General features: G+C 68.8%; 96 protein-coding genes and 1 tRNA gene (2 of these 97 only partly in view). 44 read left to right on the top strand and 53 right to left on the bottom strand.

The window, feature by feature from the left end:
* Positions 1-123: the final stretch of an FAD-binding oxidoreductase gene (locus LR393_RS10930; protein WP_231483724.1), read on the top strand. It extends 1,335 nt beyond the left edge of the window; 123 of the gene's 1,458 nt are visible here — the last part of the coding sequence; its start codon lies off the left edge, out of view; its stop codon occupies positions 121-123.
* Positions 124-127: 4 nt separating this feature from the next.
* Here LR393_RS10930 and LR393_RS35170 read toward each other — a convergent pair whose 3' ends face one another.
* Positions 128-634: a methylated-DNA--[protein]-cysteine S-methyltransferase gene (locus LR393_RS35170; protein ID WP_269327002.1), complete on the bottom strand. Its 507-nt coding sequence runs from the start codon at positions 632-634 to the stop codon at positions 128-130.
* 144 nt (positions 635-778) lie between these two features.
* Between LR393_RS35170 and LR393_RS10945 the strand changes: the two genes are divergently transcribed.
* From LR393_RS10945 to LR393_RS10955, 3 genes are all read left to right on the top strand, one after another.
* A complete protein-coding gene (locus tag LR393_RS10945; RefSeq protein ID WP_231483725.1) occupies positions 779-1,555 on the top strand; it encodes a LamB/YcsF family protein in 777 nt (258 codons plus the stop codon).
* Positions 1,556-2,019: 464 nt separating this feature from the next.
* A complete protein-coding gene (locus LR393_RS10950; protein ID WP_231483726.1) occupies positions 2,020-3,234 on the top strand; it encodes a lycopene cyclase family protein in 1,215 nt (404 codons plus the stop codon).
* Between the two features lie 150 nt (positions 3,235-3,384).
* Complete coding sequence (locus LR393_RS10955) at positions 3,385-5,079, top strand: alpha/beta hydrolase (protein WP_231483727.1); 1,695 nt, start codon at positions 3,385-3,387, stop codon at positions 5,077-5,079.
* On the opposite strand, the gene LR393_RS10960 is transcribed toward LR393_RS10955, so the two are convergent.
* From LR393_RS10960 to purB, 5 genes are all read right to left on the bottom strand, one after another.
* Complete coding sequence (locus LR393_RS10960) at positions 5,080-7,332, bottom strand: heavy metal translocating P-type ATPase (RefSeq protein WP_231483728.1); 2,253 nt, start codon at positions 7,330-7,332, stop codon at positions 5,080-5,082.
* 2 nt (positions 7,333-7,334) lie between these two features.
* The gene (locus tag LR393_RS10965; RefSeq protein WP_231483729.1) at positions 7,335-7,559 is read right to left on the bottom strand and encodes a cation transporter; all 225 of its coding nucleotides are present in this window, start codon (positions 7,557-7,559) and stop codon (positions 7,335-7,337) included.
* 22 nt (positions 7,560-7,581) lie between these two features.
* A complete protein-coding gene (locus LR393_RS10970; RefSeq protein WP_231483730.1) occupies positions 7,582-7,863 on the bottom strand; it encodes a metal-sensitive transcriptional regulator in 282 nt (93 codons plus the stop codon).
* A gap of 232 nt (positions 7,864-8,095) precedes the next feature.
* Entirely contained in the window at positions 8,096-8,956 is an 861-nt protein-coding gene (locus tag LR393_RS10975; RefSeq protein ID WP_231483731.1) for a helix-turn-helix transcriptional regulator, read from the bottom strand.
* Between the two features lie 406 nt (positions 8,957-9,362).
* Positions 9,363-10,745, bottom strand: a complete 1,383-nt coding sequence (gene purB / locus LR393_RS10980) for an adenylosuccinate lyase (protein WP_345718703.1) — start codon at positions 10,743-10,745, stop codon at positions 9,363-9,365.
* A 95-nt stretch (positions 10,746-10,840) separates the two neighbouring features.
* Between purB and LR393_RS10985 the strand changes: the two genes are divergently transcribed.
* Entirely contained in the window at positions 10,841-11,290 is a 450-nt protein-coding gene (locus tag LR393_RS10985; RefSeq protein ID WP_231483733.1) for a cupin domain-containing protein, read from the top strand.
* 63 nt (positions 11,291-11,353) lie between these two features.
* Here LR393_RS10985 and LR393_RS10990 read toward each other — a convergent pair whose 3' ends face one another.
* A complete protein-coding gene (locus tag LR393_RS10990) occupies positions 11,354-13,069 on the bottom strand; it encodes an ABC transporter permease (protein WP_231483734.1) in 1,716 nt (571 codons plus the stop codon).
* A gap of 93 nt (positions 13,070-13,162) precedes the next feature.
* Between LR393_RS10990 and LR393_RS10995 the strand changes: the two genes are divergently transcribed.
* The 3 genes from LR393_RS10995 to LR393_RS11005 are packed head-to-tail and all read left to right on the top strand — an operon-like array spanning position 13,163 to position 18,220.
* On the top strand, positions 13,163-14,134 hold the full coding sequence (locus tag LR393_RS10995) for an AAA family ATPase (RefSeq protein WP_231483735.1): 972 nt from the start codon (positions 13,163-13,165) through the stop codon (positions 14,132-14,134).
* Between the two features lies 1 nt (position 14,135).
* Positions 14,136-15,434, top strand: a complete 1,299-nt coding sequence (locus LR393_RS11000; protein ID WP_231483736.1) for a DUF58 domain-containing protein — start codon at positions 14,136-14,138, stop codon at positions 15,432-15,434.
* Positions 15,431-18,220 (top strand): transglutaminase-like domain-containing protein, encoded by a 2,790-nt coding sequence (locus LR393_RS11005; RefSeq protein WP_231483737.1) that lies wholly within the window; start codon positions 15,431-15,433, stop codon positions 18,218-18,220. Before LR393_RS11000 ends, LR393_RS11005 begins: the two co-directional genes overlap by 4 nt.
* Here LR393_RS11005 and LR393_RS11010 read toward each other — a convergent pair whose 3' ends face one another.
* The 3 genes from LR393_RS11010 to LR393_RS11020 all read right to left on the bottom strand — a co-directional run bounded on the left by LR393_RS11010 (position 18,221) and on the right by LR393_RS11020 (position 21,567).
* Positions 18,221-19,693: a UDP-N-acetylmuramoyl-tripeptide--D-alanyl-D-alanine ligase gene (locus tag LR393_RS11010; protein ID WP_231483738.1), complete on the bottom strand. Its 1,473-nt coding sequence runs from the start codon at positions 19,691-19,693 to the stop codon at positions 18,221-18,223.
* A 51-nt stretch (positions 19,694-19,744) separates the two neighbouring features.
* Complete coding sequence (locus tag LR393_RS11015; RefSeq protein ID WP_231483739.1) at positions 19,745-20,611, bottom strand: MBL fold metallo-hydrolase; 867 nt, start codon at positions 20,609-20,611, stop codon at positions 19,745-19,747.
* A 206-nt stretch (positions 20,612-20,817) separates the two neighbouring features.
* Positions 20,818-21,567 (bottom strand): GntR family transcriptional regulator, encoded by a 750-nt coding sequence (locus tag LR393_RS11020; protein WP_269327003.1) that lies wholly within the window; start codon positions 21,565-21,567, stop codon positions 20,818-20,820.
* A gap of 180 nt (positions 21,568-21,747) precedes the next feature.
* On the opposite strand from LR393_RS11020, the gene LR393_RS11025 reads away from it, so the two are divergent.
* Genes LR393_RS11025 through LR393_RS11040 form a run of 4 tightly spaced genes read left to right on the top strand, consistent with a single transcriptional unit; the run spans position 21,748 to position 25,728 of the window.
* Entirely contained in the window at positions 21,748-22,725 is a 978-nt protein-coding gene (locus LR393_RS11025; protein ID WP_231483740.1) for a sugar ABC transporter substrate-binding protein, read from the top strand.
* The gene (locus LR393_RS11030; protein WP_231483741.1) at positions 22,725-23,786 is read left to right on the top strand and encodes an ABC transporter permease; all 1,062 of its coding nucleotides are present in this window, start codon (positions 22,725-22,727) and stop codon (positions 23,784-23,786) included. Before LR393_RS11025 ends, LR393_RS11030 begins: the two co-directional genes overlap by 1 nt.
* The gene (locus LR393_RS11035; RefSeq protein ID WP_231483742.1) at positions 23,783-24,559 is read left to right on the top strand and encodes an ATP-binding cassette domain-containing protein; all 777 of its coding nucleotides are present in this window, start codon (positions 23,783-23,785) and stop codon (positions 24,557-24,559) included. Before LR393_RS11030 ends, LR393_RS11035 begins: the two co-directional genes overlap by 4 nt.
* The gene (locus LR393_RS11040) at positions 24,556-25,728 is read left to right on the top strand and encodes a Gfo/Idh/MocA family protein (protein WP_231483743.1); all 1,173 of its coding nucleotides are present in this window, start codon (positions 24,556-24,558) and stop codon (positions 25,726-25,728) included. Before LR393_RS11035 ends, LR393_RS11040 begins: the two co-directional genes overlap by 4 nt.
* Before the next feature lie 46 nt (positions 25,729-25,774).
* On the opposite strand, the gene LR393_RS11045 is transcribed toward LR393_RS11040, so the two are convergent.
* Complete coding sequence (locus tag LR393_RS11045) at positions 25,775-26,380, bottom strand: TetR/AcrR family transcriptional regulator (RefSeq protein ID WP_231483744.1); 606 nt, start codon at positions 26,378-26,380, stop codon at positions 25,775-25,777.
* 97 nt (positions 26,381-26,477) lie between these two features.
* Here LR393_RS11045 and LR393_RS11050 point away from each other — a divergent pair, with 97 nt between their 5' ends.
* Positions 26,478-27,875: an MFS transporter gene (locus tag LR393_RS11050; protein ID WP_231483745.1), complete on the top strand. Its 1,398-nt coding sequence runs from the start codon at positions 26,478-26,480 to the stop codon at positions 27,873-27,875.
* On the opposite strand, the gene LR393_RS11055 is transcribed toward LR393_RS11050, so the two are convergent.
* A complete protein-coding gene (locus LR393_RS11055) occupies positions 27,830-28,591 on the bottom strand; it encodes a (2Fe-2S)-binding protein (RefSeq protein ID WP_231483746.1) in 762 nt (253 codons plus the stop codon). The genes LR393_RS11050 and LR393_RS11055 overlap by 46 nt on opposite strands.
* A 349-nt stretch (positions 28,592-28,940) precedes the next feature.
* Between LR393_RS11055 and LR393_RS11060 the strand changes: the two genes are divergently transcribed.
* From LR393_RS11060 to LR393_RS11070, 3 genes are read left to right on the top strand one after another with little or no spacing between them, the layout of a single operon-like run.
* Positions 28,941-30,134, top strand: a complete 1,194-nt coding sequence (locus LR393_RS11060; RefSeq protein ID WP_231483747.1) for an ATP-grasp domain-containing protein — start codon at positions 28,941-28,943, stop codon at positions 30,132-30,134.
* The gene (locus LR393_RS11065; protein ID WP_231483748.1) at positions 30,131-31,987 is read left to right on the top strand and encodes an IucA/IucC family siderophore biosynthesis protein; all 1,857 of its coding nucleotides are present in this window, start codon (positions 30,131-30,133) and stop codon (positions 31,985-31,987) included. Before LR393_RS11060 ends, LR393_RS11065 begins: the two co-directional genes overlap by 4 nt.
* Positions 31,988-31,995: 8 nt before the next feature.
* On the top strand, positions 31,996-33,654 hold the full coding sequence (locus tag LR393_RS11070; protein ID WP_231483749.1) for an IucA/IucC family protein: 1,659 nt from the start codon (positions 31,996-31,998) through the stop codon (positions 33,652-33,654).
* A gap of 26 nt (positions 33,655-33,680) precedes the next feature.
* Here the strand turns inward: LR393_RS11070 and LR393_RS11075 are convergent, their stop codons facing one another.
* From LR393_RS11075 to LR393_RS11090, 4 genes are all read right to left on the bottom strand, one after another.
* Complete coding sequence (locus LR393_RS11075) at positions 33,681-35,093, bottom strand: M949_RS01915 family surface polysaccharide biosynthesis protein (RefSeq protein ID WP_231483750.1); 1,413 nt, start codon at positions 35,091-35,093, stop codon at positions 33,681-33,683.
* Positions 35,094-35,253: 160 nt separating this feature from the next.
* Positions 35,254-35,622: a phage holin family protein gene (locus LR393_RS11080; RefSeq protein ID WP_231483751.1), complete on the bottom strand. Its 369-nt coding sequence runs from the start codon at positions 35,620-35,622 to the stop codon at positions 35,254-35,256.
* 42 nt (positions 35,623-35,664) lie between these two features.
* Positions 35,665-36,225, bottom strand: a complete 561-nt coding sequence (locus LR393_RS11085) for a DUF5317 domain-containing protein (protein ID WP_231483752.1) — start codon at positions 36,223-36,225, stop codon at positions 35,665-35,667.
* Between the two features lie 341 nt (positions 36,226-36,566).
* Entirely contained in the window at positions 36,567-38,279 is a 1,713-nt protein-coding gene (locus tag LR393_RS11090) for an MDR family MFS transporter (protein WP_231483753.1), read from the bottom strand.
* 181 nt (positions 38,280-38,460) lie between these two features.
* Between LR393_RS11090 and LR393_RS11095 the strand changes: the two genes are divergently transcribed.
* From LR393_RS11095 to LR393_RS11110, 4 genes are all read left to right on the top strand, one after another.
* Complete coding sequence (locus tag LR393_RS11095) at positions 38,461-39,270, top strand: carbon-nitrogen family hydrolase (RefSeq protein WP_231483754.1); 810 nt, start codon at positions 38,461-38,463, stop codon at positions 39,268-39,270.
* 64 nt (positions 39,271-39,334) lie between these two features.
* On the top strand, positions 39,335-41,365 hold the full coding sequence (locus LR393_RS11100) for a cytochrome c oxidase assembly protein (protein WP_231483755.1): 2,031 nt from the start codon (positions 39,335-39,337) through the stop codon (positions 41,363-41,365).
* Between the two features lie 13 nt (positions 41,366-41,378).
* The gene (locus LR393_RS36305; RefSeq protein ID WP_231483756.1) at positions 41,379-43,412 is read left to right on the top strand and encodes a S9 family peptidase; all 2,034 of its coding nucleotides are present in this window, start codon (positions 41,379-41,381) and stop codon (positions 43,410-43,412) included.
* Between the two features lie 141 nt (positions 43,413-43,553).
* Positions 43,554-44,342, top strand: coding sequence for a hypothetical protein (locus LR393_RS11110; RefSeq protein WP_231483757.1), 789 nt, complete (start codon positions 43,554-43,556; stop codon positions 44,340-44,342).
* Between the two features lie 43 nt (positions 44,343-44,385).
* Here the strand turns inward: LR393_RS11110 and LR393_RS11115 are convergent, their stop codons facing one another.
* Together LR393_RS11115 and LR393_RS11120 are read right to left on the bottom strand one after the other, a co-directional pair.
* Positions 44,386-46,239 carry an acyl-CoA dehydrogenase gene (locus LR393_RS11115; protein ID WP_231483758.1) on the bottom strand — a complete coding sequence of 618 codons (1,854 nt, stop codon included), beginning with the start codon at positions 46,237-46,239 and terminating at the stop codon, positions 44,386-44,388.
* Between the two features lie 186 nt (positions 46,240-46,425).
* Positions 46,426-46,692 (bottom strand): GlsB/YeaQ/YmgE family stress response membrane protein, encoded by a 267-nt coding sequence (locus LR393_RS11120; protein ID WP_231483759.1) that lies wholly within the window; start codon positions 46,690-46,692, stop codon positions 46,426-46,428.
* 176 nt (positions 46,693-46,868) lie between these two features.
* Between LR393_RS11120 and LR393_RS11125 the strand changes: the two genes are divergently transcribed.
* From LR393_RS11125 to LR393_RS11140, 4 genes are all read left to right on the top strand, one after another.
* Positions 46,869-47,402: a hypothetical protein gene (locus LR393_RS11125; RefSeq protein ID WP_231483760.1), complete on the top strand. Its 534-nt coding sequence runs from the start codon at positions 46,869-46,871 to the stop codon at positions 47,400-47,402.
* Positions 47,403-47,541: 139 nt separating this feature from the next.
* On the top strand, positions 47,542-49,272 hold the full coding sequence (locus tag LR393_RS11130; protein ID WP_231483761.1) for an aldehyde dehydrogenase family protein: 1,731 nt from the start codon (positions 47,542-47,544) through the stop codon (positions 49,270-49,272).
* A gap of 411 nt (positions 49,273-49,683) precedes the next feature.
* The gene (locus LR393_RS11135) at positions 49,684-50,538 is read left to right on the top strand and encodes a phosphatase PAP2 family protein (RefSeq protein ID WP_231483762.1); all 855 of its coding nucleotides are present in this window, start codon (positions 49,684-49,686) and stop codon (positions 50,536-50,538) included.
* A 97-nt stretch (positions 50,539-50,635) separates the two neighbouring features.
* A complete protein-coding gene (locus LR393_RS11140) occupies positions 50,636-51,460 on the top strand; it encodes a MerR family transcriptional regulator (protein WP_231483763.1) in 825 nt (274 codons plus the stop codon).
* A 200-nt stretch (positions 51,461-51,660) separates the two neighbouring features.
* Here LR393_RS11140 and LR393_RS11145 read toward each other — a convergent pair.
* Positions 51,661-51,734, bottom strand: a tRNA-Gly gene (locus LR393_RS11145).
* A gap of 128 nt (positions 51,735-51,862) precedes the next feature.
* On the opposite strand from LR393_RS11145, the gene dcd reads away from it, so the two are divergent.
* The 17 genes from dcd to LR393_RS11230 all read left to right on the top strand — a co-directional run bounded on the left by dcd (position 51,863) and on the right by LR393_RS11230 (position 73,394).
* On the top strand, positions 51,863-52,438 hold the full coding sequence (gene dcd, locus LR393_RS11150) for a dCTP deaminase (protein ID WP_231483764.1): 576 nt from the start codon (positions 51,863-51,865) through the stop codon (positions 52,436-52,438).
* Between the two features lie 64 nt (positions 52,439-52,502).
* Entirely contained in the window at positions 52,503-53,513 is a 1,011-nt protein-coding gene (locus LR393_RS11155) for a hypothetical protein (RefSeq protein ID WP_231483765.1), read from the top strand.
* Between the two features lie 230 nt (positions 53,514-53,743).
* Entirely contained in the window at positions 53,744-55,324 is a 1,581-nt protein-coding gene (locus LR393_RS11160; RefSeq protein ID WP_231483766.1) for a glycosyl hydrolase family 18 protein, read from the top strand.
* An 89-nt stretch (positions 55,325-55,413) separates the two neighbouring features.
* Entirely contained in the window at positions 55,414-56,880 is a 1,467-nt protein-coding gene (locus LR393_RS11165) for a carbohydrate-binding protein (RefSeq protein WP_231483767.1), read from the top strand.
* A gap of 22 nt (positions 56,881-56,902) precedes the next feature.
* Positions 56,903-58,057: a beta-1,3-glucanase family protein gene (locus LR393_RS11170; RefSeq protein WP_231483768.1), complete on the top strand. Its 1,155-nt coding sequence runs from the start codon at positions 56,903-56,905 to the stop codon at positions 58,055-58,057.
* Positions 58,058-58,717: 660 nt separating this feature from the next.
* Complete coding sequence (locus tag LR393_RS11175; protein WP_231483769.1) at positions 58,718-61,933, top strand: beta strand repeat-containing protein; 3,216 nt, start codon at positions 58,718-58,720, stop codon at positions 61,931-61,933.
* Between the two features lie 493 nt (positions 61,934-62,426).
* The gene (locus LR393_RS11180; protein ID WP_231483770.1) at positions 62,427-63,182 is read left to right on the top strand and encodes a matrixin family metalloprotease; all 756 of its coding nucleotides are present in this window, start codon (positions 62,427-62,429) and stop codon (positions 63,180-63,182) included.
* A gap of 176 nt (positions 63,183-63,358) precedes the next feature.
* Positions 63,359-65,845 carry a chemotaxis protein CheW gene (locus LR393_RS11185; protein WP_231483771.1) on the top strand — a complete coding sequence of 829 codons (2,487 nt, stop codon included), beginning with the start codon at positions 63,359-63,361 and terminating at the stop codon, positions 65,843-65,845.
* The gene (locus tag LR393_RS11190; protein ID WP_231483772.1) at positions 65,842-66,282 is read left to right on the top strand and encodes a chemotaxis protein CheW; all 441 of its coding nucleotides are present in this window, start codon (positions 65,842-65,844) and stop codon (positions 66,280-66,282) included. The genes LR393_RS11185 and LR393_RS11190 overlap by 4 nt, the downstream gene beginning before the upstream one ends.
* A gap of 34 nt (positions 66,283-66,316) precedes the next feature.
* Entirely contained in the window at positions 66,317-66,688 is a 372-nt protein-coding gene (locus tag LR393_RS11195) for a response regulator (protein ID WP_231483773.1), read from the top strand.
* Positions 66,685-67,818 (top strand): protein-glutamate methylesterase/protein-glutamine glutaminase, encoded by a 1,134-nt coding sequence (locus LR393_RS11200; protein ID WP_231483774.1) that lies wholly within the window; start codon positions 66,685-66,687, stop codon positions 67,816-67,818. Before LR393_RS11195 ends, LR393_RS11200 begins: the two co-directional genes overlap by 4 nt.
* On the top strand, positions 67,815-68,633 hold the full coding sequence (locus LR393_RS11205) for a CheR family methyltransferase (RefSeq protein WP_231483775.1): 819 nt from the start codon (positions 67,815-67,817) through the stop codon (positions 68,631-68,633). The genes LR393_RS11200 and LR393_RS11205 overlap by 4 nt, the downstream gene beginning before the upstream one ends.
* A complete protein-coding gene (locus LR393_RS11210; RefSeq protein WP_231483776.1) occupies positions 68,630-69,175 on the top strand; it encodes a hypothetical protein in 546 nt (181 codons plus the stop codon). Before LR393_RS11205 ends, LR393_RS11210 begins: the two co-directional genes overlap by 4 nt.
* Positions 69,172-69,537 carry a response regulator gene (locus LR393_RS11215; RefSeq protein WP_231483777.1) on the top strand — a complete coding sequence of 122 codons (366 nt, stop codon included), beginning with the start codon at positions 69,172-69,174 and terminating at the stop codon, positions 69,535-69,537. Before LR393_RS11210 ends, LR393_RS11215 begins: the two co-directional genes overlap by 4 nt.
* Positions 69,534-70,022 (top strand): hypothetical protein, encoded by a 489-nt coding sequence (locus LR393_RS11220; RefSeq protein WP_231483778.1) that lies wholly within the window; start codon positions 69,534-69,536, stop codon positions 70,020-70,022. The genes LR393_RS11215 and LR393_RS11220 overlap by 4 nt, the downstream gene beginning before the upstream one ends.
* Positions 70,023-70,032: 10 nt before the next feature.
* Positions 70,033-71,331 (top strand): EAL and HDOD domain-containing protein, encoded by a 1,299-nt coding sequence (locus LR393_RS11225; protein WP_231483779.1) that lies wholly within the window; start codon positions 70,033-70,035, stop codon positions 71,329-71,331.
* Positions 71,332-71,360: 29 nt separating this feature from the next.
* The gene (locus LR393_RS11230; protein WP_231483780.1) at positions 71,361-73,394 is read left to right on the top strand and encodes an NAD(+) synthase; all 2,034 of its coding nucleotides are present in this window, start codon (positions 71,361-71,363) and stop codon (positions 73,392-73,394) included.
* Positions 73,395-73,418: 24 nt separating this feature from the next.
* Here the strand turns inward: LR393_RS11230 and LR393_RS11235 are convergent, their stop codons facing one another.
* The 3 genes from LR393_RS11235 to LR393_RS11245 are packed head-to-tail and all read right to left on the bottom strand — an operon-like array spanning position 73,419 to position 81,464.
* The gene (locus LR393_RS11235; protein WP_231483781.1) at positions 73,419-73,715 is read right to left on the bottom strand and encodes a hypothetical protein; all 297 of its coding nucleotides are present in this window, start codon (positions 73,713-73,715) and stop codon (positions 73,419-73,421) included.
* Positions 73,712-79,342, bottom strand: a complete 5,631-nt coding sequence (locus tag LR393_RS11240) for a hypothetical protein (protein ID WP_231483782.1) — start codon at positions 79,340-79,342, stop codon at positions 73,712-73,714. Before LR393_RS11240 ends, LR393_RS11235 begins: the two co-directional genes overlap by 4 nt.
* Positions 79,326-81,464 carry a flagellar biosynthesis protein FlhA gene (locus LR393_RS11245; protein WP_231483783.1) on the bottom strand — a complete coding sequence of 713 codons (2,139 nt, stop codon included), beginning with the start codon at positions 81,462-81,464 and terminating at the stop codon, positions 79,326-79,328. The genes LR393_RS11240 and LR393_RS11245 overlap by 17 nt, the downstream gene beginning before the upstream one ends.
* A gap of 420 nt (positions 81,465-81,884) precedes the next feature.
* Between LR393_RS11245 and LR393_RS11250 the strand changes: the two genes are divergently transcribed.
* Positions 81,885-82,028 carry a hypothetical protein gene (locus LR393_RS11250; RefSeq protein ID WP_231483784.1) on the top strand — a complete coding sequence of 48 codons (144 nt, stop codon included), beginning with the start codon at positions 81,885-81,887 and terminating at the stop codon, positions 82,026-82,028.
* 73 nt (positions 82,029-82,101) lie between these two features.
* On the opposite strand, the gene LR393_RS11255 is transcribed toward LR393_RS11250, so the two are convergent.
* The 10 genes from LR393_RS11255 to LR393_RS11300 all read right to left on the bottom strand — a co-directional run bounded on the left by LR393_RS11255 (position 82,102) and on the right by LR393_RS11300 (position 94,892).
* Positions 82,102-82,737, bottom strand: a complete 636-nt coding sequence (locus tag LR393_RS11255; protein WP_231483785.1) for a class E sortase — start codon at positions 82,735-82,737, stop codon at positions 82,102-82,104.
* 45 nt (positions 82,738-82,782) lie between these two features.
* Positions 82,783-87,531, bottom strand: coding sequence for a beta strand repeat-containing protein (locus LR393_RS11260; RefSeq protein WP_231483786.1), 4,749 nt, complete (start codon positions 87,529-87,531; stop codon positions 82,783-82,785).
* Between the two features lie 253 nt (positions 87,532-87,784).
* A complete protein-coding gene (locus tag LR393_RS11265) occupies positions 87,785-88,954 on the bottom strand; it encodes an EscU/YscU/HrcU family type III secretion system export apparatus switch protein (protein ID WP_231483787.1) in 1,170 nt (389 codons plus the stop codon).
* A gap of 9 nt (positions 88,955-88,963) precedes the next feature.
* A complete protein-coding gene (locus tag LR393_RS11270; RefSeq protein WP_231483788.1) occupies positions 88,964-89,725 on the bottom strand; it encodes a flagellar biosynthetic protein FliR in 762 nt (253 codons plus the stop codon).
* A 9-nt stretch (positions 89,726-89,734) separates the two neighbouring features.
* Positions 89,735-90,004 carry a flagellar biosynthetic protein FliQ gene (locus tag LR393_RS11275; protein ID WP_231483789.1) on the bottom strand — a complete coding sequence of 90 codons (270 nt, stop codon included), beginning with the start codon at positions 90,002-90,004 and terminating at the stop codon, positions 89,735-89,737.
* A gap of 19 nt (positions 90,005-90,023) precedes the next feature.
* Complete coding sequence (gene fliP, locus LR393_RS11280; RefSeq protein WP_231483790.1) at positions 90,024-90,899, bottom strand: flagellar type III secretion system pore protein FliP; 876 nt, start codon at positions 90,897-90,899, stop codon at positions 90,024-90,026.
* A 2-nt stretch (positions 90,900-90,901) separates the two neighbouring features.
* Positions 90,902-92,674: a FliO/MopB family protein gene (locus LR393_RS11285; protein WP_231483791.1), complete on the bottom strand. Its 1,773-nt coding sequence runs from the start codon at positions 92,672-92,674 to the stop codon at positions 90,902-90,904.
* On the bottom strand, positions 92,671-93,477 hold the full coding sequence (gene fliN, locus LR393_RS11290) for a flagellar motor switch protein FliN (RefSeq protein WP_231483792.1): 807 nt from the start codon (positions 93,475-93,477) through the stop codon (positions 92,671-92,673). Before fliN ends, LR393_RS11285 begins: the two co-directional genes overlap by 4 nt.
* Before the next feature lie 143 nt (positions 93,478-93,620).
* A complete protein-coding gene (locus LR393_RS36310; protein WP_231483793.1) occupies positions 93,621-94,541 on the bottom strand; it encodes a flagellar motor switch protein FliM in 921 nt (306 codons plus the stop codon).
* 48 nt (positions 94,542-94,589) lie between these two features.
* Positions 94,590-94,892: a TetR-like C-terminal domain-containing protein gene (locus LR393_RS11300; protein ID WP_231483794.1), complete on the bottom strand. Its 303-nt coding sequence runs from the start codon at positions 94,890-94,892 to the stop codon at positions 94,590-94,592.
* A gap of 92 nt (positions 94,893-94,984) precedes the next feature.
* Here LR393_RS11300 and LR393_RS11305 point away from each other — a divergent pair, with 92 nt between their 5' ends.
* Positions 94,985-95,146: a hypothetical protein gene (locus LR393_RS11305; protein ID WP_231483795.1), complete on the top strand. Its 162-nt coding sequence runs from the start codon at positions 94,985-94,987 to the stop codon at positions 95,144-95,146.
* 133 nt (positions 95,147-95,279) lie between these two features.
* Positions 95,280-96,320 (top strand): medium chain dehydrogenase/reductase family protein, encoded by a 1,041-nt coding sequence (locus LR393_RS11310; RefSeq protein WP_231483796.1) that lies wholly within the window; start codon positions 95,280-95,282, stop codon positions 96,318-96,320.
* 67 nt (positions 96,321-96,387) lie between these two features.
* On the opposite strand, the gene LR393_RS11315 is transcribed toward LR393_RS11310, so the two are convergent.
* The 21 genes from LR393_RS11315 to LR393_RS11420 all read right to left on the bottom strand — a co-directional run.
* Positions 96,388-96,972, bottom strand: a complete 585-nt coding sequence (locus tag LR393_RS11315) for a flagellar basal body-associated FliL family protein (protein WP_231483797.1) — start codon at positions 96,970-96,972, stop codon at positions 96,388-96,390.
* 81 nt (positions 96,973-97,053) lie between these two features.
* Positions 97,054-97,971 (bottom strand): OmpA/MotB family protein, encoded by a 918-nt coding sequence (locus tag LR393_RS11320; RefSeq protein WP_231483798.1) that lies wholly within the window; start codon positions 97,969-97,971, stop codon positions 97,054-97,056.
* Positions 97,971-98,744, bottom strand: coding sequence for a flagellar motor protein (locus tag LR393_RS11325; protein ID WP_231483799.1), 774 nt, complete (start codon positions 98,742-98,744; stop codon positions 97,971-97,973). The genes LR393_RS11320 and LR393_RS11325 overlap by 1 nt, the downstream gene beginning before the upstream one ends.
* A 3-nt stretch (positions 98,745-98,747) precedes the next feature.
* Positions 98,748-99,056: a flagellar FlbD family protein gene (locus LR393_RS11330; protein WP_231483800.1), complete on the bottom strand. Its 309-nt coding sequence runs from the start codon at positions 99,054-99,056 to the stop codon at positions 98,748-98,750.
* 313 nt (positions 99,057-99,369) lie between these two features.
* The gene (locus LR393_RS11335) at positions 99,370-100,575 is read right to left on the bottom strand and encodes a flagellar hook protein FlgE (protein ID WP_231483801.1); all 1,206 of its coding nucleotides are present in this window, start codon (positions 100,573-100,575) and stop codon (positions 99,370-99,372) included.
* An 87-nt stretch (positions 100,576-100,662) separates the two neighbouring features.
* On the bottom strand, positions 100,663-101,157 hold the full coding sequence (locus LR393_RS11340) for a flagellar hook assembly protein FlgD (protein ID WP_231483802.1): 495 nt from the start codon (positions 101,155-101,157) through the stop codon (positions 100,663-100,665).
* 27 nt (positions 101,158-101,184) lie between these two features.
* Entirely contained in the window at positions 101,185-103,194 is a 2,010-nt protein-coding gene (locus LR393_RS11345; protein WP_231483803.1) for a flagellar hook-length control protein FliK, read from the bottom strand.
* Positions 103,191-104,246 (bottom strand): NlpC/P60 family protein, encoded by a 1,056-nt coding sequence (locus tag LR393_RS35190; protein WP_269327006.1) that lies wholly within the window; start codon positions 104,244-104,246, stop codon positions 103,191-103,193. The genes LR393_RS11345 and LR393_RS35190 overlap by 4 nt, the downstream gene beginning before the upstream one ends.
* Complete coding sequence (locus tag LR393_RS11360; RefSeq protein WP_231483804.1) at positions 104,246-104,698, bottom strand: flagellar export protein FliJ; 453 nt, start codon at positions 104,696-104,698, stop codon at positions 104,246-104,248. Before LR393_RS11360 ends, LR393_RS35190 begins: the two co-directional genes overlap by 1 nt.
* On the bottom strand, positions 104,695-106,020 hold the full coding sequence (locus LR393_RS11365) for a FliI/YscN family ATPase (protein ID WP_231483805.1): 1,326 nt from the start codon (positions 106,018-106,020) through the stop codon (positions 104,695-104,697). Before LR393_RS11365 ends, LR393_RS11360 begins: the two co-directional genes overlap by 4 nt.
* Entirely contained in the window at positions 106,017-106,700 is a 684-nt protein-coding gene (locus LR393_RS11370) for a FliH/SctL family protein (protein ID WP_231483806.1), read from the bottom strand. The genes LR393_RS11365 and LR393_RS11370 overlap by 4 nt, the downstream gene beginning before the upstream one ends.
* A gap of 2 nt (positions 106,701-106,702) precedes the next feature.
* On the bottom strand, positions 106,703-107,722 hold the full coding sequence (gene fliG / locus LR393_RS11375; protein WP_231483807.1) for a flagellar motor switch protein FliG: 1,020 nt from the start codon (positions 107,720-107,722) through the stop codon (positions 106,703-106,705).
* Between the two features lie 6 nt (positions 107,723-107,728).
* Positions 107,729-109,330 carry a flagellar basal-body MS-ring/collar protein FliF gene (gene fliF, locus LR393_RS11380; protein WP_231483808.1) on the bottom strand — a complete coding sequence of 534 codons (1,602 nt, stop codon included), beginning with the start codon at positions 109,328-109,330 and terminating at the stop codon, positions 107,729-107,731.
* Entirely contained in the window at positions 109,327-109,725 is a 399-nt protein-coding gene (locus tag LR393_RS11385) for a flagellar hook-basal body complex protein FliE (protein WP_231483809.1), read from the bottom strand. Before LR393_RS11385 ends, fliF begins: the two co-directional genes overlap by 4 nt.
* Position 109,726: 1 nt before the next feature.
* Positions 109,727-110,125, bottom strand: coding sequence for a flagellar basal body rod protein FlgC (flgC, locus tag LR393_RS11390; RefSeq protein WP_231483810.1), 399 nt, complete (start codon positions 110,123-110,125; stop codon positions 109,727-109,729).
* 1 nt (position 110,126) lies between these two features.
* Positions 110,127-110,483 (bottom strand): flagellar basal body rod protein FlgB, encoded by a 357-nt coding sequence (locus LR393_RS11395; protein WP_231483811.1) that lies wholly within the window; start codon positions 110,481-110,483, stop codon positions 110,127-110,129.
* A 348-nt stretch (positions 110,484-110,831) separates the two neighbouring features.
* A complete protein-coding gene (locus tag LR393_RS11400) occupies positions 110,832-111,164 on the bottom strand; it encodes a hypothetical protein (RefSeq protein WP_231483812.1) in 333 nt (110 codons plus the stop codon).
* A gap of 6 nt (positions 111,165-111,170) precedes the next feature.
* Positions 111,171-111,569: a flagellar export chaperone FliS gene (locus tag LR393_RS11405; protein ID WP_231483813.1), complete on the bottom strand. Its 399-nt coding sequence runs from the start codon at positions 111,567-111,569 to the stop codon at positions 111,171-111,173.
* An 88-nt stretch (positions 111,570-111,657) separates the two neighbouring features.
* Positions 111,658-113,541 (bottom strand): flagellar filament capping protein FliD, encoded by a 1,884-nt coding sequence (fliD, locus tag LR393_RS11410; RefSeq protein WP_231483814.1) that lies wholly within the window; start codon positions 113,539-113,541, stop codon positions 111,658-111,660.
* 137 nt (positions 113,542-113,678) lie between these two features.
* A complete protein-coding gene (locus tag LR393_RS11415) occupies positions 113,679-114,515 on the bottom strand; it encodes a flagellin N-terminal helical domain-containing protein (protein ID WP_231483835.1) in 837 nt (278 codons plus the stop codon).
* Positions 114,516-114,625: 110 nt separating this feature from the next.
* Positions 114,626-115,343, bottom strand: partial view of a sigma-70 family RNA polymerase sigma factor gene (locus LR393_RS11420; protein ID WP_231483815.1) — the 3' portion only. 197 nt of this gene lie beyond the right edge of the window; the window shows 718 of its 915 coding nt (coding positions 198-915); its start codon lies beyond the right edge, outside the window; it ends in the stop codon at positions 114,626-114,628.

Here is a 115,343-nt window from a genome sequence, read left to right on the forward strand (position 1 = left end):
GACCCGGAGGGCATTCTCAGCCCGGGCCGGATGCTGCCCGACCCGGTCGTGCCCGAACCTGAGCCGAAGCCCAAGGTCGCTGCGAAGAAGACCACCCGCACCCGGGCCAGGACGACCCGCTGACTCCTCAGAAGAGAGCGCTGCCCTGCTCCAGATCGAGCAGGTAGCGCTTGCGTTCGAGCCCGCCGCCGTACCCGGTGAGCGAGCCGTTCGCACCGATGACCCGGTGGCACGGCACGATGATCGAGATCGGGTTCGCGCCGTTGGCCAGGCCCACCGCGCGGGAGGCACCCGGCACCAGCCCGAGCTGTGCCGCCACCGCGCCGTACGAGGCGGTGCGGCCGTATCCGATGTGCCGCAGCCGTTCCCACACACCGAGCTGGAACACCGTGCCGGTGGGGCGCAACGGCAGGTCGAACGCGGTCAGGGAACCGGCGAAGTATTCGTTCAGCTGCGAACGCGCCGCGGCGATCACGATCTCGTCGTCGTTCTCGGTGCCGCTGAACCGCACTTCGTCCCAGTGCCGGTGCGACGCCTTGTGCGGGCTGAAGAACAGTCCGGTCAGGGCCCCGGACTCAGCGATCAGGAGAAGGTCACCGACCGGGCTGGGGAGTACCGACCAGCTGATGGACATTCCTTGAGGTTAGAGGCCCGTCCGGGAGTGTTGCTGGCAGAAAAGCGACATTAATAGGGCCTCTCCCGGCCCGCTAGGACTGGGGGAGATCACAGGTCACCACAGTTGTTCGTCATCCTACGTTCAGATTGCTGGGGAAGAATCATGGCCGTGCCGGTAATCGACCTCAACGCCGATCTCGGTGAGTCTTTCGGGCGCTGGACGCTCGGCGACGACGCGGCTCTGATCGAGGTGATCAGCAGCGCGAACATCGCCTGTGGGTTCCACGCCGGTGATCCGTCCACGCTGCGGCGCAGCTGCGAGCTCGCAGCCGGCGCCGGGGTCGCGATCGGGGCTCAGGTGGCCTACCGCGACCTGGCCGGTTTCGGCCGCCGCTTCATCGACGTCGCCCCGGACGAGCTGCGCGACGACGTGCTTTACCAGCTCGGCGCCCTCGACGGCTTCGCCCGGGCGGCGGGCAGTCGCGTCACCTACCTCAAGCCGCACGGCGCGCTCTATCACGCGGCGGTCGGCAACGCGGGTCAGGCGAAGGCGATTGTGGACGCTGTGCGCACCTATGACCCGACCCTTGCGGTGCTCGGGCAGCCGGGTTCGTTGCTGCTGAAAGAAGCTGCGGCGGTTGGACTGCGGGCGGTGCCCGAGGCATTCGCCGACCGGCAGTACACCGCGGACGGCGGCCTGCTCTCCCGGTCCCGGCCCGGTGCGGTGCTCACCGACCAGGCCCGGATCGCCGAGCAGGTGCAGCGGCTGATGGCCGGTGAGGGCGTGATCGCGGACGACGGCAGCGTCGTACCGGTCAGCGCCGAGTCGATCTGCGTGCACGGTGACACGCCGGGGGCCGTCGAGATCGCGAAAACCGTGCGCACCGTGATCGCAGCGTCCGGTGGCAGTGTCCAGGCCTTCACGAATCTGCCGTCGTGAGCGTGGCCAGGTGGGGGGACAGTGGAAAAGGACGCGTGCCACTGGCCGAGAGGATGAATTCATTCTCGTCAGGTTCGATGATCTACAGCCCGATAACTGGTCACCCGGTGAATCTGAACGATGACTATGTGTAGAGTAAAACCGCTGTCGAGGGGACGACGCCAGCGGTGTGGGCCGGGGGGCCCATGGGATCGGCATCGCCGACGTCGCGCCAGCTCAGCGGGCACGGCCGACGCCCACGAAGGGCGTCTGGCCGCTGACCGGCGCATCACCAATGTCGGGGGACCGGTTGGTGCGCCGGTCAGCGCTCGTTGCCGACCGGAGAATTCGTCAGCTCACCACCCCCACGGATCGGAAATCCTGTGCGAGTCAGCGGCCAGCCCGTATCTACCGGCAAACCTGCCGGTCCCCCGATCGGCCAGGAATTCGGGAGCCGACCGGGCTCGGGTCCGGCGATGATCCCGATGGCGCGCCGCTCCGATCGCGGGGCCGGGCTCCTCGTCGACGTGGCGATCGTCGGTGGCGGGGGTGCCGGGCTGAGTCTGGTGCTGGCCCTCGAGCACGCCGCCCGCACCTCTGGGCGCCGGGCGCCGTCGATCGCCGTCATCGATCCGGTGCGGCGGACGGGTCAGGACCGTACCTGGTGCTGGTGGGCCTCCGAGCACGACCAGCCCGCCTGGCTCGCGCCCCTGCTCACGCACACCTGGCCGACCATGCGCCTGGTGAACGGCCAGGGCGCCACGAAAACCTACGACCTCGCGCCGCTGCGCTATCAGATGCTTCGCTCGGCCGATCTCTACGCCGCGGCCGACGCCGCGCTGGAGCGCATGGGCGGTGTCCGGATCACCGCGGCGGCCGATGATGTGTACGACGGCATGCCGCACGCGGTGGTGCGGGCCGGGGACGAGCGGATCCGGGCCAGCTGGGTGTTCGACTCCCGGCCCTCGCCGCCCTCGGCCCCCGGCTCCACGCAGCTGTTGCAGCACTTCCGCGGCTGGACCGTCCGGTTCCCCGACGGCTCGGCCAAGCTGGACGAAAATGTGGCCACGCTGATGGATTTCAGCGTCCCGCAGCCCGATCGCGGGGTGGCCTTCGCCTACTGCCTGCCGGTGGCGGCCGACATCGCCCTGATCGAGTACACCGAGTTCAGCCCCGCCGTTCTGGATCCCGCGCGCTACGACGAGGCTCTGCGTTCGTACCTCGACCGCATCTGGCCCGGCGTGACGTATCGGATCGAGGCGCAGGAAGACGGCGTGATCCCGATGACCGACGCGTCGTTCGCCCGCCGCACCGGTGACCGGCTCTTCCGGCTCGGTACCGCCGGTGGGGCGACCCGGGCGTCCACCGGTTATACGTTCTCGGCCATGCAGCGCCAGGCGCAGCAGATCGCCGAGTTGCTGCTGGACGACCGTCTCCCTGTCCCGCCCCGGCCCTACCCGCTGCGGCACCGCTGGATGGACGCCGTGATGCTGCGCGCCCTCGACCGTGGTTACGTCGACGGACCCGGTCTCTTCACCAGCCTTTTCGAGCGCAACCCGAGCGATCGGGTGATCCGGTTCCTGGACGGCACGAGCAGCCCGGCCGATGAGCTGGCCATCATGAGCTCCACGCCCGCCCCGGCGATGATGCGCTCGGCGATGGAAGACGCGTCGGCCCGGCTGAAGCGAATCTTCCGTTAGCGAGCGGCCGTCGCACAGAGTATCGACTGATCACCTGATGTGACACTACAGCTTTTCCCATGACAGAGTCGGTCTGCCGCGGGCAGTCACCGCAGCACCGGAGGCCCTTCGGGACATGTTCCGGTAAGCCGACTTTGGGGACTTCTGACGATGCTGCCACGGGCCTTCCGGCGTGCCGGAACCGGTGTTCTGATCAGCGCGGTCGCGGGCGGAGTACTGCTCAGCGCTACCGGTGAGGCAGCGGCCACGGCCGGCCCATCGTCCAGGAAGAAAGCCGCGGCCGCGGCTGTCGACCGCTACGACGCGCAGAAACTGCGCTGGCGCGCCTGCCTGGACCGCGACGAGATGCCCGGTCTGCCGGACGACTACTACCGGCTGGAGTGCGCCACCCTGCTCGCGCCCCGTGACTGGAACGTGCCGGAGGGCGGCGTGGACATCCGGCTCAAGGTCAGCCGGCTGAAGAGCACCACGGCCACGAAACCGGGCATGCTCTTCACCAATCCGGGCGGACCGGGCGCGGACGGCGCCGATCTGCCCCTGCTGATGGTGAGCGCCCGCCGCAAGAAACTGATGGCCGGCCAGGACATTTACGGCATGGACGTGCGGGGCGGCGGCGGGTCGAGCAACATCACCTGCGGTGGTGCGCAGAACCTGACGGCCGATCCGCGCCTGCGCTCGGATGCCAGTGTGAACCTCCAGCTCGACGCGGCCGAACTGACCGCGCGGGCCTGTGACGTGGCCGGTCGTGAGCTGAGCCAGTACGTCACCACTCCGCAGACCATTCAGGACGTCGACCTGCTGCGCCGGATCGCCGGGCACGACCGGGTGAACTGGCTGGGCTTCTCGGCCGGCACCTGGATGGGCGCGCACTACGCGACCCGGTTCCCCGAGCACGCCGGGCACCTGGTGTTCGACTCCAACGTCGAGTTCACCAGCACCTGGGAGAACGCGTTCAGCCGGCAGCCGCTCGGCTTCCAGCGCCGTTTCGAGCAGGACTTCGCACCCTGGGTGGCGAAGTACCACAGCGTCTACGGGCTCGGCTCCACCCCGCAGGCCGTGATCGCGAGCTACGAAAAGCTGCGCGCTCGCATGACTCCCGACGCTCCGGTGCAGGACGCGGTGACACTCGACGACGTCATTGCGGGCACCATGTACGCCAAGGTGCTCTTCCCCGACGCCGCCGCGTCCCTAGCTGACCTCAACGGGTACCTGCGGGCGCAGGGCAGCGGAAAGTTCCGCACCGCAGACCAGTACGCCGCGAAGGTGCGCAAGAGCGTGGCCCTGATCCAGCGTGACGGTATGAGCAACACCTTCTCCGGCGACGCCAACAGCTCCGTGTTCCTGGCCGTGACCTGCCAGGACACCCCGTGGAACGCGAGTCGCGGGTCGCTGGTCAAGTCTTCGGCCGAGGCCGGCAAGAACTACCCCCTGATCGGCTGGTCGACGATCGACCAGCCCTGCGCCTTCTGGAACCGGCCCGCCGGGGTGGACCTGCCCACACCGACCGGCCACGGTGTGCCGCCGGTGCTGATGGTGCAGTCCGTGAACGACCCGGCCACCCCGATCGAGGGGGCCCGGGCGGCCGCCGCGAACTTCGAAGGGGCCCGGCTGCTGACCGTCACGGGTGAGGGCGACCATGGCCTGTACGCCGGTGGAAACAGCTGTGTGGACAAGAAGGTCGACGACTTCATTCTCAACGGCAAGCTGCCGGCGGCCGGTGCGACCTGCAAGGGCACGGCCATGCCCGACCCCACCGCCGTCGGCGCGATGAGCGCCGCCCGGCTACCGGTCCGGGGCACCAACCCGCTGCTGGCCCTGCGCCAGATCAGCGAGCTGGTGCACTGATCAGGCCCGGAACCGCCGTAGCCGCAGTGAGTTCGTCACCACGGCCACGCTGCTCAGGGCCATGGCCAGGCCCGCGATCATCGGGTTGAGCAGACCGAACGCGGCCAGCGGCAGCGCGGCGACGTTGTAACCGAAGGCCCAGAGCAGGTTCTGGCGGACGATGCGAGACGTGGCACGGGAGAGCCGGATGGCCTGCGGCACGGTCTCCATCTCGCCGCGCACCAGGGTGATGTCCCCGGCCTCCATCGCGGCGTCGGTGCCCGTACCCAGCGCGAGCCCGAGTCGCGCGGTGGCCAGGGCGGCAGCGTCGTTCACACCGTCACCCACCATCGCCACCCGGTGGCCGCTCGCCTGCAGTCGCTCGACCACGGCGACCTTCTCCTCCGGCATCAGCTCGGCGAACACGTCGTCGGGGGCGATCCCGACCGACGAGGCAACCGCACGAGCAGTGGACGCGTTGTCCCCGGTGGCGAGCATCGGTGTCAGTCCCAGCGCCCGGAGTTGGGTGATCGCTTCGCGGGCACCGGGTTTGATGGTGTCGGCGATGGTGAGCACGGCGGCGGGAGTTCCGTCGATCCAGACGACGACCGCGGTGCGTCCCTCGGCGGCCGTGACGGCACCGGTCAGATCGTCCGGGAGTGCCGCGATGGCTTGACGCCGGTCGTCGGTGATGCTGCCCGACTGTTCCGGAACCGTCCCGGCGGCCGGGCGGCCGGGTGCCGACTCGTCCTCAATTTTACTGGTGAGCAACCACGAAGGCCGCCCGACGCGCACGCGCCGACCATCCACCGTGCCCTCGACCCCGAGGCCCTGGGTGCTCCCGAACTCGGTGACCGCCGGTAGCTCGCCGGGAACCGCGGCCACCACGGCCCGGCCCAGCGGGTGCTCGCCCGCGTGCTCCACGGCCGCGGCCAGGCGCAGGACCTCGTCGTGCTGGAACCCATCGGCCACTGTGACATCGGCCAGGCTCATCCGGCCCTGCGTCAGCGTGCCGGTCTTGTCCAGCACGATCACGTCGACGTGCTGGGCGTCTTCCAGTGTCTGCGGCCCGCGGATAAGAATGCCCATCTGAGCGCCCCGACCGGTCCCGACCAGCAGCGCCGTCGGGATGGCCAGGCCCAGCGCACACGGGCAGGCGATGATCAGCACCGACACCGCCGCGATCCCGGCGCTCTGCCAGTCGCCGGTGATCAGCACCCACAGCACCAGGGACAGCAGCGACAACACGATCACGGCCGGCACGAACACGCTGGACACCCGGTCGGCCAGACGCTGCGCCCGGGCCTTGCCCGACTGCGCCTCCTGCACGATGCGCGTGATCCGGGACAGCGTCGTGTCGGCGCCCACCCGAGTCGCCCGCACCACGATGCGCCCGGTGCCGTTCACGCAAGCGCCGGTGACGGTTGAGTCTGGTTTCACGTGAATCGGGAGGGGTTCGCCGGTGAGCATGGATTCGTCCACATCGCTGTCGCCCTCGGTCACCACGCCGTCGGTGCCGATGCGCTCACCCGGCCGGACCACGAAAAGGTCACCCACGGAGAGTTCTTCGGCCTTGACGCGGATTTCCCGGCCGTTCTTGAGCAGGTTCACGTCACGGGCGCCCAGGTCGAGCAGTGAACGCAGCGCCGCCCCCGAGCTACGGCGGGCACGAGCCTCCAGCAGTCGCCCGGTCAGCAGAAAAGTAGTGACTACGGTGGCTATTTCCAGGTAAGGCTCACCGGTGCCGGTCAGCAGTACGCCCACCGACCAGGCCGTGGCGGCCGCGACCCCCATCGACACCAGCGTGTCCATCGTGGCCGCACCGTGCCGCGCGTTGATGCCCGTGGCCCGGTGGAACGGCCAGGCCGCCCACGTCACCACCGGCAGCGCGAGCACCAGCGCCACCCAGCCCCAGCCCTCGAATTGCAGGGCGGGGATCATCGAGATCGCGGCCACCGGCACTGTGAGAATCCCGGCCAGGATCAGCCGCGGCTTGAGAGCTCTTTCCTGGTCGGTTTTCTCGTCGTCACCAGAGGACGCGTCGGGTGACGGGAACGTTGCCGTGTAGCCGGTCGCCTCGACCGTGGTGATCAGGTCGGCGTCGCTCACCCCGCCGGCCACGAGCACATGGGCGCGCTCGGTGGCGAGGTTGACGGTCGCGTCGACGCCGTCGAGGCGATTGAGTTTCTTCTCCACGCGGGTCGCGCAGCTGGTGCAGGTCATGCCGCCGATGGCCAGATCGACCTGACGGCGCGGAGTTACCTCGGTGTCCATCGTCAGGCCGGGGCGGCGAGCTCGTACCCGGCCTCGTCGACGGCGGCCGCGACGGCCGCGGGGTCGAGGGGTGACTCGCTGACGATGGTGACGGGGGTGGTGCCCTCGGGGTGCAGGTCGACCTCGACCGAGCTGACGCCGGGCAGGGCCGCCAGCTCGGAGGTGACCGCCGAGACGCAGTGTCCGCAGGTCATGCCGGTGACATCGATGTTCGTCGTGGTGCTCATGATTTCCTCTCCTGAGGTTTTGCTAGCTACGGACGAGCCGGGCAATGGCGTCGGCGGCCTCGGTGATCTTGACCCGGGCCTCCTCGTCGCCCTGCCGCGCGGCCTCGACCACGCAGTGCGACATGTGGTCCTCGAGCAGTCCCAGGCTCACGGCCTGGAGCGCCTTGGTGACGGCGGCGACCTGCGTCAGTACGTCGATGCAGTAGGTGTCTTCGTCCACCATGCGCTGCAGCCCTCGCACCTGCCCCTCAACGCGACGCAATCGCTTGAGGTAGTCCTCTTTCGAGCCGGTGTACCCAGCCATGTCCGCTCCCTTCCAAGAAACCCTACCCCCCTAGGGTATGCCTAGAGGCAAAGGAAATCTGGGCCCGGGTATTCCAGCAGGGCGGTTCATGGGTCGTACGTGCGTTCCCCGAGCCCATCTTTGCTTGAGCAAGCGATTCGATGGGGCCCGGTTGCGTTCCGGTCCTGGCCCCGCTGGGCGAGGCCAGACGTTCTGCGGGCAGCGGCGGATCTCTGAGAAAACAGTGCTGGCCTCAAGAGTTCGGCGGTGCCGGTGCGGTGGCAGCCCAGGAGGCCAGCATCGGCAGCACCCGGGCCGTCGCCGAGTCCGGCTCGACGGTGTAGACGATCAGCCGCTGGTCCGGGTCGAGGGGGCCGGTCAGCATCTCCACGCCGAAGGTCAGGTCGCCGGCCACCGGGTGACGGATGCGCTTGGTCATCGAGGCATAGTCACGTACCCCGTGGTCGTCCCACCAGCGGGCGATGTCGGGGTCCCGGCGCAGGCGCTGGATGTCGGTGTGCAGTCGCCTGTCGTGCGGCCGCCGCCCGGCTTCACGCCGCATCGTGGCCACGGCGGCCCGGGCGAAATCGGGCCAGTTGATGATGCGATCGCGGGCACCCGGATCGGTGAGGAGCCATCCATTGAAGAGCGTGCCGGGCTCCATCGCGTGGCCCAGCACCTCGCTGAGCAAGGTGTTGCGGGCCAGCACCTGTGACCGGTTACCCAGGAGCAGGGCGGGCAGGTGATCGAGGGCGGACAGTACCCGCAGCAGACCCGGATCGGCGACCTGTTCCGGCTCGGGGCGATGGCGATGGCGATGGCGTGAGCGGGCCGCCGGGGCGGCCAGGTCATGCAGGTGGGCACGTTCCACGTCGTCCAGGCGCAGGGCCCGGGCCAGTCCGTCGAGCACCTCCACCGAGATGTTGGCCTGCCGGCCCTGCTCGAGGCGGCTGTAGTAGTCCGGGCTGAGACCGGCCAGCACGGCCAGTTCCTCCTTGCGCAGTCCGGGTACCCGGCGGGCTCCGGGGAACGGTGTCATACCGGCCTGCGCCGGGGTGATCCGGTCGCGCCGGGAACGCAGAAAAGCTCCGAGTGCCGTGCGGTCCTGCGCCATCCCAGCACGGTACGTCAGCTCCTGAAGTCCTACCTGGTCAGGCTGTGACCAGGAACGACAGGGTGCTGGCCGGGCCCCGGCCGCGAGAACCAGGGCGTGACAGACGAGCTGAACGGCCGTACCGCCCTGGTCCCCGGCGCCACCAGCGGCATCGGCGAGGCGATCGTCCGCAACCGGGCCCGGAGCCCACGGGGAGATCGGTGGACGCGGGGATTCCCTGGTCGGCGAACTGCGCACCGCCGGGGCGAAGGCCGACTTCCTGGCATCCGACCGGGCCCGGATGATTCAGGGGGTCACGCTGGACGTGGACGACGACCTGTCCGCTACCCGCCTGCGCTGGTAGCCGACTCAGAACGGTGGGCCCGGCGCTTTTTCAGGCCGGGTCCACCGTTCTGAACCCAGTGGTTCAGTGCAGCTGGTCGACCAGTTTCGACGCCACGCCGACGTAGGTGCCTGGCGTGAGCTCGATGAGGCGCTGGGCCACGTCTTCGGGCAGACCGAGACCGGACACGAACTCGCGCATCACCTCGGCGTCGACCTTGCGGCCGCGGGTGAGTTCCTTCAGGCGCTCGTAGGGCTGCTCCAGCCCGTGTACCCGCATCACCGACTGCACCGCCTCGCCGAGCACCTCCCAGGTGGCGTCGAGGTCGCGGGCCAGGGCCGCCGGGTCGGCGTCGAGACCGGCCAGACCCTTGCGGGCGTTGTCGATGGCCAGCAGCGAGTGGCCGAACGCGATGCCGATGTTGCGCTGCATCGAGGAGTCGGTCAGGTCGCGCTGCAGACGGGAGGTGACCAGGGTCTGCTCGAGCACCCCGAAGAGGCCGTTGCTGACCTCGAGGTTGGCCTCGGCGTTCTCGAAGCGGATCGGGTTGACCTTGTGCGGCATGGTCGACGAGCCGACCGAGCCCTGACCGCGCACCTGGATGAAGTAGCCCATCGAGATGTAGGTCCAGACGTCGGTGCACAGGTTGTGCAGCACCCGGTTGAACCGGGCCACGTCGGAGTACAGCTCGGCCTGCCAGTCGTGCGACTCGATCTGCGTGGTCAGCGGGTTCCAGGTCAGGCCGAGGTGCTCCACGAAGGTGCGGGAGATCTCGATCCAGTCGGTGTCGGGGGCTCCGGCGATGTGCGCCGAGAAGGTGCCCGTGGCGCCGTTGATCTTGCCCAGGAACTCGGTCTTGTCGATGCGGCGCAGCTGCCGGCCCAGGCGGTGGGCGAGCACGGCCAGCTCCTTGCCGAGCGTGGTCGGCGTGGCCGGCTGACCGTGGGTGCGCGCGAGCATCGGCAGGTCGCGCAGCTCGTGGGCCAGGTCGGTGATGTCTTCGTGCAGGGCCCAGGCGGCGGGCAGCCAGACCAGGGCCACGGCGTCGCGCACCATCAGCGCGTAGCTGAGGTTGTTGATGTCTTCACTGGTGCAGAACAGGTGGACGATCTCGCCGAGATCGGCGAGCGAGTGCCCCTCCATGCGCTTCTTCACGTAGTACTCGACGGCCTTGACGTCGTGCAGCGTGACCCGCTCCGTCTCGGCCAGCTCGGCGACGCTCTCGGCGTTGAAGTCGGAGGCGATCGCCCGCAGGTAGGTGATCTCTTCGGGCGTGAGCTTGCGCAGGCCCGGAACGGCCTGGTTCTCGGTCAGGTGGATCAGCCACTCGACCTCGACGTGCACCCGGCGCTGGTTCAGCGCGGCCTCGGACAGGTGCTGGGCCAGCGGCGCCACGGTGGTCCGGTAGCGACCGTCCAGCGGGCCCAACGGCACGTCACCGAGCACGTTCGGCGGCGAGTTGAGCAGGCCGGGCTGATGCAGGGACGGGCCGGGGCGCGGGGTGCTGAGCTGGGTCACAGGGGCAATGGTCCCACGGCGCCGCAGGCTCTACGGTGCTGGCCATGCCGACGCTTCCCGACTGGGCCAACGGCCTCGGGCTCCAGCAGCACCCCGAGGGTGGCTGGTTCGCCGAGACCTACCGATCCACGCATGAGCTCGAGCCCGGGCAGCTGCCCGCGGCCGGCTACGAGGGGCCCCGGCCGCTGGCCACGTCCATCGTCTTCCTGCTGTTGCCGGGTGAGACCTCGGCCTGGCACGTGGTGCGGTCCGACGAACTCTGGATCCATCAGCGTGGCGGTCCGCTGGCCCTCGGCCTGGGCGGTGGTGACCCGGCCGGTCCGGGCCCGGCGATCGAGTCGATCCTGGGTACCGATCCCGGGCAGAGCCCGCAGCTGCTGGTCCCGGCCGGTATCTGGCAGACCGCGCGCCCGGCCGGCGACGAACCGGTGCTCGTGGGCTGCGTGGTCACGCCCGGTTTCGACTACCGCGACTGGCGGCTGGCCCAGCAATGAATGAAGGACGAGGTGGTCACCTTGCGGTGACCACCTCGTCCTTCATCGGTGGACTTTCGAGGATCAGACGGTGGCCGGGGTCTTCTCCGACTCGGCGACCTCGAGGTTGAGCGCCTCTTCCTCGGCCTTCAGCTCGGCCAGGCGGTCGTTGCTGTTACGCAGCAGGCTGCCGAGCACCAGCAGGGCCAGGCCCACCACGGTGTAGATGATGAAGACGAGCAGGGCGGACTTGCTGCCCTGGCCGTCGAAGAACGCCATCGACCGCAGCACCGTGGCCGTGGCACCGGGCGGCAGCAGCTGGCCGACCGTGTCCCACGGCGACGGCAGCCACTCCGGCACGGTGCTCAGACCGGACAGCGGAGCGCCGAACAGCACCAGCACCGCAACGCCCAGCCCCAGCGCGATCCGGCCGGCCAGAGCGTTCAGACCGAGCAGGATGATCGTCGTGGCGAAGAACCCGGCTGCCAGACCGGCGGCCAGGAGCGGGTAGTTGCCGTGCCAGGTCGAACCGGACACGTAGGTGAGCACGGCGGCGACGGTCAGGCCGAGAGCGGCCGAGGCGAGCACCGCGCCACCGACCTGGGCCAGCGGACGGCGACGGTAGAGCATGATCAGGCCGATCGCGGGCAGAGCAGCGACGATGACCAGCGGGAGCTCGGCGCCGGACAGGCCGTCGGCGCGCGGATCCTTGGTCGGCTGGGCCTTGACGTCGGTCACCGTGACCTGGGCCTGGGCCTGGGTCATCAGCGTGTTCGCCACGGTCTGCAGGGCGTCGGAAGCCTGGATGCCGGCCGCCGTCGAGACCATCATCTGGGCCTGGGTGTCGTCCACGTACAGACCGCCGTAGACCTCACGGTCCTCGATGGCATTCCGCAGGTCGGACTGACTGGTGTAGGTGTGCACCTGGAAGGTGCCCTTGCCACCGATCTGCGTCATCAGAGTGGTGAGCTGGGAGCTGATCTCCTTGGCCCCGGCCACACCGACCGGAACGTCGTGCGGCTTGGCCTTGGCCAGCGGCAGCGCCATCGACCCGATCAGCAGGGCGGCCAGTGCGGCGAGCGCCACCAGCGTGCCGAGCAGCGGGAAGAGCGTGGCGTTCTTGTCCGCCGGGACCTTCTCGGCCTTCGCGCCCCAGGGGGCCGCAGGCTGAACCGGCTCGACCGGTCCGGCGGGGGTGCCGGACGTGATCACCTCGGCGGGCTCGGCCTCCGGGGTGGAGCCGGTGGTCGAAGCCGTCGTGGAAGCAGGCGTCGAAGCAGCTCCGGCACCCACGGCACCGCCGGCGGCGCCGACGGTCGTGGCGGCCAGGCTGGTCTCGATCGGAGCGGTCTTGTCCTCCGGCTCCTCGACCTTTGCCGGGGTCTCGTCGGCCTTGGCCGTCCCGACCTCGGTGACCTTGGTGGCCTCAGTGGTCTCCGTGCTGTCGGTGGACGCCTTGTCGGCCGCCGTGGTGGGCAGCGGGCGGAGCGTCAGGTCGGCGGGCTCGGCCTTGGCCGAGGTCGCCGGCTTCGTCTCCGTGCCCGTCACCTCGTCCTTGCCGTCCTTGGCCGTTTCGACCGCACCCTCGTCCGTGGTGTCCTGGGTGTCACCGGGCTCGTCGTCCGTCGTGTCGACGGCGACCTTCGTCTCCTCAGCGGGGGACGCGTCCTTGGTGGACGTCGCCTCCCCGGTGCCCACGGCGTCCTCAGATGAACTCTTCGGGGTCGTCCCGGTAGGGTCCGGGGCCGCCTTCTCCGAGTCGGTTTCGGGTCCTGTGCCGGACGCCGAATCGCGGGTCATCGTCTCTCCTCTTCACGGGGTGGTTCACGAGGGCCGGTCGGGGCGCAGATTAGCCGACTCAGCAATGAGTCCTTCACAGACAATTTGACCTGGTTGACCCAGGTCAAGTTCAAGCACAGCCATCGGCTGCCGACGCAAGAAGGCATGGACGTCGTGCCCGCCGCCCGCCTGGTGGCCAATATCGAGCAGGTGGTGCGCGGGCAACACGCCGCCGTCGAGCTGCTGGCGATCGCCGTCCTTGCCGGCGGGCACGTCCTGATCGAGGACGCGCCGGGCACCGGCAAGACCACCCTTGCACAGTCGGTGGCCCGCACGGTGGGTGGCGTGTTCCAGCGGATCCAGGCCACGGCCGACCTGATGCCCTCGGACATCACCGGATCGTCGGTCTGGGACCCCAGCCGCCGGGAGTTCAGTTTCATCCCCGGCCCGGTGTTCGCCGACGTGCTGCTGGTGGACGAGCTGAACCGGATGCCCCCGCGCACCCAGTCCGCGCTGCTCGAGGTGATGGCCGAGCGAATGGTCACGGTGGACGGCGTGCGGCATCCCGTCCCGCCGACGTTCTTCCTGGTCGCCACCCAGAACCCGCTGGAGCAGCACGGCACCTACCCGCTGCCGGAGGGCCAGCTCGACCGGTTCGCCGTGCGCCTGCATCTGAGGCCGCTGACCGCCGTCGACGAGTTCACGGTGGTGCGGGAGCAACTCACCGGGCCCACCGTGGACACCCTCGAGGCCGTGATCGACCCGGCCGGGCTGAACCGGCTGCGTGACACCGTGCACGCGGTCTTCCTGGCCGAACCGGTACTGGAATATGCGGTCAAGCTCACCCGATCCACCCGCGCCGACCAGCGGATTCGTGCCGGAGCAGGGTCTCGGGCCGCGATCGCCCTGGCCCGCTGCGCCCAGGCCCGGGCCGTGCTGCACGGCCGGGAGTACGTGACGCCCGAAGATGTCGCCGAACTCGCCGTGCCGGTTCTGGCCCACCGCATCGTGCCCGCCGTGGCGACCCCCGCCGAGACGCTGATCGGCGAGCTGGTCAAGGCCCACCCGGTTCCGGTGCCGGCCTGAGATGCGACTGGACCGGCAGGGTCTGCGGGTTGGCCGACGGGTCGGTCTAGGGGCCGGTCTACGGGCCGGCCTGCGGAAAGACGTACATCTGATCCGGCCGATCACGCCGGGCGGCTGGCTGGCGATCATGCTGGCGGCGGTACTGGCGGCGATCGCGATCCGGGCCCTGAACCCCTGGCTGCTGCTCGTGGCCTGCGCCCTGGCCGTGCCGGCACTGGTGTCCCAGTTCTTCCGGCCTGACCTGACGTCGGTATCGGTGGCGTTCCGCTCGCCGGAGCGGATGGTGGTGGGTGAGCCGGTCGAGCAGGTGCTCTCGGTGCGCAATGACGGCCGGAACAGCACTCCTGGTCTCGGTGTGGTGCACACCTGCGCCGGGCTGGCCCCGGTCACGCTGGCGGTGCCGCCGCTGCCGCCCGGTGGTCAGGTGGAATTCACACTCAGCCGGACACCTGTTCATCGCAGTCACACCGAGATTCACGAGATCCGGTTGTGGACCACTGCCCCCTTCGGGATGGCCGGGCACGCCCGGCGCATCCGCCGGGAGGCCGAGTTCGTGGTGCACCCGGCCCGGGTGCCGGCCCTCGAGATCGGGACCGGTCGCTTTTCGATGGAGGACGCGCAGGGCGCCCGGCTCTCGCAGCCCGGCACCGAGCCGCACGGGTTGCGGGAATGGCGGCACGGCGACGACCGCCGGCACGTGAACTGGCGCGCCACCGCGCGCCAGCCGCGCCCGGAACAGCTGATCGTGGTGGTGCCGGAGCCCGAGGTGGAGTCGCGCCTGGTGCTGGTCGTCACCGGCTCGGCGCAGGACGACGACTGGGAGGACCTGGTCTCCCTGGCCGCCTGGTCGGCCTGCGCCGCGGTCGGGACCCACGCCGAGGTGACCCTGCTGGCGCCGGGCGTCGCCGAGTGGACCGGTACCGACGAGCAGCAGATCCTGGACTGGTTCGCCGGTCTGGGCGCCGAGCCGGACCCCGGTACCCCGGTCGTGGACGGTGAGGAGTTCCACGCCGACGTGCACGCCCGGGAGTCCGCCGGGGTCGTCGTGGTCGTGGCCACCACCCGGCCGTTCGGTCTTCACCTGCTGGCCGGTCACGCGCCGATGCCAGGTCCCGCGACGATGCCGGGCTCCGGGACGATGCCGGGTCCCGGGACGATGCCGGGCTCCGGGACGATGCCGGGTCCCGCGACGATGCCGGGCTCCGGGACGATGCCGGGCTCCGGGACGATGCCGGGCTCCGGGACGATGCCGGGTCCCGGGACGATGCCGGGTCCCGCGACGACGCCGGGTCCCACGTGAAGAGCCCGGCCACGCTGCTGACTCTGGTCTCGGCGGCGCTGGCGCTGGGGCTGGCCGGGTTGCTGCCCGCCGCTGTCTGCCTGCTGGTGATGGTGCTCGTTGTGGCCGTGGGTGTGCTTGTCCCTCTGAGGTTTCCGCAGGTCACGGGTGCTTCGTGGAGCCGTACCGCGGTGGCCGGGGCAGCGCTGGGCCTGGTGGTGCTGGCCACGGCCCTGACCGGGTCGCGGGCCCTGATCACGGGTGACGTCGACGATCAGCTGGCCTCCGCGGCCGCCGTGCTGGCTGTTCCGGAGGGTGTGCCCCTGGGCCTGCTCGCGGCGCTGGCCGCCGGGTCACTGGTGGCGGTCACGCTGGAGCTGGGCGACCGGCGCGGGGTGCAGTCCGGTCTGGTGCTGGGGGCGGCCGTGCTCGGTCTGGCCTGTGTCGCGGCACCGTCCGGCCAGCGGCTGCTGATCCCGATCATCGTGGGCTGGCCCGCGGCCCTGTTCGCCCTGACCAAGCTCACGACCGTGCAGGCCCGGCCGGCCTCCGCCGTCATCGCGATGAAGGTGACGGCGGGCCGGCCGGAATCGGGCCTGGCCCCGGCCCTGCACTGGCGGGTCGTGCCGGTGCTGCTGGCGATCGCGGTGAGCTGCGCCCTGCTGGGGGCCGCCGCGGCTTCTGGTCTGGCCGAGGTCGCGATGAGTGCCGCCGCGGGTGCCTCAGGCGGCTCGCCGGGTGGCAGCAGTGCCCGGGCCTGGGACACGAAGTTCCTCGGTGGCCGCATGAGCCTGAACTCCCGGGGCCCTCTCAGCGAGACCCCGGTGGCCGAGGTCCCCGCCGACGCACCCACCCACTGGCGCACCGCCACGCTGGACTTCTACACCGGCACCGGATGGCAGACCACCGGCAGCTCGAGTCTGACCACCACGCTGGAGTCGGGTGGGGACGGGGTGGTGCTCCGGACCGCCGGCGACGACTCGGCCGCCAGTGTCGATGACCTGGACGTCACAACGGACAGCGGGGGCAGCCCGGCAGATGGTGGGGACAGCTCTACCGGCGGTGGAAGAGGCTCTACCGGCGATGTGGACGGCTCAACGGACGGCACTGCGAATAGCGCGACCGCCGGCACCGACGGCACGGCTGATGACCCTGACGGCACGGCTGACGACCCGGGCGGCACCAGTGACGACGCGAACGGCACCGCTGGCGACGAGAACGGCACTGCCACCGACGAGAACGGCACTGCCACCGACTCGTCGGACGGCTCCAGCTCCTCCGGCTCAGAATCCAACTCCAACTCTGGCTCCGGGTCGGATCCGACTCCGGTCCCGACCACCACCGGCTCTCTGCTCAACCCCGACCCAGCCGTCCCGGATGACCTGACCAACCCCGCCGACCCCGGTGAACTGGGCATCGGTAACAGCAGCCTGAAATCCCGCTCCGACTCCCGCTCCGACTCCCGCTCCGACTCCCGCTCCGACTCCCGCTCCGACTCCCGCTCCGACTCCCGCTCCGGCGCGCACCTCACCCCAGAACCGACCTCAGGATCGGATGTGGTTTCTGGTAGTGGTGCTGCCGGCGGCGCCGACAGCCTCGAGAGTGCGGCCGATCCGCCGAGCCTGACCACCCAGCTCGGCGCGGTCCGCAGTGACGAGGTGGTGATCCGGGGGCGGGGGACGGCCCAGCTGATCTCCCCGGGACGGGTGCTCACAGCGAATCTGCCCGCCCGGTACGCCGATCGCATCTTCATCTCGAACGGTGACCGGGTGATGCTGCCCGCGAGTAACGGCGACGAGTATCTGGTGCGCAGCCAGGTCTATCCTGTCACCGCCCAACCGGAGTCGATCGGGACCGGTGCGGACGATCGGGTGGTGAGCACCTCGTCCACCATTGACCAACGGTGGCTACAGGTCCCCGAGAACCTGCCCACGCGCGTTCTTGATCTGTCGGCTCAACTGACCGCGAACGCGTCCACCCGCCTGGCCGCCGTGCAGGCGGTCGAGCAGCGGCTCGACCAGATGATGACCTACACGCTCGACGCCGCAGTGCCCCCACAAGGCCGTGACGCCGTCGATTTCGCGTTGTTCGACTCGGGGCAGGGCTACTGCGAGCACTTCGCCAGCGCCGAGATCGTACTGCTGCGGGCGGCGGGCATCCCGGCGCGCATGGTGGTCGGCTACCTCGCCGACGGCAGCGACCGGACCGGTGACGGCCGCCAGGTCATCCGGGGGGCCGCGGCCCACGCCTGGGTCGAGGTGTGGTTCCCGGGCGCCGGCTGGGTCACCTCCGACCCGACCCCCTCGGGCGGTGTCGGGCAGACCTTCATGCAGTCGCTGAACTCGCGGTTCAACCGGTTGATGTCCGATCTGGCCGATCACACCGTGGCTTTCGTGACCGGAATCGTCGGCCCGGTGATCCTGATCGCGGTCGGTCTGGTGCTCTGGTTGTTTCGCCGGTCGCTCGTGGGCCTGTTCCGGCGGCGGTCCCGGGAACCGCGGGTGGCCGAGCCGCACCGGATCGACCCAGCTCTGCGAAAAGCTTTCGCAAGCCTGGAATCAGTACTGGAACAGCAGGGCGGAGCCCGGGCGGAGAACGAGTCCCTCGCGACGCTGAAAGACCGGGTGATCGGTGGCCGGGCCTATCTGGATACGACGGAGAAGGACGAGCTGGAGAAGGCTTTCGACATACTGACCCGGGCCCTGTATGCGCGGACCCCACCGGACGAGAACGAATGCCGGGAGGCCGCAAGGAGTTTCGATGAAGAAGCCAACCGCCGACGGGAAGCCCGGAAAGCCTCCCGGTGATCAGCCCGTCGTGAGTTTCGGGCAGTCGGCGCAGTTGATGTAGAGCGGGCACGAGGTCAGGGCGCAGGTGACTGTGTGCCCGGCCAGACCCAGGTAGACCCGCTCCATGTGCATGGCGCGTGATCCCTTGGCCAGTACCACCGCCGGCTCTGACGAGGCGTCAAGAATGTCTTTGACCTGCGCGAACGCCTCGCGCGCGGACGCGACCGGGTAAATGTCGGCAGCGGGTACCCCGTCTTCGGCGGCGCTCTCCCGCAGCGGCGCGGCGGCCTCGCCCACGGTGACAAGATGTGTGACGCTCGTGGCCGCCTTGCGCCCGACCCGGGAGTGCAGCTCGTGCGAGAACTCGCCCAGCTCGCCCATCTGCCCCAGCACGGCCACCTTCACCCCGCCGGGCAGGCTGCCCAGCAGGTCGAGCGACGAGATCATCGCGTCCGGGCTGCCGTTGTAACTGTCGTCGATCATCAGCAGCTCGTCGTCGATACGACGCAGCGACGCCCGCCCGGCCGGCGGCTGCACACCCCGCAGCGCCTCGATGCTCTCGCTCGGCGCGATGTCGTAGACCCGGCCCACGGCCACCGCCAGCATGGCCGCGTAACCGAAGTGCCGCCCGGCCGCGCCGGTGCTGAACCGCAGCGACTGGCCGTCCACCTCGATCACGCCGCGGGTGCCGTGCTCGTCCACCGTGACGTCGACCGCGCGCAGGTCGTTGCCCTCGTCGAACCCCACCCGCACCACCGTGGCCTGTGCGGCACCGGGAAGGGCGAGCGTGGTGGAGGTGAGCAGCTGGTCGTCACCGTTGATGATCCACACCCCGCCCGGGCGGGTGTGATTGAAGATGTCGGTCTTCTCGTTGGCCAGTTCCTGCTGGTCGGCGAAGTTTCCGAGGTGGGCGAAGCCGACGTTGGTGACCACCGAGACGTCGGGTGCGACCAGCCCGGCCAGGTGGCCGATCTCGCCGGGGTGGTTCGTGCCGATCTCCGAGATCACCTGGGTCTGCGTGGGCTCGATGGCCGTCAGCGTGAGCGGCACGCCCAGGTGATTGTTGAAGCTGGCCTTGTTCGCCAGGATCTCGAACTTGGACTGCAGCACCTGAGCGATCAACGTCTTGGCGGTGGTCTTACCGGCCGAACCGGTGACCGCGACCACCGAGGCGGTGCTGCGTGTGCGGGCGTGAGCCGCGGCCTCCTGCAGCGCGATCAGGGTGTCGGGCACCCGGATCACGGTGATGTCGAGATCGGCCAGCTCCGGAACCTCGGCGGGATCGCGGCTGATCAGCGCCCCCGTGGCCCCGGAACGCACGGCCGCGGCCACGAAGTCGTGGCCGTCACGGGAAGGCCCCGGGATCGCGACGAACAGCTCGCCGCCGGTGATGTCACGGGTGTCGACGCTCGCACGGCTGAACTGCTCAGCGTTCTTCCGCACGACCTCGGCATCCTCGATCGCCGCGAGGACGTCGCCCACCTGGATCACAGAATCGTTCCCTCCACGCACAAACCGCCGGAGGCCCGATTCTAGGGCCGATCAGAGCTGGGCGAGTTCGGCCAGGTGCTCCTGGGCCCGGCGCAGGGCGATCAGGCCCGCCTGATCACCGACGGCCAGCCGGCTGGCGTGCCACTCCAGGTCGGTGTCGTCGAGGTGTGAGGGGAGTCGGCGGGCCAGGTCGGCGACCTCGGCGATCTGGGCGCACTGCCGCATCAGGAAGCGGGGATCCACCACGTCGCCGTGGCCGGGCACGATCACGCTGCCCACGCGTTCCAGCAGACGGGTCAGGGTGGGCGCCCAGTCCAGGGGATAGGCGTGGTCGAACGAGGGCGGCGCCCCCTGCTCGAGCAGGTCGCCGACGAAGGTGACGTCGGCGTCGGGCACCTCGACGACCATGTCGTTGTCGGTGTGGCCGCGGCCCGGGTGGTGCAGCACCACCTGCCGGCCCCCGAGGTCGATCGTCGCGTCGGCCGCCATCGTGCGGTTCGGCGGGGTCACCCGCACCGCGTCCAGCTCGCCGGCGAGCACCTCCTCGCCGGACTCCCGCAGCCAGCTCGCGATCTCGACCCGCTGCTGCAGGCCGTTCGTGGCCAGGTCGGCGTGAGCGCGCTCGTGCGCCCAGATCTCGCAGTCGGGCTGGTTCTCGGCGAACACCGCGGTGCCGAAACAGTGGTCGAAGTGCGAGTGGGTCAGGGCCACCACGTGGGGCAGCCCGGTGATCGAACGGACCGCCCGGTACAGCTCAAGGCCCTCGCGCTCGCTGCCGCGGGTATCGATCACCAGGCAGCGGTCGTCGCCGAGCACCAGACCGGCATTGACGTCGAGAGTTTTGTTGCGGCGCACGAAGACCCGGTCGCCGACCTCTCGCCAGCGGCCCCAGTGGGCGGTGTGGTGCTGGGTGAACAACTCGGCTCCCTCATTCTGGCCTTCAGCTCCCCAGCCGAAGACACGCCGACAGTTGTTGCCTGGATTGCCGGATTGATCAGCAGTCGTAGCGACAATCCGCATTGATCACACAACGCAGCGTACGCCCGTTCTGGGTGAATACCGACACTCGGGGTGACTTGACAATTACGAAGGGCTTTCGGCCCCCTCGCGACCAGGTGCTTTACCTAGGGGCGCCGCAAGCTCAATTCAAAGCTGTATCTCGACGCCACGTACACATGGCTGCCGAACTCCACCACTCGTCCCCGGTCGTCGAAGGTCTGGCGGCTCATGGTGAGCAACGCCGCGCCCCGGGTCTCACCGAGCAGACGGGCCTCCTCGGAGGTGGCTGTGCGCGCGCCGATGGTCTGGTGCGCCGCGTGCAGCATCACCCCGGCGGCCCGGATCAGCGAGTAGAGCCCGTGCTCCTCGAGGGCCCGGGTGGTCAGCCCACCGAGCTCGGTCGGTAGCCAGTTGGTCAGCCGGGCGATCGGGCGCCCGTCGGCCGAGCGCAGGCGAACCAGGCAGATGGTGGACGCGTGCGGCGGCAGGGCGAGCCGGTGGGCGACGTCGGGTGGTGCCGGTTCGATGCTGTTCGACAGCACCCGGGTGGTGGGCGAGCGGCCGCCGGCGGCCAGGTCGTCGTGCAGGCTGGTGAGTTCCAGCGGACGGCGCACCCCTGGTCGCACCACCCGGGTGCCGACACCCCGGCGCCGCACCAGTAGGCCCTTGTCGACCAGGTACTGCATGGCCCGGCGGACCGTCGGCCGGGACAGACCGAGCTCGGCGGCGAGCTGGATCTCGTTGGCCAGCATGGTGTCCGGCGGCACCTCACCGGTGTCGATGGCGTGCTCCAGGTGCTGCGCGAGCTGGAAGTACAGGGGCACCGGGCTGGACCGGTCGATCACCAGGGACCGCAGCACCGGATCGACCGGCATGGCGCCCTCCAGGGAAGCGGATGTCCCGGCAGATCTCGGCAGCCGTTCGTCGCTCGACCCGCCCGGGGGCATTGATCTGGATGTCTGACAATCCGACCGTATGACTGTAACTACTGACAAACAGACATGGAAGGCCTGGTCGGTTCTCGGAAAGTCCCGCTGGCGAAGGGTTTTTCACGCATGTCCAGAACGGGAAGAGCTGTCGTGGCCCTGGTTGCCGCCGTATTGGTGCTGACCGCCTGCAGCGAGGGCGGCCGGGTCAAGGATCCGGACACCGGCGACGGCACGGCCGGTGACAACTCCGGCTACACGATCGCGATGATCACGCACGAGACCCCGGGCGACTCGTTCTGGGACCGGGTCCGCGCCGGCGCCGAGCAGGCCGCGAAGAACACCGGTGTGGACCTGAAGTACTCGAACGACCCGGACGCGGGCAAGCAGGCCGTGCTGATCCAGAACGCCGTGGACAGTCGCGTCGACGGCATCGCGACCACCCTGGTCACCCCCGACGCGCTGGCCGGATCGGTGAAGACCGCTACGCAGGCGGGCATCCCGGTGGTCGGCCTGAACGCGGGCATCGACGACTACCGGCGTCTGGGCGTCTCGATGTACTTCGGCTCGGACGAGACCCGGGCCGGCACTGCCGCGGGCGAGCGGATCGCGGCCGAGGGCGCCAAGCATCCGCTCTGCGTGATCCACCAGGCCGGGTCGGTGTCGCTGGAGGCCCGCTGCGAAGGAGTCCGCTCGGCCGTGCCGGACACCGAGAACCTTCAGGTCAACGGCGCCGATGATGCCGCCGTGGTGTCGACCCTCCAGGCCAAGCTGCAGCAGGATCCGTCCATCGACTACATCGTGAGCCTGGGCGCCCCCATCGCCCTCGACGCGGGCAAGGCCAAAGAATCCGGTGACAGCCAGGCGAAGATCATCACCTTCGACCTGAACCAGGAGACCGCGCAGGGGGTAAAGGACGGGACGATCGAGTTCTCCATCGACCAGCAGCCCTACATGCAGGGATTCATGGCGGTCACGTCGCTCTACCTGAATCTGAAGAACGGCAACGATCTCGGTGGCGGTGAGGCGGTCCTGACCGGCCCGTCGTTCGTGGACGGCGACAACATCGGCCAGATCCTGCCGTTCGTGCAGAACGGGACCCGCTGATGACCGAGAGCCTGGTCGCCGGGAGCCCGAACCCGCTCTCCCACCGTCTCTTCGCCCGACCGGAGATCGGCGCCACCGCCGCGGCCGGCGTCATCCTGGTCTTCTTCCTGGCGGCCGCCCCGGCCTTCCGCTCGGGCGGCTCGTTCTTCACCGTGCTCTACCAGTCGAGCACCATCGGCATCGTCGCGATCGGCGTGGGGCTTCTGATGATCGGCGGCGAGTTCGACCTCTCCGCCGGCGTCATCGTCACCACCGCGGGCCTGGCCAACTCGATGTTCTGCTGGTGGTTCGGCATCGATCTGTGGGTGGGCGCCCTGCTCAGCCTCGCGTTCTGCCTGTTCATCGGTTTCGTCAACGGCTACCTGGTGATGCGCACCGGCATCCCGAGCTTCCTCATCACCCTGGGCACGTTCTTCGTCCTTCAGGGCGCCAACCTCGGCCTCACCAAGGTGGTCACCGGCTCGGTCACCTCGCCCGACATCTCCCGCATGGACGGCTACCCGTTACTGGAGGGGGTCTTCGCCTCGAACTTCGACGCCGGCGGTGTGACCGTGTGGGGAACCGTGCTCTGGTGGCTGGGTTTCACGGCGCTCGCCGCCTGGGTGCTGCAACGTACCCGCACCGGCAACTGGGTCTTCGCCATCGGTGGCAGTGCCGACAGCGCCCGGGCCGTCGGGGTGCCGGTGGTGCGCACGAAGATCGGCCTGTTCATGACCGTCTCGTTCCTCGGCTGGTTCGTCGGCATGCACACGCTCTACCGGTTCAACACGTTGCAGGCCGGCAACGGCGTGGGCAACGAGTTTCTCTACATCATCGCCGCGGTGGTCGGCGGCACGCTGCTCACCGGTGGCTACGGCAACGCTATCGGGGTCGGCATCGGCGCGTTCATCTTCGGCACGACCAGCCTGGGCATCGTCTATGCGGGCTGGGACCCGAACTGGTTCAAGGCCTTTCTCGGCGTGATGCTGCTGCTCGCCGTGCTGGTCAACCTCTACGTGAAGTCGCTGGCCACCTCCACCCGGTTGCTGCGCGACTCGCCCGGGAAGGCGGACGACGCATGACGCTCATCGAGATGCGCGAGGTCGGCAAGACCTACGGCCCGATCCGGGCTCTCGGGGGTATCAGCCTGAGCGTGCGGGCCGGCGAGGTGACCTGCGTGCTCGGCGACAACGGCGCGGGCAAGTCGACCCTGATCAAGATCATGTCCGGGCTGCTCGAGCACACCGAGGGGCAGTTGATGGTGGACGGGGAAGAGCTGGTGTTCTCCTCGCCCCGGCAGGCCCTGAGCCGCGGCATCGCCACCGTCTACCAGGACCTGGCGGTCGTGCCGCTGATGGAGGTCTGGCGCAACTTCTTCCTCGGCGCCGAGCTCCGCAGCGGTCGGTTTCCCCTGGCCGGCCTGCGCATCCGGGAGATGCGCCGGATCGCGGACGAGGAACTGCGCAAGATGGGCATCACCGTGAAGGACATCAACCAGCCGATCGGCACCCTGTCCGGCGGGCAGCGGCAGTGCGTCGCCATCGCCCGCGCCGTCTACTTCGGGGCCCGGGTGCTGATCCTCGACGAGCCGACGGCCGCGCTCGGGGTGAAGCAGTCGGGGGTGGTGCTCAAGTACACCGCCGCCGCCCGCGACGCCGGTCTGGGCGTCGTCTTCATCACCCACAACCCGCATCACGCATACCTGGTGGGCGATCGTTTCCTGGTGCTGAAACGCGGCCGGGTGGAGCTGGACTCACGGCGGGACGAGATCTCGCTGAACGACCTGACCCAGGAGATGGCGGGTGGCGACGAACTCGACGCGCTGGCCCACGAGCTGCGCCGGACGACGAAGTGAGCCGGCCCCTGCGGGTGGCTCTGATCGGTTGCGGCAACATCGCGGTGAACTCGCACCTACCGGCGTTCCTGGCCGATCCCGCGCGCTACCAGGTCGTCGCGGTGGCCGACCCGACCGCCTCGCGACTGGAGATCGCCCGGGAGGCGGCCGGTCTCGGTCCCGAACAAGCATTCGCAGACCCGTTGCGGGCCATCACCTCGCGCGACGTGGATGTCGTCGACGTCTGTACCCCGCAGCACCTGCGCCGTGATCTGCTGGTCGCGGCGGCCGAGGCCGGCAAGCACGTGATCTCCGAGAAGCCGCTGGCCTCGATCCCCGCGGACGCGGAGAAGGCTGTGAAGGCGGCGGAGGCTGCGGGAGTCGTGCTGGGTGTCGTCCACAATTATCTGTTCCTGCCCGAATTCATCGCCGCGCAAAAGATTGTCGACAGTGGCGAGATCGGTACGGTGCGAGCCGTCACCGTCAACTATCTGGGCGTGCTCGACCTGCCCGGTGCGGGTGGCTACCGGCCCCAGTGGCGGCACGACCCGGCCGCCGCCGGGGGTGGCGTGCTGATGGACATGCTGCACGCCGTCTACCTGGCCGAACACCTGCTCGGAGCCGAGTTCGTACGGGTCTCCGGGTACGTCGACGCGGACCTGCCCGGCACCGATTCCGGCGGTGTGGAGACCCTGGCCCTCGCCCGGTTCGAGGCCGATCCCGCCGGCGCCGCGATGGTGAATATGGCCTGGGGCCACGGGCCCGGGGGAGTGCAGGTCACGGGCACCCAAGGGCGGCTCATGATTCGCTACGCCGACGACAGCACCCCGCCCTGGGCACCCCTGGCCGGTCTCTCGGTGACCACGGCCGAAGGAACCCGGCACGAAGACGTGCCCATCGGCGTCCCTTTGCCCGAAAAGATGCCGGTGTCGATCGCCGACGCGCTGGCCGACATCGCCGACGCGATCAGTCGGGGCCGTCGCCCGGCCGCCGACGGTCGCGCCGCCCTGCACACACTGGCCTGCACCCTGGCGGTTTACACCTCGGCAGCGCTGGGGCGAACGGTCCAGATCGAGGACGCGGGTGAGCCCGCGGTCTGGTCGGCGGGCGTGGGTGCACTGGCCGGTCTGGACCTACCGGTTCACAGCCCGGTGACCCGGGGCCGCCTGTTCCGGGGAAGGTTTGTGTGATCGCGCCGACCTTCCCCGAACCTCGCGATTTGACCGACCTTTCGGTTTAGTGCGCGTAGGCCCGCAGGAAGGTGTCGACGCCGTCGCGGACGGAGGTCTCGAAGGTCTCGGCGGTGATGCGCAGGGTGCCGAGGGCGGTGAGGCCCGGTAGTTCGGCGTTCACGAGCACCACGAACTGGCGGGCCGCCTTCACCGGGTCGGCGACCTGGAGGCGCCCGGCGTTGCCCAGCATGGCCAGGCGCCCGGCCAGGGCCTCGTGCATCGGGCGCACCGCGCGGTTCTGCACCATGTCGAAAATCTCCGGATCACGCCCGATCTCGGCCGTGATCAGGCGATCGAGGAACACCGAGCAAGGGCTGAGGGAGAAGTCGGCCAGCGCCAGGCCGAGCCGGTAGAGGCCCTCACGCCAGTCGTCGCCGGAACAGTCCAGCTGGCTGATCGCACTGAGCGAGGCCTCGTTCTGCTGCTGCGCCGAGTCGGCCACCGACTCCCGGAACAATTGCTCCTTGCCGCCGAAATGGCTGTAGACCGTCGGTTTCGAGACGCCGGCGCGAGTGGCGATGGCATCGATACTCGCGCGCTCATATCCCTCTTCACCGAAGATCGGTGCCGCTGCATCGAGAATCTCGCGCTTTCTATCCCTCAGTGCCACGGGGTTGATCCTACGACAAACTTCTTCTTTCTTGACAGTAACTTAAACCGCACTTGTTAGTTGGTTAAATCAAACCAGTGAGTTTAGTTTGACTGGCATGTCGGTTAATCAAGTGCAGTGGCCTGCGCTGGCCGCAGTAGCTGCCGCCGCTCTGCTGGCGGTGCTGGACGGCACGGTGGTGGCCGTCGCGCTCAACTCGCTGGCCGGATCCTTCGAGGTGCGCCTCGACCAGGTGGTGTGGGTGACGATCGGCTACCTGCTCGCCGTCGCGGCCGTGTTGCCGGTGCTCGGTTACCTGACCGCGAGGTTCGGGGCCCGGGTGGTGTTCGTGGCCGGACTGCTGATCTTCCTGGCCGGTTCCGGACTTACGGCGCTGGCCGGGTCGGTGCCGGCGCTGATCGGGTTCCGGGTGATCCAGGGGGTGGGTGGCGGCCTGATCGAGCCGACGGCCATGACCCTAGCCGCCGGGCTGGCGCCGACGCGGCAACTGGGCCGTGTCATGGGGGTGATGTCGATGATCATCAACGTGGCCCCGGTGCTCGGCCCGCTCGTCGGCGGCCTGCTGCTGCAGACCGGCCACTGGCAGTGGATCTTTCTGGTCAACTTGCCCCTGGGCGCTCTGGTGCTGATGGCCGTCCTCAGCGCCACCCGGGAAAGCGGTGCCACCCGGGAAAGTAGCGCCGTCGCCCAGGCATCCGTCCCGAAGGCCGACGGCCCCGGTCTGCTGCTGCTGACCGTGGGGTTCGTCGGGCTGCTCTTCGCCCTCAACCGCTCCGGTGAGGGTGGCGTGAGCCCGCCGGTCGTGCTGGCGGGCGTTCTCGGGGCTCTCCTGCTGGCCGCCTACGTGCCGTACGCAGCCCGCATGAGTCGTGAGGGACGTCCACCCGCTCTGGATCTGCGTCTGCTGGCCCGACCCGGGTTCGGGGCGGGCATGGGGGTGATGGGACTGGTCGGTCTGGTCATGTTCGCCCAGCTCACGGCCCTGCCACTGTTCGCCGCGCAGCACTTTGGACTGATCGGTCTGGAGCAGGGCGTGCTGGTCAGCGCGCTCGGTCTAGGCCTTCTGGTCTCGATGAGCGCAGGCGGACGGCTGAGTGACAACGTCGGGGCCAGGCCCTTGGTCATGGGCGGGGCGGCGGTCACCTTCACCGCGGTGCTGGTCTTCGTCGCGACGCACGATGACTGGCCCCTGGGTGCTCTTTACGCCCTGTTCGTGTTCGTGGGACTGGGCTTCGGCGCCACGGCGGCACCGACGGTGGCCGGGGCGTTCCGGCTCCTGCGGCCGGGGGAGCAGGCCGCGGGCAGCACCGCACTGTTCATGACCGTGCAGTTCGGGGCATCGGTCGGGGTGACGCTGCTGGGACTGCTTCAGGCGGTCACCCAGAACTGGGTGACGTGGTTGTTTCTGGTGATAGCGGGAGTCCAGGTGATCGTATTCGGTCTGGGCTCTCAGCTTTTGACCAGAGGGCAGCTACCGCACTTCTCCTCGCCCTGACGGTAGAAGAGGCAGCACATGCCCCGCACCGGGTCGAGTATCTGCTGCCCAGGACCATTCTCGGCGATACGCACAGTGCCGCGCCGGCGGATCGGCGCTCCCTCGGCCACCAGGGCATCGAGAAAGAGCTGCCCGGCTGCCCGGCCGGCCTCCTGGCTGCCCCCGGTCAGCAGCGGGCTCTTGGTGGTGGGACCGAGCACGGAGTCGGCGACCTGGTTCCACATGGCGACCGTGCCGTACCGGATGCTCGTGTGGATCTGCTCGATCAGCGGGGCCAGGGTGGCGTGGGCGCCCCGGGCGGCCCAGACGACGAGCGCCGCCAGGTCTTCGACGACCTCGACGCCCGGGATGCCGGCCAGTGGGTCGTCGGGCAGGACGGCGAAGCGGTCGGAGCGGATGGCGATCTGCTCGACGAGCCCGTCCTCGTCGAGGCGCAGCATCAGGGAGTCGGGCCCGACGTCGTAGGCCTGGCCGGTGGTGGCGATCGCGATGCCGAGACGCCCGGCCACCGCATAGCCCAGGCTCCCGATCAGGCGCGCACCGACGACGGCAGGGCCGTGCTCGTGATGCGGGCCGTCCGACGTCAGCATGGCCTCGATCACCTCACGCGGTGTGAACCACGAGCCACTCTGCGGGACGCGGGAGTAGTGCTCAGCCGCGTACGAGTGGGGGCTGTGGGGGTCGAGGGTGCGGAGGCGCTCAGCGAGCAACGCCACTGGGTTGACACTGATCACAGTATGTGACCCACCAGTAGGTCGGGGGAGCATGCCGACGGCATGATGAACTGCCAAGACGACACCTCCTCCGAACTACCCGGCGTAACTGCGTGCAGCCACTATAAGGTAAGGCTTGCCTTAATCTTGTACGGGTGCAGGTCGTTTCTGGGGGTTCTTCAGCGGTGTTACGTCATGTATCCAGCAGGTACCTGTCGGAGACCGGTGCCTCGTTCTTGAGGGCCGGGTCTGGTGACATTGCGTTATGTCAGGACAGCCGGGTGCTGTGGAGTCGCCGCCGGGGTTCTCCAGAACTTCCCGGGGTGCCTGAGGCCGTGCTGGAGTGATCCACATGGCTGTGGTTCTTCTCGCCCGTAATCCCACCGATTCCGTGACCCGCGGGCTGCTTCCGGCCGCTCACGATCTGGGGCTCCCGGTGCGGGTGCTGACCGACGACCCGCAGGCGCATCGCGACGCCTACGCCGAGCTCGGCGACCGTCTGGGTCACCCCCAAGTGATCGGTTGCGACGTCCGCGACGTCCGCTCGGTGCTGGCCACGATCGAGGCCACCGGCAGACCCCTCGGGGTGGTCAGCAACAGTGATCATCTACAGGTCCAGACCGCTCTGGTCGCGCACTACCTGGAGCTGCCGGGCAAGGACTGGCGCTCGGCCCAGCGCGCCCGCGACAAGGGGCTGATGCGGGCAAGACTGCGGTCGGCCGGGCTGGACGACACGTACTGCCACCGTCTTGTGTCGAAAAGCCCACTCCCGGAAGAAGTTTCTTTCCCGGTAGTGCTCAAACCCGCAGAAGGCGTCGCCAGCGAAGACGTCGTGATGGTTCGCGACCGGGCCGAACTGGTGAGCCGGGTCGAGGAGGTGCGGCGCCGGCGCGACGGTGACCTGCTGCTGGAGGGACTGCTCGAGGGTCCGCTGCACACACTCGAGACCTTCGGCGACGGCGAGCGCCTGCGGGTGCTCGGTGGGTGGCAGACCCGGGTGTCGCCCCCGCCGTACTTCATCGAGGAGCGCCTGACCTGGAATCCCGCTCCCGACCCGGCGGTGGTGAAGGTCGTGCTCGGGCAGCTCGACCGGCTCGGTGCGGGTTTCGGGGCCTGCCACACGGAGTTCGTCGTCACCGGCGACGGGCCCCGGATCGTCGAGGTCAACGACCGGCTGATCGGCGACCACTGCGATTTCGCCATGGCCCGGCTGACCGGGGAGCCGCTGTTCCACGACCTGTTCCGGCTGCTGATCGGTGAGCCGCTGAAAGAGCCTCCGGGGCAATCGGTCCGGAGGGCAGGAGTGGTGCACTGGGTGCTGGTGGACAGCGACGGCGTGCTGCGGTCGGCCCCGGGTGGATTCGCCGAGCAGCGGGGTGAGTACCGCCTGGACTACCGGCCGATGAAAGAGCTGGGCAGTGCGGTGCGGGTGACCGGTACGAATCGCGATTACCTCGGTTCGGTCACTGTCACCGGGCCCGATCCGGACGGGGTGGAGGCCGTGACCGGTGAATTCCTGGCCGGTGGGCACTGGGTGATCGGATGAGGGCCGGTCGTCGTCCGGCCCCGGCGCCGGTGCCCGGGTGGGAACGTGACCTGATTCTGCGTCTGGGCACGGCTCTTCTGCGGGAAGACGTCGCGGCCCTGCGCACCCGGGGGCAGCTCCTGCCTGCGGCGGAGGCGAGGGTGGCCGGGCGGCGGCAGGAGCTGCGGTCGTCGATCGGCTGGACGCCCCGGGTCGAGGCCCGGGAGCGGAACGCCGATCTGTGGCTGGCCCTGAACGGTCTGCGGATGCCGGTGCGGGTGGGCTCGCCGTCGCGGGGTGACCTGGTCAGCGACCTGGTGATGCGTGAACCCCGGGTGATCCGGGTGAGCCCGACCGCTCGTATCGAGGCGACCCGGCTGAGCGCGGTGGTGCACGTGCTGGAGTCCGAGCTGCTCGACGGCGTGGCCCCGGCGCTGGAGGCCGAGTACCGCACCGGGTTCCGGGCCCTGCTGGCCGAGGCCCGGGCGGCGGCCGCGGCGGCCCAGGTGCGGCGTCAGCATCGGCCCGAGGTGATGGGCCGGTTGCGCGTGGCCTGGGCCGGGCTGGCCGGTGAGGACAACGTGATGGCCGTGCCCGCCGCCGACGACGCAACGGTGGACGAGGCCACCGCCCGGGCCTGGGAGATCACCGAGTCCTTGGCCGCCCACCGCGACCATCCGATCTACCCGCTCTCGGTGGCCCGCGTCGGCCTGCGCCGGGCCGACCTGCGGCGCTGGGCCCCCGAGCACGCACCCCGCTTCGGTCTGCGCTGGGTCAGCGTGCCGCGCGAGCACGTCCGGTCTTCCGGCGAACTACCCGGCTGGTGGCCGGGCCGGACCGACGTCGCCTTCCCCGTGCACCCGGCCATGCCGAAAAAGTTCCTGGCCGAGATGCTAAACGTGCCCTGGCAGCCGCTTCCGGCTCCGAGACTCCAGGTGTGCCCGACCCTTTCCATGCGCACGGTGGTGCCGGAGGCCGATCGGTCGGTGCATCTCAAGGTGCCCATGCCGATGCGCACCCTGGGCCGGCTGAACCTGCGTCTGGTCAGCCGCGCCTCGCTGGCCGACGGGGCCGTGCTGACCCGGAGTCTGCGCGGTCTGCTGGCGAGGGACGAGCAGTTCCGCGACACCGTGCTGACCGCGGACGAGACCACCTGGCTGCACGCGGACAACCACCTGGCCGTGCTCGTGCGCCGCTGGCCGGTCATGACGCAGGCCCGGGTGCTGCCGGTGGCCGCGCTGACGGCCCGGGGGTGGGACGGGCGTCTGCTCGCCGATCTCCTGGCCGACGAGTTCTTCGACGGCGACCTGGACACCTTCCTCGCCACCTATCTGCGGGCCCTGCTGACCTGGCAGCTCACGCTCTGGCTGCGCTACGGCATCGTGCACGAGGCCCATCCGCAGAACGTGCTCGTGGTCGTGGACCGGCACGAGGGCGCTCCGCGGGTGCGGCTGCTGCTGCGTGATCTGGACAGCTGCCTCATCGATCCGGAACTGGCCGGGCCCGCCCTGGGCGAGGACATGCCGTCGGGTCTCACCGACCATCGCCTGATCTCGAAGGACCCGGTGGACCTGGCCGCCATGTTCGTCACCACGACCCTCCACCAGTGCGTGGCCTCGGTCCTGATCTCGACGGCCATGGCCCTGGACCGACCGGTGAGACCGCTGCTGGACCGCGTGCGTCCGTTGCTGCGCGAGCTCGCCGAGACGCACCGGAGCGCACGTGACACCGCACTTCTGATCTCGGGAATCATCCGGGCGGAGAGACTTCCGGTGAAACGGACTCTGACCGCCGCCACCCTGCTGCCGAAATCTCGTACCGGAGCTGCCGACGTGAACAAGTTCTACGGCGCCGACGCGCCCACCTACCTGTGAGCCGGCCGATGACCCTCACCGGCAGCAGCGACTGCGAAGTCATCACACGGGTGGACGAGGCGAGCGCCGAGTCCGTCACCGTCGTCGCTCTGCTGAACTGTCTGGTTCGGGAGGTCTCTGGCCCGGGCGGCAACGTCGTGCCCGACGGGGCCGATCGGGTGGTCATCACGCTGGAGAAGACCGGTCAGGCCTTGAGCGCCCGGCTGCATCGGCCGATGATGAATGTTTCCCGTGGAACATTGCAGCCCCGGTTCACCGGTGAGGTAGAGCACGCCGGGATCCGCCTCGGCTGGCGTGAGCTCCTGGCGCTGGTGGACGCGGAACTGACGGCGATCACCGGTGAGACCGCCGGTCACCTGCTGCGGCAGATCGAGGCGTCGCACCAGCTCATCGCCGACGCCCTTCAGCACCGGAAGAACCAGCAGTTCTCCCCGGACATCTACCTCGACCTCGAGCAGTCGCTCCTGGCCGGGCACCGCTACCACCCGGCTCCCAAGGCCCGCTCCGGCCGGCTGGACGAGGTGCGGCAGTACGCGCCCGAGTTGGGCGCCCGTTTCCAGCTGCACCACCTGGCCGTGCGATCTGACCTGGTCCGGGAGATCCACCTTCCCGACGCACGTCCCGACGGCGACGAGGCCCCGGCCGGATACCGCCTGCTGCCGCTGCACCCCTGGCAGTACGCGATCCTGCTGCGCGGCGACGAACTACCCGCCGCGCTCGCGGACGGCCGGGCGATCGACCTGGGCCCGAGCGGACCGTGGATGCGTCCCACCTCGTCGGTGCGCACGGTCGCTGCCGACGACTCGGAATTCGTGAAACTCAGCCTGAGCGTGCTGATCACCAACTGCCTGCGGATCAATCCGTGGCACGAGGTTCAGGCCGCCGTCACGCTGGCCGGGCTGCTCGAGCCGTTGCGCCGCGAGCTGGCGACCCGCTTCCCGGGAACCGTGATGTTGCGGGAGACCTCGGGACTGACGGCCGATCTGGGGCCGGGCACGACCGACCAGCTCGGGGTGATCCGGCGGGAGGGACTGGCCGGCCGGTTGCGACCCGACGTGCTGGCGGTGCCCTCCGCGGCGCTGGCCGAGCCCCTGCCCCATCCGGTCGTGCGGCAGTTGCTCGACGGCCTGGCCGGTGACCGAGCCCGGTTGCTGGAATGGTGGCAGAGCTACTTGCGGCTGCTGCTACCGCCGGTGCTGTACGCATACGCCGGGCACGGAGTGGTGTTCGAGGCGCACCTGCAGAACGTCGTGGTCGGGCTCGACGGTGATGGCCTGCCCGTGCAGCTCGTCCTGCGTGACCTGGAGGGCGTGAAGCTGGTGCGTGAGCTGCGCGGCGACGACCTGGCCGGGATGCCCGAGCCGGTGCGGGCCCACGTCGGCACGCCCCGGGACCGCGGCTGGGACCGGGTCGGCTACTGCCTGCTGGCCAACCACGTGGGTGGGCTGATCTCGGCGCTGGCCGACCGGGCCCCGGCCACCGAGCCGGCGCTGTGGGCGGCCGTGCACGACCAGCTGGCCGAGGTCGAGCCCTTCGCCGAGCTGGAGGCCGTGCTGGCCGGAGAGCCGGTGCCGGTCAAGACGAACCTGCTCACCCGCTGGCGTTCGGCCGCCGACCGGGACAGCGGTTACGTGCCGCTCTACCTACCGCTGGGGCCTGTTTCCTGACTGCGTGAAACAGGCCCCCACGGGCCTTACTTGGTGACCGGGAAGAACATCTGCGCGTAGAGCTTGGCGACGGTGCTGTAGTAGCCCGCCGGCCAGTCGCCCGCGCTCGGGGCGGGTGCGGTGGAGCCGGTCTGGCCGCCCACCACCCCGGCGCCCCGGATGATGTACTTGTCGCCGTCGCTGACCAGGGCCAGCTTGGCCTCGCTGGCCGTGGTGGCGCCGCCGCAACGCGACGACCAGCCCGCCATGACCTCGGCTGTGCCGTCGCTGTCCAGGTCGCGGATCTTCAGGCCGTTCTTCGCGAACCCGGCCTGCCCACCGGCCCGGCCGCTCTTGCACTGCGGCAGGTCGGGGTCGGTCATGGAGCGCAGCACCTGCGGGTCTTTGGTCTCCAGCCGGGCGACCTGAATGACCTTCAGCGTGGTCTTGCCCCGTGAGGTCGGCACCTTGATCGTGACGGCGAGGTTCTTGCCGTTGGTGTCCTGCCAGGTGAAGGCCGACACGATCTGACCTCCGGCCGAGACACCCGCCCGCTGGAGCAGACGCGACGCGGTCACCCGCTTCACGTTCGACAGGCCCTTCGGCTCGGAACCGCTGAGCTCGGTGCTCGGGGTGGTCTCGGGCGCGGCGGTGGGCGTCTCGTCGGGGCTGTTGCCCCGGCCGCTGAGCAGCGCGACCAGCACGATCAGCAGCACCACGAGACCACCGGCCACGGCGATGAGCACGAACCGGGCCTCGGGCACCTGCACCGTGAGGAACTGCTGGAGGGGGCTCTTGTCGCCACCGCCGCCCGCCGGTTCCGGGGCCGGGGCGGGAGCCGGGGCCGGCCGGGCGGGCTTGGCGCTCTGCGGGGCCCGGCCCTGCTGCGCCAGCACCTCGTCGGGCAGGGGGATCGGGCCGCTGAACGTGGCCCAGATGTCGCCGTTCTGCGGCGGGGCGTAGGCGTTGCGGTCTTCGGGCACCGAGCGCCGGGGCTTGGCCGGCTTCGGGGGCTCCGGGGTGGCCACGCGCTCAGGGGCGGCTACCCGCCGGATCGGCGCCTTGGGCGGCTTCGGGCCGGCTGGAGCGACGCCGGGCGGTGCTGCCTCGGCGGGGGAAGCGGGAGGAGCCGGCGGCGCCGGGGGCAGACCGTAGGCGTCGAGCGCCGTGCCGTCGCCGAGCATCGGCAACTCCATCGTCACGGCAGCGTTCTGCGGCGCGACGAAGTCGGCCGGCGGCATTTCGGCCGGCGGCTGGTTGTCCGGTGCCGGAGGTGGTGGATAGGCGCGGGTGGGATCGTTCGCCCCGGGACGATAGAGCTCCGCGTCGTACGGATCTGACCCCTCGTCGTCCGAGGACGCTCCGGAAGATCCGGAGGAGGCGTCGCGCTCTTCGTCGCGAATCCGCACTCGACCGGGCTCCGGCGGGCGGGTCCACCAGGGCCCCTGCTCGTCGTCCACGTGCCGTTACCCCTTCCACAGCCACTCGAACCGCTGACCGCCGGTCATCTCCGGCAGGCAAGTCACGTGGCTCTCGACCAGATTCGATCCTCCCACGCTCGCCCGGGTACTGCTGTCCGCCGTCCGGCCAGGCCACCGGAAGCGCTAAACCCGCTGACTCTCAGTCACTGTCCGGAAGGACCAGGTTGAGCACCATACTCACGAACGTCACCACCACGGCTGCGCCGATGGCCGACCAGAAGAAGTCATCGATCGTGAACGAGATGTTCAGCTGATCCGACAGCCAGGCCACGAGCTCCAGCATCACGGCATTGACGACGAAGGCGAACAAACCCAGTGTGAGGATGTAAAACGGCAAAGAAAAGAGCTTCACCACCGGTTTGATGATCGCATTCACCACACCGAAGATCGCTCCGACGACCAGGAGCGTCAGCGCGGTCCGGCTCGCGCCGTCGCCGCTCACCGACACGCCCGGCACCACGGCGGTGGCGACCCAGATCGCCACCGCATTCACCAGAACCTTGATCAAGATGTTCTGCATCCCGTGAATCCTGCCAGAGCGCGCCCCGGATCACGACGCCCGGATCGTCACCGGTCTCCAGCGTGTTCCACAGATACCGAAAGCGGCCACGGCCACACCGGCCAGGACGATCACGTCACCGACGCTGAACACGTTCGCCATCGGGACGTCCGCCGGGATCCCGAAAACGTCACCGAGGAACCACAGCACCGGTGACCGGACCGGTGCCGAATTGCTGAATCCGCTCTCGTCCGGCGTCAGGCCGGCCGTTCGCAGGGCCGGGGCCGACGCCGGCAGGGTGCCGCCGTTCAGCGCAATGGTGAGACCGTTGAGAAAAGCGCCCGTCGCGATGAATCCGGCGCCGGGCAGCCGGCGGTTGGCCCACAGCACGGTGGCCAGTACCAGGTAGCTGGACACGTGCAGCGCCCCCAGCAGGTTGCGGGCCACCCGTCCCGACAGGCCGATGGCCGCCACCTGCAACAGCAGTCCCAGCAGAAGCCGGTGCCGGTGGGCGACGCGAACCCGGGCCAGATTCGAGAACCGGCCGCCGAGCACTGCCGGGAGCAGCAGCGCAACGGCGGCCAGCACACTCAGGATCACCGGCCGTTCCACGACCGGAACGGTCGGTTCACCGAAATGCCCGGTGACCCGACCGGCCGGTCCACCCGTGCGTCCACGATTGGATCGCCCGGTTCACCGAAAGGTGCCACTACCACCACTTATGGCCGGCGCCGGCGATGGTGACGAGTAGGACGAGACTCGTGAGAGTGAGGGCTGCGCGGGCAGTCAGGTGAGCCTTCATGGGTCACGTCCGTTCGATCGGGGACTGTCGAAACCCGATCGTGAGGTGGCTACTTTTCGTGGCGCCATGCTTGCTTTCGGCTGTCACACCAGTGGCGCACGCGATCACCCGGACGGCAGCGACGTTGCCGGGCAAATCGGAGTGTGGGGGTCTACTCCGCAGCTGCGCGAGCCTGTAGGCCCGACTCCGTGCGGAGCTTCTCCTCCGGCAGGAACCAGCTGATCACGAACGCGATGACCATCACCCCGGCGCCGATGGCGAAGACCAGGTGCATGGACTGGGCGAAGCCCTCGAGGACCGGCCGGGCCAGGTCGTGATTCAAGTGGCTGAGGAACGACGAGTCGTCGATGTTGATGCCGCTGCTGTCGTGGTTCTTCACCAGGTTCACGATCGGCGCGTTGGCCGGGTCGCCGGCCACGGCCGGATCCTGCAGGGCCTTGCTGAACGCCGAGTCCGGATCGGTCGCGGCCGCCTGGATCTTGCCCATGATGTTGCTCGCGACCGTGCCGAACAGCACCGACAGGAACACGGCGGTGCCCAGAGTGCCGCCCATCTGCCGGAAGAAGGTGGCCGAGGAGGTGGCCACGCCCATGTCGCGCGGTGGCACCGAGTTCTGCATGGCCAGCACCAGGGTCTGCATGTTGAAGCCCAGGCCCAGGCCGAAGATCAGGGCGAAGCAGCCGACCACGACCAGCGAGGTGTCCACGTTCATCGTCGAGTACAGGAACATGCCGAGGGAGAAGAGCACCGAGCCGGCGATCGGGAAGACCTTGTAGCGGCCGGTCTTCGAGATGAACTGACCGGACACGATCGAGCCGGACATCATCCCGGCGGTCAGGGGCAGCATCAGCAGGCCCGATTCGGTCGGCGAGTGCCCCTTCACGATCTGCAGGTAGAGCGGCAGCGCGGCCAGGCCGCCGAACATCCCCACCCCGATGATGAAGTTCAGGGTCGAGCCGATGGTGAACGTGCGGTTGCCCAGCAGCCGGATCGGTAGCAGGGCGTCGTCCCCGATGCGCCGCTCGGCCGTCACGAACGCGAAGAACCCGACCACCCCGACCGCGATGCAGGCGATCGAACGGCCACTGGTCCAGCCCCAGGTGCGGCCCTGCTCGGCCACGACCAGCAGCGGCACCAGCATCAGGGTGAGGGCCACGGCCCCGGGCACGTCGATGCGGTGGTCCCGGCGGGTGTGCGGGATGTGCAGTACGCGGGCCACCACGGTGAGCGCGATGATGCCGATGGGCACGTTGATGAGGAAGACCCAGCGCCAGCCGCTGACCCAGAGGATCGTGTCGGCGCCCGCGAAGAATCCGCCGACCAGCGGGCCGAGCACGCTGGAGGAGCCGAACACGGCCAGGAAGTAGCCCTGGTACTTGGCCCGGTCGCGGGGCGAGACGATGTCGCCGACAATCGCCAGGGCCAGCGAGAACAGACCGCCCGCGCCCAGCCCCTGGAAGGCCCGGAACGCCGCCAGCTGATACATGTCCTGCGCCAGGCCACACATGGCCGAGCCGACCACGAAGAGTGAGATCGCGGTCAGGAAGAACGGACGACGTCCGTAGAGGTCGGACAGCTTTCCGTAGAGCGGGGTCGAGATCGTCGAGGTGATCAGGTACGCCGTGGTCACCCAGGCCTGCACGCTGAGCCCGTCGAGGTCGTCCGAGATGGTGCGGATCGACGTCGAGACAATGGTCAGGTCGAGCGCCGCCAGCAACATGCCCATCATCAGCCCGCTGATGATCACCAGGATCTGACGGTGAGTGAGCGCGGTCGCCGCCCCGGGTTCCGGCGTGGTGCCCGGATCGGCCATCATCTGGCCGGGCTCGGGCTGGCCGGGCTCCGGCGGGGTGGGGGTGGACATGCTGCTCCTCGGCGAAGGGCGCCGCGCCGGGCATCCGGTGCGGCGGAGTCAAGGGGTGCATCGGACGATGGGGCCCGTCGAGTAAGCCGACGGGTGCTGGCAATGTCGCGGTGATTGTGTCAGGCAACCAGAGGGCACATCGGGCGCAGGACTGACAGACCGGCGCCGTACGCTGGCGGTCATGCGCGTACACGTGCTCCAGCTGGCCTACGGGGACGACGAACCGGTCGCCGAGCGGGTGCGCCGCGCCGCCGCACTGGTCGCCGGGCAGTCCGGCGCCGATCTGGTGGTGCTGCCCGAGCTCTGGGCGCCGACCGGGTTCGGTTACCGGGGCTGGGCGCAGGCGGCCGAGTCGTTGCGCGGCCCCACGGTCACAGCGATCTGCGAGGCGGCGCAGCAGGTGGGCGCCTATGTCCACGCCGGTTCGATCATCGAGTCGGCCACTGAGGACGAGGATCAGGGCCCCCAGGGAAGGGGCCGTTGGAACACGTCGGTGCTGATCGGGCCGGACGGGTTGCCCATGGTCAGCTACCGCAAGGTGCACCGGTTCGGGTTCGCCGCGGGTGAGCCCGACCTGATCGAGGCGGGCACCGAGCTGGTGACGGCCGGGCTCTCGGTCGCCGACGGGCACGTCACCGCCGGCCTGGCCACCTGTTACGACCTCCGCTTCCCCGAGCTGTTCCGTGGTCTGACCGATCAGGGGGCCGAGCTGTTCATCGTTCCCGCCGCCTGGCCCGCGGCCCGGGTCGAGCACTGGCGCCTGCTGGGACGGGCCCGCGCGGTGGAGAACCAGGCCGTCGTGATTCAGTGCAATACGGCCGGTACCCATGCCGGCACCAGAATGGGCGGGCACAGCCAGGTGGTCGCGGCCACCGGCGAGGTGCTGGCCGAGGCCGGCGACGACGAGACCGTACTGGTGGCAGACATCGACCTGGCCGCGGCGGCCGAGTACCGGGAGAGCTTCCCGGTACTCGCCGACCGGCGACTGTGATGCCGGCGCAACAGTTCTGACGCGACTTCAGTTCTGACGAGACTTCGAAACGGATGACCACCAGGTGAGCAGCACGACGACGATCCGCCCTCTCGCCCCTGCCGACCTGGGCCGGATGGCGGCTGTCGGCACTGTCCTGGTCGCCCTGGCCCTCGGCGTCGGGGCGGCCGCAGCGGCCGGGTCCGGGGCCGTGGCGCCGAGCATCCTGCAAGACGCCGGGCCGCTGGTGCGCTGGGGCCTGATCCTGGCCCGGGTGCTCGCCGACATCGCCGGTTCGATCACGGTCGGCGTGCTGCTGCTGACGGCCTTCGCGCTGCCGGTGGGCAAGCAGGGCCAGGCGCACCGCCCGGCCTTCCTGATCGCCGCGGCCGCGTCCACGATCTGGGCCCTGGCCGCGATCGCCCTACTCGTGTTCAACCTCGCCGACGTGCTCGGTTCACCGGTCGACAGCCCGGGGTTCGGTAGCCAGCTGGTCGCCTATACCCGCGACATCGACCTGGGCCGGGGCCTGGGCCTGACCGCCGCCGGGGCCGCGGTGGTGGGCCTGCTCGCGGCCGGCGCGGTGAAGACCACCTCGGCCGCCTGGCTCGCCGCCGGTTCGCTGGCCTGCCTGGTGCCGACCGCTCTGAACGGGCACGCCAGCAGCAGCTCCGACCACCAGACCGCCGTCACCAGCCTGGGCCTGCACCTGATCGGGGCCTCGGTGTGGGTCGGCGGCCTGGCCGCGCTGCTGCTGCTCGCCCCCACGATCAAGGGCACGGTGCTGGCCGCCACGGCGCAGCGCTACTCCACCTTCGCGCTCTGGGCGTTCATCGCCGTCGGGGTCTCCGGACTGATCAACTCCTGGCTGCGGATCGGCAGTCTCGGCAACCTGGGCAACAGCTACGGGCTGCTACTGCTCGGCAAGACCGTGGCCCTGGTGCTGCTGGGCCTGTTCGGCTACCGACACCGGGTGGCCACCCTGCCCGATCTGGAGGCCGGTCGCCGCGGGGCGTTCACCCGGCTCGCCGTGGTGGAGCTCGGGGTGATGGCGATGGCGTTCGGCCTGGCCTCGGCCCTGTCGCGCACGCCCCCGCCGAACGAGGGCGAGCGCACCACCGACCTGGCCCAGGCCGTCACGGGTTACCCGATGCCGCCCGCCCCGAACCTGACCCGCTGGCTCACCAGCTGGCAGCCCGACCTGATGTGGGTCGTCATCGCCGCGGTCGCCCTCTACGCCTACGCGACCGGTGTGATCCGGCTGCACCGCCGGGGCGACTCCTGGCCGGTGGGCCGCACCGTCGCCCTCGTGGGCGGCCTCGTCTTCCTGATCTACACCACCTGCGGCGGGCCCGCCGTCTACGGCCGGGTCACGTTCAGCGGCCACATGGTCATGCACATGATGCTGACGATGATCGTGCCGCCGCTGCTGGTGCTGGCTGCCCCGGTCACGCTGGCGCTGCGCACCCTGCCGGTGCGCAAGGACGGCAGCCGCGGTCCCCGGGAGTGGCTGCTGATCGTCACCGAATCGCGCTACCTGCGCGTGCTCTCGTTCCCGCCGGTGGCGGCCACGCTGTTCGCCGGCAGCCTGGTGGCCTTCTATTACACCGATCTGTTCGAGCTGGCCCTGACCACGCACACCGGTCACGAGCTGATGGACGTGCACTTCCTGTTCAGCGGCTACCTGTTCGCCTGGACGATGATTGGCGTCGACCCCGGCCCGAAGCGCATGGGCTTCCCGTTCCGGCTGATCGTGCTGCTGGCCACCATGGCCTTCCACGCGTTCTTCTTCCTCGCCGTGATGAGCGGCGAGACCGTGCTGCAGCCTGACTTCTTCGGCAACCTCGGCCGCACCTGGGGCCCGGGTCTGCTGGAGAACCAGCAGGCCGGCGGCGGTATCGGCTGGGGCATCGGCGAGTTTCCGACCCTGCTCATCGCGATCGCCCTGATGGTGCAGTGGTCCCGGTCCAGCGACCGCGAGGCGCGGCGTTACGACCGGCAGGCCGACCGCGACGGTGACGCCGAGCTGGAGGCCTACAACCAGATGCTCTCGAAGCTCTCCGGAAAGAAGAACCCAACTCCGACGAACGAGCCGGAGAAGCCTGCCGCTTCGTGATAGGACGAATCGGGTGACCTCCACCGAGCTCGGCTTCGGCGACCTGGACCACTTCCTCGAGCAGCCCCGGATCTCCGGGCTGGCGCTCTCCCCCGACGGAACCCGGCTGGTCACTGCCGTTTCCGTGCTCGGGCCGAAACGCACGAACTACGTCAGTTCGCTGTGGGAGGTGCCGGCCGACCCCTCCGGCCCGGCTCCGCATCGGCTCACCTGGGGTGCGGGCGGCGAGAGCGGCCCGGCGTTCCGGCCGGACGGCTCGCTGTTGTTCCTGACCTCCCGGCCCGATCCGGACGAGGAGGCCGGCGACGAGCAGCCGGCCGCGCTCTGGCTGCTGCCGGCCAATGCCGGTGAGGCCCGGCCCTTCGTCACCCGGCCCGGTGGGGTGAGCGGCGTCGTGGTTGCTGCCGACTCCGGCACCGTGGTGCTGTCGTCGCCGACCTTCGACTCGTCCACCGACGAGGACGAGCGCCGTCACAAGGCCCGCAAGGAGCTGAAGGTCGGCGCCACGCTGCACGACGCGGCGCCCTTCCGCTTCTGGGACGAGTTCTGGGGTCCGGCCTCCGACCGGCTCTACCGGGTGCCCGACGATGCCTCAAGCGAGGGCGATGGCGAGGCCGAGCCGAAAGACCTCACCGGTCACACCGGCCCGGCCCTGCGCCTCGGCCCGGACCACGCGATCACTCCCGACGGCTCCACGGTCATCGCGACCTGGCAGACGGTCGGGGCCGGGGGCGTGCTGCGGCCGATCCTGGTCGCGATCGACGTGGCCACCGGCGAGCGCCGTACCCTGCTCGACGAACCGGGCCTGGAGTTCTCCGGCCCGGTGATCTCGGCCGACGGCAGCAAGATCGCCGTGGTCGCGGAGCGGACCTCCACCCCGGAAGAGCCCAGTGATCTGCGGCTCGTGGTGCTGCACCGGGCCACCGGCGAGACCCACGAGGCCGCCCCGGGGTGGGACCGCTGGCCGGCCGGCCCGGCGGTATGGACGCCGGACGGTGAGGCGCTGCTGGTCGCGGCCGACGAGCACGGCCACGCCCCGGTGTTCCGGATCGACCTGGACGGCCGTACCGTTCGCCGGCTGACCGGCGACGGCGCCTTCAGCAACCTGGTGATCGCGCGGGACGGGTCCGCGCTCTACGCCCTGCGCTCGGCCGTCGACTCACCACCCACCCCGGTGCGCATCGACCCGGTGACCGGCGAGACCACCCAGTTGCCTCGTCCGGTGCTCCAGCCCGACCTGCCCGGCACCCTCACCGAGATCGAAACCACCGCCGAGGACGGCACCCTGCTGCGGGGCTGGCTCGTTCTCCCCGACGGCGCCGGCCCGGAAAGCCCCGCCCCGCTACTGCTCTGGGTGCACGGCGGCCCGATGACCTCGTGGAACTCCTGGCACTGGCGCTGGAACCCGTGGCTGGCCGCCGCCCGGGGATACGCCGTGCTGCTGCCCGACCCGGCGCTCTCCACCGGCTACGGGCGCGAGTTCCTGCAGCGGGGCTGGTCGGGCTGGGGGCAGGCGCCCTACACGGACGTGCTCGCGCTCACCGATGCGGCGGTGGCCCGCGCCGACATCGACGCCGACCGCACCGCGGCGATGGGCGCCTCGTTCGGTGGGTACATGGTCAACTGGATCGCCGGGCACACCGACCGGTTCCGGGGCATCGTGGCGCACGCCGGCATCTGGAACCTGGAGACCTTCCACCTCACCACCGACGCCGGTTTCCACTGGAACCAGGTGATGGCCCCGAAGATCCGCGCGGAGAACTCGCCCCACCACCACGTCGAGGCGATCACCACCCCGGTCCTGATCGTGCACGGCGAGAAGGACTACCGCACACCCGTCAACGAGGGCCTGTCGATGTTCGCTCGGCTCAGCGAGCTGAACGTCACCGACGAGGGCACGATGAAGCACCGGCTGCTGGCGTTCCCCGACGAGAACCACTGGGTGCTCAAGCCGCAGAACGCCCGGATCTGGTACGAGACGGTCTTCGCGTTCCTCGCCCACACCGTCCTCGACGAGCCGTGGCAGGCACCGGAGCTGCTGCGGTAGAAGATGGGGGGCACCCGGTCACTGGCGCGGGAAACTTCTCGTTGCCCATGCAACGTTATGCCTTCGGCCCGCGTCTTGCCCCGCGGGAGGACGCCGACGGGATGCCGGCGAACGGGACTCCAGGAGTGAGGGAAAGGCGTGATGACGGAGCAGGGAGCAGACGACGAGCTCGCAGCACGACTCGACGTCGCTCTACATGAACGGCTGGACGGCACGACCGTCAATGTCGCCGCCCTCGCGGCCGGCAGCAGACGTCGTGCCCGCCTGGTCCGTACCCAGCGGACGGCGGCCCTGGCCGGGGTGCTTGCCGTGGTGGTCGCGGTCCCGGTCGGCTGGCAGCTGGCCACGGCCCAGCGGCCCACGGCGGTGCAGGGAGCAGCGCTGATGCCCCAGCAGGAACACGCCGAGGTGGTTCCCGACTCGGTCGGTTTCACCGGGTCCGACCTTCCGTCCGGCGCCCAGCTCTCCGGGGCCGCGGCCGGTGCCAGTTCCGGGTCGGTCGATCCCGAGCTGGTGGCGGGGCTGAACTGTGCCGGTCCCTCGGGAGCGGCAGCCACCGCGCCCGGGGCCACCGACAACGCCCAGCAGCGGGAGTGGCGATGGACCGCCGGCAACACCGACGTCTCGCTCACCGTCACCCGGTGGGCCAGCGTCGACGCCGCGGCCGACGCGCTCACCACGCTGGCCAACGACACCGGCAACTGCACCTGGAACAACCCGGTCGAGGTGCTGAACCACGAGGTCCCCGGTTCCCAGCAGACCTGGGCGGCCGCTGCCACCGCCGACGGCCAGTCGGTGGTGCGCACGGTGGTGCGGGTCGACGAGCTGGTCGCGGGGATCCAGGTGACCGGTGACGACCTGGAAGACACGACCGAGCTGGCCGGGTCCCTCGCCGCCGCCGAGGCCGGAAAGCTCCAGAAGGTCAGGTGATGCGGACGGGCCTGACCAGATGGCTGGTCAGGCCCGCTCCGGCTCAGAACGCGGACTCGTCGAGCTCCATCAGTGAGTTGTCGGTGGCTTCGAGGATCCGCCGCTCGACCTCCAGGCGCGGTAGCACCTGAGCGGCGAAGAACGACGCCGCGGCGATCTTGCCCTGGTAGAAGCTCCGGTCGGCGGTGCTGACCGGGCCCTCCAGAGCCGTCGTGGCGATGTCGGCCTGGCGCAGCAGTAGCCAGCCGACCAGCAGGTCTCCCGCGGAGAGCAACAGCCGCGTGGTGTTCAGCCCGACCTTGTAGATGTTCCTGACGTCGGTGCCGGGCACCCGGGTGTCGGCCGACTGCGTCTCCTTCACCAGGTGCGCGACCATGCCCAGCAGGTGCTCGCAGGCCTGGCCCAGCACCTCGCGCTGCACCGCGAGCCGCCCGTCGCCGCTGTCGGCCTTGGCGAATTCGGTGATCTGCTCGGCAATCTCGCCCAGCGCCCGGCCCTTGTCCCGCACGATCTTGCGGAAGAAGAAGTCGGTTCCCTGGATCGCCGTGGTGCCCTCGTACAACGTGTCGATCTTGGCGTCGCGCACGTACTGCTCGAGCGGGTAGTCCTGCAGGAACCCGGAACCACCGAAGGTCTGCAGGCTTTCGGAACCCAGCAGGAGCCACGCTCGCTCCGAGCCGGCACCCTTCACGATCGGCAGTAGGAAATCGTTGATGCGCTCGGCCTTCTCGTCGCGCTCGCCCCGGCGCTCGGCGATCCGGATCGAGTCCTGCTGCACCGCGGTGAGCTGTACCAGAGCCCGGAGCCCCTCGGCGTAGGCCTTCTGCGTCATCAGTGATCGGCGCACGTCGGGGTGATGGGTGATCGTGACCCGCGGCGCGGCCTTATCGGCCATCTGCGTCAGGTCGGCACCCTGCACCCGCTCCTTGGCGTAGCCCAGGGCGTTCAGGTATCCGGACGACAGGGTGGCGATCGCCTTGGTGCCGACCATCATCCGCGCGCCCTCGATGATCTTGAACATCTGCGCGATGCCGTCGTGCACCTCGCCGAGCAGGGTGCCGACGGCCGGGATGTCGTCGACCTCGCCGAACCGCAGCTCGCAGGTGGTCGAGACCTTCAGGCCCATCTTGTGCTCGACGTTCGTGACGAAGGCGCCGTTGCGCTCGCCCAGTTCACCGGTCTCGGGGTCGAAGTGGAACTTCGGCACGATGAAGAGTGACAGGCCCTTGGTGCCGGGTCCGGCTCCCTCGGGCCGGGCCAGCACGAAATGCACGATGTTCTCGGACAAGTCGCTGTCGCCCGAGGTGATGAACCGCTTGACCCCGCTGATCCGCCACTGCCCGTCCTCACCCTGGACGGCCTTGGTGCGGCCGGCGCCCACGTCCGAGCCGGCGTCCGGCTCGGTCAGCACCATGGTGGCGCCCCACCGCTTGTCCACGACCATGGCGGCCAGGCGCTGCTGCTCGGGGGTGCCCAGGCGGTAGAGCACGTTGGCGAAGTCGAAACCCGTGGCGTACATGTGGATCGCCGGGTTGGCGCCGAGCAGGAACTCCAGCATCGACCAGCGCAGAGAGCTGGGCGCGGTGACACCGCCGATCTCTTCCGGCACGCCCATCTGCCAGAAGCCGGACTCGACGTAGGCCTGGTAGGCCCGGACGAACGGCTCGGGCAGCGTGGCCGAGTGCGTGTCCGGGTGGAAGACGGGCGGAGTGCGATCACTCTCGATCGCGGACGGGGCCAGGTCTTCGGTGGCGAGGCGTGCCATCTCACGCAGCATCTCGCGGGCGGTCTCACCGTCGATGTCCTCGAAGGGCGCGGCACCCAGAACCTGGTCCCGGCCGAAGACCTCGAAGAGATTGAACTCCACATCACGCAGGTTGTGGCGGTAGTGACTCATCGCTGTTCCCCTCGGCGCTGATGGAACCAACTAAGTTACTGCTTAGTAATATAATTTTAGTGCACGGAGTCACATCCGGCCAGGGATCCTGCAGCAAAACGGCCGGAAGGCCGACCGCCCCGAGGGGCGGTCGGCCTTCCGATGATGCGGTGCCTGGTGCTAGCTCAGTTCAGAGCCGGCTCAGTGTCAGCGAATGCCGCGGTTGGACCGCAGACCCGAGACCAGGGCGACACCGATCGCAGCCAGTACGACCTGAACCAGGAACTCGATCCAGTCGAAGCCCTTGGTGTCGCTCAGCGAACCGACGACGGCGGTTCCGATGAGCGCAGCGACAATACCGACGACGATGGTCAGCCAGATCGGGATGTTCTGCTTGCCAGGGACGACAAGACGCCCCAGGGCACCGATGACCAAGCCGATGATAATTGCCCAGATGATGCCCGTGATGGTCATTGTGGTCACTCCTCATAGACATCCGGGCCGCTCCTCGGCCCGGTGCTGTCTCTAGATTGATCCACTTCCGTCAGAGCGCAATTCGAGAGCAATTTCGCTGGTCCGAAACCTTGACGACGCGTCGGCCCGAGGTGTCCGAATCCGGTTCGCGCGAGCGGGCCGGGCATACTTCGGGAATGGACGAAGGCGGGCATAGCGGGCAGGTGTTCGATCTCGGCCCCCGGCTGGCCTGGGCCTACCTCACCATCGGGGTCGCGCTGATCGCCACGATGGAGGCCATCGGGCTGGCCGTGCTGGTCTTCGCCCTGCTGCCCGCCACCCCCGCTGCCGTCGTGACAGCGGCCCTGCTCGCCCCGTCCGCACTGATCCTCGTGGCGATGGCCAGTGCGCTGAACGGCCGGATCATCGTGGATCCCGGCTCCCTGACGCTGTGCTTCGGCCTGATCGGGGGTGCCGCCGTGCCGCGAGCCCTGATCGTCCGGGCCGAGCGCTTCGATCCGGCCACTGACCTCAGCCCGATCGGCCTCGGTATCGACGTGCCGTTCGGCTCAGGGCGCGCCACCGTCACCCGGGGCGGCCCGGCGCACTTCGTGCGGGTGACGCTGCGCGGCCCGGCCCGGGTCCGGCTCGCCATGTGGCGGTACGCGATCGCCAACGAGCTGGTCCTGAGCACATCGCGACCCGACGAACTGGTCAGCTCACTGGTCTGACGGCCGGTGACCACCTCGTCCGGCATTCGTGCCCGACTACCAACAGACCACCACCTGATAGCGCAGAGTGGTGCAATACACCGGATTTGCCGTCGTCAGGGCATCGCCGCCGGGCGCAGTGCGGGGTCATGATGGATCGGTGACTACCGAGGCACCTCCGCACCGGAGGTTCAGCGCCGTCGATTCCGCTCTGACCGACCTCGGCCGGGGCGTCGAGATCTGGGGTCGCACGTCACTGCCCGCCAGAAAGCTGCTCCTGGCCCGGGTGCACGCCCTGACCGCGCTCTACGCCCACGACTGGGTGCAGGCGGCGAGCGAGTTCAAGGAGCTCGAGCCCGATACCCCACCGACCGGCGAGGAATGGCTGACCGGGCCGTACGCCCTGCTCAACGGCCTGGCCGCGCTCATTGACACGTTCCGTACCCTGCAGCGCGGCGGTAGTCCGGTGGACGGGCACACGTTCGGCACCGCCCCCGGCGGGCGCACCACGGTCAGGGTGCTGCCGCACGACCCGGTCGATCGCGTCATCCTCAACGGCTACACGGCCGACGTCTGGATGCCGCCCGGAGTCACCGCCGAGACCGTGAAGGCGCTCGCCGGCCGGGCGCAGCGCGAGACCGGGCGCACGGCGGGCATCGGCGCGGTGCTGGGCGCGGGCAACGTCACCTCGATCCCGGTGCTGGACGCCCTGCACGAGCTGTTCAGCGCGAACCGGGTGGTGCTGGTGAAGCTGAACCCGGTCACCGATCGACTGCTGGGAGTGTTCCAGGCGATCTTCCGGCCGCTCACCGAGCACGGCGTGATGCGCATCGTCACCGGTGGTGCCGAGGTCGGGGGTTACCTGGTGCATCATCCTGAAGTCGCACACGTGCACATCACCGGCAGCGCGCAGACCCACGACGCGATTGTCTTCGGCCCGGGGCCGCAGGGCGCCGAACGCAAGCAGGCCGGCACGCCGCTGCTCACCAAGCCGATCAGCAGCGAACTCGGTGGCGTAGCGCCGGCGATCGTGCTGCCGGGGCGCTGGTCCAAGGCCGATCTGCGGTTCCAGGCCGAGAATCTGATCTCGCAGCGGCTGCACAACAACGGCTACAACTGCGTCGCCACCCAGGTGGTGGTGATCAGCTCGGACTGGTCACAGAAGCACCAGTTCCTCGACGAGCTACGCGGCGCCCTGGCCCGGGCGCCGCGGCGGCCGGCCTACTACCCCGGCAGCGACGAGCGGCTGAAGGCCTTGCAGGCCGCTCTTCCCCGGGCCGAGAAGCTTCCCGGTGGACGCGTGCTGGCCGGTCCGATCGACGGTTCGGTCTCCTCCTCCGAGCGCGATTACCTTTTCAATACCGAGGTTTTCGGTCCGGGTCTAGGGGTCATGACGCTGTCCGGCCTGGGGGCGGACTATCTGGCCGCCGCGGTCACCCTGGCGAACGACTCGATCAGCGGGAGCCTCGGCGCTCACCTGATCGCGCATCCCGCCACGCTGCGATCACTCGGGTCGGAGTTCGAGAACCAGATCGCCAGAATGGGTTACGGCTGTATCGGGGTCAACGTCTGGATCGGGCTGGGGTTCGCCCTGCCCGGCGTTCCCTGGGGCGCCTACCCGGGCAACCGCCCCAGTGACGTCGGCAGCGGAATCGGCACGGTGCATAATGCGCTGCTCCTGGACGGTCCGGAGCGCACGGTCATCCGCGGCCCGTTCCGCCCGGCCCCGCGGTCGCTGCTCGCCGGTGAGCTGTCCCTCGCCCCGCCCCGGCCGCCGTGGTTCGTCACCCACCGCACCGCGCACCGGACCGGCGCGGCGCTCACGGCGTTCGCCGCGAAGCCCTCGTGGAACCGGCTTCCCCGGATCCTGGCCGCCGCCCTGCGCGGCTGAGGCTCACTTCACACCGAGGTTCTGTCCTGATCCCGGGGGCTCGTGACTCTGTCTGATGTGTCTCAGTCTTGCGGGTGGAATGGCGGAATGGTTCGCCCGGGGTGATCGTTAACAAGCGTGGCAATGCTGCGTATTGCGTTGCCCCGGGCGCTTGCCTGGCAATAGGCAATGGCGCACGTCCTGTTTCGCCATGCACCGCTCGGCCTCTACTGCTCTGGTTGTACAACCTCAGGAGGATGCCAAATCGTCTGGGCGGCGATAAACCATTACCTAGGATTTCGGCCCCCGCTGTGGGGGCAGCGGCAACGTCGTCGAGTACAGGAGCATGACAATGCGGGTTCGCGCTCAGGCGAGGTGGGGAAAGGCGTTGGCCGATAACGGCTTACGCCACGCAGACAGCAGGATCGGCTAATGGCTCTGCTGCCTGTCGACTATGTGCCCCCACAGGTCGGTAAGCAGGCGGCGTCGGAGCCCAGAAGCGTTGCGAAACAGGACAGGTCCGAAGATCGGGTGCATCCCCGAGGCGGTGTGATCGGGCAGCTCGTCCTGGTTGTCGGTGCCTGGGTGCTCTATTCGCTGGGGCGTTCGTTCTCCGGCCAGGACATCTCCGCCGCAGTACATCGCGGGCAGACCATACTGCGCCTGGATGACGACCTTGGGTTCAGCTGGGTGCTCGACGTCAATCAATGGGCGCTGCAGCACGGCTTCCTCGCGGTGCCGTTGTCCATGGCCTACGCCAGCCTGCACTACCTGGTGACGCCGCTGGTGCTGGTCTGGTTGTGGCGCAAGCGCCCCTCGGCCTACCAGTCGGCCCTCTGGTCGCTGATCGTGATGTCGGCCATGGGCCTCATCGTCTACATCACCATGCCGGTCGCCCCGCCGCGTCTCCTGCCCGGATTCGCCTGGATGGACATGCTGCGGGTCTGGTCGGACTACGGCTGGTGGGGTGCCGGGGCCAGCGCGCCCAAGGGCATGGAGCACCTGACGAACCAGTACGCCGCGGTGCCGAGCCTGCACGTCGGCTGGGCCGTGTGGTGCGCCTGGGCCTGGCACCGCAGCGGTGGCCGGTTCGCCCGGCGCTTCGGCTGGCTCTACCCCGCCGGGGTGGCCGTCACCGTGGTGCTGACGGGCAACCACTACGTGATCGACGTCGCCACCGGTGTCCTGGTCGCCGGTGTGGCCTGCTGGTTCACACCCCGGCTGATGGCCCGGGCCAGCGCCTACCTGGCCTCCCGGAAGACCGCGATCGAGCTACCGACCTCGTAGCCGAACACCGAAGTGGCCCGTCCCCGTCCGGGACGGGCCACTTCGCGTTGGGCGTTCTTGACTCTCACCCGGTGTCAGGCCGTAGACCAGGAGAGTCATGTTCACCATTGGAGACTTCGCCAGACACGGCCGGGTGACGGTGCGGATGCTGCACCACTACGACCGGCTGGGACTGCTGCGCCCGGCATCTGTGGACCCGGCCACCGGGTACCGGTTCTACGAGGCCGCGCAGCTGTCCCGGCTGAACCGGATCGTGGTGCTGAAAGACCTGGGTTTCACGCTCGAGCAGGTGCTGTCGATCATCGACGGGAAGATCAGCACCGGGGAGCTGCACGGCATGCTGCGACTGCGGCGGGCCGAGCTCCAGGAGCGGTTGCGTCAGGATCAGGACCGGCTCACCCAGGTCGCGGTGCGACTCTCCATCATCGATACGGAGGGCGTCATGCCAACCGAGGATGTTCAGATCAAGTCCGTGCCGGCCGTCCGGCTGGCCCAGCTGTCGGCCCCGGCGGAGAGCTTCGAGCCGACCTCGATCACTCCAGTGATCGGTCCTCTCTACGGGCAGCTGTACGAGAGGCTCGCCCGGGCCGGGATCTCCCCGTCCGGCCCGGGTATCGCCTGGTACGAAGAAGGATCGGGCGGGGAGGGCGTCGTCGTGCACGCCGGCTGCCCGGTGAACACCGAGCCCGACCCGTCCCTCGAGGTCGAGATCATCGACCTGCCGGCGATCGCCCAGGCGGCGACGATCCTGCATCACGGCCCGATGGACGACGTGCTCACCTCGATCCAGCAGCTGGCCCACTGGATCGAGGCCCACGGCTACCGCTCCACCGGGCTGAACCGCGAGCTGTACGTCCACTACGGCATGGGTGAAGCCGCGGAGTGGGTCACGGAACTGCAGGAGCCGGTCGTCAAGGCCTAGCACCTTCGTCGGGGTTCGGTCGGTACCACCGAACCCCGATGCTGAGCCATCCGCTGGAAGAGGCCGAAACGCATACCCGGATCGCATCGGAAATTCTTGCGCTGTAGTAGTTCTGGTTGTTCTCGCAGCCGGGGCTCGGACGGCCTCTGACGACGAAAGGCCCAGGGCGGAGAATGACTCTCTGACCTGGGCCCTCATGCTGGAGCGGGTGACGAGAATCGAACTCGCACTGTCAGCTTGGGAAGCTGATGTTCTACCATTGAACTACACCCGCATGACCCCGTCTTCCGACCGGGCCCGCACACACTATCAAGTCTGGGCGGCCTGTGGTGAATCCGGCTGTGTGGCATCTTGCCGCGGCGTGGCGGCTTGCGGGCCGTAACTCCTTGCTACCTTGTTCCGGTGCTGCTCAGCGACCGCGACATCCGTTCAGAGATCGAGAAGGAACGGATTGGCATCGACCCCTTCGAGGCGTCGATGATCCAGCCGTCGAGCATCGATGTCCGCATCGACCGCTACTTCCGGCTCTTCGACAACCACAAGTATCCGGTGATCGACCCGTCGGAAGAGCAGCCTGAGCTCACGCACCAGGTCGAGGTGCCGCAGGACGAGGCCTTCGTGCTGCATCCGGGCGAGTTCGTGCTGGCGTCGACCTACGAGAAGGTGACGCTGCCGGACGACGTGGCGGCGCGGCTCGAGGGCAAGTCGTCGCTGGGTCGGCTGGGGCTGCTGACGCACTCCACGGCGGGCTTCATCGACCCGGGATTCTCCGGGCACGTGACGCTGGAGCTGTCCAACGTCGCGACACTCCCGATCAAGATCTGGGCCGGGATGAAGATCGGTCAGCTCTGCTTCTTCCGTCTGACCAGCGCAGCCGAGCACGCCTACGGTAGCGGGCACTACGGATCCCGGTACCAGGGACAGCGGGGCCCGACTCCGAGCCGTTCGTACCTCTCGTTCCACCGTACGATGGTCTGAGGATCTTCGACGGGAGGAAGCGTTCGTGGCGGCCCGCAGACGACGTGACCGGGCAGCGGAGCCCGTGGCTGAGGTGGAAGACGGTATTTCCGTCGTCGATCTTGCCGCGCGGCACCTGTTGCTCTGTCCGACCACTGTCGATATCGAGGTGGTCGACACCCTGGTGCGCGACCGTCTCCCGAACAGCGACCTCTACAACACCGGTGAGGTCCAGATCGGGCGGCACAGCCGCATCACCGGCCCCTACGAACTCTCCATGGAAGACGCCGTCGACGCGGGCGTCCCCATGCCCTGGACCATCTGTTACTGCCTCGAGGCCCCGGTCGAGCGGGAAGACCCGCCGATGCCGGGCGTCGACGACCGTGACGGCTTCGCCTACGCGTTCCCCGAGGGTCTGCCCTGGAGGGATGAAGGACGCGCGTTGCAGCTGCTGGTCAGTCTGGCGCGGCGGATCGGTGGTGCGGTCCGGGTGGCCGGCACCCTGCAGCTGATCCAGCCCGATCAGGAGCGTGCGGTCGACTACATCGTCCACTCGCGTACTTGGCTCGAGCCCGACACGCTGCTGGGCATCGTGAACCGGGAGATGCCCGGCGCCGTGCTCGCCGTCGAGGGGGAGGAGTGGCCCGGCCCGCCGGATGCCGCCTACACCGGCGAGATCCTCATCGAAGACATCGGCCGGAGCCCGCTCAGCTCGCAAGACCTGGAGGCGCTGCACGCCCGCGCCGACGCCCGCGACCGCAAGATGCTCGCCGAGGACGACGTGATCGACGGCTTCGCCATCGTCGGTGACTTCGGCTGGGACGGTGTGGTCGAGATCCAGGTGCACCTCACCGACGTCGACGACCCGACCGTGATCGGTCAGCCCTGGGCGAGCGAAGAACTCGTCACCTACGAGGTGCGCTGGCAGCCGCCGAACCCGGAAGACCGGGAAAAGCGTTATCCGCCCGAGGCTTTCCGGGCCGGCCGAGCGCGCGTGGCTCCGGTCATCGCGCGCACCGCCCGAGCCCTGGTCGAGGCGGCCGGTGGCGTGGTCCTGGACGAGGACAACTTCGGGGTCGACCGCTACACGCTCTGAGCCCATCGCCTTTCATCAGCCCCCGGGAGCCCTGCTTCCGGGGGCTGCTCTGTGTGCTCGCGTCGTGGCGGTTCACTTCTCTTCGGTATGGGGCTCTTTGGGGCCACCTAAATGATTCCTAAGGGGCCTCTGAGCAGGCCACACGGCCCGATCCGGCTGATACGTTCACGTATCGGCAGTTAATTCAAGACTCCTCACTAATCATGACTCCCACCCTGAAGGGGACCGCCATGAAGCGTGCTCGAATCGTCGTCGCCGGGCTCGCAGCCTCGGCTGCGGCCGTCGCGATGGTCGCGACACTGACTCCGCTCGGCGCCAGCGCGGCCAACCCTGAGGCCGCGACGGAATGCACCGGAGCCACCTGGGCCAAGAACGCCTCGTACAACGGCGGCGACATCGTCACCTACGAGAACCACACCTGGACCGCGAAATGGTGGTCCTACGCGGATGTTCCCGGTGCCAAGGGCGGGGCCGAGGTCTGGGTCGACGGTGGATCCTGCTCCGGCACTCCCACCGACGACGCCACCGCGACACCGACCGCCAGCAGCTCACCGACCGATGAGCCCACGGACGAACCTACGGACGAGCCCACCGGCGGCACGACCACCGAGCCCACCGACGGCACCACCACGGAACCGACGGACGGCACCACCACCGAGCCGACCGACGGTTCGACGACGGAGCCGACGACCCCCGCGGGTGGTGCCAAAGTCATCGGCTACTACACCAACTGGAGCACGTACGGCCGTGACTTCCAGGTGAAGGACCTCGACACCAGCGGCGCCGCCGACAAACTCACCCACATCAACTACGCCTTCGGGAACGTCACCGGGGGCAAGTGCGTGGTGGGTGACTCCTACGCCGACTACGAGAAGAAGTTCCCGGCCGAGGAATCGGTCAGCGGTGTGGCCGACACCTACGACCAGGCGGTCGCGGGCAACTTCAACCAGCTGCGCGAGCTGAAGAAGAAGCACCCGCAGCTGAAGATCGTCTGGTCGTTCGGCGGCTGGACCTGGTCCGGTGGGTTCGGCGAGGCCGCGGCCGACCCCGCGGCCTTCGCCCGGTCCTGCCGGGACCTGGTTGAGGACGAGCGCTGGGCCGATGTTTTCGACGGCATCGACATTGACTGGGAGTACCCGAACGCCACCGGTCTGAGCACGGACACCAGTGGCTTCGACAGCTACCGCAAGGTGATGTCGGCACTGCGCAAGGAGTTCAAGAACGACCTGGTCACCTCGGCGATCACGGCCGACGGCACCGACGGCGGCAAGATGGAGGCGGCCGACTACGGTGGCGCGGCGCAGTACGTCGACTGGTTCATGCCGATGACGTACGACTTCTACGGTGCCTTCAACGCGCAGGGCCCGACCGCCCCGCACTCCCCGCTGACCGACTTCGACGGTGCCCCGGAGCCGGGCTTCGATTCCGAGACCGCGATCGCCAAGCTGAAGAGCCTCAAAATTCCCTCGGAAAAGCTACTTCTCGGCATCGGCTTCTACGGTCGCGGCTGGACCGGCGTGACCCAGGAGAAGCCGGGCGGCACCGCCACCGGCGCGGCCCCGGGCACCTACGAGGCCGGCATCGAGGACTACAAGGTGCTCAAGGAGAAGTGCCCGGCCACGGGTACTGTCGCCGGCACGGCGTACGCCAAGTGCGGCAGCGAGTGGTGGAGCTACGACACCCCGGAGACCATCGCCGGAAAGATGGACTACGCCAAGAAGCAGAACCTGGCGGGATCGTTCTTCTGGGACCTGTCCGGCGATACCTCGGACGCCGAGCTGACCCAGGCCGTGGCCAACGGCCTCAGCTGAAAAAGCTTTTCGGTGCCCGGCCGGCCTGAACCGGCCGGGCACCGCTGACCCCCCAGTTCGTGAACCTTCCCTGAACAGGATCACCTCGCATGTCACAGAAACGTCTTTCGCGTACGCGCCGGACGGCGGTCGTCGCCTCCGGAGCGGTCGCAGCGGCCGTGATGGCGGCCGTCGCCGTCGCGGTGCCGGGGCACAGTGCGCCCGCCTCCACGGTGGCCGCCTCGGCCGACGGCTTCAGCACGGTCTGGTCGGACGACTTCGATGGGACCAAAGGCACTTCTCCCTCGTCCGATAATTGGCTTTTCGACATCGGTCACAGCTATCCCGGCGGTGCCGACGGCTGGGGTACCGGTGAGATCGAGGAGATGACCGACTCCACCGCGAACGCCGGCCTCGACGGCAACGGCAATCTGAACATCACTCCGGTCCGCGACGCGTCCGGCCATTGGACCTCGTCCCGCATCGAGACCCAGCGCACGAACTTCGCGGCCCCCGAGGGCGGTGTGGTGCGCTTCGAGAGTCGTATCCAGCTCCCGGATGTGATTGGCGATGAGGCGCAGGGAATCTGGCCCGCCTTCTGGTCGCTGGGCGAAGACTTCCGGGGCACGTACAACAACTGGCCGGGCATCGGCGAGGTCGACGTGATGGAGAACGTCAACGGCCAGAACACCGTCTACGGCACGCTGCACTGCGGCACCGCGCCGGGTGGCGTGTGCAACGAGTCCACCGGCCGGGGCGGCAGCAGGACCGGTTTCAGTACCCGCCTGCAGAGCGGATTCCACACCTACGCGGTGGAACTCGACCGCAGCGGCGAGACCGAGGAGCTGCGCTGGTATGTCGATGGCGAGCAGTACCACACGGTCACCGAGGCCGAGGTCGGTGCGGACGTGTGGGAGAAGGCCACCGATCACGGCTTCTTCCTGATTCTCAACGTAGCTGTCGGCGGCGGCTGGCCGGGCAGCCCGACGACGGCCACCGCGTCGGGCAGGCCGATGACGGTCGACTACGTCAAGGTGCTCCAGAAGGGCGGCGACACGAGCGGCTCGGACGAGGAGACGCAGGCACCCGAGCCCAGCGGAACGGCGACGACCGAACCGGCCGAGAATCCGACCACCGAACCGGTGACGTCCGAGGGTTCCGGTGAGGGCGATCGCGACGCCTTCCACACCATCCAGGCCGAAAGCTTCGACAGTCAGACGGGTATCAAGACCGTGGCGACGCAAGACGGGGGCAAGAAGCTGGGTTCCATCGCGAACGGCGACCTGGCCGTGTACAAGGGCATCGACTTCGGGGACGACACGGCCCACACCTTCGTGGCCAAGGTCGCGTCGGGTGCGGACAACGGCGTGAGCGGCCTGATCCAGGTGCGCCTCGACAGCCCGTCGGCCGAACCGGTCGCCCAGATCTCGGTGGCGAACACCGGCGGCTGGGAGAAGTACAAGGCGGTGCCGGGCGAGCTGGCCAAGACCACCGGCACGCACGACGTGTACCTGACCTTCACATCGGGCAGCACCCAGGAGTTCGTCGACGTGGACGCCTTCACCTTCAGCCGCTGATCGAAAAGCTAGGACGTAAAAGATGCCGAACCTGAGTCGTCGCAATTTGTTTCTGGGTGCCCTCGGCGGTGGCGCGCTGGGTGCGGCCGGCCTGCTGGCCGTGCCGGAACTGGTGCACGCCGCGAACAAGCTCCCGCTGAAGATCGTGAACAGCACGGGCCGGTGGAGCAGCGACAAGATCTGGGTGCACATCGTCGGCACCGAGCTGTCGTCGGGGCGCATGGGCCACGTCAAGGCCCATGGCAATTTCGTGGCTGCCAGCCTGGCCGACAACGGCTCCAACGGCTACGCCACCTACGGAATGCGCCTCAGCTCGCTGAAGAGCATTCCGATGCCGAGGCTTTCAGGCCGGATCTACATCTCGATGGGCCAGCCGCTCAAGTTCAAGGTGGTGGGCAGCGGCAGCAGTGTCGGCATCCAGTACCCGGCGGGATGGGTGAAGACCGACCCCTCTTACCAGATCCTGCACGATTTCATGGAATTCACCTACGACGGTGGATTTCACACCAACACCACGGCCGTCGACATGTTCGGCCTGCCGATGTACATCACGCTCACCGGCGCCCGGAAGCAGACCACCGGCCGGTTCGCAGCGGGATCCCGGGCCAAGGTCTTCGCCGAGATCCGCAAGCAGCCGGGCTTCAAGAAGCTGGCCATCGGGAACCTGCGCGTGATCGCCCCCAGTCACGGCCTGGACCGCGGGATCTTCTCGAACTCCTACCTCGACCCGTACATCGACGCCCGGTGGGAACAGTACGCGTCGACGACGCTCACCGTGGTCGCGAACAATCAGACCTATCTGGGCCAGGTCGAGGGCTCGAAGCTGGTGTTCCGTCAGGGTGGCGCGATCAAGGCGAGTTTCGCCAAGCCCAGCACCCGTGACGTGCTGTTCTGCGACGGGGCGCTGAACGCGCCGAACGACGGGGTCGGCGGACCGATCGCCGCGGTGGTCGCGGCCGGTTTGAATCGCGGTGTGCTGCACCGGACGAAGCAGCCGATCAAGAACGATGACCTGTACTACCGTCCCGCGCGCACGAACCACTATGCCCGGATCCTCCACGAGCACACCGTTAACGGCAAGGCGTACGGCTTCGCCTTCGACGACGTCTGCGAGCAGGCCTCGTTCGTGACTGACCCGGCCCCGAAGAGCGTGACGCTGGCGCTCCAGGCCTTCTGACGACCTGAGGTCCCAACAATGGGGGACGCCCGCCGGAGCACCGGCGGCGTCTCCCTCGGTTGCGTTCGGAGACTGTAACTCGTTCGGCCTCCTCCATTCTGGCGATCTTGTCTAGATCTAGGCCTACTTGAGCCGTCATCTTTTCGGCTCGATCCGGTGTCCTTGATCTGATTGAGGGACGAGGTGGGCGGCCGTTCGAGTGAGCCCGCCGACAGGGTTTTGGGTCTCCACTCGGCCTGTTTCTGCTGTCGCTCAAGATCGATCTGTGTGATCACGACCGGTTTGGGTGGCCCACGTCGGTCTTTCTCGATCGGAACTGTGCAGGTGAGAAGGGCGTGAGCCTTCTGAAGGTCCGCCGACGCGCCATTCGTCATTACTGAACGTTAATAGACCGATTCTCTGGTGTTCTTCGTGATGCGTCCGACGTCTGCTGATGCGGGCGACACGTCGAGACAAGCCCTAAGTCATGACGCGAAGTAGTCCTTCCCCTACAGTCTGTCGCGGGTCGCAGTCGTCGATCCGTGTCTGATCTCAGTGACAGCCCGAACCCGCCGGGCCCTCCGCGAAGCGAAGATCCGCGGTTGGTACGGGGTCTCACGGTCACGGGTCAAAGAGCGATCACCACCGCAGGGTGGGGTCGCAGAGGAAGGAACTCGCTTGATGAACCTCCAGAGCAAGAAAGCACGGCTGCCGATTGCCGCGCTGGGCGTGACCGCCCTCTGCACCGGTGGGGTCGGCATTTTCGCCTCGCCGGCGTTCGCTGCGACGGAAATCGCTCTGAACAGTGGCGCGACGTCGATCGCGGTCGGGAACTTCGGTACCGGGACGACAGCGACCGCCAACGCTGCTTACGCCTTGAAGATTCAGGACACCTCCGTCAGCAACACGGTGCTGTCTGTGGAATCAAAGCCGACCGGCGGGCATCTGGCCATCGACAAGGCCGCCACCAACGCGGCGGCCGCTTCGGGTGGCTTCAGCACGGTCGGGACGACCAACACCAGTGAAGTCCAGAGCCTGTACTTCAGTACGGTGCCGGCCTCCGGGTACTACAAGGTGACGGTCGGTAGCACCACCACCGCGAACATCACGACATATACGGCGTCCGCCCTGGCCTCCGCCCTGAACACGGCTTTCGCTTCAGGCACGGATATCACCGTCACAGGTTCGGGAACTTCGGGTTCTCCTTTCGTCGTGACCTTCGGTGGAGCCCTGTCCGGCACCAACGAGCCCCAGATGACGGTGGACACGACGACCGGCACGCTGGAGGACTCCGGCAGCACCGCCGTCACGGCGACGGTCGGCACCACCACGAACGGCTCGTCCTCGGGCAGCGGAACCACCGCCACCACCGGGACTATCGCCAACACGGATTACCTCTACGTGACCGGCGATGTCCCGGGTGCCTACAAGTTCCGGATCTTCCAGGACACCAACGGAAACTCGGTCTACGACTCGCCCGACGAGCGCAGCACCGCCCTGGTCACCCTGAATGTCTACGACACGAGCGCTGCAACCGCCGACACCAGCGACGACGTCGATGCGGTGGTCACCGCGACGTCGCCTTCCTCTGCCGGCGATGCCATCTCCTCCGAGATCACCTACAGCAAGAGCCTTTCGCTGGCAGACGCGCGGGGTAGCGGGGTCGCGACCGGCCTGGCCGGTCGGCTGGGCGCGTTGACCTGGATCGACGTCAACTCCACGGCGGCCGGCGTCTCGACGGCGACCAACCAGCAGCCGGTCTACTCCACGTCGACCAACAAGCTGACCTACGCCGTCGGTACCCCCACCGGTGCCGGAAACATCGTGCTGAAGACGGATCTGGCGGCCACCTCGGGTGCTGCCAGCTACACCGGCGCCGCCCCGAAGACGATCACCGTGACGTCCAACAACGTGGCCACCATCACGTCGGGTGTGACGGTTGCCGACGGTTCGGTCAAGCGGACCGCCAACAACGTGGCGGTCAAGGCGGGCACCGGTGCGGTGGAGTACACCGCCACCGCGCTGGACAGCTCGGGGACGCCGGTGCCGGTGGCCAACGCCAAGGTCACCTTCACGCTCACCGCGAGCGCGGCCAACATCGCCAAGCTCTCGGCGGACGGCACGGCCGGGGCCACCACCACGACCACGAAGTCCTACACGGCCACCACCGATGCCAAGGGTGTGGCCAAGCTCAAGGTGACGTCGACCGACACCACGTCGGCGGTCTCCTACACGGTCGACACCACCTCGAACGGGCACAGCGGTACGCAGTTGAGCACGGCCTACGCGACTGCCACTCCGGCCCGGATCGTGACGACCAGCACGACCAGCGACCTGACGCCCACGGTCGGCACCACCAGTGTCGTGCTCAAGGGAACGGTGCAGGACCAGTTCGGCGGGGCGTTCTCGCCTTCGTCGGGCGACCCGCAGCAGGTGACGGTTCAGATTCCGGACGGCACGCAGGTCGGGTTCGCCCCGCTCGGTAGTGCGGGAACGTTCTCGTACACCTACACGCCGCCGACCTCGCCGGCTCCGGCCGTGGGTGACACCACGACCTTCGACTTCGTGTACGGCACGGTGCCGGACGTGGATTCGGAGGGTGGCACCATCCGCTGGGCCAGCGCCGCGGCGGCTTCGAAGATCACGCTGACGGCCCCGCTGGACGGCGCCAAGGACGTGGTGATTCAGGACAACACCACGCCGGTTCCGGCGCAGGTGGCGGCCTTCGGTAACACGACCGGTGCGATCGCGGGCACCGTCTACGGTGCGGACAACGCTGTTCTGGCCTACAAGAGTGTCAAGCTGGGGGGCGGCAACGGGGTTCTCTTCTCGACGTCCGCCACCCCGGATGCCGACCACCCGCTGGTCGCCACGATCGACGCGGTCACGGACGCATCGGGTGTGCTGGGGGGTGTCTACGTGTACTTCACCAAGGCCGGTGACCACGAGATCACCGCCACCTCGGGCACCATCACGGCGAAGTCCACGGTGTCGGTGGCGGCTCAGGCGGCCACCCAGGGGTACAACGTGACCGTTGACGACATCAACGGCACACCGGGCTCGACCCTGATCGTCACCGGTAAGGTCACCGACCTCTTCGGCAATGCGGTTCCGGGTGCTGTTGTCTCGCTGAGCACGGGCACCTCGACCGTGGGGGCGCTGGGATCCTCGACGCTGACCACCAATGCCGCGGGTGTCTTCAGCACCACCTTCGTCACCGGATCCAACTCCAGTGGCAAGGTGGACCTGACGGCGGAGATCATCAACAACCCGGCCGGGACGCCGACCGCCAATGCCGCGTACAAGGCGGCCGGCCTGGTCATCGCCGACGGCAAGGACACGGCTGCGGGCGTCATCAATGTCGCCAAGGCCGAGCTCACCCTCAGCTCCAGCGCCCGGGTGACGGCCACTGCCACCGGTGGTGTCGCCAAGCTGTCCGGTACCTCTGCGCCGAACACCACGGTCGACATCTATGGTCGGGCTTCCGGTTCCCTGTCCTACACGCTCATGGACTCGGCCACGACCGACGACAAGGGCGAGTGGGGTATCTCGATCCGGGTCATGAAGTCGACCTTCTTCCTGGCCAAGGCCAACGGCCTGAGCAGTGGGGCGACGCAGACCCAGGTCTGGTCGTCGGTCAGCGTCAGTGCCAAGGCGCTCGGCAAGGGCAAGGTCAAGCTCACCGCCAACGGTGACCCGAACGCGAAGGCCACGCTGTCCTTCTACCGATCGATCGCCGGTGCTGACCCGCTGCTCAAGCAGATCGTCTCCAACAGCACGGGTACGGGCAGCGTCACGGTGAGCCTGCCGAAGGGCTCGCGGTCCGTGTACGTCACCTACAAGGCAGCCGGCACCGGTCTCGGCACCAGCAAGACCCTGAAGGTCAACGTCAAGTGACTCATGAGGGCCGGGCCCTCATGAAGATCTGAATCGGCAATGGGCCGGCATCCCCGAAAGGGGGTGTCGGCCCATTTGTTTTGGCGGTCTGACGGCAGCTGGCCGGATGGCTCCCGCTCAGGTCAGTCATCGGTGAACCGGGGCGACCGAAGGCATCGGTCGCGCTGGGTGGCCGGCTGGCCCGATCGGGTAGGTCTCTGCCCGGTCTCAAGATCCCCGCTGCTCGACCTCGGGATGAGCGCAGGTCCGGGCCTTCATCCGCCCGGCCCAGCCGCAGCGGGGCAATCATCCCGGCTCGGATGGTCTTGTACCGGGTGAGAGCGGCTCGGGACCCACCGTCCGCCACCGTCTTCCGCCGGAGCCCAGGTGTCTTCACCCACCCGGCAGATATGACCGCTACCCAACCTCGGTAACTCTCAAGTAACGGGCCGTGACCACATCGCCCGTACGCAGTCGTCCCTTGCGGATGGCTTGAGGGAGATGAGGGTCTTGGGTGCCTGCTCGACTTCGACTGGTTCTGGCGGCCGCGCTGATCGCCGTGATCACTTTCGGATCGGCGCCCTGGGCCGCGGCGCAGAGCACAACGCCGGGAGCCGCCGGCGGCGCCTACAAGATCATGAAAGTAACGCTCAACAGCGGGAAGACGATCAACGCGCGGTGGAATCCCTGTCAGAGCGCCATCACCTACCGGGTGAACCTGAGCGGACTGCCGCAGAGCAAGAAGAAAGCCATGCTGAAGACGGTCAGGGCCTCGTTCGTCCGGCTGAGCCGGGCGACGGGCCTGACCTATCGCTACGCGGGCCTGACCACGTTCGTCTCCACCAGCAAGAACCTGGCGAAGCAGCCGGCCGAGATCGTCGTGGCCGCGGTGGCGAGGACGAAGACTGACTTCCCGATGACGAAGAACTCGCTCGGGTACGGGGGAGTGCTCTGGTCGACCTGGTACGGCAATCAGGGCGAAGGAGCCGCGGTGGTCAGGGGTTACGTGATCCTTGAGGCCAAGGCCATCCAGCAGCTCAAGGGTGGCTGGGGCACGGGGACGCGGCAGAGCAACGTGATCCTGCACGAGCTCGGGCACGCGTCCGGCCTGGACCACGTGAGCAGCCGTGATCAGCAGATGTACCCGACCCTGACCGCGTCCTCGCCGAGTGGCTACGGCCCGGGTGATCTCGCGGGCCTGGCGAAGGTCGGCAAGAAGGCGGGCTGCATCGACATCCCGAGTTACGTCAGCGTGCGCGACCTGCGCTGAGGAGCCACGCCGGAGTTCCGAAGCCGAAGATCCCGAACCGGGGGCCGGCACCGACGCATCGGCGAGCCACGATCGCCGTGGTGACACGCGTCCTCAATGCCTGCTCAAGAGTGAACCACCCCCGGCCGATGGAAAAGCCAACGTCCGGACCATGCGGTTGTTCTTGAAGGAGTGCGATGGAGGCGATCGACGAGATCGTTGCCGAGTTCCTGGTCGAGTCACACGAGAACCTCGACCAGCTCGACACCGACCTGCTCGCGCTGGAGCAGGACCCGACGTCACGGGATCTGCTGGGAAGCGTCTTCCGAACCATCCACACGATCAAGGGCACCAGCGGTTTCCTGGCGTTCAACAAGCTGGAGAAGCTCACACACGTCGGCGAGAACCTTCTCAGCCGCATGCGTGACGGCAAGATCCTGCTGAACGAGGACCGCACGAGCGCCCTGCTGGCCATGGTCGACGCCGTGCGCGGCCTGCTCTCGCACATCGAGGCCAGCGGCCTCGAGGGCGATGACGACCACACCGAGCTGGTCGCCCGCCTGGGTCAGCTGCTCGAGGACGGCGCGATCGAGGCCCCGCCGCTGATCCCCGCCCAGGGAAGCAGCCCTGAGGCTGCCACCGGTGCCACTGAGGCGGTCACCGGGGCCGGCGACTCCACCGAGGAGGTCGTGCACGCCGCGGCCCAGGCCGCCGCCGCCCAGGCGATCGAGGCCGCACACGAACTGGCTGAGGCCGCCAAGGGGCACCCCGAGGAGATCCCGGCCGGTGCGCAGGTCGTGTCCGCCGAGGTCTCGATCACGAACGTTCCCGAACCGCCCGCCGCCGCAGCGCCTCCGCCGCCGCCTGCACCCACTCCTCCTCCGCCCGCCGAGAAGCCCGCCGAGAAGCCTGCCGCGAAGGCCGCCCCCGAGCCGGGTGAGGCCGGCGAGACCAAGCGCTCGGTCGTCGAGTCTTCCGTGCGTGTCGACATCGGGCTGCTGGACACCCTGATGTCGATGGTCGGCGAGCTGGTGCTGTCGCGGAACGCCCTGGTCTCCGAACTGGACGAGCAGAACGACAGCGCCCTGGCCCGGTCCGCGCAGCGCCTCTCCCTGATCACCAGTGAGCTGCAGGAACAGGTCATGAAGACCCGTATGCAGCCGGTCGACACGGTCTGGTCCAAGCTCCCCCGAGTCGTCCGTGACCTCTCCCACCAGCTCTCGCGCAACGTGCGCCTGGAGATGGAGGGCCGCGACACCGAACTCGACCGAAGCGTCCTCGAGGCCATCAAGGACCCGATGACGCACCTCGTCCGTAATGCCATCGACCACGGCATCGAGACGCCGGAAGTACGGATCGGCAAGGGAAAGAACCCCGAAGGTGTGCTGATGCTGCGCGCCTATCACGAGGCCGGCCTGGTCCACCTCGAGATCATCGACGACGGCGCGGGTATCGATCACAACATCGTCGGCAACAAGGCGGTCGAGCGGGGCCTGGTCACCCAGGCCCAGCTGGAGAAGATGACGTCGCGCGAGATCACCCAGATGATCTTCCTGCCCGGCTTCTCCACGGCCGCCAAGGTCACCAACGTATCCGGCCGCGGTGTCGGCATGGACGTGGTGAAGACCCGGATCGAGGCTATCGGCGGTTCCGTCGACGTCGTCTCGAACCTGGGGGCCGGCTCCACCTTCCGGCTGAGCATCCCGCTGACCCTGGCCATCATCCCGGCTCTGACGATCGGTTGCTACGGCCACCGTTACGCGGTGCCGCAGGTGAGTGTGCTGGAACTGGTGCGACTCTCGGGTGAGCACGCCCGCGGCGGCATCGAGCACATCTCCGGAGCGCCGGTCTACCGGCTACGCGGTTCGCTGCTGCCTCTGGTGCAACTGGACGAGCAGCTCGAGCTGGTCTCGATCGGCACCTCCAGCGGCGGTGGCCGCAACGACGACGGGCGGGGCGGCTTCATCGTCGTTCTGCAGGCCGAGCAGCACCGCTTCGGCCTGGTGGTGGACGACGTCCTCGACACCCAGGAAATCGTGGTCAAGCCGCTCGGCCGGCACCTGAAAGCCCTGCCGATGTACCAGGGCGCCACGATCCACGGTGACGGCAGCGTGGTCCTGATCCTCGACGCGACCGCGATCGCCCGCCGGGCCGACGTGCTCTCCAACCAGGCCGCGGCCGCCAGCTCGTCGGTCATGGAAGAGACCACGCCGATCGACCCGGTGCTGGTGGTGGAGCTCTCCGGAGGACGGCGCACCGCCATCCCCCTGGACATGGTCACCCGCCTCGAGGAGATCCCGAACGAGACCATCGAGCGGGTGGGTGGTCGCGAGGTGGTCCAGTACCGGGGCCACATCATGCCGCTGGTGCGCCTGGCGAATCTGCTCGGTGCCTACGGCGAGGAGACCGACAACGCGCGGGTCCAGCTGGTGGTCTACACCCGCGGTGAGCGCAGCGTCGGCTTCGCGGTCGAGCGGATCATGGACATTGCCACTGAGCGCGCCGGTTCCCGTTCCGACATCGACGACCACGCGCTGCTGGGGTCCATCGTCGTCGGTGACCGGGTGGTCGAACTGCTCGACGTGCAGGCCGCGGTACTCGCCGCCGACCCCGCGTTCTACCAGGACGACGCCGGCGCCACGACGGTGCAGCAGCTCGGCGACCTGTACGAGGAGGCACTGTGACCCAGCTATCGACCTTCCACGTCGGTTCCTACCTGTTCGGGGTGGAGGTGGCCCTGGTCCAGGAAGTCGTCCGGATGCAGAAGTTCACCCCGGTCCCGCTCGCCTCGGCCGAGGTGTCCGGCCTGATCAACCTCCGGGGTGAGGTACTCACCGCCATCGACGTGCGGGCCCGGCTGGGCCTGCCGCCCACCACCGGCGAACGCGCCCAGGTCAACGTCGTGGTCCGGGTGGACGACGAACCCGTCAGCCTGCTGGTCGACGAGATCGGCGGCGTGGTCGAGGTTTCCCAGATTCCGTTCGAGGGAACCCCCTCGACGGTCAACGCCAGGGTCGGTTCGCTGCTGCTCGGCGCGTACACGCTGCCGGACAAGCTGCTTCTCGCCCTGGACGCTCGTGCCCTGCTCGCCTTCGACGAAGGTCGATCGGCAGCTGCCTGAGGGCACCCGATAGAAGACCGAAAGGGGCGACGCGATGCGAGCCTTGGTGATCGACGACTCGCGAGCGATGCGATCGATCCTGACCAGGCAACTCCAAGACCTCGATTTCGACGTCGCCCAGGCCTTCGACGGACGGGATGCACTGGATCTGCTCGACACCGGGTACATGCCTGACGTGGCCCTCGTCGACTGGAACATGCCGCGGATGGACGGACTGACCTTCATCAAGGCGGTCCGGACCCGCGACGCAATGAAAGACGTTTCGCTCATGATGGTCACGACCGAGAGCGAACACGGCAACATCGTCCGGGCCCTGGCAGCGGGAGCGCACGAGTACGTCATCAAACCGTTCACCTCAGAGGTGATCGCTGAGAAGCTGGCGCTCTTGGGATTGGTGAGGGTATGAGCGGGGCAACCATCCGCGTTCTGATCGTTGACGACTCGGTGGTCATCCGCCGGTTGATCAAGGAGATTCTCGACGCCGACAGCCGGATCGAGGTTGTCGGCGTCGCACACAACGGCCAGGTCGCGATCACCAAGGTCGAAGAACTGAAGCCGGACGCAGTCACCATGGACATCGAGATGCCCGTGATGAACGGTGTCGACGCGGTCCGCGCACTGCGCAAGACTCATCCGCGCCTGCCGATCGTGATGTTCTCCACCCTGACCGAGCGGGGTGCGTCCGCCACCATGGACGCGCTCGCGGCCGGGGCCAGCGACTACGTCACCAAGCCGGCCAATGTCGGCAGCGTGATGGAGAGCCGGCAGAACATCAAGGACCAGCTGATACCCAAGCTGATCGCGCTCACCGGCGCGCGGAAGCTGGTCGGTACCAGAACCGCTCTCCCACCGGCCCAGCCGCCGGCGGGAGTCTCGCGGGCCGCCGGAACACCGCGCCGCACACAGCCGTTCGGTCTGCTGGCGATCGGTAGTTCCACCGGTGGCCCGGACGCACTGGCGACGGTGCTCTCGGCCCTGCCGGGCGATCTGCCGGTACCGGTCGTGATCACCCAGCACATGCCTCCGGTGTTCACCAAGATGCTGGCCCAGCGCCTCGACTCGATCTCCCGGCTGAACATCGTGGAGGCCGAGGAGGGTGACGTGGTGGAGCGCGGCAAGGTGCTGATCGCCCCGGGCGGTCTGCACATGGAGATGAAGTCCAAGGGCACCGGGGTTTTCGTGCACCTGAGCGATGCCCCGCCGGAGAACTTCTGCCGGCCCGCCGTGGACGTCATGTTCCGGTCGGTCGCCGCGGTCTACCGCAACCGGGTGCTCGGGCTGGTGCTGACCGGCATGGGACGGGACGGCGCCGCGGGGGCCGGGGTGATCCGTTCCGCCGGTGGTGAGGTGTTCGCCCAGGACGAGGCGTCGAGTGTGGTCTGGGGTATGCCCGGTGCCACGGTGCTGGCGGGGCAGGCCGACCGGGTTCTCCCGATCGAGCAGATCGCCCCGACGGTCGCCGCGGCGCTGATCCAGAGTCAGGGTGCGTCCACGCGTCAGGCAGCCGGCCCGGTGACGGGCGGAGTGCGGGCATGACCTTGCAGGACTCTGATTTCACCTTCGTCATCGGAATGATCCGGCAGCGCAGTTCGATCGACCTGCAGCCGGGAAAGGAGTACCTGGTCGAGTCCCGGCTGGCGCCGGTGGCCCGGAAGTTCGGCGACAAGGACGTCGCCGCGCTGGTGCACCGCCTGCGGCGCAACGACCGGGACGCCTGCGACGCGGTGGTCGACGCGCTGACCACGAACGAGACCTCGTGGTTCCGCGACGCCCACCCGTTCGACGCCTTCACCCGGCTGATGCTGCCCGAGGTGAAGAAGTTCGCCGGCACGACCGTGAACGTCTGGTCGGCGGCCTCTTCCAGTGGCCAGGAGGCTTACTCGCTGGCCCTGCTGCTGCTCGACTGGCTGCCGGCGAACCCCGGCAGGACCGCGAAGATCCACGGCACGGACATCTCCCCGACCATGGTGGCGCGGGCCACGGCCGGGAAGTACAGCCAGCTCGAAATCAATCGCGGTATGCCGGTCAAGTACATGGTCAAGTACTTCGATCAGGTAGGGAGGGACTGGATCGTCAAGCCGGAGGTGCGTGCCATGACCAGCTTCCGGCAGGGCAATCTGGCCCAGCCCCCGGTCGGCCTACCGCAGATGGACATCGTCTTTCTGCGGAACGTGCTGATCTACTTCGATCTGCCGACCAAGCGCCAGGTTCTCGCGAATGTTCGCAAAGTATTGCGACCCGGGGGATTTCTGGTTCTCGGCGGGGCCGAGAGCACCATCACCCTGGACACGAACTTCACCCGGGTGGAAACCGACAAGGTAGTGATCTTCCGAAACGGAGGAGGGACATGAGCGTCTTCACCGAGCTGGATGACGATGCGCGAGAGGAACTCGGTGTGATCCTCACCGACGTGTTCTCCTCCGTGCTGAAGGAAGAGGCCATCGTCACCAACAACCAGCTGCCGGTGGGCAACACCGCCGTGTCACGCCTGGCCATTCACAACTTCGCCGACGACAACGACCAGAGCGAGGAACAGTTCGCGGTGATCGAGGTTCGTGTCGGTGTCAGCCTGGCCCGGGTGATGGCGGCCAGGATGATGTCGATCAGTTCCCCGGGACCGAACGACCTGGTCGACGCGATCGCGGAGATCAGCAACATTGCCGGAGGGAACGTGAAAACGCTTCTGTGCAATCACGCCCGCCTCTCTCTGCCGACGGCCGAGATCATTGATGACGAGCGGTTCGAAGAAGCGGAACCCGCAGACGGCAGCACGTGTGTGCGCGCCGTCGTGCTGGGCCACGTGGTCCAGCTCGCCATCCACCCCCATGCCCCGGTAGCTGGCCTCCTCTGGCCGCCGGAGATCAACGACGCAACCCTGGAGCCCACCTCATGAAGATCCTGGTAACTGACGACAGTCGAGCAATGCGGATGATCGTCATCCGGACCATGCGGCAGGCAGGTCTGGGCAAGCACGAGATCCTGGAGGCCGAGAACGGTCGCCTCGGGCTGGAGGCCGTCAAGGACTTCAAGCCGGATCTCATCCTTTCCGACTGGAACATGCCGGAGATGACCGGCATCGACTTCCTCAAGGCCCTTCGGGCCAGCGGCGACACTACCCCGTTCTGCTTCGTCACCTCTGAGGGTGGCGGCGACAAGGCGGAAGAGGGTGTGGCCGCAGGCGCGATCGGATTCATCGTCAAGCCCTTCACCGCGGAAGCATTCATGGACACACTCGGATCGGTGGTTTCAGCATGAGTGTCGAGACAGAACAGTCACCCCTGCCCAGCCGGCATTCGGTGCGCAACACGATCGAGGGCCTGGTCGGCCGCGACGTCGACCTGTCGGACGGCATCCCGCCGCCGGCCAAGTCGACCAACGTCGTCGCGGTCTACGTCACCGATCAGCTGAAGACGTCCGCCCTGGTGGTCGTCGACCTGGAGTGTGCCGCGCGGATCGGGGGCTCCCTGGGCATGATCCCCCGTGGCGTGGTGGACGAGGGCATCAAGGCTCGCGACCTGCCGAAGGACCTCGAGGAGAACTGCTACGAGGTTCTCAACGTGATGGCGTCGATCTTCAACCTGCCCAATCACCCGCACGTGCGTCTCTACGAGATGTACGCCCCGGGTTCGGCCATCCCGGCCGACATCGCGGCCCTGGCCGCCACGGTCGGCAACCGGATGGACGTGAAGCTGAAGATCAGCGGCTACGGCGACGGAACCCTGTCGGTCGTCATCAAGTAGGCGAGAGCGAATGACAACGGACCCCGGACCCCTGTCCGAGGCCATCGCCGATGCGCCGGCCCCCACGGAATTCCCGCGGGTGCCGGCGCAGACGCGCGTCCCGGCCGACGCGGTGCGCAACGTCAGGGTGGGCCGGCACGGGCTCTACGACGCCCGCCGTACCCTGATGGCCTACGAGGTGCTGTTCCACTCCGGCGCGAAGGACCAGGGAGACCGGGCGACGTCTCAGGTCATCGCCTCCACCTTCGGCACCTTCGGCGTGGACCGGATCGCCGGTTCCCGGCCCGTCTTCATCCATCTCACCCGTGCCTTCCTGACCGGGATCATCCCGATCCCGGTGGAGCCCGCCGGCGTGGTCATCGAGATCTCGGCGACCATGATGATGGACGCGGAACTGCTCGCCGGGGTCGAGCAGTTGCGGTCCGACGGATATCGCCTCGCGCTGATCGAATACCGCGGCCAGTCAGAGGCTTCGGGGCTCCTCGATCTCGTCGACTACGTGAAGATCGATGTGCCGGCTCATCCCGGCTGGCAACTCGCCGAGCTGGCCGCCCAGGTGACCGGGCGCGGGCGCGATCTGATCGCCGGTGGCATCGAGGACGCGCCCACGTTCGACCGGGCCCGCGAGCTCGGCTTCGGCCTGTTCCAGGGGCCGTTGCTGGAGAAGCCCAAGGTGCTGGAACGGCGCACCCTGACGCCGACCCAGCTGGTCTGTGTGCGTCTGCTGCGCGAACTGGCCGACCCCGACCTGGACATCGTCCGGCTCGAGCCCACCGTCGGCAGTGACCCCGGCCTGGCGCTGAGACTGCTGCGCACGGCCAACTCGGCCGCGTCCGGTACCAGCGGTCAGGTCTCCTCGCTGCGCCAGGCCCTGGTCATCATCGGCCCGCGCCGCCTGCGTTCCTGGGTCGTGCTGATCCTGATCGAGGGCCCGTCCAGCGCCTCACCGGCCGACGGGCTCTGGAAGGTGCTCGCCCGGGCCGGCACCTGCCGTCTGCTGGCCCCGCAGGAGGCCGGTGACCTGGCGTTCACCGTCGGCCTGCTCTCCGGTGCCGCGGAGTTGCTCGGCGCGTCGCCCCGGACGGTGGCCGAGGCCGCCGGGGTGACCGGGGACGTCCGCGACGCCCTGGTCAGTGGGCTCGGTGGCGCCGGGGTCGCCTTGCACGCGGTGCTGGCCCACGAGCGCGACGACGACGAGGGCGTCGCCGCCTCCGGCATGAGTCTGCACGCCGTTTCGCACGCCTATCTGGAATCGCTCAGCGAGTCGCTCCGCCTGGTCGAGGAGATCTCGGGTGCCGCTGACGAGTGACGCCGGGCCGGTTTGAGAGACTGCTCCTCGTGAGCGAGCGCTTCTACTCCGCGTACCACCAGGGCTTCCTCCGGGTCGCCGCCTGCACGATGCGAACGGCCATCGCCGATCCGGACGCCAACGCCGAGTCGGTGCTGCGGATCGCGCGGGACTGCCATGACGACGGCGTGGGGCTGGCGGTGTTCCCCGAACTCACGCTCACCGGGTACTCGATCGAAGACCTGCTGCTGCACGAGACGCTGCTGGCCGATGCCGAGCGCGCCCTGCGGACGGTGATCGACGGCTCGGCCGGGCTCACCCCGGTGCTGCTCGTCGGCCTGCCCGTGCGCTACCGCCACCGCCTGCACAACGTCGCCGCGGTGGTGCACGACGGGCAGCTGCTCGGGGTCGCCCCCAAGTCGTACCTGCCCAACTACCGCGAGTTCTACGAGGCCCGCCAGGTCTCGGCCGGGCGCGACGTGGGCGAGAGCATCGTGCTGGCCGGTGAGCAAGTCCCGTTCGGCAACGACCTGCTCTTCGCTGCCACCGACGTCCCCGGTTTCGTGCTGCACGTCGAGATCTGCGAGGACATGTGGGTGCCCGTTCCGCCCAGCGCCACGGCCGCGCTGGCCGGGGCCACCGTGCTCACCAACCTCTCGGGCAGCCCGATCACCATCGGCCGGGCCGAGGACCGCAAGCTGCTCTGCCGCTCCGCTTCGTCCCGCTGCCTGGCCGCCTACGTGTTCGCGGCCGCCGGGGAAGGCGAGTCCAGTACCGATCTCTCCTGGGACGGGCAGACGCTCGTCTACGAGAACGGTGTGCTGCTGGCCGAGGGGGAGCGATTCCCGACCGGCGACCGCCGCACGACCGCCGACGTCGACCTGGACCTGCTGCGGGCCGAGCGGCTGCGGATGGGCTCGTTCGACGACAACCGGGCCGCTCACGGCGCCGACCTGCGCACGATCGAGTTCGAGCTCAAGCCGCCGGCGGGTGACATCGGGCTGCGGCGTGAGGTCGAGCGCTTCCCGTTCGTGCCGGCCGACGAGTCCCGGCTCGAGCTGGACTGCTACGAGGCCTACAACATCCAGGTCGCCGCGCTGCGGCAGCGGATGCGGGCGATCGGTCAGCCGAAGATCGTCATCGGGGTCTCGGGCGGGCTGGACTCGACCCACGCCCTGATCGTCGCGGCCAAGGCCATGGACGAGGAGAACCGGCCCCGCACCGACATTCTCGCGTTCACGCTGCCCGGCTTCGCGACCAGTGACCGCACGAAGAACCAGGCGGTCGGCCTGGGGCGCACGCTCGGGGTCACGTTCGAGGAGATCGACATGCGGCCGGCGTCCGAGCTGCTGCTGAAAGATCTCGGGCACCCGTTCGCCGGTGGGGAGCCGGTCTACGACATCACCTTCGAGAACGTGCAGGCCGGTCTGCGCACCGACTACCTGTTCCGGCTGGCGAACCAGCGGGGCGGCATCGTGCTCGGCACCGGCGACCTGTCCGAGCTCGCCCTGGGCTGGTCCACCTACGGCGTCGGCGACCAGATGTCGCACTACAACGTCAACGGTGGCGTGCCGAAAACTCTGATGCAGCATCTGATCCGCTGGGTCATCACGTCGGGTCAGTTCGATGACGAGGTGGGCAAGATCCTCGAAGACGTGGTCGGTGGCGAGATCAGCCCGGAGCTGGTGCCCGCGGGCGAGGACGGCATCACCCAGAGCACCGAGGCCAAGGTCGGACCGTACTCGTTGCAAGACTTCTCGCTGTTCTACACGCTGCGCCACGGGTTCCGGCCGTCGAAGATCGCCTTCCTGGCCCTGCACGCCTGGGGCGATGCCGGGAAGGGCGACTGGCCGCCGCATTTCCCTCCGGACAGTCGCAACGAGTTCGACCTGCCGGTGATCCGGAGCTGGCTTGAGGTGTTCGCGCAGCGATTCTTCGCGTTCAGCCAGTTCAAGCGCTCCGCCATGCCGAACGGACCGAAGGTCACGGCCGGTGGCTCGCTTTCGCCCCGAGGGGACTGGCGGGCGCCGTCGGACGCCTCGGCCCGGATCTGGCTGGAAGAGATCCGCCGCGAGGTGCCGTAGGGAGTTGAGCCGGGCCTGAGGTCTTCAGCCGGCCTGAGCCCGGCGGGCCTCGGCCTCTTCGGCGGCCCGCTTGGCCTCGGCCTCGGCGGCATTCTGGGCGGCCTCGCGGGCGTCCGCCTCGTCCTTCTCTTCCCATTCCTTCTCGTACCGGCTGATCAGGCCCATGATCAGCGAGGCGCCGATCGTGCAGAGCAGAGCGACGAGGCACCAGCGCAGCAGAGCCGTGAAGCCGTCGAGACCGCCGCTCTCGTACTGGGCGTAGAGCGGCGGTCCCGCCAGCACGGCCGCGATCACGCAGCCGACCGGCAGAGGATTCGTCACGAGTTCGCGCCACCCATGGCTAGCTGGGTGCAGAGCAGCGCCGCCCAGCCGACCCGGTCCACGCCGATCCCGTCGATCCGGACCACGGGCAGGCCGAGCTGCAGCACCGACGCCGGCTCGCCGGAATCGAGGGCACCGTCCAGTGCCACCGCGTCGACCTTGCCCAGATACCGCACCCAGCGCTGGTTCTGCTCCAGCGAACGGGATCCGTCGAGCACTGCGATCACTGCCTCAGCTCCTACGGTCTGCAGGACCTTACGGACCTTGCCGGCATCTTCCGTGTGGTCGCCGTCGACCGGCACGCTGACCACCACCGGACGGGTGATGGACACGAGATCCATGGCGCCGATCCGATCCGGACCCACCTCGTGCGGAACCGTGACAACCCTCCGCGGCTCCCCGTTGTGCGGCAGATCCAGTGCGGTGCGGGCGGCTTCGAGCCCGACAACGTCCGAGGGACCCACCACCGCAATCACCCCGACGTCGCCCGGGATCATCGGCTCGGGCATCGAGCCGAGCATCTGCACGACGGCCATGAACCGGTCACCGGCCTGAAGATTCGCCGTCCACTCCGGCGGCACGCCCAGGTTGCCCAGGGCCGTCCGGTCGGCGGCCAGGGCCACGGCGGCGGTGGTCTGTTCGGTGGGCTCCGGCGCGACCGGGCTTTCCACGATTGAGGACGTCGTGGTCGCCTCGTCCTCACCGGTCCAGTCGATCTCCGGCTGGGTGGACCAGACCGGGGACAGGCTCCAGTCGGTGGTGTCCAGGTCCGGTGTCCAGGGGTCGGTCAGCGGGTCGGCCGGTGCGGACGGCTGGGTCGGAATGGAGCCGAAACCAGCGGTCGATGAGGGAGCCGCGTCCTGCGCGGGCGACTCCGGGGTGGGCGACGGCTGAGGCTGCGTCGACCAGGTGATGCCCGACAGAGCATCGTCGGCCGAGAGCGCATCGGGAGCCGGGGGGACCGGAAGCGGCACCGTCGAAGCGGCCGAATCATCCTGCTCGGCAAGCAAATCCGGAACCGATCCAGGCATAGGCAGAGAAGCGGACGCCGTGTCGGCGGCCGAAGGTGCAGAGGACGCTACGGCCGGTTCGGTTGAGGTGCTGGTGGTGACATCGAAGGGGGAGCTGAACGGCGATTCGATGGTCGCGGGCGTGGCGTCGGACGGCGAGGTCTCGATCCCCGGGACCGAGCTGGATCCGGAATCCGCTGCCGGGCCGGGAACCGAATCCGGCAACGACGTAGCGGACGAACCGGTCAGCGCGTCGGCCGCCGCCGGTGAGACCGCCCCGGCCGTTGAACCGCGGGGAGAGGTGACCGCTGCACCCGGGTCCGAACCCGCCGATCCGGGCAGCGGGTCGGCCGTCGAGCCCTGAACGTCTCCACCGGTGGAGTTCGGGTCGGCGCCGTCGGCCAGTCCCGGAACGGGGTTGGCGCTGGACACCGGTTCGGAACCGTTGGTGAGGCCGGGGATGAGTTCGGTGGTGGAGCTGGCGATGTTGGTGAGGCCGGGGGCAGGTTCAGTGGTGGAGTCGGAGCCGTTGGTGAGACTGGTCATGGAGTCGGTGGTGGAGCTCGGGTTGGAACTGCTGACGAGCCCCGGGACGGTGTTGGTGTCCGGCTCCGAACCGTTCTTGAGTCCGGGGACAGTGGCACTGGTGGAACTGTCGCTGAATCCGGGGAAGGATTCCGGGGCGGAACCGGTGGCCGGAGCGGTGGCGAAACCCGGCACCGGGGCGCCGGCCAGAGAGCCGGGCCATGAACCCGAATCCGAACCCGGCGCGGTGCCGGACGGTGAATCGGCCGTCGAACCGGTCGCATCCGCGGGCGTTGAATCGGTCGCCGAACCGGTCGCCGAACCGGTCGCCGAACCGGTCGCCGAACCGGTCGCCGAACCGGTCGCCGAACCGGCCGTCGACTCAGCAGCTCCGTCGGTCGCCGGGCCAGGAGCCGCAGTGGCGGTGGCGTCCGACGCCGGGCCGGGCATCGTGTCGGAGAACGAGCCGGGCGGTGTGTCAGTCGTTGATACGGTGATGGAACCGGGAACCATTTCGGACAGCGAGCTGGGCGCTGTGCCCTTGGCCGAGCCGGTCGCCGTGTCGGCGAACGAACCCGGGGAGGGGTTCGTGGCCGTGTCCGTGGGGGCGCCCGTTGCTGGGGTTTCGGGGGTTGGGGTTTCTGGGGTGGCCGAAACGGCCCAGGCAGCCGTTGCTTCGGCCGGGGAGGCCCAGCTCGAAGTGGGGCCCTCGTCGGGTGTCCCCGGCGCGGGAGCCGCGGGTGCGGGCCATTCCGGGCTGGTGTTGGCCGGGGTGGTGGCCCAGGTCGACGTGGTGTCCGTCTCCGCGCTGGGGGCGCTCGGCTGGGTGGGGACGATGGGCTGGGCGCTCATGTCCGGGGTTCCGGAGGCCGGGTCGGATCCGGAAGTCGTCTGCGCGGAAGGGGTCTGGTCGGTCGTGGTCGTCTGGGCGGTCAGGACCGAGTGTGCTGCCGCGAGCTCGCCGGCGGCCGCGGCCGCGCTCGCCCGGGCCGCCATGATCTCCCAGGCGGGGGGTTCTTCGAGGGCGGCTTCGGTGGAGGATTCCATCCGCGGGGTCGGCACGGCCGGGGCCATCGGGATCGGGGCCACCGGGGCGGCGGTCTCTTTCTGAGGCTCGTCCTTACTCTTGGTCTTCTTGCGCCCGCCCAGGCGGATGCCGAAAACCTTTATACCGGATTTAATGTCGGCCTCCGGAGTAGCAGTGCTGCGAGCGGCGCTGACCGGCGTGGGCGCTGCGGTGCCGTCAGCCGGCGTGCCCAGCGTCGGGTCGGTGCCCGGGCCGGTGTGCCGCGCGTGGCTGCGGTCGCGGCGCGGGCGGTGCCGGCCACTGTCGTCGGTGGTGGTCTCGGTGGATGTGGCATCCGCCGACGCGGTCGCGCCCGGTGTCGCTGCCGGGCTCGGCGCTGAGGGGGCGCTCGGAATCGGTGCGGCGTGGGTGACCCGGAAAGAGGGAGCAGGCATGGCGGTAACTTCCGGCGTCTTTCGCTGAGTTGGCTCGTTCTTCTTGGAGCGTCGCGACTTTGCCTTGGGCAGAATAGTTGTCGCCCGGGGAGCGGTCGCGGGAAGGTGGGACAGGTCCGGGCCGCCAGCGGGTCGGGCCGTCGTCGGCGCAGACGGGTCGGATCCGGTGGCCGGGGTCTGCGTCGTGAACGCCGAGGGCGGCGTCGCGAACTGCTGACCGGATTCCTGGCCGGATTCCTGGGCCGGCTGACCGAACGGGTGGCTGAACGGGGACGGCCGGCCCGGCTCACCGAACTGCTGAGCCGGAGCGGGCTCCTGGCCGGACACCTGCGCCGGCTGACCGAACGACTGCGGTGCCTCGAACGACTGCGGTGCTTCGAACGACTGCGGTGCCGTGAACGGTGAAGGCCCGCTGAACTGCTGGCTCGGCTCGGCCGACGGCTGCGTACCGAACTGCGGCGTCTCCGGCCCGGCCTGCTTACCGAACTGCGGCGTCTCCGGCCCGGCCTGAGCGCCGAACTGTCCGGCCTGCGGGGCGTCTGCACCGGGCGCCGGGGCCGGCTGAGCGAAAGGCGTCGCCTCGGGCTGAGGCGCGGGAACCGCGAACTGCGGCGTGGTCGTCTCGGGCGAGCCCGGCTGAGCGGGAATGGCCGCCACCGGGCCGGCGGGGGCATCCGGGCCGGAGACCGGAGCTCCCCACTGCTGGTCCTGGGTGTCGGTGTTCCCGCCGACCGGCTCGTCCCATCCTCCGATGAGGGTGATGGGCTCCGCCGGAGCAGGAGCTGCCGCAGGGGTCTCGGCCCAGGGTGATGCGGCGGTCGGCTCAGGAGCGGTCAGCGGACTGTCCCACTCGACCGCGGGCTTGAGGGCAGGCGTGGCCGGAGCCAGGGTCGCAGCCCCGGCCCACGAGGCAGCCGCGTCATCGGCCGTGGGGGCTACCGCCGGCGTGGGGGCTACCGCCGGCGTGGGGGCACTGGTCTCCCGGGTTGGCCCGGTCGGATCCGCCCATTTCGCCAGGAGTTCAGCCTCCGGGTCCGGTGATCCCGGGAGTGCCGCAGCGACCGGAGCCGGCCCCGGAGCCGGGACGTCCGGTGTGGCCGTGCCCGCAGCGACCGGAGCCGGCCCCGGAGCCGGGACGTCCGGTGTGACCGTGCCCGCCCGGGTCTCGTTCTCGTCCGGTGCAGCAGCCTGCTTCGGGGAGCCGGAGGGGGTCCGCGCCGATTCGTCCGCACCAACCGACCCGGACCCGCCGGAGCGAGCCCGTGGGGGCAGCGGGAGAAGCTTCGGGATTTCCCTCACGGTCGATGGATCGGAAGGAACACCGTCCGTGTTGAGGGGGAGCGCCCCGCCGGTCTGAGCAGGCTGTCCCCCGGACGGCGGCAGATCCGTCATCTCCACCCGGATGCCCGGCCGGGAGTCGGTCATCAGGGCACCGGGAAGCGCGGCCCGGCGGGAGAAGTTCTTGCTGGCAGGCAGCGTCAGGTTCTGGGCAGCCGGCCGGCCCGCGGCCCCGGGCGTCGTGCCTCGCGGGCGGGCCCACGCCGGCCGCAACCGGCTGAAGTCCAGGTCGTCGCCGCCCCGGGTCTCCACGGTCAGGCTCTCCGGGATCTCGATCTGCTGCGGAGTCGTTGGTTCAGTCAGGTCGACGGGGGTGGTGCGGCCAATGGTGGACGAGGATGTCCTCCCACCGGCATCGGTCACCTCGGTGCGGATACCGGCGGGCGGGGTGGTGATGTCGACGGAGGTGAGGACCTCGACGGTGGGGAGCTGAGGGGCGCGGTGGTTCTCCGCCTTCGCTGCCGCCGTACGCCGCCGCGCTGCCGCCTTGGCCGCCTTCGCCCTGCTCTTGCGGGCCGCCTTGGCCGCCCGCTGGACGTGGATCTCCTCGGCCCGGGCGGCGATGCGGGCCGCGCGCTCCTCGATCTCCCGCTCCTCGGCCTCGCGCCGCTCGATCTCCCGCCCCTCGGCCTCCTCGTCCACCTCGTCCGGCTGGGACTCGGCGTTCGCGTACTCCTCTTCCCAGTCGTCCCACTCCGCCTCGTCCTCGGCGAACTCGCCGGGGTCCGCGGGTGCTGCCGGACGGGAGAGCGGCAGGCCCCGGCCCGTCGGCACCCGACGCTCGGGTGGTCGTCCACTGCTCGTGGACCGGCTGGCGGGATACCCGCCGTTACCGAGAATCTCCGTCAGATCGAGCGTCTCGCGAACTTCGTCCTGACCGTAGGGGTCGAACGACGGCCCCCGGCCACCCCGGGGAAGGCCGAGGCCCAGGATCGGCATGCGCTCGTCCGAGGCCATGGCCGCCTCGAACGCCGCCTGCCGGGCCATCGCCAGAGTCGCGGTGTCTTCCTCGGCCGACTCGTCCCGCGCGCCGGCCTGGCGGGCCAGGGCGAGCAGGTCGCGGTAGCCGGAGCGCTCCTGGCGCAGCGGAACGGCGGGCAGCGCGAGCTCCTCGTCGTCGAGCCCGTCACCGGGCACCTCGACGGCGACCTCGAAGCCCTCTTTCGCGAAGAATCCGAGAACGCCACCGCGGCGCACCTTCTCCGCCCGCACGATCCGGGCGAACGGGCCACCCTCGTGACGTGCCCGCATGAGCAGCGCCTCGAGGTCGTCACCTTCAAGCAGCAAATTCATGACTACTACTCACCTGTCCGACGGTCTCGATCTGGTGAATGCCGGTCGCCTCGGTGAAGGCAATGACGGGCAACTGGGGCAGCGAGCCACGCAGCAATCGCCGCATCGGCAGTCGCAGAGGTCCGGATATGAGGAGGACCGGCAGCTCACCACGCTGTTCGGCAGTGGTCTGGAGGGCGGATATGTCCGAGACCAGGCGTTGCGCCTGGACCGGGTCGAGCGCGATGACCACACCCTGCTCACCGGCTCTCAGCGCCTCGCCGATCTGGGTCTCGACGGCGGGTTCGAGGGTGATGGCACGCAGTACCCCGTCCCGCACGTAGTGCGCGGCGAGGGCCGGCCCGAGCGCGGCCCGGGCGGCCTCCAGCAGGGCGTCCGGATCGCTGGTGGAGCGGGCCCGCTGGCCCACACCCTCCAGGACCCGGCCGAGGTCGCGGATCGAGACCTGCTCGTCCAGCAAGGCCTGGAGCAGACGCTGCACCGCCGCGAGCGGCAGCACGCTGGGCACGAGTTCCTCGACCGCGGCCGGCCGGTCGTTCTTGAGCACCTCGAGCAGGTCGCGGGTGTCGTCCAGGCTGAGAAGACGGGACGCGTTCTGGCGCACCATCTCGGCGAGGTGGGTGGTGACGACGGCGGCACGCTCCACGATCGTGGCGCCGGCCAGCTCGGCCGAGGCGCGGTACTCGATCGGCACCCAGACGGCGGGAAGACCGAACACCGGCTCGGTGGTGTGACGGCCGGGCAGGCTGTCCATCGAGTCGCCGATCGCCAGCAGGTGCCCGGGCGGGGCCTCGCCGGTGGCTACGCTGCTTCCACCGATCCGGATCTCGTAGGTGCCCGGTGCCAGCATCGCGCCGTCCCGGGTCCGCACCGGGGGCAGCACCAGGCCCAGGTCCAGGGCGGTCTTGCGGCGCAGGGCCCGCACCCGGTCGAGCAGGTCGCCACCGCGGGCGGCGTCCACCAGGTCGACAGCGTCGGGGGAGAGCAGCAGTTCGAGAGGATCGACGCGGAGCGAGTCGGTGACCGGGTCGCCGGTACCACCGCCGGCCGGCAGCTGAACCTGGCCGGACGGCATCGCGATCGCGCCGCTCTGGGCGGCGGCCTCGGCCGCCATGTCGTCGCCGTGGGCGTCGGTGGAGCGGTAGGCCACGAAGAGCACCAGCCCGCCGACGATCAGGAACGGGAGCTTGGGCATGCCCGGGACCAGACAGAGGGCCAGCAGCGAGCCGGCACCGATCATCAGGGCCTGACGGTGGCGTCCGAGCTGCTGGATCAGGTCGCTGCCGACGTCACCGGCGCCGGTCGAGCGGGTCACGATCACACCGGTCGCCACCGACATCAGCAGCGCGGGGATCTGCGAGACCAGACCGTCACCGACGCTGAGGAGGGCGTACTTCTGGATCGACTCACTGGCGCTGAGACTGTTCTGCAGCATCCCGATCGCGAAACCACCGACCAGGTTGACCATGGTGATGATGACCGCGGCCATCGCGTCGCCCTTGACGAACTTCGTGCCACCGTCCATGGCGCCGTAGAAGTCGGCCTCGGCCGCGACGTCCTTGCGTCGCTGGCGGGCCGTGTCCTCGTCGATCAGGCCGGAGTTCAGGTCGGCGTCGATCGCCATCTGCTTGCCCGGCATGGCGTCGAGGGTGAAGCGGGCCCCGACCTCGGCGACGCGGGAGGCACCGTTGGTGACGACGGTCAGCTGGATGATGATCAGGATCGCGAAGATGACCAGACCGATGATCAGGTTGGCCCCGATCACGATGTGGCCGAACGCGTCGATCACGTGCCCGGCGAAACCGTCGCGCAGTACCAGCCGGGTCGAGCTGACGTTCAGCGCCAGCCGGAAGATGGTGGCGACCAGCACGATGGTCGGGAAGATCGCGAAGTCGAGCACGCGCTGCACCTGCAGCGCGACCAGCAGAACGATCAGGCTGATGCCGATGTTCAGGGCGATCAGGATGTCCAGGAGGGCGGCCGGCAACGGCACGACCATCATGAGGACGACGAGCACGATCGCAATGGGTACGGCGATACGGGTCATCCGGTTGGACGGCACGGGGGCGACCTCCGACAGCAGGGCAGGTTGGATCTGTGTGAGGGCGGGCGCCTCACTCACGCATGAGGGTGAATCCGTTGCCCCGCGATTACGCCATCCGTGGCTGTTGCTCACATCGGCGGAGCCTGGGTGGGACTTGAGGCGGGCACGGCGTTCTGCCATCCGGGGGATATCCGGGCCGATCTGCGCGGCCGGCCGTCACCCCTGGGTTGCCTACCGTCTACTGACTGTCAAAGGCTTTGCGGGGCGGGCCTGCCCGGCCTGACCGCCGAACGTGCCGAGCGTGAAATGCGGCGTATTTTATGGTGAAGTGGCTGCTATCACTGTCGAAGCGGAGCAAAATAGACTCTGCTCGGCTGCCTGACACCAGACACCTGTTCCAGCCTCCGTACCCGACGACGTGTGCGTGCGCGTAGGTGAATGATGTCCGTATCCGTAATCGTTCCAGCACTTTTAGCACCGCCTCGGCGGAGGTCTCGAATGTCTGTTGTTATTGCCGTGATCGCTGTCTTCCCCGTGTTCACCCTGCTGATGATCGGCCTTGCCAAGGCTGAGAACGGCCTCTACCAGCGGAGCGCTCCGGCTGATCTCCCCGCGGCAGCGGTGGAGTCGACCGTCAGCTGATCGCCCGGCTACAAACCGTCTGCGGCCCGTATCTCGTTGTCGAGATCCGGGCCGCAGCCGCGTCTTCGGGAACTCACGTTCGGGCGGGGAGACTGCGGACCAGCTGGGCGTGCACGTAGAGCCGCTCGGCGGCGGAGAACTCGGGGTGACAGGTGGTCAGGGTGAGCCAGGCCCGGCCCTTGGCCGTCTTCTGCTGGACGACCGAGATGTCCGACGGATCGGTCACTCCCTCGCTGAGGACCGAGTAGTCGAACCTTCCGCGTACCGTCCAGACCTGGATCACGTCGCCGGGCCGGAGCTCGTTGATCCGCCGGAACGGTGCTCCCCAGGTGGTGCGGTGCCCGGCGATGCCGACGTTGCCCCGTCGTCCCGGCTGCGGACTGCCCTCGTACAGGCCCAGCCCCTGCCGCAGGATGTCGGTCCCGGTGCCGGGTTCCACCGGCATCCGCCAGTCCTGGCCCAGCCGCGGGATGCGGACCACGGCGACCACCGGCCCGGCCACCCCCTTCGGGATCACTGCGGTCTCGGGTCCCTTCCCGGCCGGGGACGTCCAGGCCCGGGTCGCGCGGTCGGCCAGACCGTGCGCGGTGGTGCCGGCCTTCCAGTTGGTCCACCACCAGCCGCCACCGACGCCGGCGATCAGCATCACGCCGGCGGTCAGGGTCACGAAACCGATGAGGCGGACCCGCGAGCCGCGGGTCCGCCTCATCGTCGTCACTCCTGCATCCTTCCAGTTCCTTCGGTACGCGACTGGTTACGCCACGTCGTCAGGGACGTGGAACTGGGTCTCGCCGTCCTTGCGCTGCGCGTCGAGATCACTGCCGGCCAGGCCGGCCGGCATCAGCAACCGCCCATCCTCGTCGAAGGTGCCGAGGTTGTCGTGGTCGTCGTCGGAACCCGGCTGCCAGGAGCTGGCGGTCCGGCGCATCCGCAGGCGCTCGGCGCCGAGCAGACCGGTACCGAGCAGCATCAGCAGCAGGCCCAGGGCCAGACCGGGGATGAGCAGCACGGGGGTACCGGTGAAGGCCAGGCCGCCCCCGGTGTCGTTGCCGCCGGCCCCGCCACTGCCGCTGCCATTGCCACTGCCGTTGCCGCTGTCATTGCCGTCACCGTTGCCGGTGTCGTTGCCGCCCCCGCCTCCGGAGCCACTGCCGCCGCCGTCACCGTCGCCGGTGTCGTTGCCGCCGCCACCCCCGCCGCCGGTGCCGCCTGCCTCGACGACCGTGACCTCGACCGTCTGCTCCGAGGTCTGGCCGAGGTCGTCGATCACCGACATCACGAAGGTGTCGTCGCCGAGCTCGTCCGCGGCCGTGTAGACACAACTCTTACCGCTGTCCGAGATCCTCGTGGAACCGAGCCCGTCCGGCGTGGAGCAGGCGGCCACCTCGATGCCCGAGTAGCCCGGGCCCCGCGGCGCGATCGCCTTGCTGGCCCCGAGGGCCACGTCGGTCCGGATCGTCACCGTCGCGGCGAGCACCGGGATGAAGGTGAAGGACTCCACGAAGCTGATCGAGCCCGCCGAGTTCGTCACCGTCACGGTGGTGGGCCCACCGACGTGCGGCGGCGTGTTCACCGTCAGCACGTTGGAGGCCGCGGCCTTCCACCGGCTCAGCGCCTGGCCGGCCACCTTCGGGCGGTAGGCCTGGGCCTTGGTGTGGTTGTCCCGGGTCGGGCTTCCCAGCTTGCTCTTCCTGGAAGCCTTCTCGAGACCGACCGAGGGGTTGTCCACATCGGCGCCGAGCCTCAGGTTGGTCCCCTGCACCCCGTCGAAGGCGACGGTGGTGGAGTCGTCGAACCCGGTCCCGCCGATCGTGACCCGGGTGCCACCGGTCACCGGCCCGACGTTCGGCGTCAGCGTCTGCACCGTCGGCAGCCCGGTGAGCGGTACGTAGGTGAACAGGTAGGAGCTGCTGGTGCCCTGCGGGTTACGCAGCAGCACGGCGATTCCCCCGGCCGCGTGGGCCGGCGTCTTCACCGACAGCGTGGTGTTGCTGATGAGCGTGAGGTCCAGGCCCTCGACCCCGTCGAACGTCACCCGGTCCACGTTCTGCAGCCCGAGCCCCCGGAATACCACCGTGGTACCGCCGGCGGTCGGTCCGCTGCGCGGCGTCATGCTGTCGACCATCGGCACGCTGTTCGCGGCGACGTAGGTGAACTCCGAGGCGCTCGCCGCGGTACTGCTGCCCACCGGTGTGGTCACGATGACGTTGACCGGGCCGACCGCGTGCGCCGGTGACGTCGCGAGGAGCGTAGTGCTGTTGATCACCGTGACGTTCGTGGCCGTGGTGCCCCCGAAGCTGACACCGGTGGTCGTGAGGAACCCGGTGCCGTAGATCGTCACCTGGGTTCCGCCGTCGACCGCGCCCATACTCGGCACCAGGGCGGTGACCGTCGGCGAGACACTGGCCGGAAGGTAGGTGAACAGGCCGGTACCGGTGCCCTCGACGTTGCCCGTACCGACCACGACCACGTCCACCAGGCCGGCCGCGTGCGACGCCGTGGTCACGGTGATCTGGGTGCCGGCGCCGTTCACGCTGAACGCCGTACCCGCTGTACCGCCGAACCGGACCCCGGTGGCTCCGGTGAAACCGGTACCGGTGATCGTCACGACCGTGCCACCGCCTGCCGGACCGGAGATCGGCGAGACGCCGGTGATTTCCGCGTCGAAGGCGACGTAGGAGTAGTTCAGCGTGACGACGCCGCCGGCCGTGGCGATGATGACCGGGACCGGGCCCGAGGTCAGGCCGGCCGGCATGGTGAAGGTGATCTGGGTGTCACCGGTGACCGTGTAGTTGGTGATGACGTTGGCGCCCACCGTCAGCGCCAGGAGCGAACTGAACCCCGTACCGGTGATGGTGACCTGGTTGCCACCCTGGATCGGGCCGCTGGGCGGTGCGACCGTGGCCGGGCCGGCCGCGTTCGGTGTGTAGACGAACGTGCCCGCGGTGGTAGACGCACCGCCCGGCCCCAGGAGGGCCACGGTGTAGGCGCCGGCGTTGTTCGGCGGGGAGTCGAACTTCAGCGCCGATGCCGTGCTGCCACTCTTCGGGTTCACGGTCCTGGTGCCGACCTGGACCGACGTGACCAGGTTGAGATCGCTGCCCGTCACCGTCACCTCGGTGCCGCCGCTCACCGGTCCGGTGATCGGGCTGATGCCGGTGGTCGTGGGAACCGGGTTGTAGGTGAAGTTGGTGCTCGTGCTGGTCACCGATCCGGTCTTGACCCTCACCCCGATGGTGCCGGCCGAGCCGGGCGGGGTGGTGACGCGAAGAACCGTGGGGCTCACGTACTCCGTGCTCAGCGCGGTGTTACCCCAGTAGACGACGGACGACGAGGTGAAGTTGGTGCCGTTCACCGTCACCGTCGTACCACCGGTTGCCGGGCCGTTGTCCGGGGTGAGGTTCCCGATCGTGGGCGTCGCCGCGATGTACGTGTAGGTGCTGTCCAGGCTGACGAGGCTCGTTCCGCTGGAGTTGGTGACGGTCACCGGCACGACGCCCGGGGCGTCCCCGGCCGGGGTGGTGACCGTGATCGACGTCAGCGTCGGGGTCCCGACCACCGTGGCGTTGTTGTTGCCGAACTTGACGGTGGTACCGGTCAGGGTCACGAAGAGGCCCTGCAGCGTGACGGTGTCGTTCCCGGCGATCGGCCCGCTGTTCGGGCTGACCGAGGTGATGGCGACGACGCCCGGCACCGGGATCGTCGGGGCCGGGTCGGCGAAGAGGAAGGTCCCGGCCGGGGTGGTGCCGCTCGGGCTGATCAGCGTCACCGCCGTGGCCCCGGCGGCGTGGGCCGGGGTGTTGAAGGTGATGCTCGTGGCCCCGACGGCCGGGCCGGCGACGGCCGCACCGTCGATCCGGACCTCGGTGACGGCATCCAGGGCGGTACCGGTGACGGTCACCGCGGTGCCACCCGCCGTCGTCCCGGTCACCGGGGTCATCGTGGTGACGACCGGGATGGCCTGGTAGGTGAAGGTCCGCGCGGCCGAGGTGTCAGAACCACGCTTGACCGTGACCGGCACACCGCCTGCCGCTGTCGTCGCTGGGGTGACCGCGGTCAGCTTCGTGGGACTGACATAGGTGGTCGCCACCGTGGTGTTGTCGACGGTGATCTGCGAGTCGGTGGTGAACCCGGTGCCGGTGGCGGTGATCGTCGTGCCACCGGTGATCGGGCCGGACGCCGGGCTGATGCTGCTCAGACCCAGGGCGTCCTGGTAGGTGTACGCGGTGGCGGCACTCGCCGCCGACGTCCCCCCGTTGTTGGTGACCGTGACGAACACGGTGCCGGTGCCGGCCGGCGCGGTGGCCGTGATCGAGGTCGGGCTGTTGACCGTCACGTTGGTGGCGTTCGCGGTACCGAACTTCACGGTCGGGGCTCCCACCCCGGCGCCGCTGAAGCCCGTTCCGGTGATGGTCACCGACGTGCCCCCGTTCGGTGAGCCTCCCGAGGGAGCCACGTTGGTGACCGTCGGGGCGCCGACGTAGGCGAAAGTGTTCGTCCCGGTGCTCGCGCCGCCCGGCGCGGGGGTCGTCACGACCACGTTCGCCGCACCGGCCGAGTGAGCGGGGGCGGTCGCCGTGATCTGCGTGGTGCTGTCGATCGAGTAGCTGGCGGCGACCCCGTCGAACTCGACCTTGGACGTGCCGCGGAAGTTCGAGCCGGTGATCACGACGCTGGTGCCGCCGGTGGTCGGCCCGGTGGCCGGGGCGAGCCCACTGACCGTGGGCACGAGGGCGTTGGTGGTGGAGCACTCCGTGTGGCCGGCGATCACGTCACCGGCGCCGACGGCGTCCAGAAGACCGCCGTTGCCGCTGAGCCGCAGGTGAAGGGCATTGGTGACCAGCCTGGTCCTGCCGGCCGTGGTCGTCCGGACCTGCTCGTTCAGAGTCAGTGCACCCAGGTTGGCCACGTTGAGCACGGTGTTCGGAGCTGGACGCTCGGGGGTCGAGCTCGCGACGCCGGAGAGCTTCAGCCCGGTGAGGGTGGCCGTGGCGCTCACTCCCGAGGCGTCGCCGGTGCACTGCGACGAGATCAGGTCGGCGGAGACACCCTGAAGACCCAGCACGGTGCCCAGGCCGAGCTTGTCGACCGCGGAGGTCGCGTTCACCGTGTCCTTCAGATCCTCGCCGTTGGCGGCCACGGTGGCCGTGCCGCTGCTCAGGACCCCGGAAACTCTGACGTTCGCCGTGGTCGCGGTCGCCGGACCAGCAGGCCAGTCCGCCTTCGGCGTCTGCTCGGTGCCGACCGCGGACGCCCCCAGAAGCTTCACGCCGGCGAACAGGCCGTAGGCCGACGCGGCGGTAGAACCGTCGGCGGCAGCCTTGAAATTCCTTGCACCAAGCTCTTCTTTGCTCTTCGACGGCTTCCCCACCGTCGAGTGCGCGAAAGAGACCGGGGCCGCCGACCGAACCGGGCCGGTCGTCAGTGTCGCGGCCGAAGCGGAGGCAGCGGCCAGCGGCAGCCCTCCGCCGGCGACGAGAAGGCCGGCGACGACCTGCGCCACCCCTCGCCTGTTCCGGAAGCGGTGACAGCCACGTAAAAATGGCCTCCCGCCCGGGTTCGTACGGTTTCGTGTCAAGACACGCATGGAGGCGCCCCCGCTACCTGATTGCCAGGACCATTGCGATCCGGTCGATCCGCGACTCTAGGTAGCGGTGTAATTACAGGCTTGGGATTCCGCTCGGCGTGTCCTGAAAGATCTCTGGACGGCTAGCTGAATTTGCTCCTCGCTGACCGATTCTGGTGGGCGTAACTGGTCAGCGGGCCCGATGTCGGGCTTCGCTGATTTCGCGGCGCCGACGCGAGCTGAGCTCTGAGCGGCTCGGCAGCACGTCCGGAACCGGTGTGAGCGTGGGCGGTTTCCGGGTTCCGGCATTGCGCCCCGGCTTGCCCGCCTGCATCACGAAAGCGAGGATCCGGGCGACGGCCATGTAGAGCTCGGCGGGAATCTCCTCGCCGACCTCGCAGACCCGGAAAAGCGCTCTGGCCAAAGGCTTGTCCTCCACAATGGGGACGCGGTTCTCCCGGGCGGTCTCCCGGATCGCCATCGCGACGGTGCCGGAACCCTTGGCCACCACCTTGGGCGCGCCCTTGCCGGCCTCGTACCGCAGAGCGATCGACAGGTGTGTCGGGTTCGTCAGGATGACGTTGGCAGTGGGAACGTCAGCCATCATCCGGTTTCGGGCCATGGCCATCTGCTTCTGGCGGATGGCGCCCTTCAGCATCGGGTCACCCTCCTGCTGCTTGTACTCGTCCTTGATCTCCTTGGGCGTCATCATGAGTTGTTTCATGACCTCGTGACGCTGGTAGATGTAGTCGGCCAGGGCCAGCACCAGGCCCGCGATGGCGGCGGCGTAGACCATCGACCGGATCCCGGCGCTGGTGCGCTCCACCGTCGCCAGGAGCGGAAGCGTGCCCGAGCCGACCAGTTCCGGGATCAGATTCTTGCCCGTGAGGTACACGACGAAGGCGAGAACCATCACCTTGAGCAGGGCCTTGAGCGCTTCCCAGGCCGCGCGCGGACCGAACATCCGCTTGACACCCTGCAACGGGTTCAGCCGGCTGAACTTCGGCTTCATCGCCTTGGTCGAGGGGTAGACGCCCTGGGCCGCCGTGGCGATCGTGCCCGCGAGCATCGAGGCCAGCACCATCGGCGCGGAGCCGATCAGTACGGTCATCGGGATGTCGTTCATCACCTGCAGGGCCCGCGGCACGCTCGGATCATTGACGATGGCAGGTAGTTTCGTGAGCATCGCCCGTAAGCGCTCATTGGTCAGGTGCACGCTGAGGGGCGCCAGCGAGATTGCCACGGCGATCGACGCCCAGGTGCCGAAGTCCTGAGAGCGGGGGAACTGACCGTCCTTGCGGGCGTCCTTGATCTTCTTCTGTGTCGGCTTCTCGCTCTTGCCGTCCTTGTCACCGGCCATGGCTCACCCTCACCCCCCGACCAGCCGGATCATGGTCACCCCGGCGGTGTTGACGAAGCGCTCCAGGGTGCCCGGGATCTGCACCAGGATCAGGCCGATCAGGAACAGGCTGAGCACGATCTTCAGCGGGAACGCCAGGGCGAACGCGTTCAGGGCGGGAGCGGCGCGGGTGAGCAGTCCGAGGGCGATGTCCGCGATCAGCAGGGCGGCCAGGATCGGCGCCGTGATCTGGATGGCCGAGAGGAACATGGCCGAGAGCATCTTCAGCAGGGCCTCGGAGACCTGACCGAGGTTCATCCGGGCCAGCGGCGAGATCTCGAACGTGCGCGAGAGGCCGCGCAGGATCACCAGGTGGCCGTCAGCGCCGAACAGCAGGGTGATGGCCATCAGCTGGTGCAGCCGGCCCATCACCGAGCTGTTCACCATCGACAGTGGGTCAAGGCTCTGCGAGATGCTGAAACCACCGGCCAGGTCGATAAAGTCACCGATGGACTGGATCGCGGCGACAGCCATGAGCACGAAGTAGCCCAGGGCCACGCCGAGCAGCATCTGCAACAGCATCTGCCCGATCATGGCTCCGGATCCCAGCTCCGGAGCGGTGCGGATGGTCCACGTGGACAGCGGGATCGCCAGGGCGATGGCGGTGGCGGCGCGCACCTGGGAGGGGATGGCCCGGGTGTTGAACGGTGGGGAGATCATCATGAATCCCACCGTGCGGCCCAGGGCGAGCAGGTACCCCGACAGGGTCAGTCCGGCGATCGTCAGGTCCACGGCGGACTCTCAGCTGCGCAGGAGGGTAGGCACCATGTTGAAGAGCTCCCGGGTGAAGCCCTCCAGCGTCTTCAGGCACCAGTTGCCGGTGAGCACCAGAACCACTGCGGTGACTACCAGTTTGGGCACGAAAGTCAGCGTCTGTTCCTGGATCTGGGTGGCCGACTGGACGATCGACAGCAACAGGCCGATGGCCAGGGTGGAGAACAGCACCGGGCCGGCGACCTTGGTCGCGGTCAGCAGTGCGGCCGCCACGATCTGGATGACCGAGTCTTCCATGGGGGGACTCCTAGAACGGTTAGCGGTAGCTGCCGATCAGCGTGGTCACGATCAGCGACCAGCCGTCGACGAGCACGAAGAGCAACAACTTGAACGGGAGGGAGACGAGCGCCGGGGGCAGCATCACCATGCCCAGCGACATCAGGATCGCGCTGACCACGATGTCGATGACCAGGAAGGGTATGAAGATCACGAACCCGATGATGAACGCGCCACGCAGCTCGCTGAGCACGAAAGCCGGTATCAGGGTGCGGAGGTCGACCTTCTCCCGGGTGGCCGGGTTGGGCAGGTCGGCCGCCCGCGTCATCAGGGCCAGTTCCTCGTCGCGAGTGTGCTTCAGCATGAACTCACGCAGCGGCTGGCTGCCGGCCCGGTAGGCCTGCGTCACCGTCATGTCGCCCTTGGAGTAGGGCTGGATGGCCTTCTCGTTGATGGCGTCGGCGGTCGGCCCCATGATGAACAGGGACAGGAACAGGGCGAGCCCGACCAGGACCTGGTTCGGCGGTACCGACGGTGTGCCCAGCGCCTGCCGGGTCAGCGACAGTACGACCACGAGCTTGGTGAACGACGTGCACAGCAGCAGCACCGAGGGCGCCACACCGATCAGCGTCACCAGCAGGATGATCGAGATCACCTGACTGCGCTGTCCCGGCACGCTGACCGTGACGTCACTGCTGTCGGCGGCCGTCGGGTTGTCCGGGTCGGCCGGGTTGTTCGGCTCGACCGGGGCCGAGATCGAGGCAGAGACGGGGGTGGAGCTCTGGGAAGACACCGCCGCCTGGGCGGCCGGGCCCGGACCCGCGATCTGGAGGAAGCAGAACGCCAGGCCGAACAGCAGCCCGGCGAACAGCCGAAGACCAGGTCGCAGGCCCTTCCGGGAGGAATGGCCGGTCATGGTCACCCCCGCCGGACGGTCAGATCACGCAGCGCGTCGACTCCCTGTCGCCACGTCCTGGGCGACAGCACCGATCCATTGATCTGAGGGTCTTGCTGCTGGGACCGGCGGCCCGAGGGCCGGGCCGGAGCCTGGGGTGCGCGTCCCTGCGCCTGGGCACGAGTCTGCCGGGTGGGAACCGGGGGCCGAGCCGCGCTGCCGGGCAGCGGGGTCCGGTCGGGCTGGGTGGTCCGGCCGCGCTGCGCGGGCAGTACCGACTGGGCCCGCCGGGCCGGGGTGGGTGCCGGCACCGCCGGCTGGGCCCGCTCGGGGCGCAGCGAGGGGTAGGCCTCGGCCTGGAACTCGGCCACCTGGCGCGCGGTGCGCTCGGGCAGGGTCTCCGGCCGGGCGGGTCGCACCTCGGTACGGGAACGCGCCTGGAGATCGATCTTCGGACGCGGTCGGCGTGCGGGTGGCTGGTTCCGGGGCTGGTCGTCGAGCAGCGCGGCCGGGGAGTCCGGGGCGAACGTGCTGCGGGCGGCCCGCCTTCCGGGCCTCGCCTCGTCGGTCGGCCGCGGTGCCGGGACCGGCGTTGGAGCCGGAGCGGGCTGGGGTACCGGAGCGGGCTGGGGCACCGGCGCCGGCCGGGGTACCGGGGCGGTCCGGCCCGCTGCGCGCAGAGCCGTGGCCAGGTCCGGGTACTCGTCCACGTTCAGGGTGTCCGGCAGAGGGGTGGGTGTGTCGTCGGCCGGGGCCTCCCGCAACGACGCCCGGTTCTCGGCGCGGGTGCGGGGGGTCTGGTCGAGCGGTGGTCCCGCGGCCCGGCGGCCCGAAGGCCTGGGTGCCGGGGGCGGGTTGTCCAGATCAAGAGCAACGGACGAGGTGCTCTCCCCGGTCGTCCCGCTCACCTGGGGCAGCGGGTCGACCCGGTCTCGGACGTCGATGAGCAGCGAGTCGACCGGGGCCCCAGGGTGGTTCGGGGCCTCGGTGTCGTTCGGGGCCTCGGTGCCCGGCTCGAACTCGCTCAGCTGTTCGTAGGTGCCGGCCGGTTCCAGTTCCTGTTCCGGGTACGTCTCGAGATGGTCAGGCGTCTCGAAACTGCCGTACTCCTGAAGGTTGTCGTCCTGCTCGGCGTCGAAGGCGGGATCGGTCGGCTGGGTCTCGTACTGCTCGGCCGAGTCCGGCCTGACCGAGTTCTGCTCGAACAGGGCGGCCAGTTGCACCGCGGCGTCTTCGCTCTCGTGCAGTTCATCGGTGTCGATGTGTTCGGGGCTGCTCACAGAAGTGGGGACGCGGGTGGGCACCACGGTGGGAACCGTGACCCCGCGCGGTCCGGCCCGGCGACGGCCACGCCGCCGGGAGCGGCGGCTCGTCGGAGCCGGTTCCTCGTCCATCATTTTCTTCCCGAAACCCAGCTGCTCGCGCAGGCTCGCCCCGATGAAACCGGTGACCCCGCTGGAGCTCCGGGCGGCCGAACGGCTCCGCCGGGACCCGGTGGAGTGAGCTGCGAACGCCTCGGCGATCTGCCCGTCCTGACCCTCCTGCCCGCAGTCGATGTCGGCGAGCATGGTCACACCCTGTGCGGTGACCCCGAGAAGCAGCTTGCGGTCGGAGATCTCGATGACCGCCAGGTTCGCCTCACGGGAGAGACCGATGCGCTCGACGATCTTCAGGCCGCTGCCGCCGTTCTCACCGTGGGCCCGGCGGGCGACGCGGGCGACGAGCCCGATCGACACCAGCACCACGATCAGGCCGCCGACGACCCGGCCCAGCATGTCCAGGTCGCCGCCCATCATGTCGCGTCCCGGGTGACGATCTCGGTGATGCGCAGGCCGAAGCTCTCGTCCACGACCACGACCTCGCCGCGGGCCAGCAGGGTGCCGTTGACCAGCAGGTCGGCCGGGGAACCGGCGAGGCGATCGAGCTCCACCACGTCGCCGGGGGCGAGTGCGAGCAACTGGCGCACCGACATCCGGGTCCGGCCGAGCTCGCAGGTCACCTCCATCTCGACGTCGCGCAGCATCTCGATGCCCCAGCTGTTGCCGCCGGTGCCCACGGCCGGGCGGGAACCGCCCTGGGCGGGTACCGACGCGGCGGGCGGGGCCATCTGGGTCAGGGACAGGCCGACGACCGCGCTCGTCGTACCCTCCGGACCGGCCAGCGGAAGGATGACAGTGGTACCGCCGGTGAGGACGTCGAGGCATCCCTCGACGGGGGTCGCGGTCGGGTCGCCGTCCAGCCGGCCGCCCAGCGAACTGGCAATCGAATCGAGCGCCGGGCGCAGGGCCTGGGCGGGCTCGAGCGTGCCGAACGGGGTGCCGGCGAGGGCGTCGACCAGCTCCTGGCCGACGACCAGGAGCACCTTGCCCTCGATCCCGCCGGAGAGGAATGCCGTGATCGCAGCCCCCGCCGGTTCGGGCAGGGTGGCCTGATCCGGTTCGTGGACGGGATCGCCGATGGTCAGCGGTGACGCGGACGGAATCTGCGGCAGGGCTTCCCGCACGGCCCCGATGGCGGCCTGGACCGCGGCGTCCCGGTTGCCGACGCCGGCGTCGCCGCTGCGCTGCTCAGGAACTAGGGGTGAGGCGGAGAAAGACATGAGGGGTCCTCGGTATGCGTGAGTCAGATGTTCGAGGTGGCTTCCATGCTGTTTCTCGGCTGCATCCCTGCGCTGATTGAGCTATCCGGGTGATCCGGCTGAAAAAAGCTTTCAGCCCGGTGCCGGGGGCTGTGCGTGGTCCGTCACTGTTCCTGCGGGTCGACGATCAGCGCCGCCAGCTGCTTGCCCGAGGCGCCCGGGATCGCGTACCCGAAGGTGGAGGTCGCCGAGGTCACCTCCAGCGGCTTGGACGTGCGGTGACCCAGGCCGATCACGTCGCCGACGGCCAGGCGGCCGATCTGCGACGAGCTCATCCGGATCGGGTCGAAGCGGATGGACACGTCCACCTCGACATCATTGAGCCGCCGGGTGGTCTTGGCCGCCGCCGCGGAACGCTGCTTCTGCTTCTCGCCGCGGTCCTGCGAGCGGGTGGCCTGTTCCAGCGCCGGCTGCAGCATCGCGTACGGCATGCAGAGGTCCATGGTGTTGATCCGCTCACCCATGACCAGCTGCATGCGGGCCACGATCACCGGGTCGGTGGCCGCGGCGGCCTGCACGAACTGGGCGTTGCTCTCCAGGGTGAGCAACTGCGGGCGGGTGACCGCGATCGGTTCCATCGCGTAGGCGAACTCGCGCAGCGCCCGGCCCATCAGATGCCGGATCAGCATCTGCTCGATGTCCGTCAGCTGACGCTCCGGCTGCTCGTCCACCCCGCGCCCACCCAGCAGATGGTCGATCATGACCATCAGAGTGCTGAGGTCGAGACTCATCAACGCCTTGCCCTGCAACGGTTCCAGCGACATCACGGCGCAGATGCTCGCCTCGGGCAGCCCGGTGAGGAACTCGTCGTAGCTCATTTCCTCGACCTGGATGAGGCTGAGCACGCTGACCGCACGCAGACTGGTCGTCAGCACGGTGGTTGCCTGCCGGCCGAAGGTCTGCATCGCGACCTTCAGCAGGTGGGCATCCTCCCGGGCCAGCCTGACCGGCCGGCGGAAGTCATAGGTTCGAGCACCCGCCCGTGGGCGTCTGCCCGTGCTGGTCGCCTGATTGGAGTAGCCCACGAAAAGTCCATCGGTGGGTTCCCCGAATTCCTTTAACCCGCGCTCCGGTCAGCTCCTCACGAGATGGGCGAGCGTGCTGATCATGAGCCGGTCGAGGCGGTCGGGCCAGGGGAACGTGTGCATGAGGTCCCGCTGGTGGGCAAGGCCGTGCAGGCCCGGCCACAGACTCATCGCATCCTCGGAAGATCCCGAGCAGCTGGACCTTCCGGACACCACGCAGTCACGCAGGACCGTGTTCGGAACACCCGGCACCGATGTGGTCCGGGCGTCGCCGGACATCGTGCGGTACCTCCCGGGACAGTCCCGGGCGAAGTCCAGGTAGGCCAGGCCGACCGCCCCGAGCCGGGCCACCGGGTCGTCGCCGTTGATGCCTGCAGCTCTCGTTCCAGCTCGGCGAACGCATGGCGGACGACGGCCGGCACGACAGCCGGCCGGTCGGGGAAGTGCGAACAGATGGACGGCGCCGTAATCCCGACCCGGCGGGCGACCGAGCGCAGGCCGACGGCGCGCTCGTCGCCGGTCTTGTCGAGCAGGGCCAGGGCGGCGGCCACGATCTCTCCCCGCAGACGCTCGCCCTCTCCCCGCCGGTTGCGGCGGCGACCTGAGATGGCGTTGCCCTGGACTTTCGGCATGCCATCGAGCTTACGACGTAAAACTCAAACACGTAACCTTGCGAGCGTTAGGCAACGCATGTAAGTTTTTGATCGCGTCGAAGACGAGGTCTACCGAGGAGCCACGATGAACAGCACCGTCACCGCCACCGAGATTCTTCTGCCGGGTCCGGTCGAGCCGGAGGGCCTGCTGGTCCGCAGCCGCGAACTGCCGCAGCCGGGCACCGGGCAGGTCGTGCTGCGGATGGAGGCCACCGGGGTCTCGTTCGCCGAGCAGCAGATGCGCCGCGGCAAGTACTACGACCAGCCGGCGTTCCCCTTCGTGCCCGGCTACGACGTGGTCGGCACGGTGGTCGCGGTGGGGGCGGACGGGGACGCCGCCCAGGTCGGCCGGCGGGTCGCCGCAGTCACCAAGACCGGGGCCTGGGCCAGCCATCTGGTGCTCGATGCGGCCGACCTGGTGCCCGTGCCCGCCGGTGTCGATCTGGCCGCGGTGGAGACGGTGGTGGTCAACGGGGTGACCGCCTGGCAGATGCTGCACCGCACCGCGAAGGTGGCCAGGGGCGGCACGATCGTGGTGCTGGGCGCCAACGGCGGGGTCGGCACGACGCTGGTGCAGCTGGCCCGCCACGCGGGCATCACCGTGATCGGCACCGCGTCGCCGCGCAACCACCAGGCCGTGCGGGACCTGGACGCGATCCCGGTCGACTACCGCGACCCCGACCTCTACGAGCGCATCCGCGAGATCGCTCCCGACGGGGTGGACGCGGTCTTCGACCACGTGGGCGGCGAGGGCCTGGTGAAGTCGTGGCAGTTGCTGCGGCGCGGCGGCACGCTGGTCTCCTACGGCACCGCGGCGACCAAGGACGAGGAGGGCAACTCGCAGTTGCCGGTGCTCATGCTCTTCGCCCGGCTCGCGCTGTGGAACTACCTGCCCAACGGCCGGGGCGCCCACTTCTACAACTTCTGGGCCGGCCGTCGGTTCCGCACCGCCACCCACCGGGCCCGGCTCGCCGAAGACCTGACCCAGGTGCTGCGTCTGCTCGCCGACGGTGCCATCACGCCGCTGATCGCCGCGACGTTCCCGCTCTCCGAGACGGCGGCCGCGCTGACCCTCGCGGAGTCGCGCACCGTTGCCGGCAAGGTTGTGCTGCTCCCCGACGCATGATCGGCCTCCACCACCGCGCGTGCCGCCCCCTCGGAAGGGAACGACACGCGCAGCCGGGCGAATACCCTTACTGCATCACGAACTCGGTGAAGTAGACGTCGTACACCTCGGGTTGAACGGTGAGCGCGGCGGCCCGCTTCTCCGCCTGGGCGGCGGTCAGATCGTCGGTCTCCTTGACCTTTCCGCCACTGACCGACTCGTTGGCCTTCTCGATCTCCTCGTGGGTGATCTTGTCGTGCGGCAAGTAGGCCAGCTTGATACGTGCCACCAGTTCCTTCTTGGCGGCATCCTTACCCTCGGCCGATGTCAGTTCCTTGACGGTCAGGTTGCTGAACACATTGATGACCTGGTCCAGAGCCATGGAACCGTCGGGTGTCTCCTTCACATCGGCCGTGGGTTGCAGGGCTATGCCGATCTTGAGGAAGTGTGCCCCGGCCAGGTTGACCGTGATCGAGTCAAGAGGGGCAACCGTTCCGGGAGTGGGGGCGGGAAGCGCCTTGGCGGCCCCGGAGCTGTCCTCCTTCGGCTTCAGCACGAAGAAATAGGCAGCGGCGAGCACCAGCACGATGACGGGCAGCGCAATGATGATGAGCTTCTTACGGCCCCCACCCTTGGCCTCCTCGTCAACCTCCTTCTCGTCTCCCTTGGCCATGTTCCGTCTCCTCCTGAGGTCAGTTCATCCGTGAGCTGGTCGGGTCTTCCGTGGTGGCTTCCCTGCCGGTACTGCGAGAAGTCAGTCGCTGCTGGAACCTGACGAGTTGCCGAGCTCCTCGACCGACTGGCCGGCCGAGTCGTCGACCTGGGCCAGCACGATGATCTGGACCCGCCGGTTCCGGGCCAGCGCCTTCGGGTCGCTAGCCGGCAGAAGGGGCTCGGTGTCCGCGAATCCGGTGGAGGACATCCGTCCGTACGGGATCTTGTCGCGGGTGTTCATGTAGATCAGCACCCGGTTGGCGCGACTGCTGGAGAGGTCCCAGTTGCTCGGGAACTGGGCGGTGTGAATCGGAATCGAGTTGGTGTGGCCCTCGATGCTCAGCTGGTTGGGCAACTGCCGCAGCGTCGGTCCCAGGGCCCTGAGGATCTTCCGCCCCTGGGGTTCCAGCGTGTCGCTACCACTCTTGAACAGGACGTTGTCGGTGGCGATGGTGACCACCAGGCCACGCTCGTTGAACCGGAAGGTCGCCCCGTTCTTCAGGCCGGCCTTCTGGAGAGCCTTCTTCAGGTTGTCCCGGGCCTTCTTGAGGTTGTTCACCTCGCCCTTGACCTGAGCATCCTGGGTCGCTTTGGCCAGCTCGGCGACCTTCTTCGGGTCGATGTTGCCCAGGTTGCCGCTGGAGCCCGAGGTGCCGTCAGTCTTCTGGTTGCCGGAAGAGCCGGCCAGGTTCGGATCGTCCGGCGCGACCGCGCCACCCGCGTCCAGCAGTGCGGTGCCGCCCTCGAGAATCTGCGCCGGGGCCCCGAAACCGCTCGCCAGACCGGTCTTCAACTCGGCGAAACGCTTCTCGTCGACCTGGCTGATGGCGAAGAGCACGATGAAGAGCACCATCAGCAGGGTCATCATGTCGGCGTAGCTGACCAGCCAGCGCTCGTGGTTCTCGTGCTCCTCGTGTTCTTCCTCATGACCGCGTCGCTTGCCGCCGCCCCCGCTCATTAGGCCGCCTCACGCACTTCGTTCGGGCCTGTCGGTGTCATCTTCGACCGCAGCTTGGTGGCGACCACGCGCGGGTTCGAGCCGGCCTGGATCGCCAGCACACCGTCGATGACCAGTTCCATCTTGGCCGCCTCCTGAGCCGCCAGGTACTTGATGCGCTTGCCCCAGGGCAGGAACATCACGTTGGCCGACATGACACCCCACAGGGTGGCGACGAACGCGCCGGCGATCAGGTGGCCGAGTTTGTCCGGCTGGCTGAGGTTCTCCAGCACGTGGATCAGACCGATGACGGTACCGACGATGCCGATGGTGGGTGCGTAACCACCCGCGTCGGTCCAGAAGCCCGAGCCCAGGGCGGCGGATGCCTTCTTCGCCCGCACCTCGGCCATCAGGATGTCGTACAGGTCGTCGGGGTCGGTGCCGTCGACAGCCATCTGGAGACCCCGCTGCATGAACGGGTCCTCGATCGTGTCCATCTCCGACTCCAGCGAGAGAAGCCCTTCGCGCCGGGCCTTCTCGGCCATCTTGACCAGGGGCTCGACCACCTCCTCGTGCTTCGGCGGCTTCGCGGTGAACGCGTAGATCAGCCACTTGAAGCCGGTCAGCATCGACGAGATCGTGCCGCCGGCCAGGCAGGCGCCGAACGTACCCACGATGACCAGCATCATGGCCGGGATCAGGAAGATCGCCATCGGGCTGGAGCCCTCGAGGATCATCGAGGTGAAGATGGCGCCCATGGCGACCACCAGGCCGACAATCGTTGCTACATCCATGGCTCACACCTCCCGGGAAGGCAGCCGCAGAACCCGGCCGAAAGTCGATTCATGTGCCGAGCGTTCCGCTGTGGAGGCGGCATCCGCGGTCGCGGCGTCGTCGCCGTACCGGGTGAGAGTGAGGGCAGCGGCCGCGACCGACGCGCGCCAGCTGCGGACCAGATCGACGACCTGCGCCAGTGGCTCTTCGACGACCAGCTTGTGGCCGTCCACGAGGGTGATGACGGTGTCGGGCGTCGCCTCGGCGCGCTCGATCAGGTCAGGGTTGACGGCTATGGCCACCCCGTTACCCAGTCGGGTCACAATGATCACGCGAAGATCCATCCTTGGAGTTGTCGGGCCGTCCATTGGCCTCGTCCCTTTGGTTCGGCATCGCAGCGTGGGGATTGAGACGTTCGGGGGGCGGCTGGTCCGGTCGGGCTACCGAAAATTTCCCCGCCTCACGGAAGGTGCCCCGGCTGGGGCGAAAACGCCCTTTCCGTGCGGTTACCCGGGGCCGAACGGTGGACCGGCCGAAAGAGGGCCCCGGTCCGGACGCGTACGTCGGTAACCCGTCCGGGTGACACGCCAGAGGGCCACCGGCCGCGCAGTGCGACCGATGGCCCTCGTCGGTGAGGTGTTGTCACTACCTCTTGATGTTGACCAGTTCCTGAAGGATCTCGTCGCTGGTGGTGATCACCTTCGAGTTCGCCTGGAAACCGCGCTGGGCGATGATCATGTTGGTGAACTCGGCCGCCAGGTCGACGTTCGACATCTCCAGTGCGCCACCGGTGATCAGACCGTGGCCACCGGCCCCGGGGATACCGATCTCGGCCAGGCCGGAGTTGGCGGTGTCGCGGTAGACGCTGTCACCCTGCTTCTCCAGGCCGCTCACGTTGTTGAACGTGGCCAGCGCGACCTGGCCCAGGGCCTGCTTCTGGCCGTTGCTGAAGATACCGGTGATGACACCGTCGGTGCCGATCTGGAACTCGTTCAGCGTGCCGGCCGCGTAGCCGTCCACTGCCTTGGGCGTCGGTGAGCTCAGCCCGGCGTATCCAGTGAACTGCGTCAGATCCACCGTCATGGTCACACCGTTGATGGTGAAAGTGGGGGGCGTGGAGCTGTCGGCGTCGTAAAGACCGGCATCGGTGAAAGAGATGGTGCCGGTGCCGATCGTGCTGGAGTTGTCGGCCGGATCCTGCACATTGATGGTGTAGTTGCCGTCCGGCGGGTCGTTCGGTACCAGGTTCATCGGTACGGCATAGGCCGCACCGCCGGTGTCGTAGACGGTCGGGGTGACCGTCAGCGTCTTGGTGCCTTTCGGGTCCAGGTTGCCGCCCAGAGAGACGGTGCTCGTGGCAGCGCCCGGAATGCTCAGGCCCGCCTGCAACTTGAGCTTCGAGAGCTGGCCGTAGGCGCTGATCGTGCCGTTGACCGCCTGGTATCCCTGAACGTACATACCGTTCGGGTTGACCAGGTAGCCGTCATTGTCCAACGTGAATGCGCCGGCCCGGGAATACACCTGCGTACCGCCGTCGTCCAGCACGAAGAAACCGTCGCCGTTGACCATCAGGTCGGTCGACTTGTTGGTGATCTGTGTCGAACCCTGCGAGAAATTCTGCTGCACCGCAGCGAGTTTCACACCAAGGCCGATCTGGGTCGGATCCAGGCCACCACTGGTCGCGGTCGAGGCGCCGGCGGCGCGCATGAGCTGGCTCAGGGTGTCCTCGAAGACGATGTTCGAGGTCTTGAAGCCGGCGGTGTTGACGTTGGCGATGTTGTTACTGACAACGTCCATCATCTGCTGGTGGGCTTTCAGTCCACTGATACCTGAGAAGAGTGAGCGGAGCATGCCGGACCTCCTGGTTCGGTCATCACTGCGGTCGGCATCCGTGCCGGGGTGATCCGGCGCATCGTGCGCCCGGAACTTGAGCCCGTATCAGGCCCCGGCGGCTTCCTTGCCGGACGAGGTGTCGGGGGTGGTGGACTTGGTTCCGGTGACCTTCACACTGGTCAGATCGGTCAGCGGAACCTTGACCGGGGTACCGCTGGTGCCGGTGACCAGCAATTGGGGGGACCCGTCCACCATCGTGATACCCGTGACGAGTCCGGAACCCGCCTTCGTTCCAACGCCGTACTCGACCGTCGCCCCGATCATGCCCAGCGACGACTGCATCTGGCTGGCGGTGAGCAGGCTGGTGGTGTTGTCCACCATGTCGCCCAGCTTCTCCACGGTGGTGAACTGCGCCATCTGCGAGAGGTACTGGGTGGAGTCGGTCGGATTCATCGGGTCCTGGTACTTCATCTGGGCCAGAAGAAGTTTCAGGAACATGTCCTTGTCGGACTTGGTGCTGTTGGTGGCGGCGGACACCGTCTTGGTGTCCGTCGTCGGGGTGCCCGTGAAATCGGACAGCTTTCCGATCGGTGCGGCCATGGGCGCGCCTCCTTGCCGGGGGTGAGGTCAGATCATCAGATCGACGTTGCCGTCACCGGACGCTCCACGCGTCGCCGCGGGGGCGGCCGTGGTCGTTCCGGTAGTGCGGGCTCCCGTGTTCACCGAGCTGACTCCCGATGAAAGCCCGCCTCCCGAGGGGGAGTTCTGGGATGACGACTGTGAGCCGCCACTCATGGACGCCCCCGCGTCCATGCTCTGCTGCATCTGCACGTCGGCCAGGTTCAGGCCGGACTGCTGCATCTGGTCGCGCAGGTCGTTCAGGCCGGCCTGCAACTGGGAAAGGGCCGCCGGGGCCGCGACCAGGTCGAGGCGCACATCGCCGCGATGCACCGACAGGGTGACCGTCACGTCGCCGAGATCTTCCGGCGACAGGTGGATCACCGCGCGGTGACTGCCCTCCTTCAGGGTGCGCAGCTGGGCGGCGATCTGCTGTCCAACCTGCTCGGCCACGCTCTGGCCGGCCGCCGCGCTGTAGCCGCTGCCCGTCACCGTGCTGCCCGGCGCGGCCGACTGGGTCTGCTGGGCCTGGCCCAGCTGGGTGCTGAAGGACGAGGCGTCGGGGTTGTTCTCGGTGGACCGCGCGCTCTCGGCGGTCTTGGACGCCGAGGTGGCGCCGGTGTCCGTCTGAGGGCTGTCCTCGGAACCGTCGGCCTGCGAACCCGTGCTCGAACCGGTCGCGCCGGTCACGCCGGCCGCTCCGGTGGCTCCGGTGGCAGAAGTGGCCGCCTCGTCGGCGGCTGCCGTCCCATTCAGAAGGGCCGCCGCGTCGGAGCCGTTCGTCCACTGGCCGTTGACCATGATCCGGCCGGGCATCGGGGCGATCGCGTTGTCGGCCCCAGCCCCAGCACCCGTCTTCTGGGTGCCGGCCTTCTGAGCACCGGAACCGCCGTCGAAGTAGTCGCCGACCTCGGAGCCGTTCATCCACTGGCCGTTCACCATGATCCGGCCCGGCAGCGGGTTGGCCGATCCCTCCCCGAACTTGTTCAGGCCCGCGGCCGCGGCCCCCGCGACATCGCCCGCGATCGCGGCGGAGGCCGTGTCCGCGCCGGTCTTCACCTGGACGCCCTCGGGCAGTGTGCTGTTCGTGGGCTCACCGGTGGTGGAGGCCGACCCGGAGGCGCTGGTACCGGTCATGCCCTGTACGCCGGTGGAGGAATCCACCGATGCATTCGACTTCTGGCCGAGAAGTGCCTCTAGCGAACTTTTCTCGTCCTTGGTGAGCGTGGAGTCAGGAACCGCCGTGGCTCCCGCGTTCAGGCCCGCCCCGGCGGCGCCCCTGGATCCCTCGAGACCGTTCAGGGCGGCCAGGGTGTCGGCGTCGGTGGTCAGCTCGATCGACAGCCGGGTGTGAATACCGTCCGGGCCGGCGGTGGTCTCGACCGAGGTCACGGTCGGCACCTTCGCCGCGGCCTGCGCGTCGCCACCGGCCAGGGCCTGGGCGATCTTCTGCGCCGCGGCCGCCTCGATCGCCAGCACCTGGGCCAGGGCGGACATTCCGGCTGCGGTCCCGGTGCTGTCCGCCGCGGTCTGGGCGTTCTCGGCGCTCTGAACGGATTGGTCTTTCTGCTGGGCGGTTTCGGCAGCCTTGGTCGCCGTCGCGACGGCGACCGCATGATAGCGCTCGTTACCGCCCGGCTCGACCTGCGCGCCGTTCGAGCCGTCTTTACGAATCGCCTCGGCCAAGGCCCGGCGAGCGGCGGCCCGCTGGTCGGCGGCCTTGTCCGCCGCCTTCTCGTCGGCCGTCCGGTCGTCGGCGGCCTGCTCGGCCGCCGCGTCCGCCCGGTCGCGAGAAGCATTGGTACGGCGGCGAACCGCTTCCTGGGCGGCGCGCTCGGTGGCATTCTGCCGCTGTAGGGCCTGGTCGCTGCCGGCCCGGTCGCGGGCCGCGGAGAGCTGCTTCTCGAACTGCAGTGCGTGTTCGGCCGTGGCCGATGAACCGGTACGGAAGGTGGGCCGGTTGGCCGTTGGGTTGAGCAGGGCGTCGATCGAGCTCTGCACGTTGGTCGACGTGGTCATCGTAGTTGCCCCCAAGCTTTCTGTACTCGTCTGACGTAATTCTCGGTTTCGGTGTACGGCGGCACGCCGTCGTACTTCCGGACCGCCCCAGGCCCGGCGTTGTAGGCGGCCAGGGCGAGATCCACCCGGCCGAAGGTCCGCAGCTGGTCGGACAGGTACCGGGCCGCACCGTCCACGGCCTGGGCCGGGACCATCGGGTCCACCCCGAGTTCCCGGGCGGTGCCGGGCATGAGCTGCATCAGGCCCTGGGCCCCGGCCGGGCTCTTCGCCGATGCGTTGTAGTTGCTCTCCGTCTTGGCCACCGCGGACAGCAGCGCCGGATCAAGGCCGTAACGCTTTCCGGCCGCCGTGAAAACATCGGCGTAAGGCGTCGATCCGAGTGCCGAGGCCCTCGTCGCGCCGGTCAGCTTGGCCAGGGTCTCGACCACCGACCCCGGGGCCGCGTTGCCGGAAGCATCGGCCGAGGTGTCGGTGAGTACCCGGCGGATCTGGCTGGGCGTCTCGTAGACGTCACGGATGCGCACCACGTCACCGGCCTTCGGCGCGTCGATCATCTTGCCGTCACCCAGGTAGATACCGACATGGTGCACCGGCGATCCGAAGAAGACCAGGTCTCCCGGCTGGGCCGCGGCGATCGACGAGACCCGGGTGCCCTTCGTGGCCTGCAATGCGCTGTTGCGCGGCAGCTCGATGCCGAGCTGGCGGTACACCAGCTGGGTGAGTCCCGAGCAGTCCAGCCCGGTCTCCGGGTCGGTACCGCCCCACCGGTAGTTCACGCCCAGGTACTGCTTCGCGGTCGCGACCGCCTTATCGGCGAGAGTGCCGGCGGACGAGGTGGTCCCCGAGGGTGCCGGGGTGCCCTTCACCAGGTCGAGCAGGTTGTCGAAGTTCGTCGAGCCGGTGCTGTCACCGGTGCCGGAGGTGGAACCCGGGTCACCGGTCGCACTGGTCGCACTCGTACTCGTCGTAGTGGTGGTGCTGACCGGCTGCGGGCTGATCAGTGACTCGATCTGACCGATCCGGCTGAGCACCGCGCTCATGCCTTCGGACATCAGGATCCTCCAGAGTCGTTGCCCGGGAACGGGCCCGGCAGGCGCCGGCCGGACCCGGCGAGTTCGTCCATCTCCCGCTGCTCGGTGCGCTGGAGCATCTCCGCGCGCTGCTTGCGGTAGCGGTCGTGCAGAGCGGCGACGGCGTGCACCTCGGCCCGGGCCTGGAGCCAGGAGTCCCGTCGTTCCGCCAGTTTCGCCGTGAGTTTCGCCATCTCGTGGTCCACTTCGGCCAGGTCACCGCGCAGCCGGAACCGGTACACCGCTTCGAGTTCCAGCTCGTGCGGTGTGTTGTGACCGTGGCGCTGGGCCCGCAGGCGTTCCAGCAGGTCGTCACGCCGGGCCTGGGCCTCGCGTACGGCGGACTGGGCCAGGTGCAGAGCCTGAGCGGCCTCCTCGAGGTGCTTCTCCCTCAGTCGCTCCACGGTGGCCAGCCGGAAGCCCTTCCTGCTCATCGCCTCACCCCGAGCAGGGCGGCCAGCTCGGTCCACGACTGCCGCACCGGAATTGCCTCGTCCGGCCGCTGCCGCAGGAAGTTGTCGATGGCCGGGCGCAGCCGGATCGCCGCGTCGGCCACCGGGTCGCTGCCGTTCACGTAGGCGCCGACCTCGACCAGTTCGCGCACGTCCCGCCACGACGCCATCAGCCGCCGCAGGGTGAGGGCCAGCTGGCGCTCGTCCTCGGTCAGCACCGCGCGTTCCACCCGGGACACCGACTCCAGCACGTCGATGCTGGGGAAATGGCCGGCGGTGGCGAGGTCACGGGACAGCACGACATGGCCGTCGAGGATGCCTCGCACCGTGTCACCGATCGGGTCCTGTAGGTCGTCGCCCTCCACCAGAACCGTGTAAAGGGCGGTGATGGAGCCGTTCTGGCCCGGACCGGAGCGTTCGAGCAGGCGGGGGAGCATGGCGAAGACACTGGCCGGGTATCCCCGGGTGGCCGGTGGCTCACCGGCGGCCAGGGCGACCTCGCGCTGGGCCATGGCGGTGCGGGTGACCGAGTCGACGACGAGGAGCACGTCCTCACCCTGGTCCCGGAACCACTCGGCGATGCGCGTGGCGGTGAACGCGGCAGTGACCCGCAACAGGGCCGGGTCGTCCGCTGTGGCCACCACCAGCACGGTCCGCGACCGAGCCTCGGCATCCAGGGTGTCCTCGATGAACTCCCTTACCTCACGGCCCCGTTCGCCGACCAGGGCGACCACGCGGACCGGTGCGATCGTGCCCCTCACCGCCATACCGAGCAGAGTCGACTTGCCCACCCCGCTGCCGGCCATGATGCCGACGCGCTGCCCGGCGCCGACCGGGATCAGGGTGTCGATCGCCCGCACCCCGGTGGGCAGGGCGTCGTCGACCCGGCGGCGCAGCAGCGGGTTGGGCGCCGAGGCCTCGACCGGAACCATGGTGACACCGGTGGGTTTCGGCTTCCCGTCGATCGGCCGACCGAGGGGGTCGATGATCCGGTTCATCATGCCGTAGCCCGCGGGCACCCGGAGCTGATCGCCCGTGCGCCGCACCGGGTCACCCGCCGCCACTCCGGCGGTGGTGCCCAGCGGCATCGCGCTGACGCCGTCCCGCTGCACGGCGATCACCTGGGCCGGCAACTGGCCGGCCGAGGTCTCGATCGTCAGCAGTTCGTTCACGGCCGCGGACAGCCCGCGGATACCGATGCCGAGTCCGACCACATCGCTGACCCGGCCCTCGGCCCGCGGTGACGCAGCGCCGGCGGCGGCCCCGAGCCGTTGCCGGAGCTCCTGCGCCAGAGAAGAATTCACCCGCGCAGCACCTCCTCGGCGGCGGCCAGCGCCGCCGGGAGGTTCTGACGCAGGCGCTGTGTGGGGGTGAGCACGGTGAGATTGCCGGGGGAGAGGGTGATGTCAGGAACGATCGTCACACCCTCCGGGCCGTCGTCACCGAGCATCGCCGCGTCGTCGGGGTGCAGGTGCACCACGGTCTCGTCGGAGGCCGCCACCTGCCGGAGGGCGGCCTGAACCGCCTGCCCGACCGCGTCGTCCACTGTTTGCAACTCTCGCCCCAGGGCGGCGGCGGCGAGCTTCAGCGAACCTTCGACGAGCACGTCCGCCACCTCGTTCCACTCCGGCAGACAGGCCTGGCCGGCCTCCTGCACGGCGTTGCGCAACGTCTCGAGCAACTCGGTCACCTGATCGGCGACCTCGGCGCGGATCCGCTGGTTCTCCTGCTGTTGCTGCGCCCGGATCCGGGCGGTGTCCTCCGCCGCGGCCTGCCGCCCCTGGGCCCAGCCGGCCAGGTAACCCTGGGCCTGGGCCCCCTCGCGGGCCTCCTGCGTGGCGGTGCGGACCATCTCCTCCAGACGCGGATCGCTGTACTGCGGGTCGATCGTGGTGCGGTGCAGCGGCCGGTCCAGGTTCGCCGGTCGTACCGATGTCCGCGCCTGTTCGGCCGTGAGTACCGGCGTCTCGGTGGTTCTGGACATCGTCACTCCACCATCGCCTCTTCGTCGCTGCGCTGGATGAGGATCTGACCGGTCTGCTCCAGGGCCCGGATCTCCTGGACCACCTTCGCCTGGGCCTCCTCGACCTGCTTGATCCGCACGGCACCGAGCATGTCGATCTCCTCGATGAGGTTCTCGGCGGCGCGGGTGGACAGGTTGCGGGTGATCTTCTCCTTGACCATCGGGCTGACACCCTTGAGCGCGAGCGCCAGATCGGCACTCTCGACGTTGCGCAGCACGAGCTGGATCGCCTTGTCGTCGAGCGTGAGAATGTCCTCGAAGATGAACATCTGGGCGCGAACGGTCTCGGCGAGTTCCTGGTCGACAGCCTCCAGGCCCTCAAGAATCATCCGCTCGGTCGACCGGTCGGCCCGGTTGATGATCGCGACCAGCGGCTCGACACCGCCCACCGACGACATCTCCTGCGGGCCCAGCACCGTGGTCATCCGGCGCTCGAGTTCCCGCTCCACCAGACGGATCACGTCCGGGCTGGCGGGTTCCATCGAGGCGATCCGGTAGGCCACCTGGGCCTGCAGGCTCTGGGCCAGGCCCGAGAGCACCACGGCGGACTGCTGCGGGGCCAGGTGGGCGAGCACCAGCGCGATGGTCTGCGGGTGCTCGTCGGCGAGGAATGAGAGCAGCTGCCGGGCATCGGCCCGGCGGATGCTCTCGAACGGCATCTCGGCGAGGGAAGCGCCAAGGCGCTCCATGATCTCCTCGGCCCGGTCGCTGCCGAGGCTCTGCGCCAGCAGCTGCCGGGCGAGGTCCATACCGCCGCGCGACCCGGACTGGGCCGCGAGGTTGTCGTGGGCCTCGGACAGCACCGACTCGGCGTCGATGGTGCTGACCTCTTTGAGGCGGACGATCTCCCCGGTGAGCTCCTCGACGATGTCCTCGGGGAGCAGACCCATGATCCGGGCAGCCTTCTCCTGGCCCAGCTGCACCAGGAAGATGGCGGCCTTACGGAGCCCGGTGAGCGGCTCGTTCGAGGTTGCGAGTGCCATCTGCCACTACTTCCGTTCTGCCAGCCAGCCCTGGAGCATCGCGGCGACGTCGTCGGGCTGATTGTCGACCATGGCGGACACCTCGTCGCGCATCCGATCGCGGGACAGGTCGGCCTCCTGGGCCAGGGCGAGCTGCTGGTTGTTGGCGATGGCCTGCGGCGACAGCAGCATCCCGTCGGGCAGGTCCGAGGCGGTGGCTTCGATCCGGGCCTCTTCCTCCTCGATCTGCTGCTTCTTGCGACGGCGCAGGAAGATGATCACCGCGATGAGCACCAGCAGCGCCAGGCCGACCTGCTTGGCCAGGCTCAGGTAGCCGGCCGTCTTCTCGGAACTGGCCTGGGCGTCCAGGGCCTTCTTCGCCGCGTCGGCCGCCGAGGTGTCGAACGGCAGCACGCTGACCTGCACGCTGTCACCGCGGGCGGTGTCCAGGCCCAGGGCGTTGGTGACGAGTTGCGAGGCGGTGTTGGTGTTCATGGCCCCTGCCGTCTTGCTGTTGAGCACGACCGCGACGGTCATCCGTTCCACCTTCCCCGGTGCCGCCTGGACCTCGGCCACGCTCTGGTTCACGGCGTTGTTCACGGTCGACTGGTACCGCCCGTAGTTCCCGGCGCCGCCGCTGGAGCTGAGCGGTGTCGGCAGGGTCTGTCCCAGCGTGCCGCCGGCGGCCGCGTTGTTGCCGCTGTACGTCTCGGTCACCTGGGCCTCGCTGATCGGCGGCGGTGTGGGTGTGGACTGGGTGAAGATCTTGCTGGTGGTCTTCTGCTGGTCGAAGTTGAGGGTGGCGTTGACCTGTACCTTCGAGTTGTTCGGCCCGACCACCGCGTTCAGCACGTTCTCCACCGAGTTGTTCATCCGGCTTTCGAAAGCGGCTGTCTGAGTGTCGGTCTGACCGGCGTCCGAGGCGGCCGAACCGCCGCCGGCACCGGAACCCGAGAGCAGTTCCCCGCTCTGGTCGGTGACCGTCACGTCGTCGGGGCTCAGGTTCGCCACCGACCCGCCGACCAGCTGGGTGATCGACTGCACCTGGCTGTCGGTGAGTTCCGTGCCGGGCTTCAGCTTGAGCAGCACCGACGCGGTGGGCTTCTGATTGTCCTCGGAGAAGACGCTCTCCTCAGGGATGGCGAGCTGCACGACCGCCTTGTCCACCCCGTCCATCGCCTCCAGGGTCTTGCCCAGCTCACCCGAGAGGGCCCGCTGGTAGGCGACGTTCTGCTGGAACTCGGTGGCGGTGATGCCCTGGTCGTCGAGCAGTGACCAGCCCTCGCCGCTGCTGCCGTTGGCGCTGCCGGCGAGGCCGGCCGCGGCCAGCTTGATGCGCTCGGAGTAGACCTGCTCCTTGGGCACCAGGATCGCTGTTCCCGAGTCGGCGAGCTGGTACGGCACCCCGTCGGTGTTCAGCTGTTCCGTGATCGCGTTGGCGTCCTCGCCCGAGAGACCGCCGTACAGCGGTGTCCAGTTCGGTTGCGAGAGATACTTGCTGAGGGCGAAAGCGGCCAGCAGCAAGGCGATGACACCGATGATCACGACGGCGCGCTGTCCGGCGGTGAAGCCGTTGGCGAACGTGCGCACCCGCGTGGTGACTGCCTTGGCGTTGAACTGAGGACTCAAAGCTGCATCCCCATGATCTGCTGGAACGACTCAAGCGCCTTGTTGCGCAGGGTCGTCGTCAGCTCGACGGCGGTCTGGGCCTCGACCGCGGCGATCACGTAGTCGTGGACATCGTTGAGGTCGCCGGTGGCTGCCCCGATCGCCTTGTTCTGGGCGGTGATGTCGAGGTTCTCGACGCTCTGCAGGCCCTTGCCCAGCGCGTTGCCGAACGAGTCGCTGCGGGCCGAGGCGGCCTCGGTGATCGCGGAGGTGCCGGCGCCGGGCACCGAGATGTTCTCGATGCTGCCGACGTCGGCGGTGCCGAGCCCCGCGGCCATCTGGCTGTAGAGATCGGCGCCGGAGATCAGGGCGCTGGGGTCGGTCACACCGACCGCGGCGACGGGCATGACGCTCATATCAGCCACGTCCCATCTGGATCGCGGCCTGGTAGGCGGCCCGCACCCGGTCGAGATTGGCGGTGTTCGCCTGGTAACCGCGTTGCGCCATGACCATCTCGGTCATCTGGTCACCCATGTCGATGTCCGGCCGCCGCACGTAGCCCTGGGCGTCGGCGTAGGGGTGCTCGGGGTCGTAGACCAGCTGCCCCTTGGCGTCGCCGAGCTCCACGCCGGCGACCCGGACACCCGAGCCCACCCCGCCGTTCTCGACCGACTGGGCGATCACGTAGCGGGCCTGGAAGGCGTCCTCATTGCTGGGACGCACCGTGTTCACGTTCGCGATGTTGTCCGACACGGCGTCCATCCAGTTCTGGTGGACGTACATACCGCTGCCGGAAATGTCGAGAGATTCAAACATGTCAGTTGCTCCTGATCGCGGCACGCAGCAGGCTGAAGCGATCGCCGGTCGCGCGAAGGGCCAGCTCGTAGCTCATCTCGGTCTTGACGCTGCTGACCGAGGCTTCGCCCAGGTCGACGTTGTTGCTCGTGAGATCGCCGGCGGCCCCGGAGTACGCGACCGTCGGGGTGACCACCTGGGTCGGGTCGTCACCGTTCGCCAGTGCCTGCTTCAGCTGACCCTCGAAATCGACCGAGCGAGCCCGGTAGTACGGGGTGTTGACGTTGGCGATGTCGTCGCTGATCGCCTGCTGCCGCTGGGACAGACCGTCCAGTGCGGTGTGCAGGGCTTTGATCGAGACGTCGTCGAGCATGGACATGGAACGTCGCCCTTCCCGGGAACTCGCGGGCACAATCGTCGAATGACTGGGGGGTCGCGCCGATCCGTGGCGCTACAAGAGCGGTCCTTGCTCAGAACCAGGCTTCGACGCAAGCTCATCGGGTCTTGAGGGATGCTCCGTTCCTGTGAATGTCGTTCATCCGAAAGAACCAGCCACCCTTGAGATTCCCGGCGGAATGCCGGAAGGTGAAGGGTTCGCGGCTTTTGGCTGGACCGGCCGGGCGACCGCCGAACCGGTGAGGCGGACACCGCCTCGAGAACTCGTTCTCCGCGTCCAAAAGCAAGAAGCACGGCCATCGGGGGATGACCGTGCTTCTGTGTCGGCTGCTCAGCCGTTGATGTCCAGGGTGGAGCCCATCCGGGCTTCCGAGGCCCGGGTGAACGTGGGCCGGATACGGGAGATCTCGGAGCGGAACTCCTCGCGCAGGAAGCGGGCGCGAAACTCCAGCTCGGTGACCCAGCGCTGCAGTTCCTCGGACCGGTGCCGGAAGGACTCCGGTGGACGTCCGGGGGGAGGGGCGATCGGCCGGAGCGCGAAGACGTCGTGCCGGCTGAGGGCCACTTCGAACTCGTGCATCGATTGCTCGACGGCGTCGAAATAGCTTGACCAGGCGGCCGTGGCCTCCCGGTTGGCGGCTCGGACCGAGTCGGTGGTGGTCATCAGATGTCAGCCCACCGGAGAGGGGCTCGTCGACGCTTCCAGCGTGAGCGCCTGCTTCCAGGCGTCACGTAGTGGTTCCAGCATTTCTCGCACCGCCAGAATGCGCTCCGGCTGCGGGGGCAGCCGGCTGCTGTTCAGCTCGTTGACCATCCACAGGTACAGGCTCTTGAGGCCGGCGCCCTCGGGCCAGGCCGCCACGTCGAGGCTGCTCCACAGCTCCAGGATGATCTCCTGGGCGTGCTGGATGCGGTTTCCGACCGTGGAGTGGTCCCCGGTCCGCATCGCGGCCTCGGCGACCGCGAGATCGCCGATCAGCCGGTCGTAGAGCATCGTCAGCAGGCGCTGCGGTGAGGCCGTGTGGGCGGTGTCGTCCGCGTACCGTGACCGGGCCAGTCCGTTCGGCATTCGTACTCCTTGACCTCGCAGGCATCTCTCCGGGCAAAGCTGAGCCGCAGGGCCCACGCCGGGATCGGGGCGGGCCCTGCGGATCGGATCAGCTGGACGAGGAGCTGCTGCTGCTGTTGAAGAAGCTCGCGAGCGAGCTCTGCTGCGCCTTCAGCGCGGAGAGCGAGCTCTCCATCGCCGTGAACTTCGCCGTGATGCTGGAGCGGTACGCCGCCAGACGGTCGGTCCAGGCGTCGATCTGTGTCTGCAGATCCTTCACCTGGGTCTTGGCGGTGGTCTGGGCCTGCACCAGGGTGCCGGTCTGAGAGTCGCTCATCTGGCTGAAGAGCGACCCGAACTGCTGGGCCAGGCCGGGCTTGTAGGTGATGTCACCGATGTCGCCGGTAGCAGTGCTGTTGACCAGGATCGACAGGCCCGCAGAAGGGTCGTCCGAGGTGGGGGGCACGGTCAGGATGTTCCCGATACCCGTGGCCTCGACGCCGTTGATGGTGCCCTTGATGTCAGCACCTTCGGTGGTCTGGCTGACGGTGGCACCGGCGACGGCACTGCCGCTCGATGTCTCGGTGAACTTGACCTCGAAGGCGCCGGCCGAACCCGGGTTCGTCGAGGTGAAGGAGAGATTGCCGCTGGCGTCGGCCGCCGCGGTGATGCCCATGCCGGACTGGGCCAGCATGGTGTTCAGTTTCGCGGCCACCGCGCTGGCATCCTCGCCGGAGGCGACGTCGTACTTGACGGTGGTGCTGCCCCGCAGCAATGCCACCGTGCGCCCGACCACACCGGTACCGGGTGGGATCACCTGCCACTGCTCGGCCTTGGCCTGCGAGGTGACGTCGACGGCGTAGGTGCCGGCCTGAGTGGCCGATGTGGCCCGGGAGAGACTGGCGCTGGCGGACTTACCGGTCGCGGCGGTGAAGGAGGAACTGGCCCCGTACGCAGCCATCGTGCCGGTCGGATCGGTCTTGAACGCGGTGTCGAACGTGGTCTTGTCGAACTGCACCTGTCCACCCGAAGTGACGGACAGGCCCGGGGCGTTCATGCCGGAGACGGTGCTCAGGATCTGCTGCTGCAGGGCCCGGACGGTGCTGTCCCCGAGCAGTGGTCCACCGGTCTTGGTGCTGGAGTCCCAGGCCGTGTTGGTCGTGATCGAGCTCAGCAGGTTGTTGATGTTGGTAACGACACCGGAGATCTGGTCGGACACCTTGGTCGTGTCGACCGCGCTGCCGACGGTGACGCCGGCCTCGACCTTGCCGACCGTGAACGAGAGGCCCTGGGCGACGTCGCTGAAGGTGTTCGTGGCCGAGGTGACGGTGTAGGCATTACTGCCGCTGCCGCCGATCTTGATCTCGGCGTCGGCCCCTTCGGCCAGGATGTTCATCTGGGCGCCGGCGCCGGGGAAGCCGCTGAGCCCGGACAGGGTGAACTGGGAAGCCTCACCGGTGGTGGTGGAGGCGACCTGCAGGCGATAGGTGCCCGGCGAGGTCTGGACCGCGGACGCCGTGACGCCGGCGTTCGCGCTGTTGATGGCCGAGACCACCTCGCTGAGCGAGCCGGTGCCGACGTTGATCGAGGTGGACGTGCCGTTCTTGTCCAGCGTGATGGAGCTGCCCGACGCCACCGTGGCGGAGAGCGAGTTCACCGAGCCGTTGGAGATCAGCGAGTGCGCGCTGGCCACCGAGGTCACGTCGAAGGTGAGCGAGTTGGCCACGCTGCCGGTCGCGGTCGCCGTGACGGAGGAGGACGACGAGGTGGCCGAGGTGGTGGCCCAGGAGCTGGTGTTGGCCAGGCTGCTCATCTGGGTCACGAGCGAGCCGATGCTGCTGAGCATCGAGCTGTAGGCGCTGACGGCGCTGTTCTGCTCGATCTGGCGGTTCTTCAGGAGTGTCTGGGAATTGCCCTGGACGGACACCAGTTTGTCGACGATCGATTTGGTGTCCAGGCCAGAGACGATGCCACCGATGGTAAGCGAAGTCATGGGCGTGGTCTTCCTGTGCACAGTGCGACAGCGGGGCTTGTGACGATGGGCCGGGCATACGAAGCCCTGCCCGGCCCATCGTCACGATGTGAAACTAGAACCGGGTGGCGGCTTTTCGATCACCACCCGGCCCGGAATCACTGCAGCAGCTTGAGGATGCTCTGCGGCTGCTGGTTGGCCTGCGCCAGCATGGCGGTACCCGCCTGCGACAGGATCTGCGCCTGGGTGAAGCTCACCATCTCCGAGGCCATGTCGGTGTCCTGGATACGCGCGTTGGAGGCGGTCAGGTTCTCCACCGACACGTTCAGGTTGTTCACCGTGTGCTGGAAACGGTTCTGGTAAGCACCCAGTGTCGCCCGGGTGGTGGACACGGTGTTCAGTGCGGCGTCGATGGCGTCGATCGCCGACTGGGCCGAGGCCGTGTCGGTCAGGGACACCGAGCCGGTGTCCACGGCGAGACCGGTGGTGGTCATGGCCGTCCCGGTGAGGTCGGCCGTGATCCGGTCGTTCGCCGAGTTGTTGGCGCCGATCTGGAAGGTACCGGTGTAGGTGCCGTCCAGAAGGTTCTGGCCGTTGAAGTTGGTCGTCCCGGCGATCCGGTCGATTTCAGACTGGAGCTGGCTGAACTCCGTCTGGGAAGCGGCCTGGGCGGAAGCGCCCTGCGAACCACCGGAAGCGGCCTGGACGGCCAGGCTTCGCATACGCTGCAGGATGACCTGCGTCTCGTTCAACGCACCGTCAGCGGTCTGGACGACGCTGATGGCATCCTGAGCATTACGGACAGCAACGCTCAGACCACCGATCTGCGCCTGCAGCCCCTGAGAGATCGCCAGGCCGGCCGCGTCGTCAGCCGCACGGTTGATGCGGTAACCACTGGACAGCTTCTCGAGGGAGCTGTTCTGGCTGGTCTGGGTGTTGCTCAGGTTGCGGTAGGCGTTCAGAGCGGCCACGTTGCTGGTCACGTACAGACCCATGATGTCCTCCTTGGTCGGGTCGAATTCCGATCCATCCGTGGACCGGGACAGCATCCTCATCGGCGGGGGTGCTGCGGTCATGAAGGTTTCCGGAAAGTTTTTCGCCGGAACTACAACCGGGCGTCGACGTCCGGGGCGGACGAGAGGTAGCGGCCGACATTGACCCGGCTGCTGACCGTGGAGCGCCGCGCGACCGCGTCCACATACGCGTCCCTCCGTCGCCCACGGGCCCCCTGGACCGGCTGGCTGACCGCACCCGAACCGGCCCTCGCATCGGCCTCCAGGAGCCGGGACAGGGCCTCCCGCAGGAGTTCCAGTCCCTCGGCCCGCAGTTGCGACACCCGTGACTGGGTCACGTTCAGCTCGGTCGCGAGCTCGGTGAGCGGCCGGCTCTCCAGGTAGTACCCGCTGACCACCAGGCGCAGGCGGTCGGGCAGCTCGGCGATCGCGTCCCGGAGATAGCCGACCCGTTCCGCGGCGACCAGGGCGTCTTCCGGCTGCGGGGCCGGATCGCGCAGGGTCGCGGCCAGGCCCTCTCCCTCGGGGGTGAAGGAGTCGAGGGAGAGCAGGGAGGCGCGGTCCTGCCCGCCCCGGATCTCCCCGATCTCGCTCTCGGTCAGACCCGAAGCGGCGGCGAGCTCGCTGTCCAGGGGGGTTCGCCCGAGTGCCACGGTGAGCGCCTCGGACGTGACCGCCAGGGCCCGGGCCCGGCTGCGCAGAGAGCGGGTCGCCCAGTCGCGCTGGCGCATCTGATCGATCATCGCCCCGCGGATGCGCGTGTTCGCGAAACGTGCGAACGGCACACCCAGGGTGGGATCGAACGACTGC

Source organism: Kineosporia mesophila (genome assembly GCF_021129235.1).
Classification (GTDB): domain Bacteria; phylum Actinomycetota; class Actinomycetes; order Actinomycetales; family Kineosporiaceae; genus Kineosporia; species Kineosporia mesophila.

What these genes read in the sequence shown, in the direction of transcription:
- flgC (WP_231483810.1), bottom strand. Translation starts at nt 110,125, where the DNA reads ATGTTTGAATCTCTCGACATTTCCGGCAGCGGTATGTACGTCCACCAG.
- LR393_RS11060 (WP_231483747.1), top strand. Translation starts at nt 28,941, where the DNA reads ATGGCTGTGGTTCTTCTCGCCCGTAATCCCACCGATTCCGTGACCCGC.
- LR393_RS10990 (WP_231483734.1), bottom strand. Translation starts at nt 13,069, where the DNA reads ATGACCCGCGATTCGGCGTCCGGCACAGGACCCGAAACCGACTCGGAG.
- LR393_RS11225 (WP_231483779.1), top strand. Translation starts at nt 70,033, where the DNA reads ATGACAACGGACCCCGGACCCCTGTCCGAGGCCATCGCCGATGCGCCG.
- LR393_RS10960 (WP_231483728.1), bottom strand. Translation starts at nt 7,332, where the DNA reads ATGGACACCGAGGTAACTCCGCGCCGTCAGGTCGATCTGGCCATCGGC.
- LR393_RS10955 (WP_231483727.1), top strand. Translation starts at nt 3,385, where the DNA reads ATGCTGCCACGGGCCTTCCGGCGTGCCGGAACCGGTGTTCTGATCAGC.
- LR393_RS11020 (WP_269327003.1), bottom strand. Translation starts at nt 21,567, where the DNA reads ATGCCGGTCGATCCGGTGCTGCGGTCCCTGGTGATCGACCGGTCCAGC.
- LR393_RS11275 (WP_231483789.1), bottom strand. Translation starts at nt 90,004, where the DNA reads ATGGAAGACTCGGTCATCCAGATCGTGGCGGCCGCACTGCTGACCGCG.
- LR393_RS11200 (WP_231483774.1), top strand. Translation starts at nt 66,685, where the DNA reads ATGAGCGGGGCAACCATCCGCGTTCTGATCGTTGACGACTCGGTGGTC.
- LR393_RS11175 (WP_231483769.1), top strand. Translation starts at nt 58,718, where the DNA reads ATGAACCTCCAGAGCAAGAAAGCACGGCTGCCGATTGCCGCGCTGGGC.
- LR393_RS11395 (WP_231483811.1), bottom strand. Translation starts at nt 110,483, where the DNA reads ATGTCCATGCTCGACGACGTCTCGATCAAAGCCCTGCACACCGCACTG.
- LR393_RS11135 (WP_231483762.1), top strand. Translation starts at nt 49,684, where the DNA reads ATGGCTCTGCTGCCTGTCGACTATGTGCCCCCACAGGTCGGTAAGCAG.
- LR393_RS10975 (WP_231483731.1), bottom strand. Translation starts at nt 8,956, where the DNA reads ATGGCGCAGGACCGCACGGCACTCGGAGCTTTTCTGCGTTCCCGGCGC.
- fliG (WP_231483807.1), bottom strand. Translation starts at nt 107,722, where the DNA reads ATGGCACTCGCAACCTCGAACGAGCCGCTCACCGGGCTCCGTAAGGCC.
- LR393_RS11210 (WP_231483776.1), top strand. Translation starts at nt 68,630, where the DNA reads ATGAGCGTCTTCACCGAGCTGGATGACGATGCGCGAGAGGAACTCGGT.
- LR393_RS11345 (WP_231483803.1), bottom strand. Translation starts at nt 103,194, where the DNA reads ATGACCACGTCGACCAACGTGCAGAGCTCGATCGACGCCCTGCTCAAC.
- LR393_RS11265 (WP_231483787.1), bottom strand. Translation starts at nt 88,954, where the DNA reads ATGGCCGGTGACAAGGACGGCAAGAGCGAGAAGCCGACACAGAAGAAG.
- fliD (WP_231483814.1), bottom strand. Translation starts at nt 113,541, where the DNA reads ATGACTTCGCTTACCATCGGTGGCATCGTCTCTGGCCTGGACACCAAA.
- LR393_RS11160 (WP_231483766.1), top strand. Translation starts at nt 53,744, where the DNA reads ATGAAGCGTGCTCGAATCGTCGTCGCCGGGCTCGCAGCCTCGGCTGCG.
- LR393_RS11125 (WP_231483760.1), top strand. Translation starts at nt 46,869, where the DNA reads ATGGACGAAGGCGGGCATAGCGGGCAGGTGTTCGATCTCGGCCCCCGG.
- LR393_RS11140 (WP_231483763.1), top strand. Translation starts at nt 50,636, where the DNA reads ATGTTCACCATTGGAGACTTCGCCAGACACGGCCGGGTGACGGTGCGG.
- LR393_RS10985 (WP_231483733.1), top strand. Translation starts at nt 10,841, where the DNA reads ATGCCGACGCTTCCCGACTGGGCCAACGGCCTCGGGCTCCAGCAGCAC.
- LR393_RS11220 (WP_231483778.1), top strand. Translation starts at nt 69,534, where the DNA reads ATGAGTGTCGAGACAGAACAGTCACCCCTGCCCAGCCGGCATTCGGTG.
- LR393_RS11250 (WP_231483784.1), top strand. Translation starts at nt 81,885, where the DNA reads ATGTCTGTTGTTATTGCCGTGATCGCTGTCTTCCCCGTGTTCACCCTG.
- LR393_RS10970 (WP_231483730.1), bottom strand. Translation starts at nt 7,863, where the DNA reads ATGGCTGGGTACACCGGCTCGAAAGAGGACTACCTCAAGCGATTGCGT.
- LR393_RS11360 (WP_231483804.1), bottom strand. Translation starts at nt 104,698, where the DNA reads ATGAGCAGGAAGGGCTTCCGGCTGGCCACCGTGGAGCGACTGAGGGAG.
- LR393_RS11030 (WP_231483741.1), top strand. Translation starts at nt 22,725, where the DNA reads ATGACCGAGAGCCTGGTCGCCGGGAGCCCGAACCCGCTCTCCCACCGT.
- LR393_RS11170 (WP_231483768.1), top strand. Translation starts at nt 56,903, where the DNA reads ATGCCGAACCTGAGTCGTCGCAATTTGTTTCTGGGTGCCCTCGGCGGT.
- LR393_RS11255 (WP_231483785.1), bottom strand. Translation starts at nt 82,737, where the DNA reads ATGAGGCGGACCCGCGGCTCGCGGGTCCGCCTCATCGGTTTCGTGACC.
- LR393_RS11095 (WP_231483754.1), top strand. Translation starts at nt 38,461, where the DNA reads ATGCGCGTACACGTGCTCCAGCTGGCCTACGGGGACGACGAACCGGTC.
- LR393_RS11205 (WP_231483775.1), top strand. Translation starts at nt 67,815, where the DNA reads ATGACCTTGCAGGACTCTGATTTCACCTTCGTCATCGGAATGATCCGG.
- LR393_RS11240 (WP_231483782.1), bottom strand. Translation starts at nt 79,342, where the DNA reads ATGAATTTGCTGCTTGAAGGTGACGACCTCGAGGCGCTGCTCATGCGG.
- LR393_RS11065 (WP_231483748.1), top strand. Translation starts at nt 30,131, where the DNA reads ATGAGGGCCGGTCGTCGTCCGGCCCCGGCGCCGGTGCCCGGGTGGGAA.
- LR393_RS11310 (WP_231483796.1), top strand. Translation starts at nt 95,280, where the DNA reads ATGAACAGCACCGTCACCGCCACCGAGATTCTTCTGCCGGGTCCGGTC.
- LR393_RS11050 (WP_231483745.1), top strand. Translation starts at nt 26,478, where the DNA reads ATGTCGGTTAATCAAGTGCAGTGGCCTGCGCTGGCCGCAGTAGCTGCC.
- LR393_RS35190 (WP_269327006.1), bottom strand. Translation starts at nt 104,246, where the DNA reads ATGTCCGAAGGCATGAGCGCGGTGCTCAGCCGGATCGGTCAGATCGAG.
- LR393_RS11000 (WP_231483736.1), top strand. Translation starts at nt 14,136, where the DNA reads ATGCGACTGGACCGGCAGGGTCTGCGGGTTGGCCGACGGGTCGGTCTA.
- fliN (WP_231483792.1), bottom strand. Translation starts at nt 93,477, where the DNA reads ATGTCTTTCTCCGCCTCACCCCTAGTTCCTGAGCAGCGCAGCGGCGAC.
- LR393_RS11335 (WP_231483801.1), bottom strand. Translation starts at nt 100,575, where the DNA reads ATGCTCCGCTCACTCTTCTCAGGTATCAGTGGACTGAAAGCCCACCAG.
- LR393_RS11025 (WP_231483740.1), top strand. Translation starts at nt 21,748, where the DNA reads ATGTCCAGAACGGGAAGAGCTGTCGTGGCCCTGGTTGCCGCCGTATTG.
- LR393_RS11340 (WP_231483802.1), bottom strand. Translation starts at nt 101,157, where the DNA reads ATGGCCGCACCGATCGGAAAGCTGTCCGATTTCACGGGCACCCCGACG.
- LR393_RS11215 (WP_231483777.1), top strand. Translation starts at nt 69,172, where the DNA reads ATGAAGATCCTGGTAACTGACGACAGTCGAGCAATGCGGATGATCGTC.
- LR393_RS11165 (WP_231483767.1), top strand. Translation starts at nt 55,414, where the DNA reads ATGTCACAGAAACGTCTTTCGCGTACGCGCCGGACGGCGGTCGTCGCC.
- LR393_RS11370 (WP_231483806.1), bottom strand. Translation starts at nt 106,700, where the DNA reads ATGTCCAGAACCACCGAGACGCCGGTACTCACGGCCGAACAGGCGCGG.
- LR393_RS11090 (WP_231483753.1), bottom strand. Translation starts at nt 38,279, where the DNA reads ATGTCCACCCCCACCCCGCCGGAGCCCGGCCAGCCCGAGCCCGGCCAG.
- LR393_RS11185 (WP_231483771.1), top strand. Translation starts at nt 63,359, where the DNA reads ATGGAGGCGATCGACGAGATCGTTGCCGAGTTCCTGGTCGAGTCACAC.
- LR393_RS11115 (WP_231483758.1), bottom strand. Translation starts at nt 46,239, where the DNA reads ATGAGTCACTACCGCCACAACCTGCGTGATGTGGAGTTCAATCTCTTC.
- LR393_RS10950 (WP_231483726.1), top strand. Translation starts at nt 2,020, where the DNA reads ATGGCGCGCCGCTCCGATCGCGGGGCCGGGCTCCTCGTCGACGTGGCG.
- LR393_RS10945 (WP_231483725.1), top strand. Translation starts at nt 779, where the DNA reads ATGGCCGTGCCGGTAATCGACCTCAACGCCGATCTCGGTGAGTCTTTC.
- fliP (WP_231483790.1), bottom strand. Translation starts at nt 90,899, where the DNA reads ATGACCGGCCATTCCTCCCGGAAGGGCCTGCGACCTGGTCTTCGGCTG.
- LR393_RS11405 (WP_231483813.1), bottom strand. Translation starts at nt 111,569, where the DNA reads ATGCCGAACGGACTGGCCCGGTCACGGTACGCGGACGACACCGCCCAC.
- LR393_RS11110 (WP_231483757.1), top strand. Translation starts at nt 43,554, where the DNA reads ATGACGGAGCAGGGAGCAGACGACGAGCTCGCAGCACGACTCGACGTC.
- LR393_RS11035 (WP_231483742.1), top strand. Translation starts at nt 23,783, where the DNA reads ATGACGCTCATCGAGATGCGCGAGGTCGGCAAGACCTACGGCCCGATC.
- LR393_RS11400 (WP_231483812.1), bottom strand. Translation starts at nt 111,164, where the DNA reads ATGACCACCACCGACTCGGTCCGAGCCGCCAACCGGGAGGCCACGGCC.
- LR393_RS10965 (WP_231483729.1), bottom strand. Translation starts at nt 7,559, where the DNA reads ATGAGCACCACGACGAACATCGATGTCACCGGCATGACCTGCGGACAC.
- LR393_RS11385 (WP_231483809.1), bottom strand. Translation starts at nt 109,725, where the DNA reads ATGAGCGTCATGCCCGTCGCCGCGGTCGGTGTGACCGACCCCAGCGCC.
- LR393_RS11315 (WP_231483797.1), bottom strand. Translation starts at nt 96,972, where the DNA reads ATGGCCAAGGGAGACGAGAAGGAGGTTGACGAGGAGGCCAAGGGTGGG.
- LR393_RS11415 (WP_231483835.1), bottom strand. Translation starts at nt 114,515, where the DNA reads ATGGGTCTGTACGTGACCAGCAACGTGGCCGCTCTGAACGCCTACCGC.
- LR393_RS11070 (WP_231483749.1), top strand. Translation starts at nt 31,996, where the DNA reads ATGACCCTCACCGGCAGCAGCGACTGCGAAGTCATCACACGGGTGGAC.
- LR393_RS11320 (WP_231483798.1), bottom strand. Translation starts at nt 97,971, where the DNA reads ATGAGCGGGGGCGGCGGCAAGCGACGCGGTCATGAGGAAGAACACGAG.
- LR393_RS11120 (WP_231483759.1), bottom strand. Translation starts at nt 46,692, where the DNA reads ATGACCATCACGGGCATCATCTGGGCAATTATCATCGGCTTGGTCATC.
- LR393_RS35170 (WP_269327002.1), bottom strand. Translation starts at nt 634, where the DNA reads ATGTCCATCAGCTGGTCGGTACTCCCCAGCCCGGTCGGTGACCTTCTC.
- LR393_RS11195 (WP_231483773.1), top strand. Translation starts at nt 66,317, where the DNA reads ATGCGAGCCTTGGTGATCGACGACTCGCGAGCGATGCGATCGATCCTG.
- LR393_RS11285 (WP_231483791.1), bottom strand. Translation starts at nt 92,674, where the DNA reads ATGATGGGCGGCGACCTGGACATGCTGGGCCGGGTCGTCGGCGGCCTG.
- LR393_RS11325 (WP_231483799.1), bottom strand. Translation starts at nt 98,744, where the DNA reads ATGGATGTAGCAACGATTGTCGGCCTGGTGGTCGCCATGGGCGCCATC.